The following is a 112,959-nucleotide window of genomic DNA, read 5'->3' on the forward strand; positions in this document are numbered from 1 at the left end:
AACGTTGCCCACCGCCTCAACTCCCGTCCACGCAAAACGCTCGGCTGGAAAACTCCAGCCGAGCGTTTACGTGATCTACTGACAGGCATCTGACCATCAGGTGTTGCGAGGACCCCTAGAATCCGCCGATCGGAGGGCGGGGCTTTTCGCGTGAGTACTAGTCGTTCTGGAAGTAGCTCAGCAGACGCAGGATCTCGACGTACAGCCAGACCAACGTGATGGTCAGACCGAGGGCGACGCCCCAGGCTGCCTTCTCGGGAGCCTGTGCGCGGATCAGCTGATCGGCCTGGTCGAAGTCCAGCAGGAAGCTGAACGCCGCAATGCCGATGCAGACGAGGCTGAAGATGATGGCGATGGGTCCGCCGTCACGCAGCCCGAATCCACCGTCCATGAAGAAGCTGGCGACGAGGTTGCCGAGCATGAGCACGACGACACCGATGAGGGCACCGACGATCATGCGAGTCAGACGCGGCGTGACGCGAATTGCGCCGGTCTTGTAGACGACCAGCATGCCGAAGAACACGCCGAACGTGCCGAGAATGGCCTGGCCGATGAGACCCGATCCACCGCTCATTCCGAAGATCTCTCCGGTGAACACGAGCGACAGAGCACCGAGGAAAACGCCTTCGGCTGCCGCGTAGGCCAAGACGATGAACTTGTTGTCCATCTTGCGCCCGAAAGTCGCGAACATGACGAGGCCGAAGCCGATCAGTCCACCAGCGATGAGCAACGCGGGTGCGGCCGAAGGGTTGGCGGATGCATACAGGTACGAGATGATCGCCGTGACGCTCAGCACACCGAGCGTGATGCCGGTCTTGGTGACGACGTCGTCGATCGTCATGGCCCGCTGAGCGGGCTGCGTGGTGTACGGGTCGGCCTGTGTTCCGGGATGCTGGCCGAACGTTGCGGCCTGCGAGGCTCCAGCCGTCGCAGATCCGAATGTGGCGTATCCGCCGCCCTGCTGCTTGGGCAGGTTGCGGAACACCGGGTTGCTGGAGGTGCGCACCGTGTCTCTTCCCTTCGTAAGTTCTGATCCCCACCGGGGATCTCCCCGTCGGTCATCAGTAGAACGTTCGACATCCGGACAAAAGTTCCCGTGACGAGAACCTCTACGTCGGACAAAACGGACTCTACCGGGTCGCCCCTCGACAGGCAGCCACGACCGCGTGTGTGACACCGAATCGAAACGGGCACTATGAGGAAATGGCAATCGAAGACGGACCCGACCAGACCTTGGACCAGAGCGAAAGCCTCGACTCCGACGAGGTGCGCAACGACGACGGCGACACCGTGGTCGATCCCCCGGACCACTGGAGCGAAGCCAACAGTTTCGGCACCACCGCCCGTGAAGCAGCCGAGGGCGAGAGCCTCGACCTCAAGCTCAGCGAAGAAGAACCCGACATCGCCGTCGAGGAGGATCTCGACCGCCCGATCACCGAGACCCCGGACGACGAACTGACCGAAGAACTGGTCGACCACGTCATCGAGGAGTCCGACGAGGATCCCGACATCGATTACGCGGAAGGCCAGCGTCAGGCCGAGATCGTCGAAGGGACTCTCGTCGAGGATCGTGGGCGCGACAGGGGCCAGATCGACGGCACCCCGGAAGACGGCGGCCCCGTCACCTGACGCTCTCGCATCTGGTCTTCACCGTCACTCGCTCGGGCGCACCGAGCGAGTGACGGTGAACTTGGTGTTGCGTCCCATCGGATCGGTGGGCCCGACGGCGTCGGCGAGAGCCCGACGATAGTTCAGGTGCGTGTTGAACACCGTCCACAGCTGTCCGCCCGGCCGCAGCACGCGTCCGGCGGCCTCGAACAACTTGCCTGCCCCGCCTGTGTGTACCGCAGCGCCCTCGTGGAACGGCGGGTTGCAGACGATCAGGTCGACCGACCGGGACTCGAACGTCGACATCGCGTCGTCGGCCACCACCGAGACCGTCGTCCCGTTCACCTCGGCGGTGGCAGCGGCCGACGCGATGGCTGCGGCCGATCGGTCCGTTGCGATCACCTCGAGACCGGGCCGGGTTCGAGCCAATTCGGTCGCGAGGATTCCACTGCCGCACCCCAGATCGACGGCGTTGGTTGCGCGAGGTGCCATCTTCGGCACGAACCCCAGTAGGAATCTCGTCCCGATATCGAGGCCCGCCCCGGCGAAGACCGCGCCGTGGGCCACGACCGTCAGGCCGAGGTCGTCGATTCGTTTGTCGACCGGATACGTCATCTCCGACGCCACTGCCCCGGTCGCGGTCAGTACCCGCGCCTTCTGCCGTCCCCGACCCGCCGTGACGGTCTCGAACGACCGCCCGAGGATGTCGTTCATCGCAGGCGTCATGTGTTTGTCTCGGCCGCCGGCCAGGACGACGACGTTCTGGAGCGCATGCGCCGCGATGTGCTCGGCGATCTCGGTGAGCTCGGCCAGACCTCGTGGCAACTGCATCAACACGGTGCCGACGCCGTCGAGCAGTCCCGCACCCAGCCCGTGGTGGGTGTACGTGCCGACCATCGACACACGCGCCGCGTTCAGCTCCAGAGCCCGTACGCCGGTAACAGCGTCCTGGTGCACTCGCACGTCGGTGAACCCCAGGGCCGCCGCACCCAGAGTCAGAGCGCCGTAGCGATCGCCGATCACAGCAATCGGTGCCGTGCGGTCGACCCCCAGTTCGGCGACGGTATCGAGCAGCAGACGATCTGCCGCGTCGACCGCATGCAGATTGGGTGCCTCGGCATCGGGCTCACGCCGCAGAGCTTCGAACAACGTTTCATCGGACACCCGGGCAGTATTCCACCGAACGCGACCGGCCGAGCGCGGTCGTTCCGCGCGGCAAGTGGCTATTGCGACCGATGAGGTGCATGCTCGGGGAATGGAACACAAAGACAAGAACGAGGCGCTCTTCAGCCACCCCGACGACGCATCGACCGATGCCTCGGCCGAAGCGACGAAGCCCGCCGTCTACACCGCCCTCTTCAGCGGTGCCAACGACTGACCCTCACGACAGGTATCGCAGGTACTCCAGCGCCTTGGTCGCGTGTACGTGACCGCGCTCGCTCTGCACCACCATCCGCACCGTACGGTGCCGATCGATCACGAACGTCGTCCGCTTCACGGACAACAACTGCCGTAGGTAACTGCGACGAGCCACGTTCGAGTGGCCGCGCTCGAAATCCCGAAGTCGACGCCTACGGGCGAACCACCCGCCGCGACGCACTCCGAACTGTTCTGCCACCGCACCGTCGGAATCCGAGAGCAGCGGGAAGTCGAACGACCGCTGCAGCGCGAAATGTTGGTTCTTGTCTCGGGTATCGGTGCTGATGCCCACTCGCTGGGCACCGAACCTGCCGAACTCGGCACCCAGATCCCGGAAATGGCACGCCTCGGCCGTGCAGATCGGACTGTTCGCGGCCGGATAGAAGAACAGCACCACCGGCCCCGACGCCGTCAGCTCGGTGAGAGCACGGCGTTCACCGGAATGATCGGGCAGCTCGAAATCCGGGGCGGTCTGTCCGATTCGCATGACGCAGAGGGTACCGCCCAGCTCGGAACGAGCCGGGCCGTGGCCGTCAACCGCGCGGTACCAGCCACTTTCGCAGTCGTGCGGTGACGAACGGCATCACCACGTACACCATCAGCGGAGTGCACATCATCACCACGACCGCAGTCCGCAGGGCCACGTTCAGGTGGGTGAGATGCGGGGTGATCACGAGGTTCACCAACAGGCTGACGGCATAGAACGCAACACCGATGGACACGGCCTGCTTCCACCGCGGCGGCGGACCGCCCACGACGCGCACGGCGTCGGTGAGGTTCGACTGTGGCTCGAACCATCCCTCCACGCCGGAAAGGCGATGTGTCACAACGTCGTCGGCTATCGGTCGACCACGGCCGAGCCAATCGCGCCTGGCCTCCGAACGCAACCACGCCTCGAGATGGTCGTGCGTCTCGAATCGATACACCACGTGATAGTCACTGGATTCGGCCGAACTGCGCAGCCAACCTCCGCCGAGAAAGCCCGGGAAGGTTCGCACCAGGTCGATGCCCCGGTCGGTCCATTCGACGAAGTCCGCCTCGTGTCCCTCGCGAACGCGTCGTGCAACCGAGGTCGTGACGTGCTCGAGCGTGTCGGTCATGGCCATGGGGTCCCCTCCTGCGCTGGTTCGTCGTCGATGCGTTCTACACAGACTGTGTCGAAATGGACCGAGTATCAAATCAGGAACCAGATTGCAGACCGATGGCATACTGGAGCTCGCTGTGTGACTATTCGTCCACGAGCTTCCATCGCGATCGGTCTGGAGTGGACGTATGGCACCGAGCGAGACCGAGTACGAACTCGACGACGTCGATCGACGAATCGTCACCGAACTGAGCCGAGACGGCCGCATGTCCATGAGGGCCCTCGCCGAGGCCACCCATATTTCCCGCGCACATGCCTACGTCCGCGTCGACCGCCTCGTCGACGAAGGTGTGATCGAGGGTTTCACCGCCCGTATCGCGTACGAGAAAGCCGGGTTCGGCGCATCCGCGTATGTCGCACTGTCGATTCGGCAGGATTCCTGGCGCGCTGTCGCCGACGACCTCAGCACGTTCCCCTTCGTCGAACACGTCAGCTTGATGGGCGGTGATTTCGACGCCTTGGTCCTCGTGCGCGCTCCGGACAACTCGGCATTGCGACACCTGGTACTCGACAAGTTGCAGGGGCTGGACGGGATACTCTCGACGCGGACGTGGCTGATCTTCGACGAAGCAGTCGGCCCCGGAGCGCAGTGGTTCACGCCGAAGCCGAACAGGAGACATCCATGAGCGCCACCGAACAGCCCGCCCTCTCGGACGTCGTTGTCATCGGCGGCGGCATCGGCGGTGTCTCACTCGCATACGAACTCGCCGGCGACCGCCGTGTCACTCTGCTCGAGCGTGAGTCCACGTTGGCGTTCCACACCACCGGTCGATCCGCGGCTCTGTTTCTGGAGACATACGGCAACAGCACGATTCGCGCCTTGACGACCGCCAGCCGAGACTTTCTGGTGAACCCACCCGACTGCTTCCGGTCGGATTTGCTCACTCCGCGTCCACTGTTGCAATTCGCGGCCACGGGACGCGGCGATGCGCTCGAAGCGATGTACAGCGACGTCAGTCGCCTCACTCCCGACGCGCAGCTGGTCTCCCCCACCGACGCCTGCACATTCTTCCCACCGCTACGGCCCGAGCTGATCGATTGCGCTCTGTACGAACCGCATTCGATGGAGGTCGACGTCCATGCTCTGCATCAGGGCTTCGTCGGAGGGCTGCGACAGCGGGGCGGTCGGATTCACACCAAAGCCTCGGTGACCGAACTCGAGCGCGTCAACGGTCTGTGGCACGTGCGCACCTCTGACGGGACGACTCATCGGGCTCCACTGGTCGTGAACGCGGCAGGGGCCTGGTCGGATGTGGTCGGCGCGATGGCGGGGGCCCGCCACATCGGCTTGGTTCCCAAGCGCAGGTCGGTCTTCATGGTTTCCGCACCCGACGATCTGGACACAAAGGATCTGGCGACACTGAGCGACATCGACGAGAAGTTCTACATCAAACCCGAAGGCGCACAACTGTTGTGTTCGCCGGCCGACGAGACGGCGGTCGAACCGAGCGATGCCCGTCCGGACGAGCTGGAGATCGCGCGGGCGTTCGACGACATCGCCGAGGTGACCACCCTGACCGCGCGACACGTTCGTTCGTCCTGGGCCGGACTGCGCAGCTTCGTTCCCGATCGCACCCCGGTGGTCGGGTTCGACCCCGAGCTCGAGGGCTTCTTCTGGTGCGCCGGGCAGGGCGGCTACGGAATCCAGACGTGCGCGGCGCTGGCCCGGGTGGGCGCGGCTGTCGTTCGCGGAGAACCGGTTCCGGCAGATGTGGCCGAGCGCGGCCTTCTCGAAGCGGATCTGTCGCCCCGCCGCCTCGGCTAGAGGCGCTGCGCGCCACGTGCGCGGAAACTCGACCTGGGCTACGAAGTTCCACTCACGACGTGAGACCTCAGCCGGCGACGACGCGTCGCAGATCGCGCACTGTCGTCCGATAGATGTCCAGCAGGTCGGCATCCTGCCCGCCGTCGATCCGTACCGCCCAGTCGTCGAAGGCGATGCGCAGGGCCATACCGGCACCTTCGACCAACAGTCGTGCATACGAACGTGATTCGTGGTCGCCGAGGCGCTCGGTCACCGCATCGGTGACGCGGCACAGTGTCATCGCGTCGGCCGCGAAGGCTGCGGCCCGCAGATGCGCGTCGATACCGATCAGTCGCCGAGTGCGTAGGAGTCGGTCGCGCTCCTCCTCGGGCGCTGTCGACAGTCGCTCGACGGACTGCTCGTACAACGCTTCGATTCCAGGCAGCGTGATGTGCTCGGGCGCGGTAGCGGCGAGCCACTGGTCGAAGTCGACCTCGAAATCAGGGTCGATGCCGAGAACGGACTCCTCCTTCGAGGCGAAGCTGCGAAAGAACGTACTGGGCGACACCCCCGCTCGGCGCGCGATCTCGTCCACCGTGGTCGCGGCGCAGCCCTGCTTCTCGAACAGCTCGAGTGCGGCGCGAGTGATCTCGAGCCGAGTGTCTCGGCGACGTCGCTCTCGCAGGTCCGGCACTCGTTCGCTCATCCTCGTCCATCCGTCGACTGCGGTCGTCATTCGCTGTCAACTTACCAGCAATCGTCAAGTTGACAGTCACTGTCATAATGATTGAAGCTATCTACATACGATTGCACGCTTCGATCCCATACGCGAAAGTTTGTCGACACATGAGTTCACCCGAGACCGACCGCACCCCCGACGAGCAACTCGCGCCGGGCAGCAAGCTATTGATCGGCATATTGGTCATCGCGGCCTTCGTCATGATCCTCAACGAGACGATCATGAGCGTGGCGCTCCCGACGCTGATGGTCGACCTCGAGATCACGGCAACGACGGCCCAGTGGCTCACCACCGGATTTCTACTGACCATGGCGGTGGTCATTCCCGTCACCGGCTACCTGTTCCAACGCTTCACGCTGCGTCAGGTGTTCGTGACAGCGATGACCCTGTTCACCGTCGGCACCCTGCTCGCGGCCTCGGCACCCGGTTTCGAGCTGCTTCTGCTCGGCCGCATCACGCAGGCCAGCGGGACGGCGATCATGCTGCCGCTGCTCATGACCACAGTGCTCACCGTCGTCCCGGCCCACAAGCGCGGCGCGATGATGGGTGTGATCTCCATCGTCATCGCCGTCGCACCGGCTGTCGGCCCCACCATCTCCGGAGTCATTCTCGACTCGCTGAATTGGCGTTGGATGTTCTGGCTGGTGCTTCCCATCGCGCTCGTCGCGTTCGGCATCGGAACCACACTGGTGAAGAACGTGACCGAGACGGGACGGCCCTCGTTCGATCCCACGTCGGTCGTGTTGTCCGCCTTGGCGTTCGGCGGCATCGTCTACGGCCTGAGCAGCCTCGGTCATTCTGCCGAGGAGTCCGTCGTACCGGTCTGGTTGCCGTTGGTGGTGGGAGTGATCGCACTCGTCGTCTTCGTGCTGCGGCAGATCGCCCGCCAGGAACGCGGCGGCGCGCTGCTGGACATGCGCCCGTTCCGCACCCCCACCTTCAGCATCGGACTCGGCATGATCGCGATCTCGATGATGGCCCTGTTCGGTGCCCTGATCCTCCTGCCGATGTATCTGCAGAACGTGCGCGGACTCGACACCCTCGCAACCGGCCTGATGCTCCTGCCCGGCGGATTGCTGATGGGTCTGCTCGCCCCCTTCGTCGGCCGCATCTTCGACAGAATCGGGCCGCGCCCGCTGGTCATTCCCGGAGCCATGGTGGTGAGCGCCGCGTTGTGGTCGATGACGGTGCTGGACGCACAGTCGGCACTACCGCTGGTCGTCGGTATCCACATGCTGCTCTCGGCGGGGCTCGCGCTCATCATGACTCCGCTGATGACCTCCTCGCTCGGATCCCTTCCCACCCGCCTGTACTCCCACGGCAGCGCAATCTTCAACACCGTGCAGCAACTGGCCGGAGCCGCAGGAACCGCGTTGTTCGTCACCGTCATGTCGAACACCGCAGCGGCCCGAATCTCCGACGGGGCAACGCAGGTGGGTGGTTCCGAGGCAGGCATCCACACCGCATTCCTGTGCGGTGGGGCGGTGTCACTGGTCGCGGTGGCTGCGTCGTTCTTCATCCGAGCACAGGCAAGCAGTGATCGAGACGAGGCCGTGTCGGCGCAGCCGGTGCACTGAACCCCGGCGGCATTCACACCGCGCCGCCGCGGTCAGCCGAGCGCGATCAGATCGATCGGGTGAGTCAGCAGACGACCGACGAGGGCGAGGAATTCCGACCCTTGTTGGCCGTCGACCAGTCGATGATCGAACGAGAGCGACAGTGTCGTCACCGACCGTAAAGCGATCTCGCCGTTGTGTTCCCACGGCGTGCGACGGATGGACCCGAAGCACAGGATGGCCGCCTCGCCGGGGTTGAGGATCGGCGTGCCTGCGTCGACTCCGAACACCCCCACGTTGGTGATGGTGATGGTGCCGTCGGCCAGATCGGCCGGACTGCTCTTGCCCTCCTTCGCGATACGCGTCAGGTCGGCCAGGGCACGCGCGATGTCCACCAGAGAGAGCTCGTGTGCGTTCTTGATGTTGGGCACCATCAATCCGCGGGGTGTCGCCGCCGCGATGCCGAGGTTGACGTAGTACTTGGTCACGATTTCCTGCGCAGCCTCGTCCCAGCTCGAGTTCAGCGACGGATTCGATTTCAGGGCAACGAGAACGGCTTTGGACACCAGAGCCAACGGCGTCAGACGCACGTCCCGGAAATGTGTGGAGGACCGCAGCGACTCGAGGAGTTCGAGCGTCTCGGTCACGTCGACGGTCACGAATTCGGTGACGTGAGGTGCAGTGAATGCACTTCGCACCATGGCCTCGGCGGTGTGCTTGCGTACACCCTTGATCGGAGTGCGCTCCTCCCGACCGGTCCGCCCGGATACCGACTGCTGCGCCTCGGTCTCGAGCTGCACGTCGGTGTCACTCTGCACATCGGTGTCAATCTGCCCAGCCGACCCGCCCTGCAGGTACGACTCCACGTCCTGACGGGTGACGTCGCCGTGGCGTCCACTCGCGGGCAGCTCGTTCAGATCGACGCCGATGTCCTTGGCCATCTTTCGTACCGGTGGGGCCGCAAGCGGCTTTCCGTTCCGATCGTTCGGCGCGGACGCCGCGGGTGAGTCGACGCGGCCACCGCGTCGGCTCGACCCTTCCTTCGCGACGCCGTAACCCACGAGGACCGGGACGCGCTCGTCCTCGTCCTCCCCGGACGACGTGGTCTGAACCGGGGAAACGGACTGCTCTGGATCGGAAACAACCGGTTCGTCGTCACCGCCGACTCTGATGTCGATGATCGGCACTCCGACCTCTACCGTGTCGCCCTCGGAAACATGTAGGGCAGCAACAACACCGGCGAACGGAGAAGGCAATTCCACGGCAGCCTTGGCCGTCTCGACCTCGGCGATGTTCTGGTTGAGTTCGATGGTGTCACCGACCGCGACGAGCCAGGTCAACAGGTCGGCCTCGGTGAGGCCCTCCCCCAGGTCGGGCAGCGGAAAACTCTTGATGGTGGACATCGTCGAATCCTGTTCGGTCGGTATCGGCAGAGAATGTGATCGGGGCGAAACGGCAGCCGAGGGGCAACGGCAGCTCAGTGGGAACGGCAGCGGTCCACTGCGTCGAGGATCCGGTCGACGTCGGGAAGATAGAACTTCTCGAGCTTCGACGCCGGGTACGGCGTTCCGAATCCGCCAACCCGCGGCACCGGCGCTTCGAGGTTGTAGAAGCACCGCTCGGAGATGCGAGCGGCTATCTCCGAGCCGAGGCCCATGAAGACCGGTGCCTCGTGTGTGACGACGAGCCGCCCGGTCTTGCGCACCGACGCTTCGACGGTCTCGAAGTCGATCGGCGACAGCGACCGCAGATCGATGACCTCGATCGAGATACCCTCGTGTGCAGCAACTTCGGCTGCCTTACGGGCAGTGGACACCAACGGTCCGTAGGCCACCAGTGTGATGTCGGTGCCCTCGGTGACCACCCGCGCCCGATGCAGCGGGAAGGCGGTGTCGAGATCGTCGACACCGAGGTCGATCGGACTCTTCTCCCAGTATCGACGTTTGGGTTCGAAGAACAGCACGGGATCGTCGCTGGCAATGGCCTGCTGGATCATCGAGTAGCCGTCGGCGGCGTTGCTGCAGGTCACCACGCGCAGTCCGGCGGTCTGGGCGAAGTAGCCCTCCGGCGATTCCGAATGATGTTCCACTGCACCGATTCCGCCGCCGTAGGGCACCCGGATGGTCATCGGGATCTTGACATTTCCGCTCGTGCGATAGTGCAGCTTGGCCACCTGCGACACGATCTGATCGAACGCCGGGTAGATGAAGCCGTCGAACTGGATCTCGCACACGGGACGGAATCCGCGCATCGCCAGGCCCACAGCGGTACCGATGATGCCCGATTCGGCCAGCGGCATGTCCAGTACTCGGCCGGGCCCGAAGTCCTTCTGCAGGCCGTCGGTGATGCGGAAGACGCCACCGAGCTTGCCGATGTCCTCGCCCATCAGCAACACCTTGGGGTCGTTTTCCATAGCGCGACGCAGGCCGGCATTGATGGCTTTGCCGAGCGGCAGGCTGGTGGGCCGTTCCAGGGTGGTCATGACGTGACTCCTTCGAATCCAGCTTGGTAGGAGGCGAATTGGGCCCGCTCGTCGTCGAGCAGAGAGTGTGGGTCTGCGTAGACGTTGTCGAACACCGTCATCGCCGCGGGTTCGACGGTCTCGAGGCATCCACGTCGCAGATCGGCGGCGACGTCGTCCGCCGTCCGCTGGACCGATGCCACGAACTCGTCGTCGAACACGCCGATTCGTCTGAGCAGCTTCTCGATTCGGTCGATCGGATCCTTGGCACGCCACTCGTCGTCCATGGCCCCGGATCGATACCTCGTCGGGTCGTCGGACGTGGTGTGCGGCCCCATGCGGTAGGTGACGGCTTCGATGAGCGTCGGGCCGCTGCCCTCACGGGCGCGGGCCAGCGCTGCTCTGGTCACGGCCAGCACCGCGAGGACGTCGTTTCCGTCGACCCGTACCGATGGGATGCCGAATCCCTCACCGCGTGCCGCGATCGTGGACTTGGTCTGCACGGTGACCGGTTCGGAGATCGCCCACTGGTTGTTCTGGCAGAAGAACACCACCGGTGCATGGAAACTGGCCGCGAACCCGAGAGCCTCCGAGATATCGCCCTGGCTGGTCGCTCCGTCTCCGAAGTAGGTGATGGCCGCACCGTCGGCACCCTCGAGCTGCATGCCGATCGCGTATCCGGTCGCGTGCAGACCCTGCGAACCGACGATGATCGCCGGCGTCGTCATTCGATATTCGTACGGGTCCCATCCCGACAGGGTCGATCCCCGCCAGAAACGGAGCATCCGAGTGGGATCGACTCCGCGGCAGTAAGCCACCCCGTGCTCGCGGTAGCTTGCGAACACGAAGTCCTCGGAGTCGAGTGCGCGGGCCGAGCCGACCTGCGCCGCTTCCTGTCCGAGCAACGGAGCCCACAGCCCCAACTCGCCTTGCCGCTGCAGCGCGGTGGCCTCGGCGTCGATGCGTCGGACGACCACGAGATCGCGATAGATCTCCTTCATGGCAGCCGTGTCGATGTCCGCGACCAGAGGTGAATACGTCTCGTTGCGGACCACCGTTCCGGATTCCTTGATCAGCTGTATCAGCGAGGTGGTGTTCATGTCCGTGGCACTCTCCGTCGTGATGTGATGTCCTTCACAAGGACACCACCGACACCCAGCGTGCACAAGTGATGACTTCAGAATTACGCAGTGTGCACAATATCGGGTAACGACCGAGCTACAGGAAGTGCGCAATGACCGATCTCGACAAGACCGACGCCCGACTCCTCCTCGCCCTCTGCGCCAAGCCTCGAGCCACCGGCGTCGAACTCGCCACCACGTTGGGCCTGTCCCGCAACACCGTCCAGGCACGCCTCGGGCGGTGGGACGACAAGGGGTCTCTCACCCCCATCGATCACCGTATTCCGCCGAAGTCGCTGGGACGTCCGTTGCAGGCCTTCGTGACCGCTCAGGTCAATCAGCACACGTTGGCAGCGGTCACCGAACACCTCCGCACGATCCCCGAAGTACTCGAGGTGTTCGGTCTGTCCGGCGCCGCGGACATGCACATCCGCATTGCGGCGGTCGACGCCGACGACCTGTACCGCATAGCAGGCCTGATCCTCGACATTCCTGGCGTCGAGCGGACCAACATGTCGATTGCCATGTCCGAGCTGATTCAGTACCGAACCAAGCCGTTGCTCGAACAGCTCGCCGACGACGGCCGCCGCTGAGCACCCCGACCATCCCCGTCGGGCCGATACCGACCGCATCACGCAATCTGCACGGTCCGAGCGATGCCGGTTGACCGGTCTGCGTCGTGCACGACACCCTGTGACGGACAAGACATCCGGGTAGCCGCTGCATCTGCTCCCATCCTCTGACCGAAAGAGACCGACTGTGTCCGTCGTTGCCGACCACTCTGCCGTCACACCCACTCGACATCGCTCTTCTGTTGCCCAGACCGCGAATTCGGCTTCGGCACCGGCCGCACCCGGTGTCTTCGACCGGCCCGACATGCCAGCCGACTCCGCGCACGAGCGCGTGGTGTTCTGCCACGATCGAGACACCGGTCTGCGCGCGATCGTCGCGATTCACTCGACCGTGCTGGGACCGGCACTCGGCGGAACTCGCTTCTACCCCTACGCAAGCGAGCAGGACGCCGTGACCGACGTATTGAGACTCTCCCGCGGGATGACCTACAAGGCGGCTGTCGCAGGGGTCGATCTGGGCGGCGGGAAGGCAGTCATCATCGGCGACCCGACCGTCATCAAGACCCCGACATTGCTCGAGGCCTACGGCCGGTTCGTCGAATCGCTCGGCGGCACGTACGTCACGGCAGGCGACGTCGGCACCAACAGCGACGACCTCGATATCGTCGCCGAAGAAACGGCCTACGTCGTCGGTAAGAACACCACCGCGGGCGGCACCGGCGACAGCGGTCCACAGACGGCCCTGGGGGTCTATCTCTCCCTGCTGGCAGCAGCCGAATCGACCTGGGGCTCCGACGATCTGACCGGCAGACGAGTAGGTGTCGAAGGCGCAGGCAAGGTGGGCTACAACCTGGTGGCACTCCTGCGCGGAGCGGGTGCCGACGTGCTCGTGAGCGACTCCTACGAACCCGCCCTCGAACGGATCGCCCAGGACTTCCCCGGCGTCACGATCGGAACCGACATCATCGGAGCCGACATCGATGTGTACGCCCCGTGCGCCATGGGAGCAACGCTCGACGCGTCCTCGGTGGACCGGCTGTCGGCGTCCATCGTGTGCGGTGCCGCGAACAATCAACTGCTCACGCCCGACGTCGAATCGCTGCTGGCCGCCCGGGGCATCGTCTGGGTACCGGACTACGTGGCCAACGCCGGCGGCTTGATTCAGGTGGAAGGTGAACTACGCGGACGAAATTCGGCCGAGGTGATGGCAACGATCGGACAGATCCGTACTACCGTCGCCGGCATATTCGCCATGGCACGCAGCGAAGGGATCCTGCTCGGAGCAGCCGCGGACCGACTGGCCGAGAAGCGAATTGCGGCCGCCCGAGGTTAGGGACCGCACGCTCGGTGCGCTCCACCCGGCAGCGCATGTACCGCGCTGGCCTCAGGAGTGGAGCGCACCGCTGCGATCTACTGCACCGCTGCGATCTACTGCGGCGCCCGTCTACTGCAGCGCAATGTACTTGGTCTCGAGGTATTCCTCGATCCCTTCCGAGCCGCCCTCTCGTCCGAAGCCCGACTCCTTCACACCGCCGAAGGGGGCCGCGGCGTCGGAGATGGCACCCCGGTTGACCCCCACCATGCCGGTGTCGAGAGCAGCCGAGACCCGCAGAGCCCGATCGAGGCTCTCGGTGTAGAAATAGGCCACCAATCCGTATCGGGTGTCGTTGGCCGCGGCGACGGCCTCGTCCTCGGTCTCGAATCCGACGATGGCGGCAACCGGCCCGAAGATCTCGTCGCGCAACAGGTTTGCGTCGGCCGGGATGCGGTCGAGCACAGTGGGTGTGAAGAAGAACCCGGGACCGTCGGGTGCCGATCCGCCGGTGCGGATGCGGGCGCCCTTGGCAACGGCATCGTCGACGAGTGCCGACACCGTCCGTCGCTGCTTGTCGTTGATGAGTGGTCCGATGTCGGTGCCGTCGCGATCACCGGGGCCGACCGTCAGCGCCGCGATTCTCGCGGTCAGCTTCTCGGTGAACTCCTCGCGAACGGACTCGGCCACGTACAGACGGTTTGCTGCAGTGCATGCCTCGCCGCCGTTACGCATCTTGGCGAGCATCGCCCCGTCGACCGCGGCATCGATGTTCGAGTCCTCGAACACGATGAACGGCGCATTGCCGCCGAGCTCCATCGATGTCCGGAGCAGTCGGTCGGCTGCATTGCGCACCAACAGCTTTCCCACTCCGGTCGATCCGGTGAACGTGACCTTCCTCAGTCTGGGGTCGTCCATCAACGGCCCGGTGACCGATGCAGCATCCGAGGCCGGGAGCACCGACAACACACCGCTGGGCAATCCGGCGTCAGCGAACACCTGGCCGAGCAGGAGCATCGTCAGTGGGGTGTCCTCGGCCGGCTTGACGATGACGGTGCAACCCGCAGCGAGCGCGGGACCGATCTTGCGAGTTCCCATGGCCAGCGGGAAGTTCCACGGAGTGATCGCCAGCACCGGGCCGACCGGCATCTTGGTGACCAGAATTCGGCCGATACCGGCGGGCGCAGGGGTGTACCGGCCGCCGATCCGGACCGCTTCCTCGCTGAACCAGCGCAGGAATTCACCGCCGTAGTTCACTTCACCGCGACTCTCCGCCAACGTCTTTCCCATTTCCAGGGTCATCAGCAGAGCGAAATCTGCTGCACGTTCCTGCAGCAGATCGAAGGCGCGCCGCAGAATCTCGGCTCGCTCCCGTGCAGGCGTCGCCGCCCACTCCGGTTGCGCCGCGGCAGCGAGATCGAGGGCCGCGATGCCGTCGGCCGCGCCCGCGTCGGCGACGGTGGTCAGCTCCTCACCGGTGGCGGGATTCAGGACGGCGAATCGCGCGCCGGACTGCGCGGGGGTCTGCTTTCCACCGAGCCACAGGTCGGTGGGCAACGAGGACAACAACTGCTCGACGGCCATGTCAGAGTCCCTTCGAAGCGTCGCGCAGTGCGTTCTCGAGGACCGTGAGTGCGTCGTCGAGCAACTCGTCGGAGATCACCAACGGCGGAAGCAGGCGGATGACGTTGCCGTAGGTTCCGCACGTCAACACGATCACGCCTGCCGCGAGTGCCGCAGCGGCAACGGCTTTGGTGGCCTCGGGGTTCGGCTCACGTCCACCCGGTACGACGAGCTCGACGGCGAGCATGGCCCCACGGCCTCGAACCTCACCCATGATCCCCACCTCCGGCATCAACGCCGTGAGCCGATCGACGACGATGCGTTCGATGTCGCGAGCGCGGGCGTTGAGGTCGAGGGTCTCCATCTGTTCGATCGATGCCAGCGCAGCGGCGCATGCGACGGGATTGCCTCCGTAGGTGCCGCCGAGCCCACCGGGATGCACGGCGTCGATCAGATCGGCCCGGCCCGTCACCGCGGCCAGTGGCATACCGCCCGCGATGCCCTTGGCCATGGTGATCAGGTCCGGCACGATCCCCTCGTGCTCGCTGGCGAACCAGGCACCGGTGCGGGTGAATCCGGACTGCACCTCGTCGGCGATGAACACGACATCGTGCTTGCGCGCCCACTCGGTCAGCGCAGGCAGGAAGCCGTCCGCCGGCACGACGAAGCCGCCCTCACCCTGGATCGGCTCGATCAGGATGGCCGCGAGATTGTCTGCGCCGACCTGCTTTTCGATCATGGAGATCGCACGGGCGGCGGCCTGTGCACCGGTGACGGCCGATCCGTCGGCACCGAGTCCTTCACGGAACGGGTACGACATCGGAACTCGATAGACCTCGGGAGCGAACGGCCCGAATCCACTCTTGTACGGCATCGACTTCGAGGTCAGAGCCATCGTCAGGTTCGTGCGGCCGTGATACGCGTGGTCGAACACGACCACGGCCGAGCGGCCGGTGGCGTGCCGGGCGATCTTGACTGCGTTCTCGACGGCCTCGGCACCACTGTTGAACAGGACGGTGCGCTTGTCGTGATCTCCCGGCGTGAGTTCGGCCAACTTCTCGGCGACCGCGATGTATCCCTCGTAGGGCGCGACCATGAAGCAGGTGTGCGTGAAGTGAGCGACCTGATCCTGCACGGCGGCAACGACAGCCGGATTCGACGCACCCACGGTCGTCACGGCGATACCGGCACCGAGGTCGATCAACGAATTGCCGTCGACGTCGACCACGACGCCGCCGTCCGCGTCGGCCACGTACACCGGCAGCGTCGATGCAACGCCTGCACCGACGACGGCCTTGCGGCGCTCGGCCAGCGCCGACGATTTCGGGCCGGGGAACGCGGTGACGATCCTGCGCTCCTGCGGAAGTCGGTATTCGATCGAAGCCATGGTCGCACCTTTCGGGTTGGTCTCTGTGCAGCAAGTATGCGACCGCGAGGGTCGACCGGAGACTGCCGATACGTACATTCAGGTACAGAAGCGCACGCCATTTCGTCAGGCACGATTACAGTGCGACAGGTGAGTGTGCAGATTTCCTGGTTGTTGAGACAACGCGACCTCCGGCTGAGTCATCGCGGCGGGCCCGAACGCAGCGGTGCCGCCATCACCTTCGCGCAGGCGACCGAGCTCACCGATCCGAGTCCGTGGTTGTCCGGCGGCGAGCTGATCCTCACGACAGGTCTCGGCTTCGACTTCGGCGGCCCCGCACTCGCGCAGTACGTCCGCACCCTCCGAACGGCAGGGGTTGCCTGCCTCGGATTCGGAACCGGTCTCTCGCACAGCGTGATTCCACGAGAACTTCTCGACGCGGCAGACGAGGTCGGGCTACCCGTCGTCGAGGTTCCCTACGACACTCCTTTCGCCGCGGTCATTCGGGCGGTCACCACACGCATCGCCGAGCAGGAGTACGAGGAAGTCCTGCGGGCGGCGTCGGTACAGAGTCGCATCACCCGCGCCGCACTGCACGGCGGTGTCGACGCGATCGTGCGCGAATTGGCGGTCGCCACGTCCACCTCCGTCGCGCTCATCGGACATCGCACCGAGTCGTTCCATCCGGTCGACGCGGCGGATCTGATCGCGCAGGCCCGCGAGATCGCCGACAGTATCCGTCCGTCGTCGTCACCCGCGACGGTGTCGGTGAGCGAGCCGGGCCGCACCGTGAGCCTGCACTCGGTACCGATCACCGCCAGTGCGCCGAGCTTTCTCGCGATTCGCACGAAGGGGCCCGTGACGGGAGTCGAGCAGATATTGCTCGGGCATGCGGTGTCGCTGATAACCCTCGAACTGGAAAAGCCTGCGCGGCTGCGCGCGGAGCAGACGGCCCTCAACTCGCGTGCGCTCGGACTTCTCCTCGACGGGTATCTCCTGTCCCCCGGTGACACGCAGGTACCGAGCTATCTCGCCGATGCGGCCGACGACGACTCACGCATCACCGTGGTGGTTCTCCGCGGCGCGACGGGGCGGACGGGTTCCATCGCCGATGCCGTCGATGCTCAGTTCCGCGCCCATGCACGGCCGACGTTCGTCAGGTCCACCGACGACGGTGCCGAGATGCTGCTACCCGGAGACGACGCGAATTTCGTTGCGCAGCTGATGAATTCGCTTCCCCGTTCGGTGTGTGCGGGGGTCGGCACCGACATGCACATCACCGAGGCCCCCACCGCGCTCAGACAAGCGCGGCTCGCGTGCGCGGCGGCCGGTCCCGGTGATCGGGTCGTCCACTTCACCGGGTCGATGCTGCTGGCGTCGGAACCGGTTCGGGAGTCGTTGCGTGCCATGGCTGCCGTCACCATCGCCGTACTGGCCGAGTACGACCGCACTCACACCGCGGATCTGGTGGGTTCGCTTCGGGCGTTCCTGGAGGCCAACGGGCACTGGGAAACCGCCGCTGCCCACCTGTCGGTGCATCGTCACACCTTGCGTAACCGCATCACACGATGCGAGGAATTGCTGGGGGTGGATCTCACGTCGGCGCGGGTGCGAGCGGAATTGTTGCTCTCCCTACTCGCGGCATGAGAGCGCCCCTCTGTGTCAGGATTTCGCGATGACCACCCCTCGTCCTGAACCCCAGATCTCCGTCGCCACCGCGAAGTCGGTTCGGCTCGGAGTGCTGCTGGCGGCAGTCGGCGGATTTCTGGATGCGTACACCTACGTCACTCGCGGCGGTGTGTTCGCCGGTGCCCAGACCGGCAACGTGGTGCTGCTCGGCGTGGACGTGGCGGGCGGGCGTTGGGTGGAGGCGCTGGTGTTCCTGCCGCCGTTGACGGCGTTCGTTCTGGGTGTCATGACGGCCGAGTTCATCGCGTTGCCTGCGATCGAGAGGATCGTGCGCAGGCCGGTGCGGGCCGTGCTCTGCTACGAGATCCTGGTTCTGGTGATCGTCGGGTTTCTGCCGGCAACGGTTCCCGATGCGGTGGTGTCGGTCGTCCTCGCGCATGTCGCGGGCGTGCAGGTGACGACCTTTCGGGTGTTGGTGGATTCGCCGTTCAACACGACGATGACGACCGGCAACCTCCGCACCATGGCCATGGCGGCGTTTCATCGTGTGGTCGAGCACGATCGGGAGGCGGGGATCAGGGCTCGGCGGTTCGGCACGGTCATCGCCGGATTTCTCGGTGGCGCTGTACTCGGCGCGGTGTCGGTGGAGCTGTTCGCTCTGCGCGCGATCTGGGTGGTGGCCGTCATGCTGATCGTTGCGCTGGCACTGTTCGTGTTCGACGAGCGCCCACCTCGATCGGCTGCAGCGAAGCGTTAGTCGCCCAGTCGAAGCGGCGCGATGGTGTCGAAGACGTCCCCCGGGCCCGGGTTGTCCGGTGCCGAGATGCCACCCAGGTGATGTACGACGCCCCATACCGCGTTCAGTGCTGTGTGAATCGCGCCCTCCGCCCAACCGGCGGTCCACGAGATGTCGTCGCCGGCAAGGAAGATGCCGCGGTGTCGGGGTTCGAGTTCGTCCTGCACGAAGTGGGTGAACAGTCTTTCCTGATAGCGGTAGTGCCCCGGCAGGTTGGCCTTGAACGCACCCATGAAGTCGCGCTCGGTCTCCCAGGACAGCGTCACCGGAGTCGAGATGATGTGGCTGCGGAAGTCGACGCCCGGGTAGATCTCCTCGAGCGATCGCAACATGATGTTCATGCGTTCGGTGGGATCGAGAGCCAGCAGTTTGAGCGAGTCGTCGGACCAGGTGTAGGACAGGCAGATCAGCCCCGGCTTTCCTTCGCCCTGATCGAGAAGGTATGTGCCGCGGCTCATCCGGTCGGTCAGCGTCATGCTGACCAAATCACGCCCGGTCACCGGGTCCTTGTCTTTCCAGAACGGCCGATCGACGAGTGCGAACACCTTCGTCGACCCCATGTAGTGGGTACGTTCGATGGCGGTCCAGTGGTCGATCGGGAACAGATCGTCGTCGCACCTGATATTGCTGAGCAACATCCAACTCTGCGCGGTCACGACCGCGGCCGCGTACGTCCGAATGTTTCCTCGGTCGTCGTGGATCGTCGTGCCGCCCCCGGTGCGCCTGATCTCGGTGACGCGAGGCATCGTCGTGCCGCCGTTCACCGAGGACACCGACGTACCCGCCGGCCAGTACGCCAGGTCCGCGGGTGTGTCGGTCCACAACCGCATCGGCAACTGCTGTGACCCGCCGACTATGCCGCGGTGGTGATCGTCGGCTGCGGTGATGACGACACGAAGGATCTCGAGAATGGAGTTGGGATAGTCGGTGTCCCAACCTCCTGTTCCGAAACCTACCTGGCCGAACAACTCTCGCATGCGAAACGACGAGAAATGCTCGGACGCAGCGAGGAATCCGTAGAAGGTCTGATCGTCGAATTTGACGATCAGTTCGTTCCAGATGCGCTTGATCTCGGCCGCGTCCCGCCGGCGGATGGCGCGCTGCAACGGAATCAGTTCGGCGTGCTCCTCGAGCGTTCTGTTCCATGCCTCGGCGACCTCGGCGAAGATCGGCGGGAGATCCTCGAGCTTGCGGGCGTAGTGGCTGGTGCCCTTGAGATCGATCACCGTACTGGGGGTCGCCTCGGCCAACGGGTTCGGAAACGGAGTCGTCTCGAGCCCGACGGAGTCGAGGTAGTGGAACAACGCGGTCGAGGACGGCGGAAACCGCATCGCGCCCATCTCGGCCACCACACCCGGATGCCCCTCGAACGGCACCGATCGCATGCGGCCGCCGATTCGATCCGATTCGTAGACAACCGGTTCCAGGCCGAGCCGAAGCAACTCGCGGGCCACGACCATTCCTGCGAGTCCGCCGCCGACCACCGCGACTCGGGTACCGAGTGCGGCGTCGGGAACGCTACCCAGGCCGGCCGGGTGGGCGAGGTAATCGTCGTAAGCGAACGGAAAGTCCGGCCCGAACATGGTGAGCGGTTGTTCGTCCTCGAACTCGATCGCGCTGTCCGGGGTGACGGGTGTGGTCATCTGTCGTTCTCCTGCTCGGCTCGTACCGGGCCTGCGGTCCCTGCGGGACGAGGTGCCGTCCGATACAGATCCGGACGTCGGTCGGAAAGGTGGGTGTTGATCGCTCGGGACCTGTCGAGGTCGGCGGGGTCCAAGTGCACCGTCAACAGTTGCTCGTGCACACCGGCTCTGGCGATGTCGGTGCCATCGGGAGCAACGGCGCACGTCAGGCCGCAATAGGTCAGAGTCGACTCGGTGCCGCACCGGTTGACGTAGGTGACGAACACCTGACTCTCGTAGGCCCGCGTGGGAACCACGTGGGTTGCGATGATCTCGAACGGCGACATCAGACCGGTAGGGACGATCAACCATTGCGTACCCGCGTCGGCGTGCGCGCGGACGGTCTCCGGAAATTCGACGTCGTAACAGGTGAGCAGACCGCAGCGCAGATCTCCTAAGTCGAACTGCACCAACAACTCCTGGCCTGGGGTGAAGTGCGCACGATCGAGCTCACCGAACAGGTGCGTCTTGCGGTACCGCGCCAGTGAAGTACCGGTCGCGTCGACGACCTGAACGGCGTTGTACACCGACTCGCCGCTGCGTTCGGGATATCCGTACACGATCGCGACGCCGTGAGCACGGGCCATCTGTGCGACCCTCCCGAAGATCGGCCCGTCGAACGGTTCGGCACGGTCGACGACGAGTTCACCGATGTCGTAACCGCTGACCGACATCTCCGGAGTGACCAGGATCGATGCACCGGCCGCCGCAGCTGCCGCAGCCGCAGCATCGAGTGCCGTCAGGTTGGCCTCGACATCGCCGGAGTCCTCCGGCCCCTGATAGAGCGAGATAGTGTTCGTCACCGATGCAACCCCGGCTTTCCGATCGGCAATTCTTCGGGCAGTGCCGGTGCCAGTACCCACAACACTCGCGCCCCACCGCTGCTGTCGCTGCGGAAACTGTGCCGACGGCGCGGCGAGAACGTGAAGGCGTCCCCCGCCCCGAGAGAGATGCCGTCCCCGCCGAAGTCCGCGCCGGGATCGGCTTCGAAGATCACCCGTAGCTCGCCGTCGATCACGTACACGAAGCTCACGTCGAGCGGCAGCGTGTACGCCTCGGACCCACTTCCGCCGCCGTGTTCGATATGCCCCAACAACACCTGCACGCGACGCTCCCCTACCGGCGTCAGCAGATACTCGGTCATCTGTTCTCCACCGAACATGATGCGCGGCAACGACTGTGCGCGTACCACTTCGCCGACGGGTGCGTCGTCGAACAGCGAGCCGACCGGTACGTCGAGCGCGGCGCAGACTCTAACCAGGGATGCGACCGATGCGTTCACCTGATCGCGCTCGAGCTTGGACAGATACCCCTTGGTGACCCCGCAGGTGTAGGCGAGCGCGTCGAGCGTGAGCCGCTTCTTCAGGCGCGCCTCCTTCAGGCGCGCACCGATCCGTGGCGCATCGACGTCGACCTGCGCGGCTGAAGACACCCTTTTCGCCTTTCAGGAAACTTGTGTTGACAAGACCGAGCATCAGAGTAACGCTTGCCGAGCGACATGGTCGACCTTTCGACGGCCGGGCGCTCGACTGCGGAGGGACATCTCGATGAATGCGAACAACCCGGAACACACCCCGGTCGGCCCGCTCGACGCCACCAAGGTCCCCCGTTACGCCGAACCGACGACATTCGCGCGACTCCCCCGGCTCGACGAGGTGTCGCGGGCAGACGTGACGATTCTCGGCGTGCCGTTCGATTCGGGGGTGAGCTACCGGCCGGGTGCGCGCTTCGGACCCGGCCACATTCGTGCGGCGTCGAAACTGTTGCGGCCGTACAACCCTGCCCTGCAGGTCTCGCCGTTCGCACGCCAACAGGTAGCCGACTTCGGCGACATCGGGGTCAATCCGTTCGACATCACCGAAGCGCTGCAGACCGTGCACGATGCCGTGACGGACCTACGTGCCGACGGCTCTTCGGTGCTGACTCTCGGCGGCGACCACACCATCGCGCTCCCGATCCTGCGTTCGCTCGCGCGTGATCACGGGCCGATTGCGGTGTTGCACTTCGACGCCCACCTCGATACCTGGGATACGTATTTCGGTGCGCCGTACACACACGGGACGCCGTTCCGACGAGCCAGCGAGGAAGGGCTCATCGACCTCGAACGCTCCCAGCACATCGGTATCCGCGGCCCTCTCTACAGTGAGCAGGACCTCGAGGACGACCGGGTGCTCGGCTTCCAGGTGATTCGTTCCGACGACTACGAGGTCGACGGCGTGGCCAGCATCGTCGAGCGGATGCGTCGTCGCCTCGACGGTGGCCCGGTCTACGTCTCGGTCGACATCGACGTTCTCGATCCCGCGCACGCTCCGGGCACCGGCACACCCGAGGCCGGCGGGATGACCTCGCGCGAGTTGCTCAACACGCTGCGCGGTCTCGTCGGGCTCAACGTGGTCGGTGCCGACATCGTGGAAGTCGCGCCCGCCTACGACCACGCCGAGATCACCGGCATCGCAGCGGCGCACGTGGCCTACGAACTGTTGTCCGTACTGGCAATGAACCGCTAGCGATTCTCACCGCCGTGGCAACACCAGGATCGGCACCGGCGAGTGGCGGATGATCTTCGTTGCCCGTGAACCGAGGAACACCCGAGCGATCGGACCCAACGGCCCGGACGATCCGATGGTCAGCACTTCGCCGTCCTGCCAGTGCAGTTCGTCGAGTGCTTCTCGCCAACTGCCCGCGGTGGCCAACTCGGTGTCGACGCGGTCGGCCGGTAACCCCACCGCGACGGCGTCGTCCACCGCAGCGGTCAGCGCCTCGCTCAGTCCTCGGGCGAGCTCCGCTGCTACGTCGTCCTCGGCTCGCAGCCCGATCTCGGGCGGATACATCGTTGCCCCGCGAACGACGAACGAGGCCAAGCGAAGTGGCACACCGGTGTCGCGGGCCAACTCCGCTGTGGGCCCGACGACGCGGGTGGCCTCGCTGTCGCCCGAGAACGCGCAGGTGATCCGCGTCAGGACGGCCCGATCTCGAATGCGGTAGCCGCGCGGGGCCAACGCGACGGTGACCGGCGAGGAATGGAGCAACTTGTCCGCGGTGGAACCGACGACGACGTGCCCGAGAGCACCGTCCCCCGAGGAACCCAGAACCAGGATCGACGCCCCGGTGGTCTCCGCGGCCTCGGTCAATGCGGTGGATACCGAGCGGTGCGACATCCGGTGGAACGACGCGGCGACATCGGGTGCGCGTTCCTCGAGGTAGTGGCGGGCCTTCGCCTCCGACTCGGTGGCCGTCGACGCGGCCCAGTCGGCGAACTCGGCGTCGACCCGGGCCATCGACGGCGTCGACCACGGCTTGGGAACCACGGTTGCCACGTCGATGTTCGTGGTCAGGGATCGGGCCAGTTGCGCACCGAGATCGAGGGCACCGACACTTCCCTTGCCGGGCGCGAAGGCGATCAGCACGCTCATTCCGCGTCCTTTCCGACCGATCGAAGCGCCGAATGATGCCGACCCCACAGGAAGTAGAACGCGAGAACCACGGCGAGCCAGAGCCCGAACCAGAACCACGTGGTCCAGCGCAAGCCGGACAGGATGTAGATGCACGCGGCGATGGACAGGATCGGTGTCACCGGGTAGCCCGGTACCTTGAACGGACGCTCGAGGTCGGGCATCGTCCGGCGCAGGACGATCACGCCGATGGCCACGACGATGAACGCGACGAGCGTTCCGATCGACACCAGATCGGCCAACTTGTCCAGCGGAACGAACGCGGCGAGTACAGAGATGATGACCGCGACGACGATGGTGTTGTTGACGGGGGTGTGAGTCCGGGGACTGACCTTCGCGAACGCCTTGGGCAGCATCCCGTCTCGGCCCATGGCGAACAGAATGCGCGTCTGCCCGTACATCGTCACCAGAGTCACCGAGAAGATCGAGATCACCGCGCCCGCCGCCAGAATCGTGGCCGGCCATGCCCGTCCGGTCACATTTCGGAGAATCTCGGCCAACCCGGCTTCTTCCTGCCCGGCGAATGCTGTCCACGGCTGAGTTCCCAACGCCGCGACCGCAACAACGAGGTAGAAGACGATCACCACGACGAGTGCGGCAATGATGGCTCGCGGCATGGTTTTCTGTGGATTCTTCACCTCGTCCCCGGCTGTCGAGACGGCGTCGAGACCGATGAACGAGAAGAAAATGGTGCCGGCCGCCGCGGTGACACCTGCCGCTCCGAGCGGCATGAAGTCCGAGAAGTTGCCGGAATCGAAGGCGGTGAATCCGACGACGGCGAACAGCGCGAGCACGCCCAGCTTGATGACGACCATGACTGCGTTCACCGCTGCGGACTCGCTCGCACCGCGAATGAGCAACACGGCGCACAGAACGATCAGCACGACGGCGGGCAGATTCAGGATTCCCGGATCGGCGTCACCCGGTGCCGCGGACAACGCGTGCGGGATGGTGAAGCCGAAGAGATTGCCGAGAAGTTCGTTGAGGTATCCGCTCCAGCCGACCGCCACCGCGGCACTCGACACCCCGTACTCCAGCAGCAGGCAGGCCGCAACACCCATCGCGACCACCTCCCCCATCGTCACGTATGCGTAGGAGTACGTCGATCCCGACACCGGCACCGCCGAGGCCATTTCGGCGTAACAGATAGCGGCGAGCCCGGCGGCAATTCCTGCGGCCAGGAACGACAAGACCACGGCTGGACCGGCTTCGGGAACAGCGAGCGAGAGCACGAAGAAGATGCCGGTACCGATGGTCGCTCCCACTCCGAACATCGTCAGTTGGAACGTCCCGATGGTGCGTTCCAGACCACCGGGCTGCTGGTCCGGTTCTGCGATCGGTTTCTTGCGGAACAACTGCGAGCGCAGACCCGATGCGGGTCCGTTCGACGATGTCATGGTCGAGACTCCCAACGTGAAGACGAACGGTGCGGACCGAACCGTGCCGCGGGCGGTACAGCAGCCGACGCGAGGCGATTTCGGTGATTCTGCTCCCCGAGCCACCCGGTCGCACACCGAACACGCCGCGCGGTCCACGAGCTCGTCGTCGAGCCGGTGTCGGTGTGAGCGCCGCCTACCATTGACCTCGACTCGGATGGGAGACCCTCGAACACATGGCCACACAGCCGGACGCGACACCGCTCGACGCGGTGGCCGCGCAAGCGGCCTCGGACGCAGGCGGCCTGGACGTCGCGTTCCTGGGGAACTTTCTCGACGTCGTGACCGATGCGGTGGACGCAGGTGTTCCGCTCACCCGCAAGCAACTTCGGGAGTGCCGCGTACACGGCGACGAAGCAGCCCGAGCGGGTGTGGCTCTGCGCGCGTTGCTCGACCTCTACCTGTCGGCGGCGTGGCGATTGTGGCGCGAGTTGCCCGCCGTGCAGGCCGCCGCAGCAGACCCGGCCGGGGTCGTCACCGCGGGCGAGGTCATGCTTCGAGCCGTCGACGACGCCGCGGCCGAACTCGCCGAAGGCTTTCAGCTCGCCCGGCGGACCCTGGTTCGCGTGGAGGTATTGGCACGCCGCGAGTTCGTGGACGATCTGCTCTCCGGAACGGCCGATGTCGCCGGTGTCCTGGGACGTGCGCAGACGTTCGGGCTGGATCTGTCGAGTCCGCACGCAGTCGCCGTGGTCACGTCCACGACTCCGTTCACCGACGCGACGTCGGCCATCGGGCTGGTCGAACGCAGCGTGCAGGGCAGCAAAGGGGACGCCGATCTCCTCGTCGCCACCAAGCAGGGTCGGCTGATCGTGGTGTTTCCGGCACCCGATCGCGAGGCCGTCGATCACGTACTCACCCACACGGGACGAGTCCTCGGCGGATCGGCATCCGGCCCGAGCGATACCGTCGACCTGCGCCGTCGCGGCGAATACGGACGGATACAGCTCGGGGTCGGTCGCCCACGCAGCGGCGCAGTCGGCGTGGCCGCGTCGTACCGAGACGCCCTGGACGCGCTCGACCTCGCGTCGTCGCTGGGGCTCGACACACCCGTCGTCGACGCCCGTGATCTGCTCGTCTATCGCGTTCTGATCAGTGATCGCGCCGCGATCGCCGATCTGGTCGAGACGTTGCTGACCCCGTTGACGAGCGCTCGGGGCGGAGCAGGCCCACTGCTGGAAACATTGCAGGTGTACTTCGAGACCGGCGCGAACTCGGCGTCCACCGCACGCCGGATGCATCTGTCAGTGCGCGCGGTCACGTACAGATTGTCGCGAATAAGAGATTTGACCGGGCAAGATGTGGGCAATCCCGTCGAGGCATTTGCGCTGCACACGGCAGTACTCGGCGCGATGTTGCTCGACTGGCCGCGATCCGGCCTGCACTCCTGAATCGCACCTGAGGCCGAGATTGCCGGATGTCGGCAAGAAAGTCTGCTGAAACATGTCCGCAAAACAACCCTGCCTGCAGTAAAGCAAACAGTCAGACTGGAGTAGTTGCGGTCGAACCGCCCCACATACCGATCGAACGAGAACGTAAGGAGCAGGACAGATGTCGTCGTTGACACAAAAGTTGACCGCGTTCGCTCGCAGCCCTCAGGGCAAACAGATGATCGACCGAGCGCGCCGATATGCAACCAAGCCAGAGAATCAGGCGAAGTTGAAGCAATTGGGCACGAAGTTCACCGGTAAGGGTGGACGTTCATGAACGTCGTCCCATGGTGGGCGTGGGCCGCATTCGGTGCCGTCGTCCTGATCCTGCTGGCCATCGACCTGCTGGCGCACCGCGGCGCGCACATCATCGGCTTCAAGGAGGCCGCGTGGTGGAGCGCACTGTGGGTAGGCGTCGCCATCATCTTCGGCATCGTGGTGTTCTTCACGCTGGGAACAACGGCCGGAGTCGAGTACACGACGGCATGGTTGCTGGAGAAGAGTCTGTCGGTCGACAACCTCTTCGTCTTCGCGCTGATCTTCGGCTACTTCAAGGTCCCCCGTGAGTACCAGCACCGCGTGTTGTTCTTCGGTGTCATCGGCGCCCTGGTCTTCCGTGCCATCTTCCTGGCCGCCGGTGTGGCCATCGTCAGCAAGTTCGCCGCGGTTCTGTTCGTCTTCGCCGCCATCCTGCTCTACAGCGCGTACAAGCTGATGAAGGACGAGGACGACTCGTACGACCCCGGCACCTCCATTGCAGTGCGCTTGCTCAAGAAGATCGTCCCCGTTCAGGACGAGTACTCCGGTACCAAGTTCTTCGTCAAGGAAGCAGGCAAGCGGGTGGCCACGCCACTGCTCGCCGTCGTGGTGGCGATCGAGGCCGCCGACCTGGTCTTCGCGGTCGACAGTGTTCCTGCCGTTCTGGCAGTGACCGACGACCCGTTCATCGTGTATTCCTCGAACGCGTTCGCGATCCTCGGCCTGCGTGCCCTGTACTTCCTGCTCGCAGGGTTGCTCGAGAAGTTCCACTACCTGTCCAAGGGACTGGCGATCATCCTCGCCTTCATCGGCGTCAAGCTGATCCTGCAGGCCGGGCACAAGGTGATCAGCACGTCGATCCCCGAGATCCCGTCCTTCGTCAGCCTGGTGGTCATCGTCGTGGTCCTGGCAGGCTCAATCATCCTGAGCCTGAAGAATCCCCCGGAGGAAGACAGCGCCGACGCGGTCGACAGGGCCGCAGCCGACAGTCCGATCGTCGATCCGACGGACGGAACCTCCACCGCCGGCACCTCGTCGACGGGTACGTCGGGTACCGATTCGCCTCGACTCGACAAATAGTTCCGCACGACACATGCCCCGCCGGAATCGATCCGGCGGGGCATGTTTGTACTTCGCCGTGATGGGGCAAACCGTCGTCATGGCTGACAAGAACTCGTACACCGTTCCCGGACTCTCGTCGGACGTGGGCGCGCGCGTCGCAGCGATCCTGCAGGATCGCCTGAACGCCTACAACGACCTCCATCTCACGCTCAAGCACATTCACTGGAATGTGGTCGGACCGAACTTCATCTCTGTCCACGAAATGCTCGATCCTCAGGTCGAGGCCGTGCGCGGCTTCGCCGACGAGGTCGCCGAGCGCATCGCGACCCTCGGCTCCTCTGCGAAGGGAACGCCGGGCACCATCGTCAAGGAACGTTCCTGGGACGATTACTCGATCGGCCGGGCGACGGCGATCGAGCACCTCGGCGCTCTCGATCTGGTGTACACCGGGGTCATCGAGACCACCCGTAAGAACATCGAAGAGGTCGGCGAGATCGATCCGATCACCGAGGACATGCTCATCGGCCAGAGCGCCCAGCTCGAACTGTTCCACTGGTTCGTCCGCGCGCACCTGGAGAACTCCGGTGGTCAGCTCTCCACCGCAAGCGCGACCAGCGAAGTCGACGCTGCGAAGCAAGCCGGCTGACAAACATTTCTCCCCGAAGCACCGGTCTCGCCGATCACGGCGAGGCCGGTGCTTTTCGTTGTGACAGAGCCAGATCACTCCGTCGGACGCGCCTCGTGGCCGCTGCGACCGTGCGTTCGTCGCTGTTCTTTCATCTCGGCCTCGAAGACGTGCCGACGTCCGTCGAGCAGCTCGTTCCGGACCGCCCGCTCGTGATCACGAAGTACCGTCCAATACCCGTCGTCGAACTCCTCGACGAGCTGGAACGTCCACCGCCCCTGAGCGATGTTGCGGCCGATCATGTCGGTCTCGAGTCGCTGTGCCAACGCGTCGTGCCCGGCGTCCGACAACGCGTCGGAGGCCTCCCCGAGCAGCAGATCCGCGTGTCCCATCAGCTGATGGAACGAGTACAGGTGGCCGCGAGCGCGCTCGACGTATTCGAGTGCCTCGGACAGTTTGCCCGTGGCTGCCACGGTATCGTCGTCCACTCCGTCGGGGCGGCGGTGCTCCGGTGCCGGCGTCTCATGCGAATGTGGGTCGTTCGTCTGTGCAGTCATGAACGGCACGTACCCGCATCCCGTGCCGGCAACACGGCCGGCAGTCCGATGATTACCGACCGCGATCTCGGGTATAGCTCCCATGCACGAGCAGCACAATCGATCTCGAGGAGTTCACATGGCTGATTTCATCGACAAGGCAAAGCACAAGGCAGAAGAGCTCGTGGGCGAAGCCAAGGAAAAGATCGGCCACAAGACCGACAACGACGACCTTGCTGCCGAAGGCGCAAAGGACCAGGCGTCGGGCAAGACCAAGCAGGTCGGCGACGACGTCTCGGACGCAGCCGGCAACATCAAGGACAAGTTCACGAACTGATCCATCGATGCAGCAGAACCCCGCACCCAGCCTTCACGGCTCGGGTGCGGGGTTCTTCTCTGTCACAGGCCTCCTGTCGGATTCGGCAGCGGCAACGGCCGCCCGAACATCCATCCCTGCCCCAAGCTGGCACCGAGCGCTTTCGCACGTCGCAGATGCCGACGCGTCTCGATGCCTTCCGCCAGCACGATCGCGTTGCTCGACCGAACGTAGGCGCGAATCTGTCGCATTGCCGGTCGGGATCGCAGCGGAGCTCGCACGATCGACGCGTCGAGCTTGACGATGTCCGGTGCCACCAGCGCCAGTAGATGCAGGGTTGCCGGTGTCGCTCCGACGTCGTCCATGGCCACCCCCATCCCGCGTGCGCGCGCGCCGCGGACGAGGACCATCAGCAACGGAACGTTCCGATCCAGATCACGCTCGGTGATCTCGAGGACCACGTCGAGATCGTCGCCGATGGCGTCGAGGTGCATGTCGACGTCCTGCTCGTCACGGAAGCAACCCGGTTCGATGTTGAGGAAGAACCGCACCCTGCGGGAGTAGGCACGTTCCCTCGCCGCGCGCAGAGCTGCCGCGCGGCAGGCCACATCCACTCGGCCGACGAGTCCCCGTTCACGGGCCAGAGCAAAGACGTCCTCGGGGAGTGCGCTGCTCGGCGACGGCCACCGAGCGAGAGCCTCGTAGCCGACGACATGTCCGGTCGACAGTTCGACGACCGGCTGAAACAGCGCCGCCACCGAATCCACCGACTCGAGCGCCGCGGACGCTGCCAGCACCGCGCCGTCCGAGACGGTCACAGTGATCGCTCGTCCACCGGGGTTCGGCGTGCCTCGAGGCGATCGGCGATCAGTGCTGCGTGCAGTCGCCGCAACCCCGACGGTTTCATCGGATCGAGACCGGTGAGTTGATCCACCCGCTTGAGGCGGTAGTCGACGGTGTTGGGATGCACCGTCAGCCACGTGGCTGTCTTCTTCCTGTTGGAATCGGAGTCCACGAAGGCTTGCAGCGTCGGAAGAAGGTCGACCGAGTCACGGAGCGGATCGATCAAGGTCACGAGGTGCTTTCGGCCGAGTCCGGGCCTGCTCACCTGGTACTCGAACACCAGATCCGAGATGCGGTACGTGCCCGGCGTGTAGTGCAGCCTGCGGACCAGACTCAGGAGCTCGTACAGGTGCGGCGCCGTCACCGAGATGTCGTCGATCGCTGCCGACCCGGTCGTCGCCGTCACTGCGATCTGGCCGGCGTCGGCAAGCCGCTCGACCAGTTCGTCGACGTCGGCACCCGGAACGTCGGGCAGCAGTACCGTTCCACCCGTCGCACTGATGGATGCAATGGGGGCGATGTCTCCGTTGTGCGCTGCCAGGGCCGCGTGAATTCTCCGCAGCTTCCGTGCGGCCATCATCGCCGCATCGCCGCGCCTACCCCCTTCGTCGGCATGCGCCGGAAAGTGCAGGGCCACGACGTGATACTCCTCGGCGAGCAGCGCACCCATCCGATCGGCGATTCTGCGGGCAGTGCCGTCGCCGGTCAGCAGAGCGTCGAGCAGTTCGACGTCGTGCCGTGGACCGTTCTGCGCCAACGTGCGGAACTCGGTGAGATAAGCGTCGGACACCGCCTCGGTGACCACGTTCAGAAGCTCCATGATCAGGATCGTCCGGTCATCGCCCGCCGCGCCTGCCTCCCGGTTCACCGCCGACTCGGCGGCCCGTAAACCCAGCGCACAGCCTTCGTTGATCGCGTGCTGTATACGGCCGAGCGGCACTCCGTCGCGGGCCCACCGCGTTGCGGCGTCCCGGAAGGTGTCCATTGCCCCCGCGATCGGTAGTCGACCGGAGTCGAGGACCCCTGCAGCCAGTTCGCTGCAGGTGGTCGCCATGTCGTCGAGCTCGCCCCGTGCACAGTCGCGCGGCGGCGGTACGTCCTCCGGATCGACGAAATACCGGTTCAGCATTCGCGCGGCAGTCTCCCGGGGCGTCCGCAAGCGGTCGGATGCACGTCGACCACCTGCGTACTCCTCCTGCGCCGTGTCCACACTGTCTGTTGCAGTCACCGAACCCCACCCCTCGTACTCGAAACCCGCGTCAGGTCATGTCCTTCAGGCGGCCGATGTCTGCCCACAACGCCCCTGCCTCGGTATCGAACCGTCCTTCCCCGGCCGAACCGTCGGCCGGGGTGAAGACACTCGAACCATAGTGCACAAATAAAACCTGGGGATTGTTTTGGACCGTGAACCCGGCAACAAATCCGCATTAGCGTCCGGTTCGTCGTCATTTGTGACGCCCCATCACGAATGAACGGTCACGTGCGGGCGGTTTCCAAACGTGATGCGGCGCACGTTCCGGGCCGAAATCCGGGCCTACAGTTCCGACTTGTCCACTTGACCCTCGTCGAAAGTCAGGCTCCATGACCACTTCTCGGTCCACCTTCCGTGCAACGAGGAAGGCCACCACAGTCCGCGCTGCGATGATTGCTGCAATGGCATGCTCCGTTGCCCTCGGTTCCGGTTTCGCAGCACAGGCTCAGCCGGCACCCGTCCCGGTACCGGCACCGCCCGCAACCGTGCAGGGCAACACCGTTGTTCCGCCGGGGCCGACCGGCGCATACCCGAAGGCCTCGGATCAGGGCATCACGGCACCGAGCATCGATTCGGCTGCCCCCGCCACCGCGACGTACGACCCACGGACCGAGACCACCGGATACGGGCCCGATCAGAAGAACTTCCTGGCCGGATTCCTCTACAGCATCGTCAACCCCAACGTCGCACCCCAAGGTGCCAACGATTGGAACTGCAAGCCCACCGCCGCGCACCCCCGCCCGGTCGTCCTCCTGCACGGCACCTGGGAGAACGCGTACAACAACTTCGCGCGCATGTCGCCTGCCCTGAAGAAGGAGGGCTACTGCATCTTCGCGCTCAACTACGGAGACGGGGACTCCAGTGTCGTCGGCAATCTTCCGTCGCTTCGCGGTACCGCATCGGTCGCGTCCAACGCGAAGGAGATCGCCACCTACGTCGACGCTGTGCGGACGGCCACGGGCTCTGCGCAGGTCGACATCGTCGGCCACTCCCAGGGTGGGCTCGTCACCCGTCAGTACCTCCGTTTCGAGGGCGGTGCCAATCCGACCGACCCGACCAAGAACAAAGTGAACACGGTCGTCAGCGTCGCCGGATCGAATCACGGCACCACCCTCGTCGGCATCGGAACTCTGGGGCGCACCATCAACAACCTGGGACTCAACGTCCTGGGAGTCGTCGGTGCCATCGCCGGGCCGGCAGCTTCGGACCAGGTGATCGACTCGCCACTCGTCAAGGGACTGGCCGTCGGCGGTGACACCGACCCCGGCATCAGGTACACCGTGATCGGCACCAAGTACGACGAGGTCGTCACCCCGTACAAGACGACGTTCCTCACCGCAGGCCCCGGTGCCACCGTCAACAATGTCACCCTGCAGGACGGCTGCGGCATCGACCTGTCGGACCACCTGTCAATCTCCGTCTCACCGCGCGCGATCGGCATCGTCAAGAACGCACTGGATCCGAAGGGCTTCCCCGCGAAGTCGATCCCGTGTGCCTACAACTCGCCCATCACGGGCCAGTAGGACACCGGTACCTCTGTTCCACCAGGGCGATCGGCCGATCGGGCCGATCGCCCTCGGCGGAAGTCCGGGTCAGTTCTGTGCTGGGGTCCACCCCAGCGCCGGGCCGAGCTTCTGCGCCGTGTCGGTCAGGATCTGCACGTAGTCCTCGTGGTCGAAGCTGAACGGCAGCGCGAACGCCACCTCGTCGACCTCGCGAAAAGATCGATTGGCGTACAACTGCTCCGCGATCTCGTCCGAGGTACCCACGAGGTCCGGTGCGAACATCATCCGAGCCCGCCCCTGCGGTGCTCCGGTCCGTGCAGTACGCGCGTGAACGTAGTCCTCGTACTTGCGCTTCTGCGCGGCGGAAGCACTGTCGGTGGGGATGACCACCAGCCCCTGGGAGACCCGCGCGTCGGCCCCGGCCGGGTGAGCCTCGCGGAACCGCGCGATGTGCGCGCGCTGGATCGCATCGAAATCCGTCGAGTCCTCGGCGCGCACCACACTGCTCACCAGAAGATTCATCGCGTTCTCCCCTGCCCACTGGGCAGAACGGAGACTGGCCCCGCCGTACCACATTCGGTCCCGTAGACCACGCGAATACGGTTGTACTCGTTCGGAATACGCTTCGATTCCCTCGGTCCCCGACCACGTGGACGCAGGTTCACCGGCTACGAACCGAAGCAGCCGCGAGACTCGGTCGTAGCCGAAGTCCTCGTCCTCGGCGGCGTCGGGATACAACGAGTGTGCGACGCGATCGAAGTGCATCGGTTGTCCCACACTGATTCCCGCGTTGACGCGCCCACCGGACAGCACATCCACCGTGGCCAGGTCCTCGGCGAGACGCAACGGGTTCTCCCAACCCAACGGCGTCACCGCAGTGCCGAGCATGATGCGGTCGGTACGTTGCGACGCGGCGGCCATGACCGCGATGGGAGACGAGATACCGAACTGCAGGTGACGATGACGAAGCCACGCACTGTCGAATCCCAGCCGCTCCCCGAGTTCGATGATGCGCAGCGTCGATTCGTGGCCGGCCTCGGGTGCGTTCTCGTCGAAGAGCCCGATGGTCAGAAATCCGAGCGAACGCAGGGGCCTGGATGGTTCGGGCACGTCTGGACCTCGTTTCGTGAAAGTCCGGCCAGCCTAATTCACACCGTCGTCGGTGTCGTGAACAGCGGCGGTGAGACGGCGAATCTCGGTGCCGCCGTACTCGAGCAATCCGAGCGACGCGAACGCTTCGAGCCATCCGACCATCGGCCACCGGCCCCACCGGCGGAAGAAGATCCGAGCGTTGACGACGATGTCGTCGAGATGTTCCACCGGAGGATCGGACACGGGATGGAACTGGTGGTACGCGTGAGCGCCGCCCACCCACCGCAACCCGATGCCCGACGCGCGGGCCGTGGCCGCGAAATCCGTGTCCTCGCCCCCGTACCCGGTGTAGTCCTCGCAGAAGCCGCCGATCTCGCTCCAGGTGTCGGCGTGCACGGCGAAGGACAACGACCAGAACAGGTCGAAATCGTGTCCGGGTTCCACTGCGCCCGCGGGCGGATTCGGTCGCGCCGCATGCGGTGCGGTGAGCGCGATCAGTGCGTCACCTTCGATCCCGATGCTGTCGGGTTTGAGGTAGGTCACCGGCCCGCACAACAGAGTTCGCCGGCTGTCGGGGCGCAGTGCGGCGCGGCGATACCTGTCGAGCATCTCCGGGGCGGGTATGCAATCCACGTCGAGGAACACCACCAGCTCGGCACCCCGATCGAGGGCAGCGGCTGCCCCGAGGTTACGCGCTCGCGCCACCGGCAGCGGTGTCTGTGCCTCCATGTCGAGAACCGTTGCCGCAGAGCCGGATCGGGCGACCACGTCCGCAATGTCGTCATCGCCCATGGCGACCACGATGTGCTCGTCGGGCCGGTCGGTGGACTCGGCCAACCCGCGAATCTGCGCGGCGAGGTGATCGTGACGGCCCGAGACCACGGTCACGACAACCACTTTCATCGTCGAGCCGTCCCGGACGCAGCCTGCTCGATCGCGCGAGCCGCCCGATCGGGTGCGCCGTCGGTACCGAGCAGCGACCATGTCCGTCCGCCGATGCCCAGGGCGCAGTCGGCAGCGCGTCGCCACCGATCGACCGAGGGCCACTCGTCGAGCACCGCGGCGATGGATCCGGCCGCCAGTGCGTGCGCGGTGGCAGCCTGCTCGTCGAACGGCCGGGCTTGCGGAACCACGATGGCCGGTGTGCCCGACGCGGCGACGTCGGCCACGGCGTTCTGCCCGGCGTTGGTCACCACGAGGGCCGCTGAGCACAGCACCGGCCACACGTCGTCCACCCAGTCGCCGCCCGCCACTCCGAGTGTGCGGAAGTCGAACCGGTCGTCCGCGGCGGACCACGAGTCCACCAGTTCACGGGTCAACGAGGTGCCACCCGCCGCGCCCAGTACGACAACCGGGCCTTCGGTGGCCGCAGTGTTCGAGCCCTCCGTTCGGGCTCGTCCGGCGAACCGGCTGATCGAGCCCGAGTACGTCGTCTTTGCGGCGTACGGATGCAACCATGCCGGGTCGTACACACTGCGTGACCACGGTGCGAGAATGTGCGTCGCCGCGCGGTAGGCCATCGCGTGGACGGGATCGGCCCGGTGTCCCGGAATCGCCATGACGATCACCCGGACACCCATCAGCCGCAGAAAAATCGCCACTTCCACGGACACATCGACGACCACTGCCCGCGGTCGCTCACGCGCAACCCAGTCGGCAATGATCGCCATCCGTGCGGTCAGTCCGTCGACGTCGTGGGGTGCCCAGTGCACCACTCCCCCCGCCGAGATGTCGTCGGCGGCTGCCTCGCCCACGGTGTCGTTCACATCCAGCGGGAGTGCGATCCATTCCGCTGCAGCATGTTCCGGAGGCCTCGCCCGCGAGGACAGCACCGTGATCGGCTCACCCAGGCGGCGCGCAATCGCGTCGGACCGAGTGACGTGGCCTACCCCGTGGTGGTGTGCGTAGTAGCCGATCATGCAATCGCGAGACCGTGGGCGGACTCCGGTGCCGATGCGGACTCGAGGGTCGATCGGTACAGCTCCTCGTACTCGTCGACCATCCGGTCCACCGAACACACCTGCTCGGCGCGCGCCCGCGCGTCGTGCCTGTTCAACGCTGCCGCGGCGGGAATGGCGGCGGCGAGCCCGGCCACGTCGTCGGCGGGTACCAACACTCCGGACGAGGCGTCGATGATCTCGGGTATCCCTCCGCGGGCGAATGCTGCCACCGGGGTACCGCAGGCCAGGGCTTCGGCGACCACCAGACCGTACGGCTCGGACCACACCGGCGACACCAGCGCGACCTCGGCACCGGCCACCAGCGCGGCGAGGGCCGGCTGATCGAGGTGCCCGACGTATCGGACTCGATCGTCGAGCAGGGGTTCGACGACACCGTGGAAGTATTCGAGGTTGCTGATGGGTCCGGCGATTCGTAGTGACCGGCCGGCGAGCTTCGCGGCGGCGATGGCCAGGTGCAATCCTTTCTCGGGAACCAACCGTCCGGACCACACCACGTAGTCGCCGCCCGCACCGAACGGCCAGTCCTGCAGCGAGATCCCGTTCCGGATGACGATCGTCCCGGACGCGACGTCGGCCCATTGTTCGGCTGCGAACGCACTGACAGCAGCAAAAGTGTTGGCACCGAACGGAGCCAGGGCAACAGCCGACTCCAGCCACGCGAACGGCGGCGTGTGCAGAGTGGTCACCATCGGCACCGGCAGTGTGGCGGACATCGCCAACGGCAGGTAGTGCAGGCTGTGGTTGTGCACGATGTCGAATGAGTTCGACAGCGCACCGGCCAGTTCCATCATCACGGCGAGGTATGCGTGGTGCTCGCGAACCGCAGTGGGGGTGACCGCGAGATCGGCGAGGGCAATCGGTGTCAGATCCAGCGTTCGGACCGGCAGCATCGTGGCATCCAGATCGACGCTCGATCCGTCTGCGGCGAACAGACTGACGTGGTGCCCACGCTCGGTCAGCGCCCGCACCAGATTGTAGACGTGTGCCTCCAGACCGCCCGCGAAAGGCTGCGCCACCGGAAAACTCGATGACGCCAGCACCGCGATGCGAAGTGGCTTCTCGTTCAACGCATCTCCTTTGTCACTGCTGCGTAGATCCCAGCGTGATTCGCTGCGATTCGTTGTCTCTGCTCGGCCCGGGTTGCGGCGTCGAGCGCTGTGGTCCGATCGGCGTGGGCCGCCTGCACGGCTGCCACCAACGTGTCGGGATCGAACGAGTCGGTGTTCATGACGAAACTGTGAATCGGCGCTTGGTCGGCATAGAAGCCGCAATCGGACGCGACGACGGCCGTTCCCAGATCTCGACATGCCTCGAGCCAACCCGAATGTGTTCCGAACCGATACGGCAGCACCGAGACGTCGATCGAGGACAGGTAGTCCCACAGTTCGTCGTCGTCGAATCGGGCGTGCACCCGCACATCGACGTCGGGGAAACTGTTGTAGTCCAGCAACTTCGCGCCGACGGTCGGGTCGTACCAGTGGCCGGCCGTGTCGAACACGTCCTCGTCGATGTCCAACCGCACCGTCGCAGCCGGTAGCAATCGAGCCGCCTCGACGACGGCGTCCATCACCGCAAGCGGGTCGATGTTCGCTCGCAGGTTCTTGGCGTGGACTCCGATGACGAACGAGTCCGAGACCGGGCGTGGGACGTTCATTCTCTCGAGGGGCACCACGTGCGGGTGCTCGATCACCGTCGCACGCACATTCCACCGATCGGCTATCCATGCGGCTGCTCCCTCGGTGAGGGTGATCACGGCATCGGCACCACGAATCAATACGTCCAGCTGCTCCAGATGACCGGTGTTGTCCGCGAAATGGGGATTGTGCGCGTCGTGCACCGTGAGCACCAAGGGCTTGCGGTGGGCCCGCAGATACTCGACCGTGCGGGTCAGTTCTTCCGGCGAGAAGGACTCGAAGCCGAAGTGCACGTGCAGAACGTCGAAGCTCGAATCGGGTTGCTCGGCCAACCACCCGGCGTCGAGGAGACGAGGCGGCCACCACTGGCCCGGCACATCGACGCGAACCGGCGTCGGATCGGGCAACAGCACCACCGAGTTACCGGAGCCGTCGGGCACCGGCTGCACGTGCTGTACGTACACGTGAGAGGAGGGTACGGACGCAATACGAATCATGAATTCCTTCGGGTACAGGTCAGACGAATCGTGCCTGTTCCCGACACGCGCATGGGGTCTGTACCCACTTCGTACCGAGTTCAATCGCGGTTGGCGTCGCAGGTTCGGCGGGGCTACGTTGACCAGAAGAATGGTCGAACACACGCACTCACACGACGTCGGGGCAGACATGGACGGGCGTACTCGCCACTACGGCGATTTCTACGGAATATCGGGGCTCGAGGCCGCGCCACGTACACCCGTCGACGATCGCCCCCTGTTGCTCGTCTGGGGTAACTGCCAGGCCGAGGCGATGCGCATTCTGCTGAGCTCGGATGCGGCGTTGCCGTTTCGGACGGTACGAATCCCGCCGGTACACGAACTCGAATCCGCCGATCTGCCGCACGTCGATCGATTGGTCCGGCAGACCTCGGTACTGCTGACTCAACCTGTGCGGGAGGGCTATCGGCATTTGCCGCTCGGGGTCCCCGATCTGACACGATCACTCCCGCCGCACGCCGTGGTACTTCGTTGGCCCGTGCTGAGATACGCTGCGCTGCATCCTTTTCAGATCATCGTTCGGCATCCGAGCGACCCAGCGGCCGTTCCGGATCTCGTTCCGTACCACGATCTGCGGACGATTGTGGCCTTCGAGCGTGGCGTGCGGTCCGGCGAGAACTGGGACCTCCCGGTATCCGACGCCGGCTTTCGTGATGCCGCGCAGGCGAGCCTGGAGGAACTACGACGACGCGAGAGCCGCGACACCGACATCGCTGCGTCCGACCTGTTCCAGAGTGCAAGAAGCCGTGCCACACATACGATCAACCACCCGACCAACGTGGTGTTGACTGCACTCGCGCAGCGGATCCTGGACCACCTCGACACCGCCTGCACTGTGGGTGATCCAGGGAGAGAACTGCTCGGCGGTGTGCGAGCGCCCGTCGAACGCCGGGTACTGGACGCCCTCGGCCTCCCCGGTGATCCTCGCCCAGACTGGACGGTCGACGGTTCCGACGTGTCCAACGATGTCGTGCACCGCGCTCACCTCGATTGGTATGCGGCACATCCCCAGTTCGTCGACGCCGCACTGGCCCGCCACTCCGAGCTCCTGCGAATCCTGCAGACGACGCCGTGATCGCACCCGTGCATCATCTCGTGGTCGGCCCACCGGACCACGGAGTCGTCCGGTGCGCCCGCGACATGGCTGCCGCCACAGCGAGTCCCGTGGTGACCGCTCCCGACCGACTACCGCGCGACACTCCCGTCCACATTCACTTCACCGACCGGCTGTTCGGACGTACCGCGCACGAGGCAGCCGATGCCATTGTCGCACTGGCACAGCAGCATCGAGCCCGCATCACCGTTACGCTGCACGACGTACCCCAGATCTCGGACGGCTCCGCGTTTGCGGCACGCACCGACTGCTACCGCCGAGTGATCGACTGCGCTGCAACGGTCGTGGTGTCGAGTGTGCACGAGCGACTGCTTGTCGAGGACATACTCGACAGCCGACCCGACATCCGGGTCATTCCCCTACCGATAGACCGCCCGGCACTACGATCCGACGACGTCGTCCCCCGGCGAGTCGTCGGGATTCTCGGGTTCGTCTATCCGGGGAAGGGACACAGCGAAGTACTCGGTGCCATGTCTGCACTGGACACCGACGTCGGGTTCGAGATCGTCGGGGCCGCGTCGGCCGGACACGAGGACGTGCTCGACGAACTACGCGCCACTGCCCGGCATCTGGGCAGGCCGTTTTCGACGACCGGCTTCGTGCCCGACGCCGAACTGGGCGGCCGGTTGCGGTCCATTGCTGTCCCGGTCGCTTTCCACCGGCATGTATCGGCATCCGGTTCGATCAACACCTGGATCGCGGCGGGCCGTCGCCCTCTGGTCCCTCGTGGTCGATACGTCGACGAGATGGCCGTCAATTCGCCCGATGCGCTGTGGATTCACGAGGACACAGTGGAGGGCCTGGCCGAGGCCATGGCAGAAGCGTTACGCCGACCCGAGAAGACATGGCAGGCCACCGACTCGGCACCGTATCCATCGCCGGCGCAGGCGGCCGACCTGTACAGCTCCCTGTTCCGAGAAAGCATGGCTCTACCGTCCATCGCGCTGCCCGATGGCCGCTCGGTGGTTCCGCACAATCGGTGGGATCTGGCACCGACCGCATCCGACACGCCCCGAGTGTCGGTCGTGATTCCCTACTTCCGGCAGCAGCACCAGCTCGACCTGGTTCTGACAGCGTTGACCGCGCAGACCTGGCCCGCGTCCCGCATCCAGGTGATCGTCGCCGACGACGGATCTCCCGAGGAACCGAACGTGGAGGAATTCGGCTCGGCTCTCGACATCACCGTCGTGCGCCAACCGGATCTCGGATTCCGGGCCGCCGCCGCACGCAATCTCGGTGCGTCCGCAGCGCGCGGAGACATCCTCTGCTTCCTCGACGCCGACACCGTGCCCGAACCCGATTACATCGAGGAATCGGTACGCCTGATCGTGGCCCTTCCCGATGCGGTGACGGTGGGTAGGCGTCGACATGCCGATCTCGGCGGGTGGTCGCCCGCGGACGTCGGTACCTGGTTCGACGGCCGATCTGCGGGCCCGACGGAATTCACCGAGCCTCCATGGCTTCGTGACGGTTACGCCGGCTCGCGAGACCTTCTGGACGCGGACCGTCGTTCGTACCGATACGTCATCAGTGCCGTGATGTCCTGCAGCCGAACGTTGTTCGAGGAACTCGGCGGGTTCGACCCGACGTTCGTCGGGTACGGCGGAGAAGACTGGGAATTCGCGCATCGGGCCTACGCCGCAGGTGCCGTCCTGGCCCATCGGCCGCGAGCAGTCGCCTGGCACGACGGGCCCGACTGGGCCGAACGCACGGGCGGAGACCGAGAGCGGAAGAACGCCGAAGCGCTGATGCTGGCCTCCCGCATCACCGACCCTGCGGCGCGTACCCAGGGTCTGACCTACGCGCTGCCGGAGATCGTCGCGGTTGTCGATACCACCGGGCACAGCGCTGCGTCCCTCCTCGAGACCGTCGGCTCGGTCCTGAGGCATCCTGATTGTCGAGTGTGGATTCACGGACCCGATGCCGGAGAATTACAGCGGCAGTGGGGCGACGCCGACTGCCGCATCCAGGTGGGGCTCCCGGGAGACACCGCACGTTCTCACGCGGTGCTCGAGGTGCGCGGCCTCGTCCTGTTCGGTGCCGGCGCACTACGTCGTCTCGTGGAGACAGGAGCGGATCGTCTGACGGTCGACGTGGGCAACTCGGGCACGGTCGAACTGCGCACGTCTCGGTCGAGCTGTCGCGCTCGACGGTGGTCGTCGACGATGGGAACGGCTTCCGAGGACCTCGCGGAGGCCCTGTTCGGGCACATGCATCGGACAGGCGCGGAGTTCGGGCTCTTCGCGGGCGAGGTTCAACCGAAACTTGCGTGGTGAATGTGGGGTGGTTCCGGTGTCGACTCGACCGAATCGGGTACGGCCAGTGGGAGAATGTAAATCGGCGGCAGACGAAAGCAACGGCGAGATCGGGCGAATGATGAACAGAACGCTGTATTCGATGATGTGGATGATGGCGATTATCTTTTTGGTCGCTTTGCTGTGGGGCACAGTCGGTTACGTGTACGCAGACACCCATCCTCTGCAGCGAGCGGCATTCGTCGGAGGCGGAGTGTTGATCGCGGGATGGCTGATTCTGTTCGCGGCCGTCGGGATCAAAATATCGCGGCTCAAAGCCCGCAGGAGACAGAGCAACTCCGACGAGCAGTAACTGTCGGAGCCGCTCGGGTGTGGGTTTCGTATAGGCGGGTATACACCGACGAATATTTCGTAGAGTCGGTCTTTCGATTTGCCGAGCAAGGATCGTCGATGGTCAACCAGCGCAGCACACCGAGCCGGCGCACTTCGTCCGAACTTCCGGCGACCCGCCAGGAATATCTGTCGACATGGTCGGGTCTGCACAGCAACATCGATCCATCGTCGTCGGTGCTCGTGTCGACGTGGCTTCGTCTGGTGTACTTCCTGAGCGCCCCGCTCGTGCGCGCATCCGTCTCTGCCCACGTCGTCACCGTCGCCGCGGTGGTTGCGGCTGCAGGCTCGGTGGCGTTGTCCCGGCCGGGCACCTCGCTGCCCCTCCTGGCTGCGGTGCTCATCGTGTTCTCCGGGCTGCTCGACGGTATCGACGGCGGCGTGGCCATGATCGGCCGTTCCCAATCGCAGTGGGGCTATCTGCTGGACACGGTGTCGGATCGGTGCAGCGATCTGCTGTTCCTGGCGGGCAGCCTCGCGCTGGGTGCTCCGATGCCCATCGTGGTTGCCGTCGGTGTGACGACATTGCTGCACGAGACGGCCCGCGCGCGTGCCGTCGGAGCCGGGATTTCCGACGTCGGCTTTCTGACAGTGTGGGAGCGGCCGTCTCGGGTCGTTGCCGCCGTCGTCACCGCGACCGTTGCGGGCGCGGGCCCCGGTAGCGCTCAGACGTCCGCGACGATCGGAATATCGGTGACGTGTGGTCTGGCTGTTCTCGGGTTCACCCAGCTGATGTTCGGGCTGTACCGACGGGCCGATCGAACTCGGCGGTGATCAGCCAGCCGGCGAGCGCCAGCACGTGAAAGACGAACATCCACAGCATGATTGCCACACCGCCGCCGATGTCGGTGAGACCGCCGAACGGTGCACCGAGGTCGACCGGAATGGCCAGGAACAAGATGAAGCCGTGCACGAACCCGGTGACGATCGACGACGTGACCAAGGAGCCGGCCACGAGTGCCCGCCACCCCACCGCCCGCGGCGCGATGACCCGGTAGGTCCAGGCAAGCGGAACGGCCAGGATCAGCCATAGGCAGTTGAACCCCAGAAATATTCGTAGAGCCAGCGCACCGGCACCCCCGCCGCCCGTGGTCGCCTGCAGGACGCGTGCGACGGTCAGCACCCCGAGGAGCAACACCGGGGCGGCAACGAAAAAGGGCACCATGGCAGCTCTGCCTCGCCACCCGGTGAACGTTTCACGGGTCGGGGCGAAGCGCACGATCGCCCTCCGCAGACCCTCTCCGTAGAACGTTGCGGGAAAGATCGAGATCACGACCCCCAGTGGTCCCAGGTGTATTCCGGCATCGGCCAGGCCGTCGAGCGCCGCGCGGGCACCCAACGCATCGGGCAGTAACGCAGACATGGCGTCGAATCCGCCCTGTACCCACTGCGCCGACACCAACAACACGGTCGCCCGGATCGTCAGAAGCAGCAGAGGGACGACGGCGATCACCGCGTAGAACGTCAGTCCGCCCGCGATCAGCGTGGTGTCCTCACGCGCGAAGCCGGCTTTGATCGCCTGCACTCCGCGAACCGCCCGAACGCGAACGGATGTCATCGCGCGCGTTCGGAGCAGGTCCGCCGATCGATCGAGCGGTTATTCAAGGGTGACGTCCACGGCGTCGATCACTTTGAGGAACGGGCAGATCGACGTGGCCTGCGCGAGTACGGCCTCCGGGTTGTCGGTGCCCGGTAGCGACACCGACAGTGCGAATTTCGCGTCGTAACCGGATGCGTCGGAATCGGTCAGCACGACGGTGCCCTTGACCGCGAGTTCGTCGACACTGCCGCCGACGGTCCCCAGTGCGATTCGCAGTGACTCCACCAAGCAACTCGACAGCGCTGCGGCCATCAACTGCTCGGGGTTGGTGGCCTCGCCCGGGCCACCGAGTTCGGCCGGTTCTCGCACACTCAACGACAGCACTCCGTCGTCGGAGGTCACGCCGGTCGCAGTTGCAGAGACGGTTGCTGTGTACAGCTCGGTAGTCATCGGTGTCGGATGTCCATTCCGCTGCCGATCGAAACCGTCGAATCCCGCCGACACGAGTAGCGGTTCGGACGTGTCGCTGTTCACACCTGCGGTACAGCCGTTTGGCAAAACTTACCGACGGGTAACACCCGAACAGGGCCGAGCATCACGCTGTGACCCACAGGCATCGGCCGGATCCATGTACCCACCCACCGAAAGGGGAGCACCATGAGCACATCGACTTTGATCGCTCAGTTGCGGATTGCACTGCAGCTGACACACACCGAAATTCAGGTTGCGGAAACCCGCGTCGTGCAGGCGCGCACCGAAGCGGTTCGTCGGGAACTGACGCAGAACGCCGCCAACGGACGTGACCGCGCCGCCGCTATCGAGGAAGCACTGCGCAACCTCGGTGGCCTGCCCGAGGTAGTGGCACCGTTCATCGGACGCACCTTCGCAGCGGTGAAGGCAGTCGCCGAGCAGGCGCAGCCGTTCGACGAGGCACTGCTAGGCGATCTCGCCCTCGAGCAGCAACTGTTGGGTCGAGCGAAGTACATCAAGGCTCTGGCAACAGCAGCCGAGGAACCGTCCGTCGTGGCACTGGCCGGCCGCTTGGCCACCGCGCACGCCGCGACGGTCGAATGGCTCGAGACCGTCCTCGCCGAAGACGCCCTGGGTGGACCCGCCGCACTGCGCCGGACGCCTTTCCAGGCAGCTGCCGGCACCGCAGTCAAGATCGTCAACGCACCGGCCAACTGGTCGGCTCGCGGTCTCGACCGTGCATTGGACGCCGCTCGCGCCACCCCGGACCGACTGAGCGCTCTGCTCGGCCGCGGTGCACACGCAGGCGACGTCGCCGTCAGAACGTTGACCGCCAGCCGCGATGCCGCACTCGAAGCCGCCGAAGATGTCACCCGTAGCGAGGGTGTCGATTCTGTCGCCGACGCCATTCACACCGCGCGGTCCGCCGGTGGAACTCTCGGTGCCGACGAACTTCCCGTAGCGGACTACGACGACCTCAACGTCTCGGACGCGGTGGCCGCCATCAAGGAACTGACCACACCCGCCGACGTACGCACTGTCGTGGCGTACGAAGAGGCACACAAGAACCGCCACGGAGTCGTGTCCGCAGGACAGACTCGCCTGGCAGCAATCGCCAAGGACGTCATCTCCGTCGACTGACGACGATCGATCGATCCTTCTGCGAATACCGATGCGGCCCGTGAAGTTCCGGGCCGCATCGCTGTATTCGAAAGGTTCAGGGCTTCAACAGAACCTTGATCGCACCGTCCTGCTTCTTCTGGAAGATGTCGTACGCATGCGGCGCTTCTTCGAGCGGAAGCTCGTGAGTAGCGAACGAATCGACGCCCAACGGATCGTCGTCGCCGAGAAGCGGCATGATGTCGTCGACCCATCGCTTGACGTTCGCCTGGCCCATCCGCAGCTGAATTTGTTTGTCGAACAAGGTCATCAACGGTAGCGGATCGGCCATACCTCCGTACACACCGATGATCGAGATGGTTCCGCCGCGTCGAACGATGTCGATTGCCGAGTACAGCGCACCCAGCCGGTCCACGCCGGCCTTCTGCATCATCGGCGCGGCCACGGCGTCGGGCAGCATTCCGACGATCTGCTGGGCCAGCTTGCCGACCGGTGAGCCGTGCGCCTCCATTCCGACGGCATCGATCACCGCGTCCGTTCCTCGGCCGTCGGTCATGTCTCGAATGACGTCGCCGACGCCCCCGCTGTGTTCGGCCAGATTCACCGTTTCGATTCCCCGTGCCGCAGCTCGCGCCAGGCGCTCGGGTACGAGGTCGACAGCAATGACCCGAGCACCCTTGTGCTGGGCGATGCGGGCGGCCATGTCTCCGATGGGACCGAGTCCGAGCACCGTCACCGACCCGCCTGCAGGTATCGACGCGTACTCCACCGACTGCCACGCGGTAGGCAATACGTCGGAGAGGTAGACGTATCGCGAATCGGGTCCGGCCTCGGAGACCTTGATGTGCGTGAACTGCGCCTGCGGAACACGGAGGTACTCCGCTTGCCCACCGGGCACTTGGCCGTACAGCTTGGAGAAGCCGAACAACGCGGCACCCATGCCCTGCTCACGAACCTGGGTGGTCTCGCACTGGGTGTACAGACTCGAATTGCACATGTAGCAATGTCCACACGAAATCTGGAACGGGATGACCACACGGTCTCCGACGGCGAGATCGCCTGTCTCCGAACCGACTTCCTCCACGATGCCCATGGGCTCGTGACCCAGAATATCGCCCTGGTCCATGAAGGCACCGAGCGTCTCGTACAGGTGTAGGTCCGATCCGCAGATATTGGTGGTCGTGATCTTCACAATTGCGTCCGTCGGCGCTTCGATGCGGGGATCGGGCACCGAATCGACGCTGACGTTCCTCTTGCCCTGCCATGTCACTGCGCGCATGGAGGCTCCTCTCTGTTACTCGACCCCGAAACTCGGAATCGCACGAAGCGGATTACCTGCTTCGTATGCGTGCAAACGCATCGGACCCACACGATTGACCGTGACCGGCAGCGGGTAGGCGTGAACAATGAGTGTTGTGACCCCTTCCATCGCCCCCACCCTCGTGTCGCCTCGGTTGCCGGTGCCGTGTGGTCCACTCTCGGACGCCGTGATCCGGTATCTCTCCACCGGCGGCGGTGCCGCACTGCCCAGCGCGTCGGATGCCGATCCGACGTCGCGTGACATGCAACTGGCGTTGCTCGTCAGCTACGAACTGCACTACCGCGGGTTCGAGGGCGTGGACGACGAACTGGAGTGGGATCCAGCACTGCTGCAGTTCAGAGCAGCACTCGAATCCGCGTTTCTGAACTACGTGCGCTCGAATGTCGAACCCGGCGACGACGTCGTCGCCGAAATGAAGCGACTGTCGGTCGAGGCGTCGTCCGGTACCGGCCCGTCGTGGTTCCTGCGGGACGAAGGATCGTGGGAGCAGATGCGCGAGTACTTCGTACATCGGTCCATCTACCACCTCAAGGAAGCGGATCCCCATGCGTGGGCGATCCCGAGGCTGGTCGGCCAGGTCAAGGCCTCGTATGTCGCCGTCGAATTCGACGAGTACGGCGGTGGCAGGGGTGAGCGTGTCCACCAGCATCTGTGGGCCGAATCCATGACGGCAGCAGACCTCGATGCGTCCTACCTCGGGTACGTGGACCGCGTCCCCGCCCAGACACTCGCGTGGGTCAACCTCATGTCGTTGTTCGGATTGCACCGCAGCCGGCGAGGTGCCACCGTGGGCCATTTCGCCGCCACGGAGATCACGTCCTCGCCGGGTTCACAGCGGTTCGTGCAGGGCCTTCGCAGGTTGTCTGCGCCGGCGGCATGCATCGCGTTCTACGCGGAGCACGTCGAGGCCGACGCCGTCCACGAGCAGGTCCTGCGCCACGACGTGGTGGAGAACCTGATCGGACAGGAACCACACATCGAAGCCGACATCGTATTCGGCATGCGCGCACTGGATTTCGTCGAGAACGAGCTCGCGGACCACGTGATGCAGCGGTGGTCCGCCGGTCAGTCGTCGCTGGACTGACTCGCTCGTCGCTTCGCGCGATGGCTCGTGTCGCACAGCGGGTACGTCTTGCTGCGCTTGCACGTGCACAGCGCGACGACGAAACGATCCGAGGTGACGACGGAGCCGTCGTCGAGTTCGATCTCGACCGGCCCGTCGATCAGCATCGGTCCGCCCCGGACCAGTCTCACCCGAGTGCGCGCAGGTGCAGCGTCACCACCCGTCGACTCATCGCTTGTCGCCACGCAACACCACCAATTCTTCCGTTCTGCGGCCTGATTCGAGCACGCCCTTGGCCTCGAGCCACTCGGCACGAGCCGTCATGACGGGCCCGAAGTCGATTGTGCGGCACGCCGCCTCCGATGCACCGAAACCGTGAGTATTCAGCATCTCCCGTGTTCGCTGCGGACCCGAGAATTCCGAGTGGACCACCAGCAGCACACCGCCGGGTGCCAGCAGTTCCGCGCCTCGCGTGCACAGAGGGTCGAGCACCACTCGCCCGTCCTCACCCGCATCCCAGGCGCGGTGCAAACCCATGCCGGTGGGCGCGGTCTCCGACGGAACGTACGGAGGGTTGCACAGCAGAATGTCGAACGGCTCCAGCTCGGTCGCCTCCGAGAACGACCCCAGCCGCACATCCACATCGACTCCGACCGACCGGGCATTGCGCTGCGCACAGGCAACCGCACGCGGAGAGATGTCGAAGGCCACCACCTCGCGGGCACCGAGCAGTGCTGCGGTGATGGCCACTGCGCCGCTACCGGTACACATGTCGAGTACACGGGCTCCGGGCACGAGCCCAGAATCTGCGGCGACGTCGCACAGCAGAAGTGAATCCTCCTGAGGCTCGTACACTCCGGGATCGGCGTGCACTCGTGCCAGCGAACGGACGGAATCGAATTCGGCTGTCGTCATGGACATTCCTCCCAGCGTGGATTGTCGGATTCGTATTCCCGCGTCCAAGCCCCGCAAACCGGTTGTTCGGAACAGGCTTACCGACACGCACTTCGGGGTAGTGCTAGGACGTGTGTGGTTGAGGAGCAGCCCGCAGTCTCGGCAGTCGACTGCCGCACTCCCCCTGCACGGGTTCAGGAGTTCGGCTCCAGAGGAGTTGTCCATGATCGTCGTTCCGTCCATTCGAACTCCGCTCGCCGGTGTGGTTCCATCGCTCTCCACCGCCGACGACCGTGCCTCGAGTACCCGTTCCTCGCTCCCGGAGGCCGAGATGACGGTGTCGGTCGACGAGAGCGCAGGCGCCGACATCGAGGTGCGCATTGCCGGCACCATCACCGACGTGGACGTTCCGGTGCTGGCAGAGACGTTGGGGGAAGCCGCCGAGCGCGGCCGGGCTCTGATTCTCGATCTGTCTCGCGTCACGTTCGTCGCGGCGGGGGTTCGCTCCGTGCTCGACGCCACCGCTATTCGCCAGGGTCGCTGGCAGCAGAAACTCTCCGTTGTGCTTCCCGACGGCGCAGACCCGAGCGGCGTCTCGGACCGCGTGTTCGTCTACCGCACGCTCGCCGAAGCCCGCACCGAAACCGATGCCCGCACCGACGTCACAGCGCAGGCGGCCGATTCACGGTGAGCCGCACCATGTACGACGTGCTGATCATCGGTGGAGGCAATGCCGGGATCAGCGCGGCCGCACGACTGCTGAAGAAGGGCGTGTCCGACGTCGCCGTGATCGAGCCCAAGCAGGTGCACACGTACAAGCCCCTGTTGTCGTACGTCGGTGCCGGTCAGGCACCGCTGACCGAGGCCGAACGGACCCAACGCTCGGTGACCCCCGAGGGCTGTGTGTGGCTCGAAGATTCGGTCGTGTCGGTGGATCCGACAGAACGCTCGGTTCGCTGCGCGTCGGGAATGGAGTACGGCTACCGCGATCTCGTACTGGGGCAAGGCCTGATCGCCGACGAAGCCGCTCTGCCGGGTGTGCATGCGGCGCTTCGTTTTCCCGATGTCGCCAGCAACTACCTCGACCGGGCCGAGCGCACATGGCGGCTGGTCCGTGACCTGCCTGCACACAGTCGCGCCGTGTTCACCGTGCCGCGTCCGCCCGTCGGGTGTACCGGGACCACTGTCAAGCCGCTGTTCCTCGCGGCCGCCCACTGGAAGCGCACAGGACGACTACCGACCGTCGACATCACGTTGGTCGTAGATCGTGAGAGTCTGCTCGGTGTCCCTGACCTGGACCCCCGGCTCGCCGGCCACCTCCGAGACCTGGGTGTGCGCGTCCTGATGGATACGGCGGTCACGGCGCTCGAGCCCGAGAGCAAGCGCATCACCGTCACCGATCACGCCGGGGTCGACGAGCGTATCGACTACGACATGCTGCACCTGGTCCCGCCGTATCGCGGACCATTGTGGGTACAGGAGTCCGGTCTGGCAGGAGAGCAGCAGCACGGTGTCGTCGACATCGACTCCCGCACGATGCGGCACCGACGCCACCCCGAGGTGTGGGCTGCAGGCGACGGTGCAGCGATCGACACCGACTCGTCGGGTGGCGCTCTACGCAAACAGATTTCGGTTCTCGTCGACAATCTCGTCGCATCCAGGAGCGGCGGAGCGATGTCGAGTTACGACGGGTACACCGTCGCACCCATCGCTGTCGAAGCACACACTCTGATCGCTGCCGAGTTCGACCGCACCGGTGCACTGGCGTCGTCGCTACCCTCGTTTCTCGATCCCCTGAAACCCAGACGGTCCGCGTGGGCGTTCGACCGATACGGCCTACCGCAGTCCTACTGGCACATGATTCTCGCCGGGAGACTGTGACACCGACCGTCTGGTTCGAGGTGTGTCAGCTGTCGCGGGAGGCGTTCATCAGCCCGTCGGGATCCTCGACGACGACGCGGTAGCCGTCGTCTTCCAGTCCGCTCACAGCCTCTCGAAGGAGGCGCTGTGCAGCGCCGTCGACGGCGCGCACTTCGGTGAAATCGACGACTATCTCCTCGCAGTCCGGGACGCCGGCCGCAAGACGGGCGACGACGGATTCCGCACCGGCGAACCTCAGCTCGCCCTGCAGTTCGACGGTCGTGACGCCGTCGGATTCGTTCAGCGTGCGAATGGCGGATTCGCCGCTGGGAGGGACGTGCATCATGTGCAGACCGAGGTCGCGTGACAACCTCTCGAACACCGCAACCCCGCGGACGCTGTTTCCGTGCTCGTTCAACCGGGGCGAGATCACGGCAACACCCACCTGACCGGGGAGCACGCCCATGATGGCTCCCGCGACTCCACTCTTGGCCGGAATGCCCACTGTCGCAATCCAACTGCCGCTGCCGTCGTACATCCCACAGGTTGCCATGACAGCGAGAACGTGACGGTTGACCGCGGGGTCGACGACCTGTCGGCCGGTGGCCGGATCGGTTCCGCCGTTCGCCATCACCGAGGCGATCACGGCCAGATCGTTGCACGTCACCGTCACCGCGCACTGGCGCGCATACCCGTCGACGACGACCGCGGGTTCCGCACCGAGGTGGCCGACCGACTTCAGCAGGTGCGCGATCGCGGTATTTCGATCGTCGGATTCCAGTTCGGCCTCGTACACCGATCGATCGATGTGGAGTTCACGGCCGGCCATGGCTCCGAGCAGCTCGATGAGCCGCCCCGCTCGTTCTTCGCCGTCACTTCCCGCGATCATCGAATGTACCGCCAGCGCACCGGCATTGATCAGAGAGTTGCGAGGTCGACCGGTCCGCGCCTCCAACGAGATCTCGTTGAACGAATCCCCCGACGGTTCGACGTCGACGGCCTCGAGCACCGCTGCGAGCCCGTTGTCCTCGATGGCCAGCGCATAGGCCACCGCTTTGGCGATCGACTGGATGGAGAATTCGGTGTCGGTATCGCCCGCCCCGTAGTGCGACCCACCGACGGTGGCGAGCGCAACCGCGAACGTGTCGGGATCGGCCGCCGCCAATTCCGGGTTGCCGCTCGACATTTCCCCATCGTCGAGGTGTCGGCACTCCGTCAGGACGGACTGAAGATACTCGGGCACCGGTGATCTCATCACCCCACGCTAACCGTCGGGTCTTGACACGCCGACCGTGGCACCGTTTACACTCCGGGTTCCTCAACCGTTGTGGAGCATCGCTCCGCACAGATCGGACGCGCCCGTGCGACTGCGACGCTTGACCCCCACCGATTCCGCCGACCGCCTTGCCGTCCACGTGCCCGACACGACCACGTGGATCGATCTCGAGGCTGCGGTCTCGACTCTGGGTGCCCCCGAGATCCTGCGCCCGCTCACCGGGTCCATGCTTCGGTTCCTCGATGCAGGTGAACCCGCACGTGAAGCCGCAACGACGGTGGCGCGGCGGGCGGCCGACGAGGGCGTCGCGACGATGGACCCGACCGGCACCGACCCTTCCGGTCGTTCCGGCGTCACTGCGCTGCTTCCTGGGTTGGGACGAGCACTGGGATCTGGCCGCGCACAACCTCGTTCGGCGAAATCTACCGCGTGCCGTCCCGTTCATCCGTGGATTCGAGATGCTGACGCGTCGAACTTTCCCGGCCTTGCGTCCCGGTCCGGGGTTCGACGACCATCCGATCTACTACACCGGTAACCACCTGACCGTCGTAGCCGACGGGGCCGATGTCGAGTGGCCGTCGTACAGCCGAGTTCTCGATTTCGAGCTCGAATTCGGTGCCGTCGTCACCCGACCGATCCGAGATGCGTCAGAGCGGGAGGCCGAGGCTTCGATAGGCGGTTACGTCGTCTTCGACGACATCAGCGCGCGGGACACACAGTGGGAGGAGCAGCGCCGGACGCCCTTCGGCCCGGTCGTCAAGACCAAGACGTTCGCCAGTTCGATGGGCGCAGACGTCGTCACCCCCGATGAGGTTGCGGCGCATGTAGATTCGCTGGCCGCGGCCGTCCGGGTCAACGGCGAGCTCTGGTCGACCACCAGCACTGCCGGGATGCGCTATTCCATGGGTGAATCTCTGGCGTTTGCGAGTCGCGGCGAGAGCATTTACCCCGGCGAGCTCCTGACGTCGGGCACCCTGCCTCGCGGTTGTGGGCTCGAACTCGACCGGTGGATCGCTCCGGGCGACCGAGTCGAACTCGATATCGAACGGATCGGCTCCGTCACCAACACCATCGGTGCTCGCTGAGTCCTATCGGATTCCGCGCTCGGTGTCCGACTTGTCGGTCGACGCGTCCTGGAACATCTCGAGGAACGACCCGAAACCGGATGCACTCTGACGTGTTTCGTCTCTGTTGTTGTCCGCAGAGCCTGCGGATACGTCCTGTTGTGTCATGCAACCAGCATGACAATCGGACATTGCGACAAATCCAGGCGCAAAGTCACGAATCGGCATCGAAAGATAACAGCCCGGTAACGACGAACTCGAAGCTGTGGATGGATCCAGCTCGTATTCCATCCACAACTTCGAGTTCGGGTGGCGCATCAGCGCCGGTGAGTACTAGGCGAGCTCGAAGCGATCGAGCATCATGACCTTGTCCCAGGCTGCGACGAAGTCCCGGACGAACTTCTCCTTGGCGTCATCGCAAGCGTAAACCTCTGCGAGAGCCCGCAATTCGGAGTTCGAGCCGAAGACCAGATCGTTACGTGTTCCGGTCCACTTCTTCTCGCCGGTAGCGGCGTCCTTGGCCTCGTAGATGCCGTCCTCCGCGGTGGGAACCCATTCGGTGCCCATGTCGAGGAGGTTGACGAAGAAGTCGTTGGTGAGCGTGCCGACCTTGTCGGTGAGGACGCCGTGCGTCGACCCCTTGTAGTTCGCGCCGAGTACACGCAGACCGCCGACCAGCACGGTCATTTCCGGTGCACTGAGCGAGAGCAAGTTGGCCCGATCGACCAGGTTGAACTCGGCGGGCAGCTTCTGGCCCTTGCCCAGGAAGTTGCGGAAGCCGTCCACCTTGGGCTCGAGATCGGAGAACGAGTCGACGTCCGTCTTCTCCTGCGTCGCATCCATGCGGCCCGGGGTGAACGGGACCGTGATGTCGACGCCTGCGTTCTTGGCGGCCTGCTCGACGGCTGCGACACCGCCGAGGACGACGAGGTCCGCGAACGACACCGTTCCGGAGAACGACTGCTGAATGCCTTCGAGAACGCGGATGACCTGTGCGATCTCGTCGGGCTCGTTGACCTCCCAGCCGGCCTGCGGCTGCAGGCGCAGACGGCCACCGTTGGCACCGCCGCGCTTGTCGCTGACGCGGAACGACGATGCCGCCGCCCACGCAGCCGAGATCAGCTGATCCTGGCTCAGTTCGGAACCGAGGATGGCCTGCTTGAGCTCGGCGATCTGGGCGTCACCGATCAGCTCGTGATCGACGGCCGGAATCGGGTCCTGCCAAAGCAGGGGCTCCGCCGGAACCTCGGGGCCGAGGTAACGCGAGACCGGTCCCATGTCGCGGTGGGTGAGCTTGAACCACGCCTTCTGGAACTCTTCTGCGAGCTCCTCGGGATGATCGAGCCAACGACGGGTGATCTGCTCGTAGATCGGATCGACGCGCATCGCGATGTCTGAGGTCAGCATCGACGGGTGGCGACGCTTGGACGGATCCGCCGGGTCGGGAACGAGATCCGCGCCTTCTCCGTTCTTCGGACGCCACTGGTGTGCGCCGCCCGGGCTCTTGTAGAGCTCCCACTCGAAGCCGTAGAGGGTCTCGAGGAACGAGTTGTCCCACTGGGTCGGCGTCGGGGTCCAGATGACCTCGAGTCCGCTGGTGATCGCGTCGGCGCCCGAGCCGGTGCCGAAGCTGTTCTTCCAGCCCAGGCCCATCTGCTCGATGGGCGCGCCCTCGGGCTCCGGTCCGATGTGGGCATCGGGGTCGGCTGCGCCGTGGGTCTTGCCGAAGGTGTGTCCACCGACCGCGAGTGCCGCAGTCTCGATGTCGTTCATGGCCATGCGGCCGAAGGTCTCGCGGATGTCCAGTGCGGACTGCACGGGATCCGGGTTACCGTTGGGGCCTTCGGGATTGACGTAGATCAAGCCCATCTGCACTGCGGCCAGCGGGTTCTCGAGGCTCGTGCGGTCACCGTGGTAGCGCTCGTCGCCCAACCAGGTCTGCTCGGGGCCCCAGTAGACGTCCTCGTCCGGCTCCCAGGCGTCGACGCGTCCGCCGGCGTAGCCGTAGGTCGGCAGGCCCATGGACTCGATGGCGACGTTGCCGGTGAGCACGATGAGGTCGGCCCAGGACAGTTTGCGGCCGTACTTCTGCTTGACCGGCCAGATGAGACGGCGGGCCTTGTCCAGGCTCGCGTTGTCGGGCCAGCTGTTGAGGGGAGCGAATCGCTGCATGCCGGCTCCGGCACCGCCGCGACCGTCCTGCTTGCGGTAGGTTCCGGCCGCGTGCCACGCCATGCGGATGAAGAACGGACCGTAGTGCCCGAAGTCCGCAGGCCACCACGGCTGCGAGTTCGTCATCACGGCTTCGATGTCACGCTTGACCTCGGCGAGATCGAGAGAATTGAACTCGGCGGCGTAGTCGTAATCCGCACCCATCGGATCGCCCACGGCCGGGTTCTTCTTGAGGATCTTGAGATTGAGCGCCTTGGGCCACCACTCGCGGTTGCCGCCGCCTTCGACAGGCGTGGGCATCGCGTCGTGCATGACCGGACACTTGCCACCGCTCTCCTGCGGCTGATCCTCGTTCATCTCTTTTTCGCGTGTTACGTGATCTTCAGACACGTGCTTCCTTCCAAGGTGTGACGATCGGGCTGTGATCGGTGGTCACGAACTCTGCTGTGTTCGAGACCGGGGAGGGAACTGAACGGGAACTGCCGGCTGCTCGCGAGCAGCCGAACACTGTGCGCAGAAGCCCCAGTAGATGACCTCTGCCTCGTCGATCGTGAAACCGACGGAGTCCGATGCGGTGAGACACGGCGTCTCGCCCACCGCGCAATCCACGTCTGCGATCACGCCGCAGTTGCGGCACACAGCGTGGTGATGGTTGTCCCCGACCCGAGATTCGTATCGTGCGGGAGATCCCGCGGGCTCGATGCGACGCACCAGGCGCGCAGCGGTCAGGGCATTGAGAACGTCGTACACCGTCTGGCGTGATACCTCGGGGAGCACCGATCGGACGAGTCCGAGAATCGTGTCGGTGTCCGCATGCGGATTGGTTTCGACGACCTCGAGCACGGTGACCCGCGGACGGGTCACGCGCAAATCGGCGGTGCGTAATTGCTCCGCATAGGGTGAGATCGGCATCACAGCGTCAGTATCCTCCGGTTTTCTGGACCAAGTCAAGTATGCAGTCGAATCCGCTGCTTGTCGACTGCAACTCGGTATCGACGGCAACCCGACACATGCCGTTCGTCCGGAGTTCGGCCGGCGGCTCAGGCCAGAGCCAGAAACAACTTTTCGAGCTCGGCCTCGGTCATCGGTTCCCTACCGTCAGCAGCATCCCCCGTCATGCACTCCCGTAGGCCGGTTGCCACGATCTTGAACCCGGCACGGTCGAGCGCCCGCGACACGGCAGCGAGCTGGGTGACGACGTCCTTGCAATCACGACCGTTCTCGATCATCCCGATGACACCCGCAAGTTGGCCGTGCGCACGCTTGAGCCGGTTGAGTACCAGTGCAATGCTGTCTTCGTCGCCGATCATGTCGATTCCTTCGATGGTGGTAGCAGTGAACCCCAGGGTACCCCCGGGGGCATCATTGCGGCGCGGTACCGGTACCGCCGAGGGCCGCGATTGCCGCCTGCAGTTTCGCCGTGGCCTCGGCGGCGACCGCACCCAACCGCGGCTCACCGGTGACCTCGACCATGATGGCCGGGTTCATGGCCTCGACGACGACGGACCGCGCCGCCGCCGGGTTCTCACGCACGACCACATTGCACGGCAACAGCAGACCGATCTGTTTCATCACCCCCACTGCGCGGTGAGCCAGTCCCGGGTTGCACGCGCCCAGGATCACGTAGCGCTCCATGTCCTCGTCGAGCTTGGCCTTCAACGTGGCCTGCATGTCGATTTCGGTGAGAACTCCGAATCCCTGCTCCGACAACGCCTTTCTCGTGCTCTCGATCGCGTCGGCGAAATCGGTGTCGGTCAGTGTGGTGGACAGTGCGATGTTCATGATGTCTCCTCGAAAATTGTTGTGTCAGTGTGAGCTGTTGTGTCAGTGAGAAAAACGGATGGAGGGCAGGACAGCACGTAACCATGCCGGCGACCACCACGCGCCGTGTCCGGTCAGCCGTAGCAGGACCGGAAGCAGGACGAGTCGAACCAGGAACGCGTCGAGCAGTACCGCAACACCCAGGATGATGCCCATCTCTTTCGGGGGCAACGGATCCGACAGTGCGAATGTGAAGAACACTGCCACCATCACCGCTGCTGCGGCAAAGATGACTCGTCCCGAGTGGGCCAACCCGTCCACCTGGGCAACCTTGGAATCACCGGAGCGCTCGTAATGCTCCTTGGCGGTAGCCAGGAGGAACACCGTGTAGTCCATGGCGATGGCGAAGATCATCGCGAAGAAGAACACCGGACCCCAACCGTCGAGAAATCCCTGCGGCGTGAAGCCCAGCAACGAGAATCCGTGTCCGTCCTGGAAGATCAGCTTGGCGACGCCGAACGCCGCCGCGGTGGACAGCAGGCTCACCGCGGTACCGAGCAACGCGATGAGCGGAGCCTGAAGCGCCACCAGCAGCAGCACGAATCCGAGAACCAGGATGATCCCGACGACTATCGGCAGGTAGTCGTTCAAAGCCTGCTGCAGGTCCAGGTTCTCTGCCGGTGCTCCGCCGACGAGTGCCGAATCGGGCAATGTCGATCGCAGCTCGGCGAGAATGGAGCCCATCGCTTCGTCGGACGGATCCACCGACGGAATTGCCTGCAGCAGTGCATATCCCGAATCGTCAGCCGCACTCTGCGGCGGCGTCACCATCGAGATCCCGTCGACCCGCGCAGCGACGGTTGCGGTCTCGGCAGCATCCACTTCGGGAACCACGATCTGCAGCGAACCCGGTGCGCCCGGTCCGAACCGGTCCTGAACGAGCTCGTAACCCTGCCGCACGGGGGCATCCTCGGGCACCACTGCTATCGACGGCATTGCCACCTTCAGCCCGAGCACCGGCAGGGCGAGCGCAATCAGAATCCCCACCGACACGACCGCGAACGGCCACGGGTGCTTGTGCAGCAACTCCCCCCATGCCGCGAACCTTGGGGATCGATGCACTTGACGCTTGGCGTACGGCAACGAAGCGGCGTTGACCTTGGGTCCGAGCGCACCCAATGCCGCAGGCAGCAGAGTCATCGTTGCCAGCAACACGAAGGCGACAGCCAACATGATCCCGACGGCCATCGTGCGCACCGCCGGCGCGGGGACCAGCAGCACTGCGGACAGACTCACCAGCACCGTCAGCCCGGACAACACGACGGCCTTACCTGCGGTGTCCATGGTGGCGGCGACGGCAGCCCGAGGGTCGGTGTTCCGCAGCGCGTCGCGGAATCGAGCGACGATGAACAGGGCGTAGTCGATTCCCAGCGCGAGGGCGAACATCATTGCAAAGTTCATGGCCCACACCGAGATCGGCGTGACACCGTTGAGCAGAACCAGACCACCAGCGGAGGCAACGAGCCCCGCGACGGTGAGCAGCAGCGGCAAACCGGCCGCGACGAGGGAACCGAAGGCAAGCACCATGATCGCCAAGGTGACCGGCCACGAGAACAGTTCGGCTTGGATCATGGCGTCGTGGTTCGCCTTGTTGAAGTCCGACCACAGGGCCGACGAACCGGTGGGATACACCTCGATTCCGTCGGTCGAGAGCGCAGTCAACCGCTCCTTCACATCGTCGACGGCCTTCACCATCTCGTCGGTCGTGCCGTTCGCCCCGGCGATGACGATGCCGGTGCGGCCGTCCGGGCTGATCGTCATATTCGGTTGCGGCGCAACGACGTCTCCGAATCGGGAGTCACCGGAGAACACCTCGGTCACGTCGTCGATCACTGCCCGAACAGCGGGGTCCGTGATGGATGCTGCGTCGGAGTGAACGACCACCTGCACCGCTGCGGACGAATTGCCACCGAAATGCTGCTGGGCCAGTTCTCGAACCTGTACGGATTCGGATCCGTTCGCCTGCCACCCGGCTCCCGCCAGATCGGTGAAGACCGAGGGCGCGAACGAACCGAGGCCGATCAGCGCGATGAGCCATACGCCGAACACCCAACGACGGTGGGTCACCATCGACGCACCCGCACGGCCGAGTAGTCCTGGCCCTCTCGCGGTCAGGTCGTCAGGTGGGCGAAGAATTTCGGCATCGCGCAGCGACATGGTTCTCCTATACGGGTGGGGGTATCGGTCGAGGCGGATGAAACCCCGAGCGATCGAACGTGCTCACCATTGCACATACCCAAGGGGGTATGCAAGTACCCCTGGGGGTATCACCCCAGGGGTACTTGCATCACCGTCGGCGGATCACAACCAGGACGTGTCGGTCAGCCCCGCCTGTTCCACTGCTTCTCGATGCCGCGCAGCACTTCGAGTGTTTGCTCGGAATCTGCATCGACCGCCATCCGCGACCGAGCCCGTTCGAGCGCACGTTCGGCACGTGTCACCGCGCGATACCCCGAGTCGGTGGCGTCGACCAAGTACTGCTGTCGATTTCGCGGATTGACACTGCGCACCAACAGGCCCGCGTCGACGAGACTGGCAGTTGTCGCAGTGATGCTGGTTCGGTGTCGCACCAATTCACGTGAGAGCGCGCTGTACGACAACGGCCCTCTCCGACAAATCAATTCGAGTACCTCGTACCGTGCCCAGCTCAGTCCCTGGGCATCGAGCGCCTCCGCCAACCGCACCCGGGCGGCCGAGGCCATCCGCAATACCGTGGACACGATCTCGAACTCGGTGGAATGCGCCGGAGAGGTGTCGCCGTCGAACGATTCAGCGAGGGCAGTCATCGAAAGGTACTCCCCTACTTGATTTCTGCGAGGACGGTGCCTTGGGTGATGGCGTCGCCTGCGGTGACGCTCAGGCCGGTGATGGTGCCTGCTTTGTGGGCGGTGACGGGGTTTTCCATTTTCATCGCTTCCAGGACAGCGACGAGGTCCCCGGCGGCGACTTCCTGGCCTTCGTCGACGGCGACTTTGACCACGGTGCCCTGCATGGGTGCGGTGACCGAGTCACCGGAGGCTGCGCCGGCTCCGGCACCGCCACGGGTGCGGGCCTTGGGCTTGCGCCGCACCGCACCGGCATTTCCGCCGCTGCCACCGCCGAGGGTGAGTTCGCCCGGCAGGGAGACCTCGACGCGTCGGCCCCCGACCTCGACGATGACGGACTGCCGCGGCAGGGCCTCGTCGTCGTCGATCGGTTGCCCGGCTGTGAACGGGGGAACCTGGTTGTCCCATTCGGTTTCGATCCACCGGGTGTGCACCGAGAAGGAGTCGCCGTCGCCGATGAACGCGGGATCGGAGACCACCGCAGCGTGGAACGGGATCACCGTCGCCAAGCCTTCGACGGTGAATTCGGCCAACGCCCGGCGGGAGCGGGCGAGGGCTTCCTCGCGGGTGGCTCCGGTGACGATGAGTTTGGCGAGCATCGAATCGAACTGGCCGCCGATCACCGAGCCGGATTCGACACCGGAATCGACGCGGACTCCCGGGCCGGAGGGGGCGGTGAAGGTGGTGACCGGTCCGGGGGCGGGCAGGAACCCGCGTCCGGCGTCTTCGCCGTTGATCCGGAACTCGAACGAATGCCCCCGCGGTTCGGGATCTTCGGTGATCGTCAGTTCTTCGCCGTTGGCGATGCGGAACTGCTGCAGCACCAGGTCGATGCCGGAGGTTTCCTCGGTGACGGGGTGCTCGACCTGCAGCCGGGTGTTCACTTCCAGGAAGCTGACGAGGCCGTCTTGGCCGACGAGGTATTCGACGGTCCCGGCGCCGTAGTAGCCGGCTTCGAGGCAGATGGCTTTGGCGCTGGAGTGGATTTCTTTGCGTTGGGCGTCGGTGAGGAACGGGGCGGGTGCTTCTTCGACGAGTTTCTGGAAGCGGCGTTGCAGGGAGCAGTCGCGGGTGCCGGCGACGATGACGTTGCCGTGTTGGTCGGCGATGACCTGGGCTTCGACGTGGCGTGGTTTGTCGAGGTAGCGTTCGACGAAGCATTCCCCGCGCCCGAATGCGGCGACGGCTTCGCGGGTGGCGGAGTCGAACAGTTCGGGGATTTCCTCGCGGGTGCGGGCGACTTTCATGCCGCGTCCGCCGCCACCGAAGGCGGCTTTGATGGCGATGGGGAGGCCGTGTTCGTCGACGAACGCCAAAATCTCGTCGGCATCTACGACCGGTTCGGAGGTGCCGGGGACCGAGGGGGCTTTGGCGCGGGCGGCGATGTGGCGGGCGGTGACCTTGTCGCCGAGATCGCGGATGGACTGCGGGGACGGTCCGATCCAGATCAGTCCTGCATCGATGACAGCTTGGGCGAAGTCGGCGTTCTCGGAGAGGAATCCGTAGCCGGGGTGGATGGCGTCGGCTCCGGATTTGGCGGCCGCGTCCAAGATTTTGTCGATGACCAGGTACGACTCCGCGGAGGTTTGTCCGCCGAGTGCGAATGCTTCGTCGGCCAGGCGGACGAACGGGGCGTCGGCGTCGGGTTCGGCGTACACAGCGACACTGGCCAGCCCGGCATCAGCGGCCGCCCGGATCACCCGAACCGCGATCTCACCACGATTGGCAACAAGAACCTTGGAAATCTTCTTATGGGAGGTAGAGGTGGTCATCTGTGCGAAGTCCTTCACTGGCCGAATCGGGCATTGACGAAAAGAGCTGGGGCACTGGCGAGTCCGTAACGATGCATATCTTCCGGTCGACCCCACAGATCTATCGGGGCCGGCACGTCCTCGGCCACCGACGACTGCGCGGCAGTCAGAACCGCAACGACAGCAGCGATCTCGGAGTCCGTCGGACTTCCGCGAAACGACCAACTGGCGGACGCGGCAGCATGATTCGCTTCGCCGCTCACTGCGTCAAGATTCGCTTCATCGCTCATAGTGGGATGTTTCCGTGTTTCTTCGGGGGCAGGGTCACTTGTTTGCGTTCGAGCAGCCGCAACGCGGTCACGATCTGCCCGCGGGTGTGACTGGGCGGGATGACCGCATCGAGATATCCACGTTCGGCAGCGACGTACGGGTTGACCAGCGTGTCCTCGTACTGCTGCTGCAACGTCAGCCGCAACGCATCGACGTCCTCACCGTTCTTCGCGGCCTCGAGCAACTGCTTGCGGTAGACGAACCCGACCGCACCCGAGGCCCCCATCACCGCGATCTGCGCCGTCGGCCACGCCAAATTGACGTCGGCACCCATGTGCTTGGAGCCCATCACGTCGTACGCCCCGCCATAGGCTTTACGGGTGATGACGGTGATCTTCCCGACCGTCGCCTCCCCGTAGGCATACAACAACTTCGCCCCACGCCGGATGATGCCGTTGTATTCCTGGCCCGTCCCGGGCAGGAACCCCGGCACATCGACCAACGTGATGATCGGAACGTTGAAACAATCACAGGTGCGGACGAACCGGGCTGCTTTCTCCGAGGCATCGATATCCAACGTGCCGGCGAACTGGGTGGGCTGATTGGCCACGATCCCCACCGACCGGCCGTCGATCCGCCCGAACCCGACGATGATGTTGCGGGCCCGACCCTCCTGGACTTCGAGGAATTCGTCGTCGTCGAGGATCCGGCGGATCACCTCGTGCATGTCGTACGGAGTGTTCGGCGAATCCGGAATCAGAGTGTCGAGTTCGAGGTCCTCCGCCGTCAACGAATCCTCGATCGCCCCGACGATCGGATCCGACGCCACCGTCCGCGGGGCATCGGCCCGATTGTTCGACGGCAAATACGACAGGAGGTCGCGGACGTAGTCGAGGGCGTCCTGCTCCCCGGACGCGACGTAGTGCGCGACACCGGACTTCTCCATGTGGGTGTGCGCGCCACCGAGCTCTTCCATCGTCACGTTCTCCCCGGTGACGGTCTTGATGACATCGGGGCCGGTGACGAACATCTGACTGGTGCCATCGACCATGACCACGAAATCGGTCAACGCTGGGGAGTAGACGTGCCCACCGGCGGCGGGGCCCATGATCACCGAGATCTGCGGGATCACCCCGGATGCGCGGACGTTGCGGTGGAAGATCTCCCCGTACAACCCGAGGGAGACCACCCCTTCCTGGATGCGGGCCCCGGCGCCTTCGTTGATGCCCACCAACGGCCGCCCGGTCTTGATCGCCAGGTCCATCACCTTGACGATCTTCTCGCCGTAGATCTCCCCCAAACTGCCGCCGAAGACGGTCGCGTCCTGGGAGAACACGCACACATCACGGCCATCGACCGTGCCGTAGCCGGTGACGACACCGTCACCGAAGGGGCGATTGTCCCCCAACCCGAAATTCTGTGATCGGTGCCGCGCCAACGCATCGAGTTCGACGAACGAGCCCTCGTCGAGCAGAGCGGTAATCCGCTCACGCGCGGTCAACTTGCCCTTCGCGTGGACCCGCTCCACCGCCGCCTCACCCGACGGCATCTCCGCAGCCCCCAGACGTTTACGAAGATCGGCCAATTTACCCGCAGTGGTATGGATATCGGGTTCGGTTGTCGTCATTCAGATGTCCCCTACGTGTGTGTGGAAAGCAAGGTGCGGATGGTCAGTTGGTCGCGAGTGATCGGGCGATGACGAGACGCTGAATCTGGTTGGTGCCCTCGAAGATCTGCGTGATCTTGGCGTCGCGCATGTAGCGCTCGACGCGGAAGTCTCTGGTGTAGCCGTACCCGCCGAACACCTGCACGGCGTCGGTCGTCACCTTCATGGCCGCATCGGTAGCGATCAGCTTGGCCACAGAAGCGTTGCGGGAGTAAGGAAGTCCGGCGTCCCGACGGCGAGCCGCGTCGAGATAGGTCGCGCGTGCGGAGTCGACTGCGGCGGCCATGTCCGCCAGCACGAACCCCAGACCCTGATGGTCGATGATCTTCTTGCCGAACGCAGTGCGTTCCTGCGCGTACTTCACGGCATCGTCGAGTGCAGCCTGGGCGATTCCGACTGCGACAGCGGCGATTCCGAGCCTTCCGGCGTCCAGCGCACTGAAGGCGATCTGCAGTCCTTGGCCTTCCGCTCCGATGCGCCATTCGGTGGGAACGTGCACGTTGTCGTAGTGCGCCGACGTGGTCGGGATCGCATGCAACCCCATCTTCTCCTCGGGCTTGCCGAAACTGAGGCCTTCGGTCCCGTCGGGAACTAGAAAACACGAGATCCCTTTGGAGCCTTCGCCGGTGCGGGCGAACAGGTTGTAGAAATCGGCAACACCGCCGTGGGTGATCCATGCTTTGGACCCGTTGACCGTGTACCCACCGTCGGCCGCGCTCGCCTTGCAACTCAGGGCCGCTGCGTCGGAACCGGCCTGCGCCTCGGACAGCGAATAGGCACCGATCTGCGACCCGCCGAGCATGTCGGGAAGCTTCTCGGCCTTCTGCTGATCGGTACCGAACGCCATCACGGGATAGCAGGCCAAACCGTGCACGCTCACCGCGACTGCAACGGCCGCCCATCGTGATGCCAATTCCTCGAGTACTTGGAGGTACACCTCGTACGGCTGACCTCCGCCGCCCCATTCCTCCGCGTACGGCAGGCTCAACAGTCCGGCTTCGCCGAGAGTGGCGAACACTCCCGTCGGATAGGTCTCGTTGCGCTCGTGTTCGTCGACGATCGGGTCGAGCACCTTGTCTGCCACATCGCGGGTCAGCGCGAGAAGGTCGCGCGCTTCGGCGGTGGGCAACAGACGAGCGACGGGCACTAGAACCTCCGGGATGTTCGGCATCAGTACTGAAGAATGATCCGCAGTACTGATGCACAGTACTGCACAAGGCGATGCAGTACCATCCTGGATGTGAACGCACCCGTGACCTCGCATGCCACGGCTCGCCGTTCGGAATTGTTCGACCAACTCGTCAGCCTGTTCCTGGCCGAGGGGTTCGCTCACCTGACGCTCGACACCATCGCGGCTCGCCTCCGCTGCTCCAAATCCACCTTGTACACGTTGGCGTCGAGCAAGGATCAGCTGGTGGGCGGCGCAACCGTGCACTACTTCAAGTCCATGACCACCCAGGTCGAGAATGCGGTCGCCGAGGTCGACGGAACCCGCAACCGCATCACCACGTATCTCACCGCAGTCGGTGCCGCTCTGGAATCTGCGTCCGAGCAATTCATGACCGATCTCGCGTCGCTCGAATCGGCCCGTTCGGTGTACGAACGCAACACCGCAATCGCGGCACGACGGGTCCAGGAGCTGATCAGCGAGGGTGTGGCCAGTGGCGAGGTACGCGACGTCCATGCGGCATTCGTCGGTGACGTCGCATCCTCGGTCATGGTGCGCATCCAGACGCGCGAGGTGTTCCGCCTGACCGGCCTGAGTGACGGCGACGCCTACCTCGAACTGGCGAAGTTGTTGACGGCGGGTATCGGGGCGTAGTGCCGGCACCGGGGAATGAATCGACCCGGCTGAGCGCTGAGTCGTACGAACATAGTTGATCCTTCAACGAAAGAGCGCACGATGAAGAAGATCGGATTTCTGTCCTTCGGACACTGGTCACCGTCCCCGCAGTCGCAGACCCGATCGGCATCGGATGTGCTGTTGCAGTCGATCGACCTCGCGGTCGCGGCCGAGGAACTCGGAGCCGATGGTGCGTACTACCGCGTCCATCACTTCGCCAACCAGCTCTCGTCACCGTTTCCGCTGCTCGCCGCCGTCGGAGCCAGGACGAGCACCATCGAAATCGGTACCGGCGTCATCGACATGCGGTACGAGAATCCCTTCTACATGGCCGAGGATTCCGGCTCTGCCGACCTCATCTCGGGCGGGCGGTTGCAACTCGGTGTGAGCCGGGGATCGCCCGAACAGGTCATCGAGGGGTACCGCCACTTCGGATACTCCCCCGCGGAGGGCTCCGACCACGCAGACATGGCTCGCGAGCACACCCGCATCTACCTCGATCTGCTGGAAGGCAAGAGCTTCGCTCAGCCGAACCCGCGGCCGATGTTCCCCAACCCGCCTGGCCTGCTGCGCCTCGAACCTCACGCACCGGGTCTGCGCCAACGCATCTGGTGGGGCGCAGGCACCCGCGAGACGGCCGAGTGGACGGCGCGCCAGGGCATGAATCTGATGAGCTCCACACTTCTCAGCGAAGACACCGGGGTGCCTTTCCATCAGTTGCAAGCCGAACAGATCGAACGCTTCCACAAGACGTGGAGCGACGCGGGCCACGACTTCGCTCCTCGAACATCCGTGAGCCGCAGCATCTTTCCGATCGTCAACGATCTCGACCGCGCCTACTTCGGCCGAGAGGGCAGCGGCGACGACCAAGTCGGCTACCTCGACGGCGGCAAGGCTCGTTTCGGCAAGACCTACGCGGGTGAGCCCGATCGGCTGATCGAAGAACTGGCAGCGGACGAGGCGATCGCCGCCGCGGATACTCTGCTGCTCACCGTCCCGAACCAGTTGGGTGTGGAGTACTGCGCACACGTTCTGGAGACGCTGCTGCGCGACGTGGCCCCCGCACTGGGGTGGCGTTGATCACTCGGTGACCAGGGGCGATTGGTTTCGGCGGATACGGGTACTGGCAGCAGGTTCACCCGCCCCCACCTGCCAGGAGTCCTCATGCTCAAACGCGACGTATCCGCGCGCCTCGATGTAGACATCACCGCCGCCACCACTCTCGAATTCCAGATCGCCATCGCACCGCACCCCGGTACGACGGTCACCGAATCGCTCTCCTTCGTTCTCGACGGTAATCCCGTCGAGGCGAAGGAGGTCAGCGGACCGCACGGCAACCGCATTCACGTCATGCCCGCCGACGTCGGCAACTTACAGGTCTCGTACGACGCCACCATCCTGGGCAACACCACCCCGGCCCCCGTCACCGACTACGACATGTCGCTCTACCTTCGGCCCAGCCGCTACGCCGAAGCAGACAAGTTCTACGGTTTCGCCGCAACAGAATTCGGCGACTACGCCGATTCCGAGGAACTGCTGGCCAAGATCTCCGCCTGGGTGGGCGCACGCCTGAATTACGTTCCAGGAAGCAGTGATCCGATCGACGGAGCCGTCGACACGCTGCTAGCAGGCCAGGGAGTGTGCCGCGACTACTCGCATCTGGTCGTCGCGATGCTCCGCGCTGTCAATGTTCCTGCCCGCCTCGTGGCCGTGTACGCGCCCGGATGCGATCCGATGGATTTCCATGCCGTCGCCGAGGCATTCGTCGGCGGCCAGTGGCGTGTCGTCGACGCCACGTGCCTGGCACCGCGGTCCACTCTGGTTCGCATTTCGGTAGGCCGCGATGCCGCCGATACCGCATTCCTGGACAACCACAAGGGTGCCATCACGCTGAACAGCTCCGTGGTCACAGCCGTGGTCGACGGCGAACTCCCGCACGACGACATCACCGAGCTGGTCTCCCTCACCTGACCGCCGCGGTCGCTCAAGTGATGCAGATCACTTTCCCGTGACGTTTGCTTTCGGCCTCGAAAACCGACTAAGTATCCGTTACCAACAATCACAGCCACCCGAAAGGTGCACACCATGAGCTTCATCGACAAGGCCAAGAACGCAGCAGAAGACGCCATCGGCAAGGCGAAGGAAGTTGTCGGCGACGCAACCGACAACAAGGACCTCGAAGCCGAGGGCAAGAAGGATCAGGGTTCGGCCGGCGTCAAGAAGGTCGGCGAGAACATCAAGGACACCTTCAAGTAACCAGCAGCCCCGCATCGAGTGCCGCCGGTCACCGCGATCGGCGGCACTCGGTTTCTGCTCACCTTCCACTTCACAGAACGGAACCCTCATGATTGCAACATCGGACACCACAACCACCAAGCGCCGCGGCGGATTCGCCTCGAAGTTGGCCCTCCTCGTCACGGTCGTGCTCGTTGCAGCACTGGTCATCTTCGTGCTGCAGAACACCGTTCACAGCACGATCAACTTCCTCGGCTGGAACTTCGATCTCGGGCAGGGCGTCGCAATGCTCGGTGCAGCCGTCGTCGGAGCGATCATCGCGCTGACGGCAACAGCAGCATTCAAGGTTCGACGGGCCGTCCGCTGACAACCTCCCCCACGACAGGACTTCCCGCATGATCCCGCTGCTGGCCCGCAAGTATCTCTACCGCTACCTTGTCGTCGCGATCGGCTTGCCCATTGCTGCCCGGCTCCTGGCATTTGCCGGCGTGAGCCTCGAAAAGCGAACGGGCAGAGCCAATGTCGTATCCAAGGCCCTGAAGTCCGCCGGCAGGTTCGCGCAGCGTCGAGCAGACAAATCCGCTCGGAAACGTACGTCCGCGGCGCAGTAGCGGTAGCGCGTTCAACTCCGCGCCACGTGGGCGGCGAGGACGTCACGCAACACCTCACGGTCGTCGAATCGCACGATGTGGTCGCCGTACACCTGTTCGGCATCGCAGCCCCGTCCAGCCACGACCACGGCATCCCCGGGCTGAGCAATGGCGACAGCGTGCTCCACGGCACGACGTCGGTCGGCTTCCACTACCACCACCGCTGAGCGTGCAGCCCGAGCGCCCTCTTCCACTGCGGCTCGGATGGTGCCCGGGTCCTCCGACAGCGGACTTTCATCGCTGACGATCACCACATCTGCCAACGTGGCTGCCGTTCGCCCGAGCGGGAAGCGCTTACCCGGGTCACGTTCGCCCGTCGCCCCGACGACGACGATCAGTCGACCCGAGACCACGCTGCGGACGAAAGGCAGCAGCGCCCGCTGACCTGCGGTGTTGTGCATGTAGTCCACGACGGCCAGGAAAGGCTGTCCGACGTCTACACGTTCGAGGCGGCCGGGAACGGCGTCGAGGCGTTCGAGTCCTGCCGCGACTGCTGCGATGTCGCGGCCGGCCGCCAACGCCATGGTCAGTGCGGCCAGAGCGTTCTCGGCCTGGTGCGGACCCAGCAGAGGTAGGCGGATTTCGACATCGCCCATCGGGGTTCGCGCTGTCAGGGACGTTCCGACGTCGGTGCACTCGATGTTCTCGCCGCGAACATCGGCATCGCGATCGGCCGTGGACCACGTCCAACAGGGAATATCGAGGCGTCCCGCCAGGATTTTGCCGTGCGGATCGCCGACGTTGACCACAGCGCGTGTCGATCGGTGCGCCGAGAACAGTTCGGCCTTCGCGGCGAAGTAACTGTCCATGTCTCCGTGGTAATCCAGATGATCCGGCGTGAGATTGAGGAACCCCATCACCGCGAAACGGAGGCCGTCGACGCGGTGCTCGGTGACGGCGTGAGAGGACACCTCGAGGGCAACCGCCGTAGCACCCTCGTCCCGGAAACGGCGCAGAGTCCGATGCACGGTGGCGGCCTCGGGTGTGGTTCTGGCCGATTCTTCCGCGCCGCGCGGGCCCGCCAAACCGATTCCGGTCATGGTCGCCACGGAGTCGCCCGCCGCAGCGAGCCCGGCTCCGAGCAGCAGGGTGGTGCTCGTCTTGCCGTTGGTCCCGGTGACCCCGTACAGATCCAGGTCTCGGTGCGCGAACCGATGAATTCGAGCGCACACCTCCCCGACCCGGCGGCGCGGGTTCGGCACGACGAGTGTCGGCAGAACCGTCGAGGCCCGGTCCGACAACGCCGCCACTGCCCCTCGGGCCTTGGCCTCGAGCTCGAAGTCGAGGCCGTGCGCTCGGCGGCCGGGCAACGCCACGTACAGGTCACCGGGACGAACCGTTCGCGAGTCGTCGCTTGCCCCGGTCACTCGCACGGAACGAATCGGCGGCGCAGCGCCGATCGAGAGTGCCAGCTCGTTCAGTTCCACGCCGACGCCGATCGACGACGTGCCACTCCTGCCGAGATCGGGCTCGATCAATGCCCCGCAGGGTCGGTGAGGCTCTTGCCTTCCTGTGCCTTGACCCGGCGACGCTCGAGCAACACCAGAACCGTGCCTGCGACGAGCAGAACGGGCGCGAGGACCGCGCCCGTCCACGCCCACCCCTCGAAACCGTAGCCGGCCGCAGTCAAGGTCAGTCCGAGGCTGACCAGCGCGAGACCGATACAGATGTAGCCGGGCCAGTTGCGCGCGTCGACGATCGCTTCCCCGGCGTGCCCGCGCATCGTGCGGTCGTCGTCGTTCGCTTCGGCACCGGAGCCGGCGGGGTCATGTTGGGCCATGGTGTCTCCTCGACTGCTGTTCGCTTCACCGGCGACGCATTCCGGGCCTGCAGGAACACGTCGATTACGTCAGTGTCCCCGCGGCGAACCCGTCCAAACATGAAGCCTCGCAGCACTCGAGGCAGACCCGTGATCGATATCCGGGCCGGCGGGCTCAGTTCTGCCAGGCGACGGCAGCGAACGGAGCGTGGCTCGACAACCGGCCGACGATGCCGGCATGCGCGAAGTCCTTTGCCGTGGCCACTGCGTCGAGCACGCCGGATCCCTTGGCCAGCTCGGCGGTGATGGCAGCTGCGAACACGCATCCAGCGCCGGACACCCTCTCGTCGCCGATCTTCGGGGCGCGCAGGACGGTGAGGTCCTGTCCGTCGAACACGACGTCGACGGCTTCGTCTCCGGGTAGGCCGGCACCACCCTTGACCACGACGTACTGGGGGCCGAGGTCGGCGATCCTCCTGGCTGCCTCACCGAGATCCTCGACGGTGTCGATGGAGTCCATTCCGGACAACGTCGTCGCCTCGAACAGGTTGGGTGTGATGACGGTGGCCAGCGGAAGAACGTCGCGACAGAGCGCATTGTCGGTGTCGAGAGCCGCACCGGGTTCCTGCCCCTTGCAGATCAGCACGGGATCGACCACGACATGACGCCACGGCTGCAGGCGCAGTGATTCCGCGACCGTGGCGACGGTGGCGGGGGTGCCCAGCATGCCGATCTTGACGACATCGAGATCGTGAGCGGCGGTGGCCACTTCGATTTGATCTGCGATCACCGAACTGTCGATCGGCACGAAGCGGTGGCCCCATTCGGCCTTCGGATCGAAGGACACGATGCACGTGATGGTGCCGACCCCGTAGACCCCCAACCGCTCGAACGTCTTGAGATCTGCTTGCAGACCGGCCCCGCCGGTGGCTTCCGAACCTGCGATCACGTAAGCGATTGTCGACATCGGCCCATTATGGCAACCGACGCCCCATACCGCGCCGGGTGGTCGAGAAGCCGCGTGCGCCGGGCCCGCTGCCGCGTTGTGCCCCGGCTCAGCGGCAGGTAGCGTCACCGATATCCGAGTCGAGTCCAGGCCGGTCCCCCACTGCGCAACCGCCGTACGTGTGCCCCGAGAACGGCGGCATACCAACGCTTTTCGTTCGGCGTAGCGGCGTACCGAGATGACGACGGAGGTCCGAGCGTGACGACGAAACGCGACACCACAGCTCGATGCGAGGACGTGTGGAACGTTCTTGCCGATGGCTGGTCCTACGCAATGTGGGTGGTCGGTGCATCCCGAATCAGAGCGGTCGACGCGGCGTGGCCTGCTCCTGGCAGTGTCATCCACCATTCGGTCGGGGCCTGGCCGCTCGTGCTCAGCGACGTCACGCGCTCGGTCGCCGTTCACGAGAACCGCGAATTACAGCTGGAAGCCAGGGCCATGCCGTTCGGACGCGCCTCCATCACCGTCCGGTTGCACCCGACAGCGACCGGCTGCACGATCGAAATGATCGAGCACGCGAGCACACCGCCGTTCGAGCTCGTGCCCAACCGGGTTCAACATGCGCTGTCTCACCCCCGAAATTCCGAGGCACTGAGGCGTCTCGCACTGTTGGCGGAACGCGCATCGAACCCGTAGAACCTGCCGCGTCCGGCGCGGCCGGCTCGCCGAAACGTCTGTGCTGCAACCGATCGAGAGAACACGGTTGAAGACCGAACACACCGGGCATGCGATTGCCATGACATCCCCGCTGCGTCGTTCGAATCGATCTGTCTCCAGCACCAGCTCCCGAAGCGGGAACCGGAACTGATGGCGTCCGACCACAGTCCGAGCGTCCACCCGGACGGCTCCGAGTCCGACGGGTCGTCGACGCCACTGCGCCGGGCGATCTCGGGCAAGTTGTTGTTCGTCTTCATTCTCGGTGATGTGCTGGGTGCCGGGATCTACGCTCTCGTCGGGGAAATCGCGGGTGAGGTCGGCGGAGCGATCTGGCTGCCGATGCTGCTCGCTCTCCTGATGGCGTTGCTCACTGCGGCGTCCTACGCCGAATTGGTGACCAAGTACCCCCGAGCGGGCGGGGCGGCGGTGTTCGCGCAGCGAGCTTTCGGGCGACCGATAGTGTCGTTCCTCGTCGGATTCTCGATGCTCGCGGCTGGCGTGACGAGCGCGGGAGGTCTGGCGCTGGCCTTCTCGGGCGACTATCTCGCAGTGTTTCTCGATGTGCCCGCCGTGCCTGCGGCGGTCGTCTTCCTACTTCTCGTCGGACTTCTCAATGCCCGCGGCATCACCGAATCTCTCCGGGCCAACCTCGGTATGACGGTGGTCGAGGTGTCCGGTCTCGTCGTGATCATCGCCCTGGCCGGGCTCGTTCTGAGCCGCGGCGACGGCGCACCGTCACGGGTGCTCGAATTCACCGACGACACCACGCCGACGCTGGCAGTGCTGGGGGCGGCTCTGCTCGCCTTCTACTCGTTCGTGGGGTTCGAGACTTCGGCCAACATCGCCGAGGAGGTCGAGGATGTGCGGCGGGTGTATCCCCGGGCTCTGCTCGGAGCCGTCACGACGGCCGGAGTGGTCTATGTGCTGGTCGGTCTGGCAGTCTCGACGGTCGTTCCGGCGGATACGCTGGCCCAGTCCACCGGTCCGCTGCTCGAGGTCGTCGACGCCGCCGACGCCGGAATCCCACCATGGGTCTTCAGTCTGGTCGCCCTCGTGGCCGTCGCCAACGGCGCCTTGCTGACGATGATCATGGCGTCGAGACTGACCTTCGGCATGGCCCGCGACGGATTGCTTCCGGTCGCCCTGGCCAAGGTGCTGCCCGGCCGCAAGACTCCGTGGGCGGCCATTGTCGCGACCACTGCGGTCGCAATGGTGTTGTGCACCACCGGCTCCGTGGCCGCACTCGCCGAAACGGTGGTGCTGCTTCTGTTGTTCGTCTTCATCAGTACCAACATTGCCGTGCTCGTGCTGCGTCGGGACCGATCCGACACCGACCACTTTCGAACGCCGACGGCGCTTCCCGTCCTGGCGTTGATCACGTGCGCCGTGCTGCTCACTCAGCAGTCCGCGGCCACGTGGCTCCGCGCCGGGCTGCTGCTCGCAGTCGGAATCGCGCTGTACTACGTCGGTAGGGTTGTGAGCAACAAGACCGCGACCGAACCCAGGAGCATCACCCGATGACCACCACAGAGGTCGACGCAGTCGTGATAGGCAGCGGTCACAACGGATTGGTCGCCGCCGCGGCGATGGCCGACGCGGGGTGGGACGTCGTGATTCTCGAGGCGGCAGAACTACCCGGCGGAGCCGTCCGCAGTGCCGAACTGGTTCCTGGATTCACCAGCGACCTGTTCAGCGCGTTCTATCCGCTGGCTGTGTCCTCGCCCGCCATGACAGCACTCGAGCTCGAGCGTCACGGACTGACGTGGTCTCACTCGCCGACGGTCTACGGCCACGCGCGATCCCCGGAGGACACCGACGCTCCGGTCGTCCATCACGACGTCGAGGCGACCGCTGCTCTGTTGCGTGAGCACGACGTACGCGACGGTGACACGTGGCTGCGCCTGTTCGAGCAGTGGGAACGTATTCGCACTCCCCTGCTCGGTTCGCTCTTCGGGCCGTTTCCACCGGTACTGCCGGCAGCACGATTGGCGCGCACTCTCGGCGTCTCCGAGACACTGCGCTTCGTCCGGTTCGCTGCGTTGCCTGCACGGGTGATGGCCCACGAGCTGTTCCACAGCGAGGCCGCGCGGTGCCTGCTCCTGGGCAATGCGATGCACGGCGACGTACCCACCGACGCGCCGGTGAGCGGAATGATGGGATATCTGCTGACGATGCTCGCGCAGGACGTCGGGTATCCGGCGCCCGTAGGTGGATCGTCGGCATTGACCGACGCGTTGATTCGCCGGGCCGAGGCCTCGGGTGCTGTGCTGACGTGCAGTCGACCCGTCGAGTCCATCGACGTGCGGGGCGGTCGTGCACGCGCCGTGCACACGACAGGTGGCGAGACGTTCCGCGCTCGTCGAGCGATCGTTGCCGACGTGTCGGCCCCCGCGCTGTACGGGTCGTTGCTGCCCTTCGATGCGGTCCCGCGTCGCGTGCACGACGACTTACGTACGTTCGAGTGGGACACCCCGGTGGTCAAGCTCAACTACGCTCTCGACCGTCGAATACCTTGGCGCTCGGCATCTTTGGCCGACGCAGGCACCGTCCACCTCGGTGCGGACGACAACGGCCTGGTCCATTGGGCGGCCGATCTCACGACCGGGGTTCTCCCGCAGAGCCCGTTCATGTTGTTCGGCCAGATGACCACAGCGGACCGGTCCAGATCGCCCGAGGGCACCGAAAGCGCTTGGGCCTACACACACCTGCCGCGCGGCGTCGTCGACGACTCGGCCGCCGAGACCGTCGCCGACCGCGTCGATCAGGTGTTGGAACAGCATGCCCCGGGATTCGCCGATTCGGTGGTGGGACGGGTGGTGCAGAGACCGAGTGATCTGCACGGCGCCGATGCCAACCTGCACGGCGGTGCGGTCAACGGCGGTACCGCACAACTGCAGCAGCAGTTGATCTTTCGTCCCACGCCAGGATTGGGGCGCGCGGAGACCCCGGTGGAAGGATTGTTCCTCGGGTCCGCGTCCGCCCACCCCGGGGGCGGAGTCCACGGTGCGGCCGGGGCCAACGCCGCTCGGGCCGCACTCGGCCAGCGCGGGGCGAGCGGATGGGCGCGAAAGAAAGTCACCAGTGCACTGATCGAATTCCTGACCCGATGACGGCGTTATCGAAACGAGATCTTTCGTTACCGACTCGAGATCGTCGACATCACCGTCCGACATCTCGCACTGGCATCGTTGACTACACAACAAACCGGCGAGCAGGCGGAGACACCAGCCGGCCGCGCACTTCTCCGGAAGAGGTCTCGACATGTCGATGAGCATTGCCACCATGGACAACGCCGTTCGCGACGACGAAGCCGAGTTCCGACTCGACACCATCGTCCGTTCCGACGGGAACAACATCCTGCGCGCCTTCGGTGAACTCGACATGTCGACCCGGGCCGAGTTCGTCCACGGCCTCGATCGCCTGGCCGCCGTTTCCTCCGTGGTCACGATCGACCTGTCCGAGGTGTCGTTCGTCTACTCGGGAGTCGCGAATGCCATCGTCGACGCGACCTACACCCACCCGGGCAAGATCGTCATCCACGCGCCGGCCCGTTCGGTGCGCATGGTCCTCGACGTACTGGGTGCAGGCGAGCTGTTCGTCGACGCGCCTGGATCGTGAATCGGACACGATGACAGGTAACCTCGGCCGTATGCCTGACGACCCGACCGGAGGACAGTTCGAGATCGTTTCGGATGTGCACGACGCGACAACCGTCATCACAGTCAGAGGCGAACTCGACCTGGATACCATCCCCCACTTGTCCGCCGCTGCGTTCCCTGCGGCCGACGCCGCGGAACGCGGACTGGTGGTCGACATGACCGATGTGAGCTTTCTGTCGTCGAGCGCCATCACCGTGTTGGTCCGAGTGTCCGACCGGCTGCCCGAATCGTCGCGAATGGCACTGGTCGCCGTCGACGGGGTGGTCGTTCGCCCGGTTCAGCTCAGCGGAATCGACCGGGTGATGGCCACCTTCACCACCGTTCCCGAGGCTGTGGCGCACGTGCAGTCGAGCGCGGTCGACAGTGAGGGTGGCCGATGACGTCCCACTCACAGCCCGCCAGTCGGTGGAGTCACACTGCGACCGCTGAGGCTGCTGCTGCCAGCGCCGCTCGGCGCCGACTCCAGGGTTGGGCGCTCGACCTGGGAGTGCATCGGACTCTCGTGGACGACATCGCTCTCGGGGCCTACGAAGCCCTGGCCAACGTCGTCGAACACGCCTACAGCTCCGCGCCCGAACCGGGGACGATGACGATCACCGCAGCGTACGAACGCGAGACGCTGACCGTCACCGTCTCGGACACCGGCACGTGGCGTCCGCCGGCACCGACGACCACACGAAGCCACGGGCTTCAGCTCGCCGAGGCAGTGTCCGACGACCTCACCGTCGACCACCGTCCGGGTCTGGGCACCGTGGTCACCGCAGTGTGGCGGAACCCAGTCACGGCCGAATCAACCGGCCGCCCCTCGTAATCTTGGTAGGAGAAGCCATGACCGCCTCGGCTGCCGAACTACTCGACTCCGCACCGTGCGGGGTTTTTTCGATCGACGTTGCGTCCGGCGACATCCTTTACGCCAACGCGGCGGCCGCTCGCATCACGGCACTGAGTCGGGACGATCTGGTCGGCACCGCAGTCACGGATCTTTTCAGCCCCGAGTTCGCACCGGTTTTGCGCGAACTGCTCGCGGCAGCCACGTCGTCCGACTCCGACTCGCCCATCGGAGTGACGGCGCAACTCACCGGCGCACCCGCATCGGGCTCACAGACGGCGGTGTCGATGCTCGCCAACAGTTTGCGAGCGGTGTCCGGTGCGACGACGGTGACCATGACGCTGCACAACGAGACCGAGCGCCGAGTCCGCGAGCAGCACCTGATGGATGCGCGGATATATGCCGAGGCAGCTCAGGACGACGCCGAAGCAGCTCTCGACCGATCTCAGGATGCATTGGGCGCGTCGGAGGAAGCCCGCAAGTTGGCGGAAGCAGAGAAGACTCAGGTACAGATTCTGGCGTCGACTCTGCAACGCACACTGTTGCCGCCGATCCTGTCCGCGCCGACGGGCATGCAGGTGGCGGCCCATTACCACCCCGCGTCCATCGACGAAGTAGGCGGCGACTTCTACGACGTGTTTCCCCTCGACAACGCGACGTGGGGTTTCTTCCTAGGCGACGTGAGCGGAAAAGGAGCGGGCGCGGCTGCCGTCACGTCCCTGACTCGATACACGCTGCGGGCCGCAGCGGTCTTCGATCGGGATCCGATCGCCGTACTCGAGAACCTCAACACGGTGCTCCACCACGAGTTTCACGGCGACGATCCGCGTTTCTGCACCGTGGTCTTCGGTACCGTCGCGCCGGGACCCGACGGTGCCGTGGTGCACCTCGCCAGCGGAGGCCACCCGCCGGCTCTTCGTATCGCGCACGACGGCGTCGTCGAATTCGTGGACACCACCGGGGGGCAGTTGGTCGGAGCCCTCACCGAACCGCACTTCGCCTCGGCGACGGTGACGATGCAGCCCGGTGACGTGTTGGCGTTCTACACCGACGGGCTGACCGAGGCGATCGTCGGCCCGGGCCGAACTCGTTTCGACGACGACGGCAGTCTGCACGCATTCGCCGCCGAACGAGGCCGGACCTCCGCGGCGAAGATCGTCGACGATCTGACCGAATTGTTGGCCTCGTTCGGTGACGGACTTCAGGACGACGTGGCGTTGCTCGCCTTCGAGGTTCCCCCGATCGATACCGATTCCGGCTCGGATCCGACCGGTTCGTAGTCCTTCGACTCCTCGATCGCCTCCAACGGCGGTACCTCCTCACCGTCGAGCACTCTGCGCATTCGGTCTTTGTCGAGTTGGCCCTCCCAGTTCGCCACGACGAATGTCGCGACGCAGTTGCCGAGAAGGTTCACCGATACTCGCATGGAGTCCATGATCCGGTCGGCACCGAGCAGCAACGCCACGGCCGCAACCGGGATGGACCCGTGCCCGATGGCCGCAACGGTCGCCGACAATGCGAGGAACGACGAACCCGGTACTCCGGCCATGCCTTTGGAGGTCAGCATCAGGATCAACACCGCAGCGATCTGCTCTCCGAGTGTCAGGTCGACGCCGAGAGCCTGCGCGAGAAAGAGAATGCAGATCGACAGATAGAGGGTTGCTCCGTCGAGGTTGAACGAATATCCCGTCGGAACCACCAGACCGGTGGTCGTGCGGGAGCACCCTGCCTCGGTCAGCTTGACCATGATGCGCGGCAGTACCACCTCCGTCGACGCCGTTCCGAGGGCGAGGAACAACTCGTCCTTGATGTACCGCAGGAACTTCCAGAGGTTGACTCCGGCGAAGTACCGCGCGACGGCCGCGAGAACGAGAATGAACAACACGGCAGCCAGATAGCAGCACGCGATCAGTTTCCCGTAGCTACCGAGCGACGAAATGCCGTACTGGCCGACGATGTATGCCATCGCCCCTAAGGCACCGATGGGTGCCAGGCGCATGATCCAACCGATGATGGTGAAGAAGATGTGGCTGATGTGATCGACGAGTTCGAGCACGATCGGCGGGCCCTTCTCACCGAACTTCGCCAAGGCCAAGCCGAACAGCACGGCGAAGAACAGCACCTGCAGTAGCGCGTTCTCCGCGAATGCCGACACCACAGAGGTCGGAATGATGTTCAGCAAGAAGTCCACGGTGTGCGGCAATTCGCCGCTGCCGGTCTTCTGGTCGACGGCCTCGGCACCGGTGGCCAAGGTCTGCGGGTCGATGGAGAACCCGGAGCCCGGCTTGACGATGTTGCCGACCACCAGGCCGAACACGAGCGCGAACGTCGTGATCAGCTCGAAGTAGACCAGGGCCTTGACGCCGATGCGGCCGACGGACTTGAGGTCGCCCACATGGGCGATGCCGATGACGACGGTGCAGAAGATGATCGGGGCGATCAGCATCTTGATGAGCTTGATGAAGCCGTCGGCCAGTGGTTTGAGGTCTGCACCCAGGCCCGGCCAGAGCCACCCGATCGCAATGCCTCCGACTATGCCGATCAGTAACTGCACGAAAAGCGATGCATACCAAGGCTTTCGGCGTACACCGGGTTCGGCTTCCCGGTCCGTTGCGGTCGGTCGTTCTGTCATGCGCTCACCGTTCGATCGAGTTTCCGTCGTGCTCGGCGACATCTCCGTCGCATCGCACCATGTTTCGGCGCGACCATCGTGCGCGAGAAATGTTTCGGCGATGTTGACGGTGATGGTCGATGGTGAAACCAGTCGACTCGATCGGCAGGTCGAGTTACACGTGCGCCCCGAGGCCGGGCTCGAATCGGATCGACGGACTGTTGTTCGGTCCATCGAGGGTCACATGGGCACGCACGCGGTACACCCGCGCGATCAACTCCTCGGTGAGTACGTCGGCGGGTGCGCCTGCTGCCACCACCCGGCCCTCGGACAACACCACGAGTTGCGTGCAGAACATCGCCGCCAGGTTCAGATCGTGCAGTGCGATGACGCTCGTGATGGGTAACCGTGCGACCAGCGCCAGCAATTCGAGCTGATGATGGATGTCGAGATGGTTGGTCGGTTCGTCGAGCAGCAGTTCCCGCGGCTCCTGAGCCAGGGCGCGCGCGATCTGCGCGCGCTGCCGTTCTCCGCCGGACAGCTGATGCCACAGACAATGAGCCTTTCCTGCCAGACCCGTATGCCGCAGTGCAGAATCCACGGCCGCCGCATCTGCAGCTGCGTCTCCGCCGAACGCTCCTCGATGGGGAATGCGGCCGAGCCGTACGACGTCGGCGACGGTGATGTCGAAGTCGGTGTCGGCGTGCTGACTCACCACGGCCACGATCTTCGCGACGTCCTTGCGACGCATCGCGGACAGCTCGGTTCCGTCGAGGGTCACCACACCCGACGTCGGCCTGACGGCACCGTTCATCAGATGCAGCAGCGAGGACTTGCCGGATCCGTTGGGCCCGAGCAGCCCGACGGTATCGCCCGGGCCGGGCTCGAGGGACACGCCGTCGACGACCAGCACACCGCCGCGACGCCACGTGACATCGGTTGCCGAGAGTGTCATGACGCCTTCTTCCGTCTGGACAGGATGGCGATGAATGCCGGGACGCCCACCAGTGCGGTGCCCACGCCGACCGGCAGCGGCGTCGGCGCGAACGCGACGCGTGACACCGCGTCCACCCAGACCATGAAGACCGCCCCGATCAATGCCGTGACCGGCACGAGCCGACCGTGCCTCGAGCCGACGAGGAACCGCGCTGCATGCGGTAACACGAGCCCGAGGAATCCGATCGCCCCTGCCACACTCACCAAGGTGGCCGTGATGAGGGCGGTCACGACCAGGAGTGCGATGCGAGCCTTGCGTACCGGGATGCCCAGTGAGGACGCCACCTCGTTGCCGAACGAGAACGCGTCGAGCACGAATGCGTAGTAGAAGCAGACGGCTGTCCCGACCGCGACGACTGCGGCGCACAGAATCACGTCGTCCCAGCGAACACCCTCGAGCGAGCCCAGCAGCCAGAACATGACGCCGCGGGTCTCGTCGGAATCGGCGAACGCGAAGATCACCAGGGACGTCAATGCCGAGAACAACTGGGTCGACGCCACTCCGGCCAGAATCACGCGGTCGTTGTTGCCGCCGGAGAGTTGAGCGAGAAGCAGCACCAGTCCGAATGCCACCAGTGCCCCGATGAACGCGCCACCGGACAGTCCGAGCGCGGCCCCACCGACTCCGAGGATCCCGACCAGCACCGCTCCCGTCGACGCGCCGGAACTGATGCCGAGCACGAACGGGTCGGCGAGCGGATTGCGGAGCAGCGACTGCATGATGACCCCGCAGATCCCGAGGCCGCTGCCGCACGCAGCTGCCACGAGGCTGCGCGGGAGCCGCTCTTCCCACACGATCGCGTTCTTGGACACCCGGACGGGGATGTCCGCCAGTCCCAGGTGGTTGAGCACGACGTCACGCACGTTGACCAGCGAGATCTGCGCCGGCCCGAGTGTCATCGCGATCGCCACGGAGACGACCAGAAGAAGAACCCCGCCGATCATGACGGCGGGCAGGCCGATCTGTCGTTTCGCCGAGACGCTCGGCTCGGCCGTGGTGGCGCTCAGGACCGAGGCCCGATCTGGTTCAGTCCTGCGGTCAGCTTCTCGACGGCGTCGACCAGCCGAATCGAGGGGTTCATCTCGGCGCCGTGCAGCGAGATGTACCGCTTGTTCTTCACCGCGTCCATCGTGCTGGTGACCGGGTCCGATTCGAGGAACGCAATCTTGTCCTCCAGCTTGTCCCCGGGGAACCGATTGCGGAGTAGGTCTCCGAGCACCAGCACGGACGGATCGCGGTCCACCACTGTTTCCCACCCGACCGCTTCCCAGTCGTCCTGCAGATCGGAGTAGACGTTGGTGGCACCGACCTGATCGGCGAGGAGGGCAGGCGCTCCGGAGCGGCCGGCGAAGTACGGGCTCTTGGTGTCTGCGAACCAGAACGCGATGCTCTCACCGGTCTTGTCGTTGCCCGATGTGGCCGCGTCCAGACGGCCTTGCAGTTCGCTGATCAAGCTCTCACCGCGTTCCTGGACGTCGAACACCTCGGCCGTTTCGCGAATGGTCTGATACAGCGCGTCCATGGTCAACGGGGTCGTCCGGGGATTGCCACCGTTGACGCTCAGGCCGTTGTCACAGTCGGTGGGTGCGAGATACGTCTCGATGTTCGATTCGGCGAAGCGGCTACGGTCTGCGACACCGCCCTGCTTGTAATGGCGGCCGAACGACGCGGTCACGAAATCCGGGTCGGTGTCGAGCACCACCTCGTAGGTCGGCGCGTTGTCTGCCAACCGCGGAACGGATGCGTTCGCCTCGGCGAGATTCTCGCGGATCGGATCCGTCCACGACGCTGTCCCGACCATGCGATCCTGCAGACCGAGCGACAGCAGGATCTCGGTGGAATCCTGATCGAGAGACACCACTCGCTGCGGCGGAGCGTCGACGGTCACCGACTGGCCACAGTTGTCGAGTACGAGCGGGTAGACGGTCTTGCCGTCGCCGCCCGTGGCCGCGGTCTGCGACACCTCCTCGGACTCACCACATGCGGTGATCAGACCTGCAGCAAGAACCAGCGACGAGAGGGCAGCGACGCGCCTCGTACTTTTTTTCACGGGGTGACCGAACTTTCTCGACGTACTGAGCGGGAGGACGAACAAGAGGAGAGGATACCCTGCCCTATCTTGCTCGACGACCGCCGCGCATTTCGGTCGCTCCCGTTCGGTGCCTCAGACCATGTCTGCCCAGGGGTCCGCACGCCGCCACAGCGTCGGCAACTGCAGGTCGACCCCATCTCTGCGTGCACAGGCGGTCAATACGTCGAGCGAGGTGCGCATGTCGTCGAAGGCGTAGGGCAGCGGCCGCAACGGCCTGTCGAGGGGCCGGAAGAAGTCGTCCCAATGCGTCAGCACGACGCGCCGAGCCCCCACCGACAACACCGTCTCCCGCCAATACTCGTCGATGTACTCGCGTGTTCGGCGCCCCAGCTGACCGATGGACAGGTACACCACCTCGGAGGAAAGGCCGTCGAGCATGCCCGCTCGGAACCCGGCGCTGCTGTGAACGAGAGCCCGCCTGCCGCTCGGACGGTGCTCGACTGCCATCGACCACGCCTCACCGCACCGGAACGCTCGCACCCGAGCAGGCTGCCGCAGTGGCCGGTCGATCGTCCCGTGAGCTCGGTCCGGATACGAGTGAACCGACTCGACGAACGTGACAGTGAAATGACCCAGTTCGACCGCGGAACCGTCGGCGACGACGGTGATGCGACCCTCGGGCATCTGCGCGCCCCGCCCGATCTGTGCAGTCGAGGAACCACCGACCAGGGCCGCGCCGGTGCGCAGCGCCACCGCTGCGGAGTCGAGGGCATGATCGAAATGAGAATGGGCGCACACCACCGCGTCGAGCGTCCCGATGCCGGCTCTACCCAACGCACTGTCTATTCTCGGGCCGTCCGAACGTAGAGGCAGCAGAAGGGTTTTCGGTAGGGACGGACGCGAGAAGAAGCCGTCGGTCAGGATCGCCGACTCGCCGTCGTCGAACAGCATCGTGCTCACCCCGAGAAACGAGACCGAGACCGGGGATCGGGGATTCGCGGATGCTGTGGTGGCGATCTCGGCCGCATCGGGCAGTGGGGGTCTACCGAGCGAACGCGGCGCTCTCACGCCTGCGCCGCCAGGGCTCGCCCTGCCTGTCGTCCGCCGAAGATGCATCCACCGAGGAAGGTTCCTTCCAAGGACCGGTAGCCGTGCACACCGCCGCCGCCGAATCCGGCGATCTCACCGGCAGCCCACAGCCCCTCGACGGCAGTGCCCATCGAGTCGAGAACGCGACCGTCGAGATCGGTCTGAATGCCGCCCAACGTCTTTCGGGTGATGATGTTCAACCGCACCGCGATGAGCGGACCCGACTTGGGATCGAGAATCTTGTGAAGTGCAGCGGTCCGCGCGATGCGTTCACCGCGCGAGCGCCGGGAATTGTGGATGGCCGAGATCTGCAGATCCTTGGTGAAAGGATTGTCCACCTCACGGTCTCGCGACTCGATCTGACGCCTGAGGTCGACACCGTCGATCAAGTCCTCGCCCGTGATTCGGTTCATGCCCCGGACCAATTCTTCGAGAGAATCGGCGACGACGAAGTCCTCGCCGTTCTTCTTGAATGCCTCCACCGGTTCGCTGGCACCGGGCAATACCCGCCCGAGAACGAGCTTGAGGTTCTTGCCGGTGATGTCCGGGTTCTGTTCCGACCCGGACAACGCGAATTCCTTCTCGATGATCTTCTGGGTCAGTACGAACCACGAGTACTCGAAACCGCTGTCCTGGATCGCTTTCAGCGTTCCCAGCGTATCGAATCCAGGGAAGTTCGGAACCGGAAACCGTTGCCCGCGGGCGTCGAACCACATCGACGACGGTCCCGGAATGATTCTGATGCCGTGGTTCTTCCAGATCGGGTTCCAGTTCTTGATGCCTTCGGTGTAGTGCCACATTCGGTCCTTGTTGACCAGACGGCCGCCGGCCTTCTCGGTGATGCCGAGCATTCGGCCGTCGACGTGTTCGGGCACTCCGGAGATCAACGACTTCGGCGGCGTCCCGAGCCGCGCCGGCCAATTCTCGCGCACCAGATCGTGATTGGCCCCGATTCCACCTGCCGTCACCAGCACGGCACCGGCGCGGAGCTCGAACTCACCCACTTCGACGCGGGTACTTCCTGCCCCTCGCTCCGCTGCACTGGCTTCGAGCATCGCACCGCGAACTCCGACCACCGCTCCCCCGTCGACGACGAATCCGTCGACCCGATGCCGAAAACCGAAGCGCACCAGTCCTTTGTCGGCAGCCTCACGTACGCGGCGCTCGAACGGCGCGACGACACCCGGCCCGGTGCCCCACGTCAGGTGGAATCGCGGAACCGAATTTCCGTGCCCCTCGGCCAGGTAACCGCCGCGCTCGGCCCATCCGACGATGGGGACCCATCTCATTCCCTGAGCGTGGAGCCACGACCGCTTCTCACCTGCCGCGAAATCGAGGTATGCCCTGGCCCACCGATGACCCCAGTAGTCTTCCCCTGCAGGGTCGTCGATGCCGCGATCGAACGTCGCTGTGCCGAGCCAGTCCTGCCACGCCAGCTCCGCAGAATCCTTGATGCCCATTCGACGCTGTTCGGGCGTGTCGACCATGAACAGTCCGCCGAGGGACCAGAAGGCCTGACCACCCAGGTTCTGCTCGGGTTCCTGGTCGAGGAGCAGCACGCGCTTTCCCGCGTCGGCCAGTTCGGCGGTTGCCACCAGTCCGGCCAAGCCGGCCCCCACCACGAGCACGTCTGCGTCCATTGCCCCACTCTTCTGCTCGACCCGGGTGTCTCCCTCGACTGTGCTGTCGTCGGCGTCGGAACTCAAGGAAATCGAGTCGAATGAGTATAGGATTTATCAGGTGCTGATAAAGAGTGCGAGGTAGATCGATGTACCCGGCGCGGGTCGCCGTGGTCGCGAAGATCGAATCGGATCTGGGCTCCGTCGTCGCATCCGCAGTACACGCGATTCGCGACGCGATCCCGGTCTACCGATCACTGCAGGGTGCACAATTGGCCGATGTCGAGGCCATCGCGTATTGGTCACTGAGGCGGTTGATGGCCCTGTGGGCGCACGGCGATCGGACGATCGACGACCGAGACCACAAGAGATTCCGAGCCATAGGTTCCGCACGCGCGGCAGACGGGCGGCCGCTGGCCGATGTGCTGCGCGCGTATCGAGTCGCGTCGAGCGTGTTCGTTCGACACGTGACAACGGAGTATCTGGAAGTACTCGACCCGCCGGACATCGCCGAACTCGGCCTCGGCGTGCTCGACGCGATCGACGCCATATCCGAGGAGATCATCGGTGCGTATGTCATTGCGCGCGAACAGCTCATGTCCAACCGTGCGCAGGCGCACGCCGCGTTGCTCGACGACTTGCTGGCTGCCAGACACAACTCACCAGGGACGGTGTCGGACCGTACTCGCGAACTAGACCTGAAGCTGCCCACGCACCCGAACCTGCTCGTGGTGCAGTCCACCGATCCGGGCCGGCCCATGTCCGACGACACCGTCGAGTCTCTGGTGCTTGCGATGGGCCTCGTCCCTCCGGACCGCACCACAACGGCGGATCAACGGACGCACTTGTGCACTCGGCGCGAACAACGCGCGATCGCGCTGCTGCCGCCGTCGATCCATCGCGCCGAGGTCGACCTCGCGTGTCGGGATCTGCGGCTGCGCGGATGCCTCGTGGAGAGATCGACCGTTACCGGTATCAGCAGTTCGTGGCGACTCGCCTCGGAAGCGCTCGAGACCGCACCGGATCACGCGTTCGACGGCCGGGCACTGCTCGATCAGGGCGACGGTCAGCTGTTGGCACTGCTGACAGCGCGCCCGACCGCCGACACGAGCGAGGTGGTGCGGAGCGTGCTCGGCCCGCTGACCGAGGCAGCGAACGCGCATATCCTGCAGGGTCTTTCGGCCTTCATCTCCACCGGCACAGCAACGGCTGCAGCTACCCGACTGCAGGTGCACCCGCAGACTTTGCGCTATCGACTGCGCCGGGCTCAGGAACTGACCGGCCGGGATCCGCGTTCGGCGTGGCATCGGTTGGCGCTGGACACCGCGATACAACTACGCCAACTCGGTTGACCCGGCTCGGCTGAATTCGGCGTCGTCGGTGGTCGTGCGCACACGCGCCATGACCGATTACTCGAGCCCAAGTCGTCGATCCCCGGATCACCGACAGGCGGGATCGAGTGATTCAGTTGATGTTCCACGACTCGACAGCATCGAGTCGCCGGCCGTCGGAGTCGTACGTGTAGAAGCCTTCACCCTTTTGCAGTATGTCGGCAAATTTGACCTGATCCTCGCCACCGTGTGCGCGCGCGATATGTGCTGCAACGTTGAAGCCGACAGTGTCGTAAATCTGGAACGGACCGGCGGGTGCCCCGGTGGCTATGCGCCACACGTTGTCGATGTCCGCCGGATTGGCAACCCCGCCGACGTAGAGGTTGGCTCCCGCTTGCAGCAGCGGGATCAGCAGACTGTTCAGCACGTATCCCGGAATTTCCTTTCGGACCGGAACGGGAACGAGACCGATCTCCGAAGCAAAGCTCAATACGACATCGAAGTAGACAGGATCTGTTGCAGCAGTTGCCATCACCTCACCGGTGTTGTATCGCCACACGAGATTGGCGAAATGCAATGCGAGAAACTTTTCCGGCCGCCCGGTGGCCTCGGCGAAACTGCTGGGCAGTAGCGATGACGAGTTGGTCACGAAGATAGTTTTCGGCGGGGCGGACGCGCCGATATCAGACCAGACCTTCTTCTTCAGGTCGAGATCCTCCGGAACTGCTTCGATCACCAGGTCGGCGTCCGAAACAGCCTCCGCGACGCTGGTGGTGGTCGTGATGGATTCGATGGCCTTGTCGAAGCGCGCCTCGTCGAAAGTCTTCAGGTCACGCTTGTAGTATCCGCGCATCCATTCCCAGCGGTCCGGCAGCTTGGCTAGAAGTTCGTCGGAAATGTCGTATCCCACAACGGTTTTTCCGTGGTAGGCAGCCTGCATCATGATCTGTGAACCGAGCACTCCGGTTCCGAATACGGTCACGTTCTCAACATCGGTCATGGACGACACACTTCCCTTGATGGAGTCATTGGTTTCGCGCTCTCCAAGTTCTACCGCTGAGCGCGGAGCGACCGCCTCGTGGGGTCCAACAGTGGATCGACTCGACCGACGACAACGCTTTACACTCCACAGGATCCACGGTTCACGCATACTCGAACGATGGCTGTCGATCCCCGTGGAAGAGACCTGAAGCGCTACCTCGAAGAAGACCCCGGTGGTCCGGTGGTGATGCTCAACCTGCTTCGTTTCGCCGAGGGCGGTCGCGACTCCTACGCAGAATATGCGAAAGCACTGGACGAGACTTTCCTCCCGCGCTACGGCGCGACGGTGCTGTACGCGGGCGACGGTTCGACCGCACTTGCCGCCGAGGACGGGCAGGCCTGGGATGCAGTCCTCATGGTCCAGTACCCGTCACGTAAGGCGTTCAGCGAGATGGTGGCCGATCCCGAATATCAGACGGTGACGGCGTTACGGACCGCCGCGCTGAAGGAGGCGGTTCTGCAGGCCACGATTCCGTGGTCGTGAATTCGACCTTCGGCTTCGCATCGTGTTCGCGCCGCGGGGCTTCACGGCGTTGCGAGCAACTTACTGCGGAACAGATCGAGTACCTGGTCCAGTGCCTGCCGCGTCGGCTGACCCGGCTCGTCGATGAGTCCTTCCGTCACGACGGAGTGCGGCGGTCCGAAGGCTTCCGGATTGAACGAGGAGTCGGGCAATTCCACGGAGACGAATGCGTCGCCGAGTTGTTCCCTCAGAAACTCGAACCGTGCAGGGGGACACATCGTGTCGCCCTGGAACCGCATACCGAGAACAGTGAGATCTCCCGCAGCACAACGGCTTTTCACCTTCGAAAGGTCGCCGGCACTGATGTCGATGGAACGACTGCGTGACTTCGATGCCGCGAACGGAAGTGACGGTTGCGACAGCACCGGTGCGATCAATCGATCGTCGGCGGCCATGGCCAGGGCGAACCCGCCCGTGAAGCACATTCCGATGGCACCGACGCCCGGTCCGCCGCACCGCTCGTGTTCCTCGGCCGCCAGAGCACGCAGCCACACCACGACTCGCGACGACTTGCCGGTGGCCAGGATGGTGAATTCTCGACTGATACACGCCGGCACGATGGCGCGAGAGATCGTTGCCACCGTCCCGAGCACGCCCAGGGGCGCGGTCGAAGGATCTTTACCGTCGACGCCGAACAGGTGCGGCACGATCGCGGTGCATCCGATCCCGGCGACGGTGCGCGCGAAATCCGCCACTCTCGGCGTGATGCCCGGCATTTCGGACATCACGATGACCGCCGGCCCGGTGCCGATTCGATAGACAGGCGCCGTGCGCCCGTCTGCGGTGAACTCGGTTCGCTCGAAGTCGGCAAGGGCGTCATCTGTCATCGAAGCGGTCCTCTTTCTCGATCGGCGACATCACTGCGAATACTCACGCAGCAACAGGTACAGCGGAAGCGCGAAGCAAATTCCCACCGAGCCGGTACCGACGGGAACCAGCCACCAATGTTTGACGCCGTGATCTTTCGCATCCCCTCTGGACCAGATCCCGAAAGCGATACTGGTGATACCGAGATCGGCGGTCAAGGCTCGCGTCGGCGTGGACGCCACCCATTCGGAGAAGAACTTCGCTGCGCTGCCCGCGCTCACCCCGTGCTCGCGAAAGTAGCCGACGACGTAGGCATTGGGGACGACGAAGCCGATGACGGTCAGCAGCAGCAGGAGGCGTCGACGAGTGGCGTCTGCGGTTCTCATGACCTCAACGTAGAGCACCGCGCAACACTACCGGCGTGTCGTTCGATTCGACCGAGTCGGCCGGTCCGAGTCAGACGTCCTCGAGCCGGATGCCTTTGGTCTCCTTCATGTAGAAGCAAGCGACTCCGGTCAGGGCAGCGAGGAACATGATGTACACGCCGAAGACCCAGCCCAGATCCAACCCGAGGAACAGCTGGTTGAGATACGGTGCCGTTCCACCGAACACCGCAACCGAGAACGAGTAGGCGAATCCGATTGCCTGCGTTCGGAGTCGGGTGGGAAAGCTCTCCGACAACGTCGACGACAGAATCGAGGCCGGGACGGCGATGACGAGCAGGGCCACCGTCGACGGCAGCAGCAATGACCACCACTGCGTGGAGATCAGCATCGTCAGCGGGATCTGCAGCACGAACATCAGCACTGCGAATGCCGCCAGCATCGGCCGCCGACCGATCGAATCCGAAAGGCGACCGAAGAACGGTAGCGACACCAGCGCTATCAACTGCGCGACGACGAGCATCCAGTAGGCGGTGTCCGGGTTCATCCCGCGCTGCGTGATGGCGAACGTCGAGACGTAGGAGGTCCAGGTGTAGTGCGCCGCCGTGATTCCCGACGTCATTCCGATCATCAACACGATCGCTTTGACGACGGTCTTACGCGCGATCGGTTCTTGTTCGACCTTGTTCTGCTCCGAGTCGAACACCTCGCTCTCGTCCATGTTCTTGCGCAGGTAGAGAGCGAACAGCGCGAGGAGCGCGCCGAGGAGGAAGGGGATGCGCCAACCCCATTGCCCGACAGCAGAGTCCGACAGGGTGGAGGTGATGACGCCACCCACGGTGTATGCCAGAGCCGATCCACCGAAGATGGCGACGAACGCGACGCTGCCCCACATGCCACGTCGGTTCGGTGGTGCGATCTCGCCGACGTAGGAGTACGCCGTTGCCGACTCGCCGCCGTGCGCGAAACCCTGCATGACGCGTGCGAGCAACAGCAGTACCGAGGCCCACGCCCCGATCGCACCGTAGGTGGGCATGATGCCGATCAGCAAGCTGCCGGTTGCCATCATCAGCATCGTGGTGACAAGAACGAACTTGCGGCCCTTCTTGTCCGCGATGCGTCCGAACACGATGCCGCCGAGAGGCCGCATCAGGAATCCGACGGCGAACACCGCAAGCGTGGACAGCAATGCCGAGACAGGATCGGCCTGGCTGAACATGGCCGCCGCGATGAACGGCGCGAACACTGCATAGGCACTCCACTCGTACCATTCGAGTACGTTGCCTATCGTGCTGGCGAACAACGATTTCTTCCGTGAGGAAATATCCGGTGTCGAGCGGGTGTCGTGCGATGATCCGACAGTCATGGAGTGCCACTTTCGATCGAATTTTTTTTCACAGGAACAGGTTTGAGTGCTGCACGTCGAATCTTCCCGGTTTGGGTTTTGGGAAGTTCGTCGATGATGTGGATGGATTTCGGACGCTTGTACGCGGCCAGTCGTTCACGCGCGAAGGCCATCAGTTCATCCGGCGTCGTGGTAGCGTCGCGCCGGAGTGACACGTACGCAACCACCGATTCCCCTTGATAGTCATCCGGCCTGCCCACCACAGCGGCCTCGAACACCGCTGAATGTTCGTAGAGTGCATCTTCGACCTCTCGGGGCCACACTTTGTATCCCGACACGTTGATCTGGTCCTTGAGCCGGTCGACGAGATACACCCAGCCGTGTTCGTCGATGATCGCCACGTCGCCTGTGCGCAGACGTCCCTCTGGCATCGTCGACTCGGACGCGTCCGGATTGCGCCAGTAGCCCGACACCACCTGCGGACCCGAGATCTCCAGTTCCCCTGCAAGTCCTGGGGGTGTCGGCCGGCCCGAAGGGTCGAGCGTTCGTAACGTCACGCGCGGAAGAGGCAACCCGACGGACAGTGAACCGCTGGCCGCGTCCACCGGCGCGCGCACGCCAGGTGGCACGGCAATGACTCCCGCCGTGGTTTCGGTCATCCCGTATGCGTTGTGGATGTAGCAACCGAATTGGGACTCGAACGCGGCGACGGTGGCGGGCGGAATAGGTGCGCCTCCGGAATACAACGCCTTCACCGACTCGAAGTGGGCCCTCGTCGCACCCTCGGTTGCGGAGATCGCGTTGAACACCGTGATCGAACCGATGGTGTAGGTGACGCGATGCTCGACGACAGCGTCGAGAGTGACTGCCGCGTCGAAACGATGCGCGAACACGAGCATGCAGTCGCGGATCAGGGCCACCGCCGCGTCGAGCATCGCGCCGGTGATGTGAAACAGCGGTGCGACGGCAAACACGACGTCGCCGTCGTCGAGACCGGCCCGTTCCCCGAAATCGAGGGCAGTCGCGAAGGCGTTCGCGTGCGAGATCTGCGCGCCTTTCGGCGGACCCGTGGTTCCTGACGTATAGGCCAGTAGCGCCAGATCGTCCGGCTCGGGATCGATTTCGGGGAAAGATCGACCACGGTAGCGGTCGATCAGACCCATCAGATCGTCGTCGGGCCGGGGTGTCACGCGTGACGTCGACGCAAAGACTCGTGGGTCGTCGCGTGTCTGCAGGTCCAGTCCGCTGGTGCTCACGAGCAGTCGAATCGAACTGCCGCGCAACGTCGCCCCCACAGAATCGAGATCGTGTTCGTCGCAGACGAGCGCGACAGGTTCTGCATCGTCGATCAAGGTGCGAAGTTCACGGTTGCGGTACATCGGGTTGAGGATCAACGCGACCGCCCCGATCTTCCACAACGCGAGGAACGTCAAGGCGTACTGCGGAATGTTCTGCAGATAGATGCCGACGCGATCGCCCTGTGACACTCCTCGATCGAACAGTGCGGCGGCAAGTGCATCGGACGCCTCGTCCACCTCGCGCACCGTGAGCACGGCGTCGAAGTACGCCAGCGCCGGCCGGTCCGGGGTGTCGGCGACTCGGCTACGCCAGGCGTCGAGAACAGTCGCAGGCCCGGTCGCGCTGTCGAGGGTCATGAACGGCCCTTCCGCTCGAGCAGACTTTCGGCCCACGTGGACCGACCGAACACTCGTTCGGTCTGCTGTCTCGCTAGTGTTGCGGATCACAACTTTGGTGTCAACCCGGTGCGAACGCCCGGCCCAGTTCGCTCTGCCCTCTACGGTGATCGCATGACCTCGATCGGCGACTGGCGAACATACGAGGGCGCGGCACTGTCCCCAGCGCTGGCGTCGGCCTTGCGCATCTTCGTCGAGCAGGGCTACCACGGCACGTCGGTGCGGCAGATCGCCGCGGGTGCCGGCTTGTCGGTTCCCGGTCTGTATCACCACTTTCCGTCGAAGCAGGCCCTCCTGGTCGGCATCATGAATGCGTCGATGGACGAACTGTTGCACCGGACTCGATCGGCCATGGACGGGGCCGGTTCGTCGCCGAAGGACCGATTCGACGCGGTGGTGGAGTCCTTGCTGCTGTTCCATATCCATCGCCGCGATGCCGCGTTCGTGTGCTCCACCGAGATTCGCAGTCTCGAGCCGGCCAACCGCACCGCCTACATCGCCAAGCGCGACGAAGAGCAACGACTGCTCGACGCCATCGTCACCGACGGAGTCGAGTCCGGGGTCTTCGACACCCCGCACCCCGCGGATGCCAGCCGGGCCGTCACCACGATGTGCATCGGAGTGGCCACCTGGTACCGACCCGATGGCCCGCTGACGCCGGCCGAACTGGTCGAGGTGTACCTCGATATCGCACGCCGAACGGTCGGTGCTGCTACCGGCCGAGGCACTGTACAGAGGACGTGAGTTCCTTGACCGAAACCTGCGTGTATGCCAGTCTTCAAGAGACCGAGCGAGTGTTCGGTCGGTATCGACCAGGGAGTGCAGAATGGCCATCGACCTCACCTTCGACGCAGACGTCGAGAAGCTGATCGACCGAACGCGTACGTTCACTCGCGAATACGTGCTCCCGATCGAGGATCGATTTCTGGGCAATATCGCCGACGCAGGCGGCGACGGCCTCCGGGTCGAGATGCAGTCCGCAGCCAAGGAAGCGGGCGTGTTCGCACCGCACGCACCCGTCGAATACGGTGGGCACGGTCTGTCGATGAGCGACCGCGCACCGGTGTTCGAGGAAGCGGGCTACTCCCTGTTCGGCCCCATCGCACTCAATCTCGGCGCACCCGACGAGGGCAACGTCCACATGCTGGCGCACATCGCATCGCCGGCACAGAAGGATCAATTCCTCGCCCCTCTCGCCCGCGGCGATCAACGATCTGCATTCGCGATGACCGAGCCGGCACCGGGTGCCGGCTCCGATCCCTCTGCCCTCACCACTGCGGCCGAACGGACCGACGGTGGATGGAAGATCAACGGACACAAGTGGTTCATCACCGGAGCCGACGGCGCAGGGTTCTTCATCATCATGGCCCGTACATCCGGAAAGCCGGGTGACCGAGGCGGAGCCACGATGTTCCTGGCCCCGGCCGACACACCGGGCATCACGGTCGGCCGTCATATCGGCACCCTGGACAAAGCCATGATCGGCGGGCACTGCGAGGTGTTCTTCGAGAACGTCTTCGTGCCAGACGAGAACGTTCTCGGGGCCGTCGACGAGGGCTTCGCCTACGCCCAGGTGCGATTGGGACCCGCCCGCATGACCCACGTGATGCGGTGGCTCGGAGCCTCGAGACGGGCGCACGACATCGCCGTCGCCCAGGTGGCCCAGCGCGAAGGGTTCGGCGACAAGCTCGGCGATCTCGGCATGATCCAGAAGATGGTCGCCGACAACGAGATCGACATCGCCGCATCCCGTGCCCTCTTGATCAAGGCCTGCTTCGAGCTGGATCGCGGCGGCCACGCGAGCAACGAAACCTCCATCGCCAAGACGTTCGCAGCCGAGGCCATCTTTCGCATCGTGGACCGCAGCATCCAGATGTGCGGCGGGCTCGGGGTATCGGACGACCTGCCACTGGCACGGCTTTCGCGCGAAGTACGTCCGTTCCGGGTCTACGACGGCCCGTCGGAAGTGCATCGCTGGGCCATCGCAAAACGAGCGGTCGGGGCAGCGAAGCGCGCCGCACAGGAGCAGTCATGAGCGACCTACCGGGCATGAACCGCGTTGCTCTGGAACGATTCCTGCGTGCCGAGGGCATCGATGTCGACGGTGAGCTGACGGTCGAGATGATCAGCGGCGGTCGCTCCAACCTGACGTACAAGGTGTACGACGACACCTCGACGTGGGTGGTTCGTCGGCCCCCGACCAGTGGCCTGACCCCGTCGGCGCACGACATGGCCAGGGAGTGGGCAGTGACCGACGCGCTCGCGTCCACCGCGGTGCCGGTGGCCGAGACCGTGGCCTTCGACCGAGAAGGTGACGTACTCGGTGCTCCGATGACGGTGGTCCGTTTCGTTCCCGGGCACGTCGTGCGCACACGCGAGGATCTGCGCGATCTGACCGACGAGCAGGTCACAGACAACGCCGCCGAATTGGTGCGAGTGCTCGCCGAGCTGCATGCCGTCGATCCTGCGGCCGTGGGTCTCGAAAAGTTCGGTCGCCCCGACGGTTTCGTTGCTCGACAGGTAGCCACGTGGGCGCGTCAGTGGCAGACGGTGAAGACACGGGAACTACCCGACGTCGACCGACTTCACCGCGCCCTCGAAGCCGCGGTGCCCACCCGATCGGCGGCGTCCATCGTGCACGGCGATTTCCGAGTCGACAACACTATTCTCGATGCCGAGGACGTGAGTTCTGTTGCAGCCGTGGTGGACTGGGAGATGTCCACACTCGGCGATCCGTTGACCGATGTGGCGCTGATGTGCGTGTACCGGCAACCCGTGTTCGATGCCGTTCTCGGTGCCGACGCAGCCTGGACGAGCGACCGCTACCCCTCGGCGGCGGATCTGGTGCAGCAGTACGCTGTTCGATCGGGCCGCGAGGTGGACAACTGGGGCTTCTATGTGGCGTTGGCCAACTTCAAGCTCGGTGTGATCGGTGAGGGCATCACCCACCGCGCACTGTCGGGCTCCGATACCGGTGCCGGAGCACGCAACGCCGCCGAAGCAACTGGAGAATTCATCGCGGCCGGCCTCCGAGCACTGTCGGAGGCCTGACCGCAATACTGTTGCTACGCAGCTTCTCTCATGATGCCGATGTGGCGAACGATTCCGGACAGCGCCGGAAGCTCCTGAGGTGCGGACCAGCCGCTCAGGTCGGCGCTGTCGGAGTAGAAGTACTTCTGGTTCGTGTAGTCGTCGTAGTACAACCGCCAGGTGCCGTCGGGCAACTCGACGACGGCGGGCCCTTCCTTGAAGGGACCGAAATCGCGGAAGGTGAGGTCCCGAACGTAGGGACCGCCCAGAGCGGGCGCGATCCAGTGTTCGATGACCTTGTTGCTCTCACCTTTGGTGAATGCGTGGTAGATCGACCCGTCCTTCACCACCGTGGTGTCGATGTGGTCGTTGACGATTCCCACCAACGGAACCGGCGAACTCCACGTCGTCAGGCCGGGATCGGTCGCCGTCATGAGATACGGCACGAACCCTCCGCCGGCAGACAACGACACGATGATGCTGACGCGGTCGCCCTCGACGAACCACTCCGGTGCCCACGCCTTGGTGGTGAACGGGGACAGAGACGGGAGTTCCGAGGACCCGGCCGAGCCGGTACCCGCCCCGGTCCCGGGCAGAAGCAGACAGCAGAACGGGATCGGAAGGTTCTGCAAGAATTCCCAATCCACCCGATTTGCGCTGCGCGCAAAGCCGATTTCCGCGCCGCCGCCCGTCGTATATGTCACGTAGTACATACCGTCGGCGGCTCGAAAGATGCTGGAGTCACGAACCACACCGGAGGGCGGCGTGTACGCGGCAGTCTCGACCGTGGTGAAGTCCGTTCCGTTGCTGGACTGGTACACGTCCATGTTGCGATCACTGTCGTTGCTGAAGGCCACCATGGTGTACGTGACCGCAGGCGCAGCGCTACCCGTACCTGCTGCGCCGAACAGCAGTCCGACGGCGGCGACGAGCGTCATGGGAATGGCGAGGGCGTGCTTGCGCAGGGTCCTGATCACCGCTGAAGTATGTACGACGCACGAGCCCCACGAGTAACAACAGTGCACAGTCGTGCCTGTTCGTTACCGAACGCTACGACTGCGCCGAGTATTGCGACACCGGCTTGGCCTGATACATCTCGTGGTCGGCATCGTCGAGAATGTCCAAGGCAGTGCGAGGATCACCACTGCCGACGGTCACGCAACCGATACTGGCGGTCACCGTCAGTTCTCGGTCTGCCGTCGTGATCGGGGTTGCGAGTTCCGCCCGGACGTCGTCCGCCTCCGACCCCACACTGCACGGCACCACAGCCACGAATTCGTCACCGCCGATGCGTCCGACGAATGCGTCGTCCGGCAGAGCCCGCGTCAAGCGCGCGGCCACGATACCGAGTACGGCATCACCGACCGTATGTCCGTGCAGGTCGTTGATGGTCTTGAAGTTGTCGAGGTCGATGAACAACACCGCCATGGCATCCTCCCGACTCGACCGGGACAGCTCCTGGTCGAGCCGCGCCAGAATCAGCGGGCGATTGGGAAGCCCGGTGAGGTCGTCGTGTGTTGCAGCGTGTTCGAGCTTCATGCTCGTCCGATAGGCATCGGTGACGTCGACGAACGTTGCCACGATCGAGGGTGACGGGCCGCCGAAGTTGAGCATGGTCGCAGTCAGAGACAGCCAGAAATGTCGTCCGTCCCGACGACGTTCGACTCCGATCACCGACTGGCTCGGCTTCCCGGTTCTGCCGGTGACGGCCACGGGGTGCTCGAGTCGCCGAATGGGTTGCTGATCGGTGCCGTACACCCGGAACGGCAGCACAGCGGACTGTCCCGTCGTCGCCGATCCCACCTTGATGTCGAGGATCGTCTTCGCCGCGAGGTTCGCCGACGTGATGCGACCGGCGTGGTCGAGTACGACGACACCTGCCTCCAGCGATTCCACCACGGCGGTGTAATGCTCCTCGGCCCGGCGGACGGCACTCTGGTCGGCGCAGACCAACACGTACCCGTCGGGCATCTGGGCCGCGGCGACCACCATCGCCAACGCCGTCCCGTCCGCGCGCAGATGCGAGTCCCACAGCCGACCGCCGGCCGCGAGAATGGCCACCGGGTCGCAGGGCACCCCCACCGCATTCGATACGGAGAGGCCGAGCACATCTGCTGCGCGCCGTCCGTAGACCGACTCCGCGGCAGGATTCCAACTGGACACGACCCCGTCGGAGGACACCCCCACGATGGCGTCGCTGACGTGCTCGACCAACGCGGCTTGATAGTGCAGCGCCTTCTGTGCGGCCTTGTGTTCGGTGAGGTCGCGAAGGATGACCTGAAATGCAGGTTCTCCGTTCCACACCGTGCGGACCGAGACCGCCTCCATGGTCAGAGTCGATCCATCGAGGGCGAGTACCTCCGCCTCGGAGGCCGAACTGGCGGTTCCGTGCACGTCCAGGGCGGCGATGCGCTCGAGCATCGGCCCGATCGACGCGGCCGCGATGAAGTCGGTGATCGGACGGCCCACCACCGCACCGAGACTGTCGGCGCGCAGATACCGGAGCCCCGCAGGGTTGACGTAGACAAGGTTGCCTCGCCTGTGGACGACGATCGCGTCGGGCGAGTGTTCGATCAGAACCCGATAACGATCTGCGAGACCGGGCGACCCGGGATCGGCTTCGGGGTCGCCGACGACGTCGCGCTCCCCTGGGGCCATCTGCGGTCCTCGCGTTCGTAGGCGGTCTGTCGACACTCGATTCAACCACTTTTGTGGGCCGAGCCGGAATCTTCTGCACGGTTCGATGCTTATGTCCGTTTTCCGACTGGACCCAGTGCTTGTTTGCGGGGCTAAATCGAGGAACCAGCCGAAAACGGCTCGTACAACTCGAGAAGGAACGGGAATCGATCATGACATCTCACGGCATCGACATCAGTGGGATCGGCGCAGTGTCCGGCTACGGCTGGGGTACGGCCGCATTGTGGACCGGTCTGGCCAGCGGTAAGGCTGCCGCCACCTTGCACCACAACCGGTCACACCCGGGCCGCAACCCGGTGTGGCTTGCCAAAGTGCCCGACGGCGGGCAGACCGACGACGGCACCAGCCGCTTCGGCCGCGCACTGCGCGGCGCCGCACGCGAGGCCATCGACGACGCACTCGCTCGTGGCTGGCGTCCCGGTCGGCGGGTCGGTCTGGTCCATGCGGTCGTCCTGGGTGAAGTGGACGAGTGGCGCAACTTCTATCTGGAGGACGGCGGTGTGCGGCGGGTGCGCGACTACCTGACGCTGATGCCGTCGACCCCGGTATCACTGCTGATGCAGGAGCACGGCTTTCACGGCCCGGCGATGAACGTCTCGGCCATGTGCGCGTCGGGCAACGCCGGCCTTCTCACCGCCAAGATGTGGCTCGATACCGGCTTCGTCGACGACGTCGTCTTCGTCGCCACCGACCTGTCTCTGACGCCGGAGAACATCGACCATTTCGTCGCGCTCGGCGTCGGGGTGGTCGACGTGGAACCTCAGGAGGGCTGCCGACCGTTCCAGGAAGGTAGTCGTGGGTTCGGAATGGGCGAAGCAGCAACAGCTTTCGTACTCACCAACCGTAGCGATGCTGCGTACGCGCGGGTACTGGGCGGTTCGATGACTCACGACGCGTTCCACGCGACGTCCATCGACCCGGCCCTGACGCAGGTACGAGACTGCTTCGAAGCCGCCTTGACGGACGCCGGTGCCACGGCGCGCCAGGTGCGCTACCTCAATGCGCACGGGCCAGGCACCGCTCAGTGCGATGCCGCAGAAACGGAAATGCTGGAGACGGTGCTCGGCTCACACGCGCAGGTGTATTCGGTGAAGCCGCTCACCGGGCATTGCCAAGGCGCGGCGTCGGCCGTCGAAACCATCTCTGCCGTCATGGGATTCGATCGCGGACTGGTTCCTGCGGCCCCACAGGTCTCCGACGGACACCCGCAGTTGCTCGACGGATTCACCGCAGCCGAGCCAGGTCTGACGATGAAATCCTCACTGGGAATGGGAGGACACAATTCGGTGGTGGTGCTGGCTCCTGCGTGAGCGACGGTCTGCCGGATGGTTCGCGCGCCCGCACCGTCACGGGCGCGCGAGCCCGTTCAGATCGACACCCCAGCCCCGCAGATCCCGCATTCCTCGAACTCGACGCGTTTCCACCGCGCAACCGGGACGAAGAACAGCGTGAATTGCTGGTACTGCTTCATTCTCGCCCACTGGGTCGTGTTGTGGCACCGCGGGCAGTTTCGCGTTGCGCCAGGGCCGACGTGTTTGCGCTTGCTGCCGAAACCGAAGAGGAGGAACATCATCCCAGCATAGGTGGCTCGAACAGGTGCCGGACTCGGCGCAGCAGTCGTTCGAGCCACCCTCGCGTTTCGAGACGTCGGTGGCTCGAACGAGTGCTGGGCCGAACGCCGTCAGCTCGAGATCATGCCGTGCGGGTCGATGACGAATTTCTGAGCGACTCCGCTGTCGAATTCCCGGTAGCCGCGTGGTGCGTCGTCGAGAGTGATGACCGTTGCGTTCACGGCTTTCGCAATCGAGACTCGTTCTTTGAGAATGGCATTCATCAGTTCTCGGTGATAGCTCATCACCGGGCACTGCCCGGTGGCGAACGAGAGCGACTTCGCCCAACCGGTGCCGAGGCTGAGCGAGAGAGCGCCACGTTGTGCGGCCTCGTCCACGCCGCCCGGATCACCGGTGACGTAGAGCCCGGGAATTCCGATGCCACCGCCCGCGGTGGTGATGTCCATCAGCGAATTGAGCACCGTGGCCGGTGCTTCGTGGGACGAGTCTCCGCCGTGGCCGCGAGCCTCGAATCCCACCGCGTCCACCGCAGCGTCGACCTCCGGGACACCGAGGATCTGTTCGATCTGATCTTGCGGCGCGCCCTTGCCCACGTCGACGGTCTCGCAGCCGAACGTTCGTGCCTGCGCCAGCCTGTCGGCGTTCATGTCGCCGACGATCACCACCGACGCGCCCAGCAATTGTGCGCCGACCGCGGCCGCCAGACCGACCGGGCCCGCACCCGCGATGTACACCGTCGCACCGGGTTTCACTCCCGCGGTGACCGCGCCGTGATATCCGGTCGGGAAGATGTCGGAGAGCATGGTCAAGTCCAGGATCTTCTCCATCGCCTGATCCCGGTCGGGGAACTTCAGCAGATTGAAGTCCGCGTACGGTGCCATGACGTATTCGGCCTGGCCGCCCACCCATCCGCCCATGTCCACGTAACCGAACGCAGAACCGGGTCGATCCGGGTTGACGTTGAGGCAGATACCGGTCTTGCGCTCCTTGCAGTTTCGGCACCGTCCGCAGGCGATGTTGAACGGAACGGAGCAGATGTCGCCGACCTTCAAGAATTCGACGTCTCGTCCGACCTCGACGATCTCGCCGGTGATCTCGTGGCCCAACACCAGACCCTCGGGTGCCGTCGTGCGTCCACGGACCATGTGCTGGTCGCTGCCGCAGATGTTGGTCGAGACGACCTTCAGGATCACGCCGTGTTCGCATTTGCGGCCGACATTGGCCGGATTCACGCCGGGGCCATCGGTCAATTCCAGGCCCGGAAAAGCGATGTCCTGAACCTCTACACTGCCTGGTCCGGCGTACGTCACTGCTCTGTTGTCTGCCACGATTTCTCCTGTTCGACGGTGTCCGGCTGCGTTCGACAGACCGAGATCGACTGCGCGATAGCTATTTTCATCTCATCGAGACGATCAATGCGCAGTGACGTGGCCTGCATCACACCATAGTATGCGCACCTACGAATACACGGTGCGTCGCCCGCCGCACGAAGCAATCCGGGGACCGATCTCACTCCCCGGAGCTATCGTCGACCGGTGCCCACCGACGACGATCACAACGAGACCATCACCATCGGACGTTCGCCCGGGGTGGAGGTGGAGGTACTCCCCTACGGCGCGACCCTGCAACGAATGTCGGTGACCGGAGGAGACGGCGAGCGCCGCGACGTTCTCGTCGGCGTGGCGGGCGAGCGTGAGCTTCGTTCGTCCACCGCCTATTTCGGCTCCACCGTCGGCCGGTACGCGAACCGGATCGAGGACGGCCGGTTCGAGATCGACGGGCAAGCGGTGCAACTGACGATCAACGACGGCACCAACCATCTGCACGGCGGAACCGACGGCTTCGACTCACGACACTGGACAGTGGTCGGCCGATCGACGGATTCGGTCGAATTCGAGTTGATCAGCCCCGACGGCGATCAGGGCTACCCGGGCGAAGTCCGTGCGCGGGCCCAGTTCTCCGTCACGCCCGATCGCGTGCGGTTGGAGTCGACGGCAACGACCACCGCGCCGACGGTGGTGAACCTGACGTCGCACGCATATTTCGACCTCGACGGCCATGGCATCGACAATCACACCCTGCAGGTGTTCGCCTCGACGTACACCCCGGTCGACACCGAGGGAATCCCGACCGGTGCCATCGAATCCGTCGACGGCACCGCGCTGGATCTGCGCAGGCCCGGACGAGTCGGAGACCTGGCCCGAGCCACTCATCCGCAGTTGCTGACCGCCCGGGGTGTCGACCACAACTTGGTCGTCGACGGTACGGGGCTTCGGCGTGCGGCGATCCTGAGCTCCGAACGCAGTCGAACGACACTGGAATTGTGGACCGATCAGCCCGGAGTGCAGGTCTACACAGGCAACTTCCTGGACGGCAGCGATGTGTCTCGACGCGGCTCGATGCTGCGCCAAGGCGACGGCATCGCACTCGAACCCCAGCTGTTCCCCGATTCACCGAATCACCCGAACTTTCCCTCTGCGGTGCTGCGACCGGGCCAGACGTACCGGTCCGTGATCGAGTGGAGATTTTCTGCACTTCACGCTTGAGTGAGCGCTCACAAAATTTTGGAATTCAAACGTGTCAAGTCTTGACGCGGCCCGATGTTAACGCTCACACTGTGTTGCACACGTCACAGTGGAGTGGCGACATTGAGGAGATCACCATGGCGTCGAAGACAATTTTTGCGGCGAGCGCGCTCATTTTGAGTGGTGCGATCGTCCTGAGTGCGTGTAGTAGCGGAGGCGGCGGCGACGCGTCCGGCGGCGGTGACGGCGCAACGGTGCTGGGCTTTTCCCAGGTCGGTGCCGAGAGCGGATGGCGCACGGCCAACACCATCTCCATCCAGGACGCGGCCAGCGCTGCCGGCATGGAGTTGAAGTTCTCCGACGCTCAGCAGAAGCAGGAAAACCAGATCAAGGCGATTCGCACCTACATCCAGCAGAAGGTCGACGTCATCGCTTTCAGCCCCGTCGTCGAGACGGGATGGGAGCCGGTCCTCCAGGAAGCCAAGCGCGCGAACATCCCGGTGATCCTCACCGACCGCTCCGTCGACACCACCGACGATTCGCTGTATGCCACGTTCCTCGGCTCCGATTTCGTGGAAGAGGGCAAGAAGGCAGGCGATTGGCTGGTGCAGAACAGCGCCACTGCGGACACCACCGGCGACGGAAAGATCAACGTGGTCGAACTGCAGGGAACCACCGGAGCCGCTCCCGCCATCGACCGGGCCGAGGGATTCCGCGACGCCATCGGGGGCCAGTCGAACATCGCGATCACCGCTTCACAGACCGGCGATTTCACTCGTGACGGCGGCAAGCAGGTGATGGAGTCGTTCCTCAACTCCAACCGAGGCCAGATCGACGTCGTCTTCGCCCAGAACGACGACATGGGCCTGGGCGCAATCCAAGCCATCGAAGCAGCCGGGCTGGTACCCGGAAAAGACATCAAGATCATCACCGTCGACGCCGTCAAGGACGGAATGCAAGCACTGGCGGACAAGAAGATCGACTTCATCGTCGAGTGCAACCCACTTCTCGGACCGCAGCTGATGGAGCTCACGGACAAGGTCGTCAAGGGCGAGGACGTTCCCAAGAGGGTCGTCACCGAGGAGACCACCTTCACGCCCGACCAGGCGGCAGCAGTACTCGCCGACCGCCAGTACTGAGAGTCGACGCATGCGTACCGACACCGTTCTCACCGCGGAGCCGATCCCCAGCACAGAGCCGACTCCGCTCGTGGAGATGAAAGTAATCTCGATCACCTTCGGTGCCGTCCGAGCCCTCGACGGGGTGTCGTTGCGGCTCTTCCCCGGCGAGGTGCATTCGCTGATGGGTGAGAACGGTGCCGGTAAATCGACGTTGATCAAGGCACTGACCGGGGTCTACTCGATCGACAGCGGAACGGTCACGATCGACGGAACCGAACACGAGTTCGCGACGCCGAGCGCGGCCCAGGCTGCAGGTATCAGCACCGTCTACCAGGAAGTGAACCTACTTCCGAATCTGACTGTCGCAGAGAACATGCTCCTGGGCCGCGAGCCCCGACGCCTACCCGGAAAACTGTTGGGGGCCATCGGCGGTATCGACACGCGAGCGATGAACCGCCGTGCCAGAACGACTCTCGACCGGCTGGGGCTCGACATCGAGCCGTCGTCGGTCCTCGGGGACCATCCGATCGCCGTGCAACAGCTCGTCGCCATCGCCCGTGCAGTCGATGTCGACGCCCGCGTACTCATCCTGGACGAGCCGACCTCGAGTCTGGACAAGGACGAGGTCGAAACCCTGTACTCCGTCATCGAACGGCTGAGGGAAGACGGAACCTCGATCGTCTTCGTGTCGCACTTCCTCGACCAGATCTACCGGATCTCCGACCGAATGACGATCCTGCGCAACGGAAAGCTCGTCTCCGAGCGCCTGGTCGCCGACACTCCGCAGTTCGAGCTGGTCGAGTTGATGATCGGTCGGGAACTGGACACCTTGCGCGAACTCGACAGCCGCGAGCCGGTCATGGTTTCCGACGAACAGACGCCCGTCGTGGAAGTATTGGGCATCGGACGCAAGGGCGCACTGGAAGCAACCGATCTGCGTCTTCATGCGGGACAGGTCGTCGGCATCGCCGGTCTGCTCGGGTCCGGCCGTACCGAGCTTGCTCGCCTGCTCGGTGGAGCCGATAGATCGGACTCGGGATCGATCGAAGTGCATGCGACCAAGCACCGCATTCGCAGTCCACGCCAGGCCGCCGATCGGCGCATCGCCCTCACCAGCGAGGATCGCAAGGCCGACGGTGTGGTGGCCGATCTGACGGTGGCCGACAACATGCTGCTCGCTCTGCAGGCCAAGCGTGGATGGCTTCGTCCCATCCCCCGTGCCACCCGCACCAAGCTCGTCAAGCAGTACATCTCTGCACTCGACATCAGGCCCGCCGATCCGAACGCGTTGATGCGCAACCTGTCCGGCGGCAACCAACAGAAGGTGCTCCTCGCCCGCTGGCTCATCACCGAACCCGAACTTCTGATTCTGGACGAACCGACACGCGGAATCGACATCGGTGCCAAAGCGCAGATCCAAACCCTGGTGGCCGATCTGGCCGCGCGCGGAATGTCGGTGGTGTTCATCTCCGCCGAGCTCGAAGAGATCCTGCGCCTCAGTGACCGCATCGTGGTCATGCGAGATCACCGCAAGATCGACGAACGTATCAACGACGGTGTGTCGGTCGGCGACGTGCTCGCCACCATCGCAGCCGGGGTGCGCACCGACGAACCCGTCGCGGCCGCCACTTCGACCACCGACAGGAATGTCGCATCATGACCGAAACCCTCGAACCACCGGCCGGCGCGCCCGCTCGCGCACGTGCCGCCCTCGCCCAGCCGGTCGTCTGGCCGCTGCTGGCTCTGATAGCTCTGATCGTCGTCAATGTCGTTGTGACACCGGACTTCCTCGACATTCGAATCGAGAACGGTGGCCTGTTCGGAAACATCGTCGATATCGCACGCAACTCCGCGCCGCTCATTCTGGTGGCCGTCGGCATGACGCTGGTGGTGGCAACCCGCGGCATCGACCTCTCCGTGGGCGCAGTGGCAGTCATCGCTGCCGCCGTTGCGTGTACTCGCATCGTCGCGGCACCGGACGAGGGTGCCACCACGACGATGATCATGGCTGTCGTCTGGGCACTGGGAGTATGTCTGCTGCTGGGTCTGTGGAACGGCCTTCTGGTGTCGGTCTTCGGGATTCAACCCATCATCGCGACGCTCATTCTGATGGTCGCCGGACGTGGCCTGGCCATGTTGATCACCGACGGAAACATCACGACAGTCAACAACCCGGCCTTCAGCACGCTCGCGTCGGGCACGCTTCTCGGACTTCCACTGGCACTGATCATCGCCCTCGTGGTCGTGGCAGCAACCGCACTGTTGACCCGGCGGACCGCACTGGGGATGCTCGTCGAAGCCGTCGGAATCAACCCGGAGGCAAGCAGATTGGCAGGCGTCCAGTCGCGGACGATCGTCTGGACGGTCTATGTGTTCGCCGCGGTGTGCTCGGGAATGGCTGGTCTGATCATCGCTGCGAACACCAACTCGGTGAACGCGAACAGTCTGGGCCAGTGGATCGAGCTCGACGCCATCCTCGCTGTCGTCATCGGCGGCACTGCTCTGACCGGTGGTCGATTCTCCATCGCCGGCACCGTCGTCGGTGCCCTGCTCATCGGCACACTCACGCGCACCATCACCAATGTCGGTATCCCCTCCGAGGCCAACTACCTGTTCAAAGCGGTCGTCATCATCGTGGTCTGCCTGTTGCAATCACCACGAGCCCGCGCATCACTGCGGACGTGGTTCCGCACCGACTCCACCAAGGCGGTACGACCGTGAGCGACCTCATGACTGCTCCCCCCACGACTACCGCGGCAGCACCGGGCCCCGCGCCCTCGACCTGGGACCGCGTGAAGCGGTACTCCCCACCGTCTCGGTTTCTGCCGGTCATCGCCACGTTCGCGCTGTTCGTCGGTCTGTTCGGACTCGGCGAATTCCGCTACAGCGGCTTCGCCGATCCACAGGTGTTCCTGTCACTGCTGATCGACAACTCGTTCCTCATCGTCCTCGCGGTAGGGATGACCTTCGTCATCCTCACCGGCGGAATCGATCTCTCCGTCGGGTCCGTCGTCGCACTCTCGACGATGATCGCCGCGCGCACACTGCAATTGGGCTGGCCACCGCTGCTGGTCATGGCCGTGGTGTTGCTGTGCGGTGCCGTGCTCGGCACCGTCATGGGTGCCCTCATCCACTATCTGCAGATTCAGCCGTTCGTCGCCACACTCGCGGGGATGTTCCTCGCCCGGGGCCTGTGCTACATGATCGGTGTCGAGTCGATCCCGATCACCGACGACACGTTCTCCTCGATCGCATTCGCCGTCATCGAACTTCCCGGCGGCTACACCATCACCTGGAGCGTGGTGATCGCGCTGGCCACGGTGGCGATTGCTGCATACGTGTTGGCCTGCACTCGTTTCGGACGTTCGGTCTACGGCATCGGTGGCAACGAGGCGTCCGCGCTGCTGATGGGGCTCAAGGTGGCGGCCGTGAAAGTCGGCGTCTACACGATCAGCGGATTCTGCGCGGCGCTCGCCGGCCTACTGTTCTCCTTCTACGCACTGTCGGGCTACAGCCTCAACGCCGTCGGCATGGAGCTCGACGCCATCGCCGCGGTGGTGATCGGCGGAACGCTGCTCACCGGCGGGCGCGGGTACGTCCTCGGCTCGCTGGTGGGAGTCCTGATCCTCGGTGCCATACAGACTTTCATCGCCTTCGACGGAACCCTGAGCTCGTGGTGGACGCGAATCACGATCGGAGTGCTGCTCCTGGTGTTCGTTCTCGCCCAACGTCTGCTGACGGCGAGAAAGAGGTGACCAACACAGGGATCGACGGTAAGGCACCGGTCATGACCGACGTCGCCCGATTGGCCGGGGTATCCGATCAGACGGTCTCGCGGGTCATCAACGGTCAGAACAACTTACGCCCCGAAACCCGCGACCGGGTACAGAATGCCATCGACCAACTGGGCTATCGTCCCAATCGTGCCGCCAGGGCACTGGTCACCAAACGGTCCGCCTCGATCGGAATCATCGGCTCCAAAGGCGGGTTCTGGGGGCCGAGCACCACGCATCGCACCGTGCAGAGCGCGGCACGTGATGCCGGATTCTCCGTCAGCGCAGTCAGTCTCGCAACGCTGACACACGACGAACTCGTCGGCGCACTGCATCACCTGCACGACCAGGGCGTCGAGGGCATCGTGTTGATCGCCGCCACCGACGACGCTGTGGCAGCGGCTCGATCCGAGGAGTCCGTCGTTCCCGTCGTGGTCGTCGAAGGTGACCCCACCACCTCGACCTGGACCGTGGGCATCGATCAGGTCGGCGGCGCTCGATTGGCCACCCGACACCTGATCGAGGCAGGTCACGAACGCATCGTGCATCTGTCCGGACCGCAGGGATGGACCGAATCCCGCGGCCGTGAACAAGGGTGGCAGGATGCGCTCGACGAGGCCGGGCTGGCGTGGACACCGGTCCTGCGCGGCGACTGGTCCGCACGCAGCGGCTACGAGAACGGGCTCCGCCTCGCCGAGGACCACACCGTCACGGCCGCGTTCTGCGCCAACGACCAGATGGCCCTCGGCTTGCTGCGCGCCTTCCACGAGAGCGGCCGCCGTGTGCCCGAGGAGTTCGCCGTCGTCGGATTCGACGACATCCCCGAGGCTGCTTTCCTGATCCCACCACTGACGACGGTCCGCCAGGACTTCACCGAAGTCGGCAGACGCGCGATCGACGTCCTGCGCGCGGCACTGGACAACACTGCCGCACCCGAGGCGCTCATCGATCCTGAACTCGTCGTTCGATCGTCCAGCACCACTGCACCCAAACCGACCACAACCGTTGCACCGCAACAAGGAGAATCGCATGTCCAATGACCGCTACACGGTAGGAGTGGACTACGGCACTCTCTCCGGCCGTGCCGTAGTCGTCCGTGTGTCCGATGGTGCCGAAATTGCATCTGCCGTACACGAATACCGCCACGCCGTACTCGAGGAGACTCTGCCCGGCAGTACCGTACGACTACCCGACGCGTGGGCTCTGCAGGTGCCGGACGACTATCGCGACGTCCTACGCCGCGCCGTCCCCGCTGCGATGGCCGCCGCGGGCATCGCGCCGGAGCAGGTGGTGGGTATCGGGACCGACTTCACCGCATGCACCATGGTGCCGACCTACGCGGACGGCACGCCGCTCAGCGAAGACCCGCGGTTCGTCGATCGCCCACACGCCTACGTCAAACTGTGGAAACACCATGCGGCGCAGGGACAGGCCGACCGCATCAACGAATTGGCCGCCCGACGCGGCGAGAGCTGGCTCCCCCGCTACGGCGGCTTGATCTCCTCGGAATGGGAATTCGCCAAGGCGCTGCAGATTCACGAGGAGGACGCCGAGATCTACGAGGCCATGGACCGGTGGGTCGAGGCGGCCGACTGGATCGTCTGGCAACTGTGCGGAAACTACGTGCGTAATGCCTGCACCGCGGGATACAAGGGCATCTATCAAGACGGCAAGTACCCTTCCGTCGATTTCCTCACCGAGCTCGCGCCCGGGTTCGGTGGGTTCGTAGCCGAGAAGCTCGACCAACCGCTGGGCGAATTGGGCTCGCGTGCAGGCACGTTGACCGCCGAGGCCGCGGCATGGACGGGATTGCCCGAGGGCATAGCCGTCGCGGTCGGAAACGTGGATGCCCACGTCACGGCCCCGGCTGCGGGTGCCGTCGAATCGGGCCGCATGGTCGCCATCATGGGAACATCCACCTGCCACGTCATGAGTTCGACCGTGTTGAACGACGTTCCGGGTATGTGCGGCGTCGTCGACGGCGGCATCGTCGCGGGGTCGTACGGGTACGAGGCCGGCCAGAGCGGGGTCGGCGACATCTTCGGGTGGTTCACCCGCACCGGAGTTCCCGCGTCCTACAGCGAAGCGGCAACTGCCGCAGGCGAGTCCGTGCACGAATACCTGACGCGGCTCGCGTCGGCCCAAGAGGTGGGCGAGCACGGTCTGGTCGCGCTCGACTGGCACAGCGGCAATCGGTCGATCCTGGTCGATCACGAACTGTCCGGCCTGGTCATCGGATCGACGCTCGCGACGCGGCCCGAGGACACCTACCGCGCACTGCTCGAGGCAACGGCGTTCGGTACCCGCGTCATCGTCGAGACGTTCCGCGGCAGCGGCGTTCCCGTCGAAGAATTCGTCGTGGCGGGAGGGCTGGCCCGCAACCCACTGCTGATGCAGATCTACGCCGACGTGCTACGAATGCCGCTGTCCGTCATCGCGTCCGCGCAGGGCCCCGCCTTGGGCTCCGCCATCCACGCGGCAGTGGCCGCAGGCTGTTACCCGGACGTGCCGGTGGCGTCGAAATCGATGGGCAAGGTTCGCCGCGGTGCATTCGTTCCGGACGAGTCCCGGTCGAAGGCATACGACTGGCTGTACGAGATCTACCTGGAACTGCACGATCGCTTCGGTCGGGACGTACCGACCATGCGCCGGCTGCGATCACTGCGTCGCGCAGCCCTGACGAGGAAGCTGGAAGCGAAATGACAGTTGTCGACGATGTTCGCGAGGTCGTCGAGGAGATTCGCAAGGACGTGTGCGCACTGCATGCGGAACTGGTGCGCTACGGACTGGTCGTGTGGACGGCGGGCAACGTGTCCGCGCGCGTTCCCGGTCGAGACCTCATGGTCATCAAGCCGAGCGGCGTCTCCTACGACGACCTGACACCGGGCAACATGGTGGTGTGCGATCTGCACGGTCGAGTGGTCGAAGGAGACCACGCGCCGTCCTCGGACACCGAGGCGCAGGCATACGTCTATCGGCACCTCGACCACATCAACGGTGTGGTGCACACTCATTCGCCCTACGCGGTGGCGTGGGCCGCGCGAGGAGAACCCATTCCGGTCGTGACCACGATGTGCGCCGACGAATTCGGCGGCGACATTCCGGTGGGTCCGTTCGCCGTGATCGGCGACGACTCGATCGGGCGCGGCATCGTCGACACCCTCGCAGACAGCCGCTCTCCGGCAGTACTCATGCAGAACCACGGCGTCTTCGCGGTTGGCCCGTCGGCCCGATCTGCGGTGAAAGCGGCGGTCATGTGCGAGGACGTGGCCCGATCGGTGCACCTGTCATATCAACTGGGACAACCACTTCCCATCCCCCGCGCGTCGGTCGACGCACTCTACGACCGCTACCAGAACGTCTACGGCCAGCGCTGATCAGCGCCACATTTTTCCACGGAAGGTACATTCTCCATGTCCGAAGTATGGTTTCTCACCGGCAGTCAAGGCCTCTACGGTCCCGAGACGCTCGAGCAGGTGGCAGTCCAATCACGGGAGATCGCAGACAAACTCGACGGCGCACTACCGGTATCCGTCGTCTGGAAGCCGGTGCTGCTCGACGCGTCCGCGATCCTGCGGTGCATGCGCGAGGCCAACGCCGCCGAGGACTGCATCGGCGTCGTCACCTGGATGCACACTTTCTCGCCGGCCAAGATGTGGATCGCAGGCCTGGACGCGCTCGATGTTCCACTGCTGCACCTGCACACGCAGGCCGGAATGTCGTTGCCCTGGTCCACGATCGACATGGAGTTCATGAATCTGAACCAGGCTGCGCACGGTGATCGCGAGTTCGGGCACATCGAGTCCAGGGTCGGCGTACTGCGCACCACCATCGCGGGCCACGTCGACAATCCGTCGGTACGGACGCGGGCGGAGCAGTGGGCGCGCGCGGCACTCGGCCGGGCCGAATTGCGTTCGCTGAAACTGGCCCGCTTCGGCGACAACATGCGCGACGTCGCGGTCACCGAGGGCGACAAGGTGGAGGCGCAGCTGCGGTTCGGCGTCTCCGTGAACACCTACGGCGTCAACGATCTCGTGGACGTTGTCGACAGCGTCAGCGAGTCGGCCGTCTCGGAACTCGTCGACGAGTATCGGTCGCTCTACGACACCGCACCGAGCCTCGACAAGGACGGGGCTCGTCACGACTCCCTCCGCTACGGCGCACGCGTCGAAGCGGGAATGCGGCAGTTCCTCACCGACGGCGGGTTCAAGGCGTTCACCACCAATTTCGAGGACCTCGGCGGCCTGCGTCAGTTGCCGGGATTGGCGGTGCAGCGACTGATGGCCGACGGTTACGGCTTCGGCGGCGAGGGCGACTGGAAGACGTCGATGTTGTTGCGCGGTATGAAGGTCATGGCCGAGGGACTGGAGGGCGGTACGTCCTTCATGGAGGACTACACCTACCACCTCGTCCCCGGTGAGGAGAAGATCCTCGGTGCACACATGCTGGAGGTGTGCCCGTCCATCACGACGTCCCGCCCGACACTGGAAATTCATCCACTCTCGATCGGCGGCCGCGAGGATCCGGTGCGGCTGCGATTCACCGCCGATCCGGGGCATGGCGTCGTCGTCGGACTGTCCGACGTCGGTGAGCGATTCCGATTGACGGCCAACGTGATCGACGTGGTCGAGCCCGACGAGGCGCTGCCGAAACTACCCGTGGCATGCGCAGTGTGGGAACCGCAGCCCTCGCTGTCGGTGTCGGCCGAATCGTGGTTGACTGCAGGCGCACCCCACCACACGGTGTTGAGCACCGCCATCGGTCTGCCTGTGCTGGAGGCATTCTCGGACATGATCGGTGTCGAGCTGCTCGCCATCGATTCCGGCACCACGACGCGTGGGTTCCAGCAGACTCTCCGATGGAACGCGGCGTACCACCGACTCGCAGCGAGGTTGTGAGCTGGTAGTGCCCGCCGTCTAACCGTGTCGAGCGCGGTATTCCTCTTCGGCCCCGGGGTGCAGAGGAATACCGCCCGTCATGACCAGTGAGCGTGCGTCGAGAAATTGGCTGCCGATCGCTTGCCCGGGAACCAGGGCCGACGATCGGTCGAGCAGAACGCTCACCAGTGCGGCGACAACTCGGTTCGGCACATCGGGGTGGGCCAACAGCAGATTCGGAATTCCGACGGTCGTCACCTCCGGGTGCGAGCCGTACACGTTCGCCGGAACCGGGACCGCCTCGTACGCGGTACCGAACGCCCGACGCAGGTTCGGAACGAGACTGCCCAGTTCGAGCAACCGGATCTCGCTGCGCGGCTCGGCGAAAGCCGGGGTCGGCAATCCACCCGCCCACATCACCGCGTCGATCTCGTTGTCGGACAACGCGGTCGCAGCCGCCTTCATCGACAATTGAACTTCACGAACTGCATCCGGTCCCGAGACGCCGGCCGCGTCGAGGATCCGATGCGAGAGAACCGTCGCCCCCGATCCGGGCGCGCCGGTACTCACTCGTCGTCCCCGTAGATCACTCGCTGCGAGGATGGTCGAGTCCGCCCGCACAGCGACCTGAAAGTAGTTCTCGTAGACACATCCGACCGCGGCCAGGTCGGTACTCGGGTGGCTGTATGCGGCGTCGATCAGCGTCATCGCCAGTTCGGCACGACCGGAGATCAACGCGTAGAGGTTGTCGAGAGAACCGGATGTCGTGAGCGGCACTACCTCGACCTCCGACATTCCGGCAGCCGCGTCGGACAGCAGGCCGGAGAACTCCCAGAAGAAGCCGCCCACCTCGCCCGCCGCCAGGCGCAGTTGCATCGGCGGGTCCGTGGCGCAGGCTCCCATGGCCACTGCGGTCAGCGACACGACACCGGCCCGCAGAGCTGTTCTTCGAGAGAACAACGCAGCGGGCCGGAGCATGTCACTCACTGTAAGTCGTCACAGGTCACGCGAAGGCCTTGCCCTGCTCCCTGTCGAGGACGGTCTCGGTCTTGTTCCGCAGCACGAAGATGTACACCAGGAGCGAGATGCCGATGACGACGGTCACGTACAGGATGAACCACCCGACGTGCCCACCGTTCTTCGCGGCCTGGTAGATCAACGGAGCGGTACCACCGAACGCGGAGTTCGCCAGCGCGTAACCGAGGCCGACTCCCAAGGCGCGGATGTGTGAGGGGAACAATTCGGCTTTGACGATCGCGTTGATCGAGGTGTAGCCGGTGAGGATGACGTAGCCGACGCAGACCAGCGCCAGTGACTGCACCACCGACGTCGCCGACGGCAGATACGTGATGAGCACGTAGGTGTAGAGCACGCCACCGACGCCGAAGAAGACGAGCAGAGGCTTGCGTCCCACCTTGTCGCTGATCAAGCCGCCGATGGGCTGCAGCAACATCAGGAAGATCAGCCCGAACAGGTTGATCCAGGTCCCGGTCATTCCGCGGTCCTCGTACGCTGCCTTGATCATCGAGGGTGCATTGACGCTGTAGGTGTAGAACGCGATGGTGCCACCGGCGGTCACCATGAAACAGATCAGCAGAGCGCGCCAATGCTTTCCGACCAATTCCTTGAGAGATCCGGACGCCTGATCGGCACCGCTACGAACTGCCTCGAGCTGATCCTTCGTCAGGGACTCGTCCATGCTGCGGCGCAGCCAGAAGACAACCACTGCGGCG

General features: G+C 64.7%; 112 protein-coding genes (1 of these 112 only partly in view). 52 read left to right on the plus strand and 60 right to left on the minus strand.

Annotated features, from left to right (window positions below):
• Window positions 1–157: 157 nt before the first annotated feature.
• Window positions 158–1,006, minus strand: coding sequence for a Bax inhibitor-1/YccA family protein (locus J1M81_RS14735; RefSeq protein WP_032375637.1), 849 nt, complete (start codon window positions 1,004–1,006; stop codon window positions 158–160).
• A 197-nt stretch (window positions 1,007–1,203) separates the two neighbouring features.
• Here J1M81_RS14735 and J1M81_RS14740 point away from each other — a divergent pair, with 197 nt between their 5' ends.
• On the plus strand, window positions 1,204–1,629 hold the full coding sequence (locus J1M81_RS14740; RefSeq protein WP_027496244.1) for a hypothetical protein: 426 nt from the start codon (window positions 1,204–1,206) through the stop codon (window positions 1,627–1,629).
• Window positions 1,630–1,653: 24 nt separating this feature from the next.
• Here the strand turns inward: J1M81_RS14740 and J1M81_RS14745 are convergent, their stop codons facing one another.
• A complete protein-coding gene (locus J1M81_RS14745; protein WP_094622006.1) occupies window positions 1,654–2,772 on the minus strand; it encodes a class I SAM-dependent methyltransferase in 1,119 nt (372 codons plus the stop codon).
• A 91-nt stretch (window positions 2,773–2,863) separates the two neighbouring features.
• On the opposite strand from J1M81_RS14745, the gene J1M81_RS26660 reads away from it, so the two are divergent.
• Window positions 2,864–2,986 carry a hypothetical protein gene (locus J1M81_RS26660; RefSeq protein ID WP_255032376.1) on the plus strand — a complete coding sequence of 41 codons (123 nt, stop codon included), beginning with the start codon at window positions 2,864–2,866 and terminating at the stop codon, window positions 2,984–2,986.
• A 3-nt stretch (window positions 2,987–2,989) separates the two neighbouring features.
• Here J1M81_RS26660 and J1M81_RS14750 read toward each other — a convergent pair whose 3' ends face one another.
• Both J1M81_RS14750 and J1M81_RS14755 read right to left on the minus strand, forming a co-directional pair.
• A complete protein-coding gene (locus J1M81_RS14750; RefSeq protein WP_027496242.1) occupies window positions 2,990–3,514 on the minus strand; it encodes a peroxiredoxin in 525 nt (174 codons plus the stop codon).
• 46 nt (window positions 3,515–3,560) lie between these two features.
• On the minus strand, window positions 3,561–4,127 hold the full coding sequence (locus J1M81_RS14755; RefSeq protein WP_032366526.1) for an antibiotic biosynthesis monooxygenase: 567 nt from the start codon (window positions 4,125–4,127) through the stop codon (window positions 3,561–3,563).
• Window positions 4,128–4,299: 172 nt separating this feature from the next.
• Between J1M81_RS14755 and J1M81_RS14760 the strand changes: the two genes are divergently transcribed.
• Window positions 4,300–4,797 carry an Lrp/AsnC family transcriptional regulator gene (locus J1M81_RS14760; RefSeq protein ID WP_027496240.1) on the plus strand — a complete coding sequence of 166 codons (498 nt, stop codon included), beginning with the start codon at window positions 4,300–4,302 and terminating at the stop codon, window positions 4,795–4,797.
• Complete coding sequence (locus tag J1M81_RS14765) at window positions 4,794–5,936, plus strand: FAD-binding oxidoreductase (protein ID WP_032375654.1); 1,143 nt, start codon at window positions 4,794–4,796, stop codon at window positions 5,934–5,936. Before J1M81_RS14760 ends, J1M81_RS14765 begins: the two co-directional genes overlap by 4 nt.
• A 67-nt stretch (window positions 5,937–6,003) precedes the next feature.
• On the opposite strand, the gene J1M81_RS14770 is transcribed toward J1M81_RS14765, so the two are convergent.
• Window positions 6,004–6,621: a TetR/AcrR family transcriptional regulator gene (locus J1M81_RS14770; RefSeq protein WP_027496238.1), complete on the minus strand. Its 618-nt coding sequence runs from the start codon at window positions 6,619–6,621 to the stop codon at window positions 6,004–6,006.
• 140 nt (window positions 6,622–6,761) lie between these two features.
• Between J1M81_RS14770 and J1M81_RS14775 the strand changes: the two genes are divergently transcribed.
• On the plus strand, window positions 6,762–8,231 hold the full coding sequence (locus J1M81_RS14775) for an MDR family MFS transporter (RefSeq protein ID WP_032371088.1): 1,470 nt from the start codon (window positions 6,762–6,764) through the stop codon (window positions 8,229–8,231).
• 32 nt (window positions 8,232–8,263) lie between these two features.
• On the opposite strand, the gene J1M81_RS14780 is transcribed toward J1M81_RS14775, so the two are convergent.
• The 3 genes from J1M81_RS14780 to pdhA form a co-directional block, all read right to left on the minus strand.
• Complete coding sequence (locus J1M81_RS14780; protein WP_206498267.1) at window positions 8,264–9,613, minus strand: dihydrolipoamide acetyltransferase family protein; 1,350 nt, start codon at window positions 9,611–9,613, stop codon at window positions 8,264–8,266.
• A gap of 74 nt (window positions 9,614–9,687) precedes the next feature.
• On the minus strand, window positions 9,688–10,692 hold the full coding sequence (locus tag J1M81_RS14785; RefSeq protein ID WP_206498268.1) for an alpha-ketoacid dehydrogenase subunit beta: 1,005 nt from the start codon (window positions 10,690–10,692) through the stop codon (window positions 9,688–9,690).
• Window positions 10,689–11,771: a pyruvate dehydrogenase (acetyl-transferring) E1 component subunit alpha gene (pdhA, locus tag J1M81_RS14790; protein ID WP_027496235.1), complete on the minus strand. Its 1,083-nt coding sequence runs from the start codon at window positions 11,769–11,771 to the stop codon at window positions 10,689–10,691. The genes J1M81_RS14785 and pdhA overlap by 4 nt, the downstream gene beginning before the upstream one ends.
• Before the next feature lie 134 nt (window positions 11,772–11,905).
• Here pdhA and J1M81_RS14795 point away from each other — a divergent pair, with 134 nt between their 5' ends.
• Together J1M81_RS14795 and J1M81_RS14800 are read left to right on the plus strand one after the other, a co-directional pair.
• Entirely contained in the window at window positions 11,906–12,385 is a 480-nt protein-coding gene (locus J1M81_RS14795) for an Lrp/AsnC family transcriptional regulator (RefSeq protein ID WP_027496234.1), read from the plus strand.
• 283 nt (window positions 12,386–12,668) lie between these two features.
• A complete protein-coding gene (locus tag J1M81_RS14800; RefSeq protein ID WP_206498269.1) occupies window positions 12,669–13,697 on the plus strand; it encodes a Glu/Leu/Phe/Val dehydrogenase in 1,029 nt (342 codons plus the stop codon).
• Window positions 13,698–13,808: 111 nt separating this feature from the next.
• On the opposite strand, the gene J1M81_RS14805 is transcribed toward J1M81_RS14800, so the two are convergent.
• Both J1M81_RS14805 and gabT read right to left on the minus strand, forming a co-directional pair.
• Window positions 13,809–15,260 (minus strand): NAD-dependent succinate-semialdehyde dehydrogenase, encoded by a 1,452-nt coding sequence (locus J1M81_RS14805; protein WP_206498270.1) that lies wholly within the window; start codon window positions 15,258–15,260, stop codon window positions 13,809–13,811.
• A gap of 1 nt (window position 15,261) precedes the next feature.
• Complete coding sequence (gene gabT, locus J1M81_RS14810) at window positions 15,262–16,626, minus strand: 4-aminobutyrate--2-oxoglutarate transaminase (RefSeq protein ID WP_032375630.1); 1,365 nt, start codon at window positions 16,624–16,626, stop codon at window positions 15,262–15,264.
• 129 nt (window positions 16,627–16,755) lie between these two features.
• On the opposite strand from gabT, the gene J1M81_RS14815 reads away from it, so the two are divergent.
• Together J1M81_RS14815 and J1M81_RS14820 are read left to right on the plus strand one after the other, a co-directional pair.
• The gene (locus tag J1M81_RS14815; RefSeq protein WP_032375652.1) at window positions 16,756–18,252 is read left to right on the plus strand and encodes a PucR family transcriptional regulator; all 1,497 of its coding nucleotides are present in this window, start codon (window positions 16,756–16,758) and stop codon (window positions 18,250–18,252) included.
• 28 nt (window positions 18,253–18,280) lie between these two features.
• A complete protein-coding gene (locus tag J1M81_RS14820) occupies window positions 18,281–18,991 on the plus strand; it encodes a YoaK family protein (RefSeq protein WP_032375629.1) in 711 nt (236 codons plus the stop codon).
• Here the strand turns inward: J1M81_RS14820 and J1M81_RS14825 are convergent.
• Genes J1M81_RS14825 through J1M81_RS14835 form a run of 3 tightly spaced genes read right to left on the minus strand, consistent with a single transcriptional unit; the run spans window position 18,988 to window position 22,144 of the window.
• Window positions 18,988–20,673 carry an NAD(P)/FAD-dependent oxidoreductase gene (locus J1M81_RS14825; RefSeq protein WP_032375628.1) on the minus strand — a complete coding sequence of 562 codons (1,686 nt, stop codon included), beginning with the start codon at window positions 20,671–20,673 and terminating at the stop codon, window positions 18,988–18,990. The genes J1M81_RS14820 and J1M81_RS14825 overlap by 4 nt on opposite strands.
• Window positions 20,670–21,515 (minus strand): carbon-nitrogen hydrolase family protein, encoded by an 846-nt coding sequence (locus J1M81_RS14830; protein ID WP_206498271.1) that lies wholly within the window; start codon window positions 21,513–21,515, stop codon window positions 20,670–20,672. Before J1M81_RS14830 ends, J1M81_RS14825 begins: the two co-directional genes overlap by 4 nt.
• Window positions 21,512–22,144 carry a helix-turn-helix domain-containing protein gene (locus tag J1M81_RS14835; protein WP_032399677.1) on the minus strand — a complete coding sequence of 211 codons (633 nt, stop codon included), beginning with the start codon at window positions 22,142–22,144 and terminating at the stop codon, window positions 21,512–21,514. Before J1M81_RS14835 ends, J1M81_RS14830 begins: the two co-directional genes overlap by 4 nt.
• Window positions 22,145–22,259: 115 nt before the next feature.
• On the opposite strand from J1M81_RS14835, the gene speB reads away from it, so the two are divergent.
• Window positions 22,260–23,219, plus strand: coding sequence for an agmatinase (speB, locus tag J1M81_RS14840; protein WP_032399678.1), 960 nt, complete (start codon window positions 22,260–22,262; stop codon window positions 23,217–23,219).
• 6 nt (window positions 23,220–23,225) lie between these two features.
• On the opposite strand, the gene J1M81_RS14845 is transcribed toward speB, so the two are convergent.
• Complete coding sequence (locus J1M81_RS14845; RefSeq protein WP_032399679.1) at window positions 23,226–24,125, minus strand: universal stress protein; 900 nt, start codon at window positions 24,123–24,125, stop codon at window positions 23,226–23,228.
• Complete coding sequence (locus J1M81_RS14850) at window positions 24,122–25,561, minus strand: amino acid permease (RefSeq protein WP_032375651.1); 1,440 nt, start codon at window positions 25,559–25,561, stop codon at window positions 24,122–24,124. Before J1M81_RS14850 ends, J1M81_RS14845 begins: the two co-directional genes overlap by 4 nt.
• A 215-nt stretch (window positions 25,562–25,776) precedes the next feature.
• Between J1M81_RS14850 and J1M81_RS14855 the strand changes: the two genes are divergently transcribed.
• The 3 genes from J1M81_RS14855 to J1M81_RS14865 all read left to right on the plus strand — a co-directional run bounded on the left by J1M81_RS14855 (window position 25,777) and on the right by J1M81_RS14865 (window position 28,996).
• Window positions 25,777–26,991 carry a CdaR family transcriptional regulator gene (locus tag J1M81_RS14855; protein ID WP_032375624.1) on the plus strand — a complete coding sequence of 405 codons (1,215 nt, stop codon included), beginning with the start codon at window positions 25,777–25,779 and terminating at the stop codon, window positions 26,989–26,991.
• A 312-nt stretch (window positions 26,992–27,303) separates the two neighbouring features.
• Window positions 27,304–28,368, plus strand: coding sequence for a TerC family protein (locus J1M81_RS14860; RefSeq protein ID WP_032371100.1), 1,065 nt, complete (start codon window positions 27,304–27,306; stop codon window positions 28,366–28,368).
• Window positions 28,369–28,447: 79 nt separating this feature from the next.
• Window positions 28,448–28,996: a Dps family protein gene (locus J1M81_RS14865; RefSeq protein ID WP_027496222.1), complete on the plus strand. Its 549-nt coding sequence runs from the start codon at window positions 28,448–28,450 to the stop codon at window positions 28,994–28,996.
• 74 nt (window positions 28,997–29,070) lie between these two features.
• Here J1M81_RS14865 and J1M81_RS14870 read toward each other — a convergent pair whose 3' ends face one another.
• A complete protein-coding gene (locus J1M81_RS14870; protein ID WP_027496221.1) occupies window positions 29,071–29,532 on the minus strand; it encodes a hypothetical protein in 462 nt (153 codons plus the stop codon).
• Window positions 29,533–29,650: 118 nt separating this feature from the next.
• On the opposite strand from J1M81_RS14870, the gene J1M81_RS14875 reads away from it, so the two are divergent.
• Entirely contained in the window at window positions 29,651–29,848 is a 198-nt protein-coding gene (locus tag J1M81_RS14875) for a CsbD family protein (protein WP_027496220.1), read from the plus strand.
• Between the two features lie 62 nt (window positions 29,849–29,910).
• On the opposite strand, the gene J1M81_RS14880 is transcribed toward J1M81_RS14875, so the two are convergent.
• A complete protein-coding gene (locus tag J1M81_RS14880) occupies window positions 29,911–30,645 on the minus strand; it encodes an EAL domain-containing protein (RefSeq protein ID WP_308051277.1) in 735 nt (244 codons plus the stop codon).
• Window positions 30,642–31,898: a CdaR family transcriptional regulator gene (locus J1M81_RS26840; protein WP_032375623.1), complete on the minus strand. Its 1,257-nt coding sequence runs from the start codon at window positions 31,896–31,898 to the stop codon at window positions 30,642–30,644. The genes J1M81_RS14880 and J1M81_RS26840 overlap by 4 nt, the downstream gene beginning before the upstream one ends.
• Window positions 31,899–32,251: 353 nt before the next feature.
• Here J1M81_RS26840 and J1M81_RS14890 point away from each other — a divergent pair, with 353 nt between their 5' ends.
• On the plus strand, window positions 32,252–33,445 hold the full coding sequence (locus J1M81_RS14890; protein ID WP_032375622.1) for a triacylglycerol lipase: 1,194 nt from the start codon (window positions 32,252–32,254) through the stop codon (window positions 33,443–33,445).
• Window positions 33,446–33,514: 69 nt separating this feature from the next.
• Here J1M81_RS14890 and J1M81_RS14895 read toward each other — a convergent pair whose 3' ends face one another.
• Genes J1M81_RS14895 through J1M81_RS14915 form a run of 5 tightly spaced genes read right to left on the minus strand, consistent with a single transcriptional unit; the run spans window position 33,515 to window position 38,578 of the window.
• On the minus strand, window positions 33,515–34,537 hold the full coding sequence (locus tag J1M81_RS14895; protein WP_206498272.1) for an LLM class flavin-dependent oxidoreductase: 1,023 nt from the start codon (window positions 34,535–34,537) through the stop codon (window positions 33,515–33,517).
• A gap of 33 nt (window positions 34,538–34,570) precedes the next feature.
• Entirely contained in the window at window positions 34,571–35,422 is an 852-nt protein-coding gene (locus J1M81_RS14900) for a glycosyltransferase family 2 protein (protein ID WP_206498273.1), read from the minus strand.
• Window positions 35,419–36,438 (minus strand): glycosyltransferase, encoded by a 1,020-nt coding sequence (locus J1M81_RS14905; RefSeq protein ID WP_032375620.1) that lies wholly within the window; start codon window positions 36,436–36,438, stop codon window positions 35,419–35,421. Before J1M81_RS14905 ends, J1M81_RS14900 begins: the two co-directional genes overlap by 4 nt.
• Window positions 36,435–37,547, minus strand: a complete 1,113-nt coding sequence (locus J1M81_RS14910; protein WP_032371103.1) for a glycosyltransferase — start codon at window positions 37,545–37,547, stop codon at window positions 36,435–36,437. The genes J1M81_RS14905 and J1M81_RS14910 overlap by 4 nt, the downstream gene beginning before the upstream one ends.
• The gene (locus tag J1M81_RS14915) at window positions 37,544–38,578 is read right to left on the minus strand and encodes a glycosyltransferase (protein ID WP_230593396.1); all 1,035 of its coding nucleotides are present in this window, start codon (window positions 38,576–38,578) and stop codon (window positions 37,544–37,546) included. Before J1M81_RS14915 ends, J1M81_RS14910 begins: the two co-directional genes overlap by 4 nt.
• Window positions 38,579–38,741: 163 nt before the next feature.
• On the opposite strand from J1M81_RS14915, the gene J1M81_RS14920 reads away from it, so the two are divergent.
• The 4 genes from J1M81_RS14920 (at window position 38,742) to J1M81_RS14935 (ending at window position 43,183) form a co-directional block, all read left to right on the plus strand.
• On the plus strand, window positions 38,742–39,725 hold the full coding sequence (locus J1M81_RS14920; RefSeq protein ID WP_080733444.1) for a WcbI family polysaccharide biosynthesis putative acetyltransferase: 984 nt from the start codon (window positions 38,742–38,744) through the stop codon (window positions 39,723–39,725).
• A complete protein-coding gene (locus J1M81_RS26845) occupies window positions 39,722–42,040 on the plus strand; it encodes a glycosyltransferase (protein WP_230595433.1) in 2,319 nt (772 codons plus the stop codon). Before J1M81_RS14920 ends, J1M81_RS26845 begins: the two co-directional genes overlap by 4 nt.
• A gap of 97 nt (window positions 42,041–42,137) precedes the next feature.
• Window positions 42,138–42,371, plus strand: a complete 234-nt coding sequence (locus tag J1M81_RS14930; protein WP_155289657.1) for a hypothetical protein — start codon at window positions 42,138–42,140, stop codon at window positions 42,369–42,371.
• Between the two features lie 98 nt (window positions 42,372–42,469).
• Window positions 42,470–43,183 carry a CDP-alcohol phosphatidyltransferase family protein gene (locus tag J1M81_RS14935; RefSeq protein WP_051365079.1) on the plus strand — a complete coding sequence of 238 codons (714 nt, stop codon included), beginning with the start codon at window positions 42,470–42,472 and terminating at the stop codon, window positions 43,181–43,183.
• On the opposite strand, the gene J1M81_RS14940 is transcribed toward J1M81_RS14935, so the two are convergent.
• Both J1M81_RS14940 and J1M81_RS14945 read right to left on the minus strand, forming a co-directional pair.
• Window positions 43,131–43,967 carry a YihY/virulence factor BrkB family protein gene (locus J1M81_RS14940; RefSeq protein ID WP_052063189.1) on the minus strand — a complete coding sequence of 279 codons (837 nt, stop codon included), beginning with the start codon at window positions 43,965–43,967 and terminating at the stop codon, window positions 43,131–43,133. The genes J1M81_RS14935 and J1M81_RS14940 overlap by 53 nt on opposite strands.
• Window positions 43,968–44,006: 39 nt before the next feature.
• Entirely contained in the window at window positions 44,007–44,399 is a 393-nt protein-coding gene (locus tag J1M81_RS14945; protein WP_027496209.1) for an OsmC family protein, read from the minus strand.
• A gap of 207 nt (window positions 44,400–44,606) precedes the next feature.
• Between J1M81_RS14945 and J1M81_RS14950 the strand changes: the two genes are divergently transcribed.
• Complete coding sequence (locus J1M81_RS14950) at window positions 44,607–45,560, plus strand: hypothetical protein (RefSeq protein WP_032366265.1); 954 nt, start codon at window positions 44,607–44,609, stop codon at window positions 45,558–45,560.
• A gap of 76 nt (window positions 45,561–45,636) precedes the next feature.
• Here J1M81_RS14950 and J1M81_RS14955 read toward each other — a convergent pair whose 3' ends face one another.
• On the minus strand, window positions 45,637–46,818 hold the full coding sequence (locus J1M81_RS14955; protein WP_032375618.1) for a zinc-dependent alcohol dehydrogenase: 1,182 nt from the start codon (window positions 46,816–46,818) through the stop codon (window positions 45,637–45,639).
• A 127-nt stretch (window positions 46,819–46,945) separates the two neighbouring features.
• Between J1M81_RS14955 and J1M81_RS14960 the strand changes: the two genes are divergently transcribed.
• Window positions 46,946–47,944, plus strand: coding sequence for an iron-containing redox enzyme family protein (locus J1M81_RS14960; protein ID WP_048319872.1), 999 nt, complete (start codon window positions 46,946–46,948; stop codon window positions 47,942–47,944).
• On the opposite strand, the gene J1M81_RS14965 is transcribed toward J1M81_RS14960, so the two are convergent.
• Together J1M81_RS14965 and J1M81_RS14970 are read right to left on the minus strand one after the other, a co-directional pair.
• Entirely contained in the window at window positions 47,926–48,090 is a 165-nt protein-coding gene (locus tag J1M81_RS14965) for a CDGSH iron-sulfur domain-containing protein (RefSeq protein WP_063216898.1), read from the minus strand. The genes J1M81_RS14960 and J1M81_RS14965 overlap by 19 nt on opposite strands.
• 61 nt (window positions 48,091–48,151) lie before the next feature.
• A complete protein-coding gene (locus J1M81_RS14970; protein WP_094718662.1) occupies window positions 48,152–48,838 on the minus strand; it encodes a HemK2/MTQ2 family protein methyltransferase in 687 nt (228 codons plus the stop codon).
• 202 nt (window positions 48,839–49,040) lie between these two features.
• On the opposite strand from J1M81_RS14970, the gene J1M81_RS14975 reads away from it, so the two are divergent.
• On the plus strand, window positions 49,041–49,508 hold the full coding sequence (locus J1M81_RS14975) for a hypothetical protein (protein ID WP_032375617.1): 468 nt from the start codon (window positions 49,041–49,043) through the stop codon (window positions 49,506–49,508).
• A gap of 8 nt (window positions 49,509–49,516) precedes the next feature.
• Window positions 49,517–50,698, plus strand: a complete 1,182-nt coding sequence (locus J1M81_RS14980) for an NAD(P)/FAD-dependent oxidoreductase (protein WP_032375643.1) — start codon at window positions 49,517–49,519, stop codon at window positions 50,696–50,698.
• A gap of 25 nt (window positions 50,699–50,723) precedes the next feature.
• Here the strand turns inward: J1M81_RS14980 and glsA are convergent, their stop codons facing one another.
• Window positions 50,724–51,932: a glutaminase A gene (glsA, locus tag J1M81_RS14985; protein ID WP_032375616.1), complete on the minus strand. Its 1,209-nt coding sequence runs from the start codon at window positions 51,930–51,932 to the stop codon at window positions 50,724–50,726.
• Window positions 51,933–52,213: 281 nt separating this feature from the next.
• Between glsA and J1M81_RS14990 the strand changes: the two genes are divergently transcribed.
• Window positions 52,214–53,038 carry a fumarylacetoacetate hydrolase family protein gene (locus J1M81_RS14990; protein ID WP_206498274.1) on the plus strand — a complete coding sequence of 275 codons (825 nt, stop codon included), beginning with the start codon at window positions 52,214–52,216 and terminating at the stop codon, window positions 53,036–53,038.
• A gap of 3 nt (window positions 53,039–53,041) precedes the next feature.
• Here the strand turns inward: J1M81_RS14990 and J1M81_RS14995 are convergent, their stop codons facing one another.
• The 11 genes from J1M81_RS14995 to J1M81_RS15045 all read right to left on the minus strand — a co-directional run bounded on the left by J1M81_RS14995 (window position 53,042) and on the right by J1M81_RS15045 (window position 64,669).
• Entirely contained in the window at window positions 53,042–53,185 is a 144-nt protein-coding gene (locus J1M81_RS14995) for a hypothetical protein (RefSeq protein WP_155288482.1), read from the minus strand.
• A gap of 165 nt (window positions 53,186–53,350) precedes the next feature.
• Complete coding sequence (katG, locus tag J1M81_RS15000) at window positions 53,351–55,546, minus strand: catalase/peroxidase HPI (RefSeq protein ID WP_197077504.1); 2,196 nt, start codon at window positions 55,544–55,546, stop codon at window positions 53,351–53,353.
• Window positions 55,547–55,621: 75 nt separating this feature from the next.
• Window positions 55,622–56,101 (minus strand): Fur family transcriptional regulator, encoded by a 480-nt coding sequence (locus J1M81_RS15005; RefSeq protein WP_032366272.1) that lies wholly within the window; start codon window positions 56,099–56,101, stop codon window positions 55,622–55,624.
• 128 nt (window positions 56,102–56,229) lie between these two features.
• Entirely contained in the window at window positions 56,230–56,499 is a 270-nt protein-coding gene (locus J1M81_RS15010) for a metal-sensitive transcriptional regulator (protein WP_032366273.1), read from the minus strand.
• A gap of 52 nt (window positions 56,500–56,551) precedes the next feature.
• Window positions 56,552–56,971 (minus strand): DUF302 domain-containing protein, encoded by a 420-nt coding sequence (locus J1M81_RS15015; protein ID WP_032383505.1) that lies wholly within the window; start codon window positions 56,969–56,971, stop codon window positions 56,552–56,554.
• 42 nt (window positions 56,972–57,013) lie between these two features.
• Window positions 57,014–59,167: an MMPL family transporter gene (locus J1M81_RS15020; protein ID WP_045842008.1), complete on the minus strand. Its 2,154-nt coding sequence runs from the start codon at window positions 59,165–59,167 to the stop codon at window positions 57,014–57,016.
• Window positions 59,168–59,331: 164 nt separating this feature from the next.
• Entirely contained in the window at window positions 59,332–59,796 is a 465-nt protein-coding gene (locus tag J1M81_RS15025) for a MarR family transcriptional regulator (RefSeq protein ID WP_206498275.1), read from the minus strand.
• Window positions 59,797–59,810: 14 nt separating this feature from the next.
• A complete protein-coding gene (locus J1M81_RS15030; RefSeq protein WP_206498276.1) occupies window positions 59,811–61,607 on the minus strand; it encodes an acetyl/propionyl/methylcrotonyl-CoA carboxylase subunit alpha in 1,797 nt (598 codons plus the stop codon).
• 14 nt (window positions 61,608–61,621) lie between these two features.
• Window positions 61,622–61,876: an acyl-CoA carboxylase epsilon subunit gene (locus J1M81_RS15035; RefSeq protein WP_052061692.1), complete on the minus strand. Its 255-nt coding sequence runs from the start codon at window positions 61,874–61,876 to the stop codon at window positions 61,622–61,624.
• Window positions 61,873–63,483 carry an acyl-CoA carboxylase subunit beta gene (locus tag J1M81_RS15040; RefSeq protein ID WP_045842009.1) on the minus strand — a complete coding sequence of 537 codons (1,611 nt, stop codon included), beginning with the start codon at window positions 63,481–63,483 and terminating at the stop codon, window positions 61,873–61,875. The genes J1M81_RS15035 and J1M81_RS15040 overlap by 4 nt, the downstream gene beginning before the upstream one ends.
• 43 nt (window positions 63,484–63,526) lie before the next feature.
• Complete coding sequence (locus tag J1M81_RS15045; protein WP_027496195.1) at window positions 63,527–64,669, minus strand: acyl-CoA dehydrogenase family protein; 1,143 nt, start codon at window positions 64,667–64,669, stop codon at window positions 63,527–63,529.
• A gap of 93 nt (window positions 64,670–64,762) precedes the next feature.
• Between J1M81_RS15045 and J1M81_RS15050 the strand changes: the two genes are divergently transcribed.
• From J1M81_RS15050 to J1M81_RS15075, 6 genes are all read left to right on the plus strand, one after another.
• Complete coding sequence (locus J1M81_RS15050) at window positions 64,763–65,344, plus strand: TetR/AcrR family transcriptional regulator (protein WP_230074079.1); 582 nt, start codon at window positions 64,763–64,765, stop codon at window positions 65,342–65,344.
• An 81-nt stretch (window positions 65,345–65,425) separates the two neighbouring features.
• Window positions 65,426–66,445, plus strand: a complete 1,020-nt coding sequence (locus tag J1M81_RS15055; protein ID WP_032401221.1) for an LLM class flavin-dependent oxidoreductase — start codon at window positions 65,426–65,428, stop codon at window positions 66,443–66,445.
• A gap of 84 nt (window positions 66,446–66,529) precedes the next feature.
• Window positions 66,530–67,336, plus strand: a complete 807-nt coding sequence (locus J1M81_RS15060; RefSeq protein ID WP_027496193.1) for a transglutaminase family protein — start codon at window positions 66,530–66,532, stop codon at window positions 67,334–67,336.
• A 114-nt stretch (window positions 67,337–67,450) separates the two neighbouring features.
• A complete protein-coding gene (locus J1M81_RS15065; RefSeq protein ID WP_008718579.1) occupies window positions 67,451–67,621 on the plus strand; it encodes a CsbD family protein in 171 nt (56 codons plus the stop codon).
• 88 nt (window positions 67,622–67,709) lie between these two features.
• Entirely contained in the window at window positions 67,710–67,967 is a 258-nt protein-coding gene (locus tag J1M81_RS15070; RefSeq protein ID WP_176456997.1) for a lipopolysaccharide assembly protein LapA domain-containing protein, read from the plus strand.
• Between the two features lie 28 nt (window positions 67,968–67,995).
• On the plus strand, window positions 67,996–68,211 hold the full coding sequence (locus J1M81_RS15075) for a hypothetical protein (protein WP_027496191.1): 216 nt from the start codon (window positions 67,996–67,998) through the stop codon (window positions 68,209–68,211).
• An 11-nt stretch (window positions 68,212–68,222) separates the two neighbouring features.
• On the opposite strand, the gene J1M81_RS15080 is transcribed toward J1M81_RS15075, so the two are convergent.
• From J1M81_RS15080 to J1M81_RS15090, 3 genes are all read right to left on the minus strand, one after another.
• Window positions 68,223–69,728 carry a Mur ligase family protein gene (locus tag J1M81_RS15080; RefSeq protein WP_206498277.1) on the minus strand — a complete coding sequence of 502 codons (1,506 nt, stop codon included), beginning with the start codon at window positions 69,726–69,728 and terminating at the stop codon, window positions 68,223–68,225.
• Window positions 69,725–70,030 carry a membrane protein gene (locus J1M81_RS15085; protein ID WP_027496190.1) on the minus strand — a complete coding sequence of 102 codons (306 nt, stop codon included), beginning with the start codon at window positions 70,028–70,030 and terminating at the stop codon, window positions 69,725–69,727. The genes J1M81_RS15080 and J1M81_RS15085 overlap by 4 nt, the downstream gene beginning before the upstream one ends.
• Before the next feature lie 154 nt (window positions 70,031–70,184).
• Window positions 70,185–70,976, minus strand: a complete 792-nt coding sequence (locus J1M81_RS15090; RefSeq protein ID WP_032401220.1) for a hydroxymethylpyrimidine/phosphomethylpyrimidine kinase — start codon at window positions 70,974–70,976, stop codon at window positions 70,185–70,187.
• A gap of 237 nt (window positions 70,977–71,213) precedes the next feature.
• On the opposite strand from J1M81_RS15090, the gene J1M81_RS15095 reads away from it, so the two are divergent.
• The 7 genes from J1M81_RS15095 to J1M81_RS15125 all read left to right on the plus strand — a co-directional run bounded on the left by J1M81_RS15095 (window position 71,214) and on the right by J1M81_RS15125 (window position 77,440).
• On the plus strand, window positions 71,214–71,651 hold the full coding sequence (locus J1M81_RS15095) for an SRPBCC family protein (protein WP_027496188.1): 438 nt from the start codon (window positions 71,214–71,216) through the stop codon (window positions 71,649–71,651).
• Window positions 71,652–71,822: 171 nt separating this feature from the next.
• Entirely contained in the window at window positions 71,823–73,193 is a 1,371-nt protein-coding gene (locus tag J1M81_RS15100) for an APC family permease (RefSeq protein WP_052061696.1), read from the plus strand.
• Entirely contained in the window at window positions 73,190–74,782 is a 1,593-nt protein-coding gene (locus J1M81_RS15105) for an NAD(P)/FAD-dependent oxidoreductase (protein ID WP_032372977.1), read from the plus strand. Before J1M81_RS15100 ends, J1M81_RS15105 begins: the two co-directional genes overlap by 4 nt.
• A gap of 157 nt (window positions 74,783–74,939) precedes the next feature.
• The gene (locus J1M81_RS15110; protein WP_139278545.1) at window positions 74,940–75,290 is read left to right on the plus strand and encodes an STAS domain-containing protein; all 351 of its coding nucleotides are present in this window, start codon (window positions 74,940–74,942) and stop codon (window positions 75,288–75,290) included.
• 31 nt (window positions 75,291–75,321) lie between these two features.
• On the plus strand, window positions 75,322–75,711 hold the full coding sequence (locus J1M81_RS15115; protein ID WP_032373089.1) for an STAS domain-containing protein: 390 nt from the start codon (window positions 75,322–75,324) through the stop codon (window positions 75,709–75,711).
• Window positions 75,708–76,142 carry an ATP-binding protein gene (locus J1M81_RS15120; RefSeq protein WP_032368860.1) on the plus strand — a complete coding sequence of 145 codons (435 nt, stop codon included), beginning with the start codon at window positions 75,708–75,710 and terminating at the stop codon, window positions 76,140–76,142. The genes J1M81_RS15115 and J1M81_RS15120 overlap by 4 nt, the downstream gene beginning before the upstream one ends.
• Window positions 76,143–76,159: 17 nt before the next feature.
• A complete protein-coding gene (locus J1M81_RS15125) occupies window positions 76,160–77,440 on the plus strand; it encodes a PP2C family protein-serine/threonine phosphatase (protein ID WP_072692246.1) in 1,281 nt (426 codons plus the stop codon).
• Here the strand turns inward: J1M81_RS15125 and dctA are convergent.
• From dctA to J1M81_RS15155, 6 genes are all read right to left on the minus strand, one after another.
• Entirely contained in the window at window positions 77,362–78,792 is a 1,431-nt protein-coding gene (gene dctA, locus J1M81_RS15130) for a C4-dicarboxylate transporter DctA (protein ID WP_206498278.1), read from the minus strand. The two genes, J1M81_RS15125 and dctA, sit on opposite strands and share 79 nt — an antisense overlap.
• A gap of 154 nt (window positions 78,793–78,946) precedes the next feature.
• Complete coding sequence (locus J1M81_RS15135) at window positions 78,947–79,726, minus strand: ABC transporter ATP-binding protein (RefSeq protein ID WP_206498279.1); 780 nt, start codon at window positions 79,724–79,726, stop codon at window positions 78,947–78,949.
• A complete protein-coding gene (locus J1M81_RS15140; RefSeq protein WP_080729059.1) occupies window positions 79,723–80,712 on the minus strand; it encodes an iron ABC transporter permease in 990 nt (329 codons plus the stop codon). The genes J1M81_RS15135 and J1M81_RS15140 overlap by 4 nt, the downstream gene beginning before the upstream one ends.
• A gap of 59 nt (window positions 80,713–80,771) precedes the next feature.
• Window positions 80,772–81,818 (minus strand): ABC transporter substrate-binding protein, encoded by a 1,047-nt coding sequence (locus J1M81_RS15145; RefSeq protein ID WP_032388834.1) that lies wholly within the window; start codon window positions 81,816–81,818, stop codon window positions 80,772–80,774.
• A gap of 114 nt (window positions 81,819–81,932) precedes the next feature.
• The gene (locus tag J1M81_RS15150; RefSeq protein ID WP_283348323.1) at window positions 81,933–82,868 is read right to left on the minus strand and encodes an MBL fold metallo-hydrolase; all 936 of its coding nucleotides are present in this window, start codon (window positions 82,866–82,868) and stop codon (window positions 81,933–81,935) included.
• Window positions 82,865–84,529, minus strand: coding sequence for an FAD-binding dehydrogenase (locus J1M81_RS15155; RefSeq protein ID WP_206498281.1), 1,665 nt, complete (start codon window positions 84,527–84,529; stop codon window positions 82,865–82,867). The genes J1M81_RS15150 and J1M81_RS15155 overlap by 4 nt, the downstream gene beginning before the upstream one ends.
• Window positions 84,530–84,657: 128 nt before the next feature.
• Here J1M81_RS15155 and J1M81_RS15160 point away from each other — a divergent pair, with 128 nt between their 5' ends.
• Window positions 84,658–85,860 carry a helix-turn-helix domain-containing protein gene (locus tag J1M81_RS15160; RefSeq protein WP_206498282.1) on the plus strand — a complete coding sequence of 401 codons (1,203 nt, stop codon included), beginning with the start codon at window positions 84,658–84,660 and terminating at the stop codon, window positions 85,858–85,860.
• Between the two features lie 112 nt (window positions 85,861–85,972).
• Here J1M81_RS15160 and J1M81_RS15165 read toward each other — a convergent pair whose 3' ends face one another.
• The gene (locus J1M81_RS15165) at window positions 85,973–86,839 is read right to left on the minus strand and encodes a 3-hydroxyacyl-CoA dehydrogenase (RefSeq protein ID WP_206498283.1); all 867 of its coding nucleotides are present in this window, start codon (window positions 86,837–86,839) and stop codon (window positions 85,973–85,975) included.
• 159 nt (window positions 86,840–86,998) lie between these two features.
• On the opposite strand from J1M81_RS15165, the gene J1M81_RS15170 reads away from it, so the two are divergent.
• A complete protein-coding gene (locus tag J1M81_RS15170; protein WP_032372979.1) occupies window positions 86,999–87,364 on the plus strand; it encodes a DUF1330 domain-containing protein in 366 nt (121 codons plus the stop codon).
• A gap of 41 nt (window positions 87,365–87,405) precedes the next feature.
• Here the strand turns inward: J1M81_RS15170 and J1M81_RS15175 are convergent, their stop codons facing one another.
• The 4 genes from J1M81_RS15175 to J1M81_RS15190 all read right to left on the minus strand — a co-directional run bounded on the left by J1M81_RS15175 (window position 87,406) and on the right by J1M81_RS15190 (window position 91,593).
• A complete protein-coding gene (locus J1M81_RS15175) occupies window positions 87,406–88,230 on the minus strand; it encodes a dienelactone hydrolase family protein (protein ID WP_032364700.1) in 825 nt (274 codons plus the stop codon).
• Between the two features lie 30 nt (window positions 88,231–88,260).
• Entirely contained in the window at window positions 88,261–88,596 is a 336-nt protein-coding gene (locus tag J1M81_RS15180; protein ID WP_135046238.1) for a DUF2834 domain-containing protein, read from the minus strand.
• 70 nt (window positions 88,597–88,666) lie between these two features.
• Entirely contained in the window at window positions 88,667–89,959 is a 1,293-nt protein-coding gene (locus J1M81_RS15185) for an MFS transporter (protein ID WP_032372980.1), read from the minus strand.
• The gene (locus J1M81_RS15190; protein ID WP_045842015.1) at window positions 89,956–91,593 is read right to left on the minus strand and encodes a class I adenylate-forming enzyme family protein; all 1,638 of its coding nucleotides are present in this window, start codon (window positions 91,591–91,593) and stop codon (window positions 89,956–89,958) included. The genes J1M81_RS15185 and J1M81_RS15190 overlap by 4 nt, the downstream gene beginning before the upstream one ends.
• A gap of 153 nt (window positions 91,594–91,746) precedes the next feature.
• Between J1M81_RS15190 and J1M81_RS15195 the strand changes: the two genes are divergently transcribed.
• The 3 genes from J1M81_RS15195 to J1M81_RS15205 all read left to right on the plus strand — a co-directional run bounded on the left by J1M81_RS15195 (window position 91,747) and on the right by J1M81_RS15205 (window position 94,683).
• Window positions 91,747–92,376: a TetR/AcrR family transcriptional regulator gene (locus tag J1M81_RS15195; protein ID WP_032373097.1), complete on the plus strand. Its 630-nt coding sequence runs from the start codon at window positions 91,747–91,749 to the stop codon at window positions 92,374–92,376.
• Window positions 92,377–92,458: 82 nt separating this feature from the next.
• Window positions 92,459–93,667, plus strand: coding sequence for an acyl-CoA dehydrogenase family protein (locus tag J1M81_RS15200; protein ID WP_206498284.1), 1,209 nt, complete (start codon window positions 92,459–92,461; stop codon window positions 93,665–93,667).
• Window positions 93,664–94,683 (plus strand): phosphotransferase family protein, encoded by a 1,020-nt coding sequence (locus tag J1M81_RS15205; protein ID WP_206498285.1) that lies wholly within the window; start codon window positions 93,664–93,666, stop codon window positions 94,681–94,683. The genes J1M81_RS15200 and J1M81_RS15205 overlap by 4 nt, the downstream gene beginning before the upstream one ends.
• 14 nt (window positions 94,684–94,697) lie before the next feature.
• Here J1M81_RS15205 and J1M81_RS15210 read toward each other — a convergent pair whose 3' ends face one another.
• Window positions 94,698–95,600, minus strand: a complete 903-nt coding sequence (locus tag J1M81_RS15210) for an arabinofuranosidase (RefSeq protein WP_206498327.1) — start codon at window positions 95,598–95,600, stop codon at window positions 94,698–94,700.
• A gap of 112 nt (window positions 95,601–95,712) precedes the next feature.
• Window positions 95,713–97,320: a diguanylate cyclase domain-containing protein gene (locus tag J1M81_RS15215; RefSeq protein ID WP_206498286.1), complete on the minus strand. Its 1,608-nt coding sequence runs from the start codon at window positions 97,318–97,320 to the stop codon at window positions 95,713–95,715.
• Window positions 97,321–97,511: 191 nt separating this feature from the next.
• Between J1M81_RS15215 and J1M81_RS15220 the strand changes: the two genes are divergently transcribed.
• A complete protein-coding gene (locus J1M81_RS15220; RefSeq protein ID WP_032368854.1) occupies window positions 97,512–98,669 on the plus strand; it encodes a beta-ketoacyl synthase N-terminal-like domain-containing protein in 1,158 nt (385 codons plus the stop codon).
• 56 nt (window positions 98,670–98,725) lie between these two features.
• On the opposite strand, the gene J1M81_RS15225 is transcribed toward J1M81_RS15220, so the two are convergent.
• Both J1M81_RS15225 and fdhA read right to left on the minus strand, forming a co-directional pair.
• Window positions 98,726–98,932 carry a zinc-ribbon domain-containing protein gene (locus tag J1M81_RS15225; RefSeq protein WP_032368853.1) on the minus strand — a complete coding sequence of 69 codons (207 nt, stop codon included), beginning with the start codon at window positions 98,930–98,932 and terminating at the stop codon, window positions 98,726–98,728.
• 108 nt (window positions 98,933–99,040) lie between these two features.
• Window positions 99,041–100,258: a formaldehyde dehydrogenase, glutathione-independent gene (gene fdhA, locus J1M81_RS15230; RefSeq protein ID WP_206498287.1), complete on the minus strand. Its 1,218-nt coding sequence runs from the start codon at window positions 100,256–100,258 to the stop codon at window positions 99,041–99,043.
• Window positions 100,259–100,465: 207 nt separating this feature from the next.
• On the opposite strand from fdhA, the gene J1M81_RS15235 reads away from it, so the two are divergent.
• The 9 genes from J1M81_RS15235 to araA all read left to right on the plus strand — a co-directional run bounded on the left by J1M81_RS15235 (window position 100,466) and on the right by araA (window position 111,247).
• Complete coding sequence (locus tag J1M81_RS15235; protein ID WP_206498288.1) at window positions 100,466–101,476, plus strand: aldose epimerase family protein; 1,011 nt, start codon at window positions 100,466–100,468, stop codon at window positions 101,474–101,476.
• A gap of 116 nt (window positions 101,477–101,592) precedes the next feature.
• Entirely contained in the window at window positions 101,593–102,594 is a 1,002-nt protein-coding gene (locus J1M81_RS15240) for an ABC transporter substrate-binding protein (RefSeq protein ID WP_027496166.1), read from the plus strand.
• A 10-nt stretch (window positions 102,595–102,604) separates the two neighbouring features.
• Window positions 102,605–104,236 (plus strand): sugar ABC transporter ATP-binding protein, encoded by a 1,632-nt coding sequence (locus tag J1M81_RS15245; protein WP_241258135.1) that lies wholly within the window; start codon window positions 102,605–102,607, stop codon window positions 104,234–104,236.
• A complete protein-coding gene (locus J1M81_RS15250; protein WP_206498289.1) occupies window positions 104,233–105,297 on the plus strand; it encodes an ABC transporter permease in 1,065 nt (354 codons plus the stop codon). The genes J1M81_RS15245 and J1M81_RS15250 overlap by 4 nt, the downstream gene beginning before the upstream one ends.
• Before the next feature lie 8 nt (window positions 105,298–105,305).
• Window positions 105,306–106,331, plus strand: a complete 1,026-nt coding sequence (yjfF, locus tag J1M81_RS15255; RefSeq protein ID WP_080731055.1) for a galactofuranose ABC transporter, permease protein YjfF — start codon at window positions 105,306–105,308, stop codon at window positions 106,329–106,331.
• Complete coding sequence (locus J1M81_RS15260; RefSeq protein ID WP_283348322.1) at window positions 106,328–107,389, plus strand: LacI family DNA-binding transcriptional regulator; 1,062 nt, start codon at window positions 106,328–106,330, stop codon at window positions 107,387–107,389. Before yjfF ends, J1M81_RS15260 begins: the two co-directional genes overlap by 4 nt.
• Entirely contained in the window at window positions 107,379–109,052 is a 1,674-nt protein-coding gene (gene araB, locus J1M81_RS15265; protein ID WP_206498290.1) for a ribulokinase, read from the plus strand. Before J1M81_RS15260 ends, araB begins: the two co-directional genes overlap by 11 nt.
• Complete coding sequence (locus J1M81_RS15270) at window positions 109,049–109,726, plus strand: L-ribulose-5-phosphate 4-epimerase (RefSeq protein ID WP_032368851.1); 678 nt, start codon at window positions 109,049–109,051, stop codon at window positions 109,724–109,726. The genes araB and J1M81_RS15270 overlap by 4 nt, the downstream gene beginning before the upstream one ends.
• A gap of 36 nt (window positions 109,727–109,762) precedes the next feature.
• Window positions 109,763–111,247: an L-arabinose isomerase gene (gene araA, locus J1M81_RS15275; protein ID WP_206498291.1), complete on the plus strand. Its 1,485-nt coding sequence runs from the start codon at window positions 109,763–109,765 to the stop codon at window positions 111,245–111,247.
• 18 nt (window positions 111,248–111,265) lie between these two features.
• On the opposite strand, the gene J1M81_RS15280 is transcribed toward araA, so the two are convergent.
• Together J1M81_RS15280 and J1M81_RS15285 are read right to left on the minus strand one after the other, a co-directional pair.
• The gene (locus tag J1M81_RS15280) at window positions 111,266–112,204 is read right to left on the minus strand and encodes a TAXI family TRAP transporter solute-binding subunit (RefSeq protein WP_206498292.1); all 939 of its coding nucleotides are present in this window, start codon (window positions 112,202–112,204) and stop codon (window positions 111,266–111,268) included.
• A gap of 25 nt (window positions 112,205–112,229) precedes the next feature.
• Window positions 112,230–112,959 carry the 3' portion of an MFS transporter gene (locus tag J1M81_RS15285; RefSeq protein WP_032372988.1) on the minus strand. 635 nt of this gene lie beyond the right edge of the window, so the window shows 730 of its 1,365 coding nt (coding positions 636–1,365); its start codon lies off the right edge, out of view; the stop codon is at window positions 112,230–112,232.

This window comes from Rhodococcus sp. KRD175 (assembly GCF_017168275.1).
Classification (GTDB): Bacteria; Actinomycetota; Actinomycetes; order Mycobacteriales; family Mycobacteriaceae; genus Rhodococcoides; species Rhodococcoides fascians.

What these genes read in the sequence shown, in the direction of transcription:
- J1M81_RS14740 (WP_027496244.1), top strand. Translation starts at nt 1,204, where the DNA reads ATGGCAATCGAAGACGGACCCGACCAGACCTTGGACCAGAGCGAAAGC.
- J1M81_RS26660 (WP_255032376.1), top strand. Translation starts at nt 2,864, where the DNA reads ATGGAACACAAAGACAAGAACGAGGCGCTCTTCAGCCACCCCGACGAC.
- J1M81_RS14750 (WP_027496242.1), bottom strand. Translation starts at nt 3,514, where the DNA reads ATGCGAATCGGACAGACCGCCCCGGATTTCGAGCTGCCCGATCATTCC.
- J1M81_RS14755 (WP_032366526.1), bottom strand. Translation starts at nt 4,127, where the DNA reads ATGACCGACACGCTCGAGCACGTCACGACCTCGGTTGCACGACGCGTT.
- J1M81_RS14760 (WP_027496240.1), top strand. Translation starts at nt 4,300, where the DNA reads ATGGCACCGAGCGAGACCGAGTACGAACTCGACGACGTCGATCGACGA.
- J1M81_RS14765 (WP_032375654.1), top strand. Translation starts at nt 4,794, where the DNA reads ATGAGCGCCACCGAACAGCCCGCCCTCTCGGACGTCGTTGTCATCGGC.
- J1M81_RS14770 (WP_027496238.1), bottom strand. Translation starts at nt 6,621, where the DNA reads ATGAGCGAACGAGTGCCGGACCTGCGAGAGCGACGTCGCCGAGACACT.
- J1M81_RS14775 (WP_032371088.1), top strand. Translation starts at nt 6,762, where the DNA reads ATGAGTTCACCCGAGACCGACCGCACCCCCGACGAGCAACTCGCGCCG.
- J1M81_RS14780 (WP_206498267.1), bottom strand. Translation starts at nt 9,613, where the DNA reads ATGTCCACCATCAAGAGTTTTCCGCTGCCCGACCTGGGGGAGGGCCTC.
- J1M81_RS14785 (WP_206498268.1), bottom strand. Translation starts at nt 10,692, where the DNA reads ATGACCACCCTGGAACGGCCCACCAGCCTGCCGCTCGGCAAAGCCATC.
- pdhA (WP_027496235.1), bottom strand. Translation starts at nt 11,771, where the DNA reads ATGAACACCACCTCGCTGATACAGCTGATCAAGGAATCCGGAACGGTG.
- J1M81_RS14795 (WP_027496234.1), top strand. Translation starts at nt 11,906, where the DNA reads ATGACCGATCTCGACAAGACCGACGCCCGACTCCTCCTCGCCCTCTGC.
- J1M81_RS14800 (WP_206498269.1), top strand. Translation starts at nt 12,669, where the DNA reads ATGCCAGCCGACTCCGCGCACGAGCGCGTGGTGTTCTGCCACGATCGA.
- J1M81_RS14805 (WP_206498270.1), bottom strand. Translation starts at nt 15,260, where the DNA reads ATGGCCGTCGAGCAGTTGTTGTCCTCGTTGCCCACCGACCTGTGGCTC.
- gabT (WP_032375630.1), bottom strand. Translation starts at nt 16,626, where the DNA reads ATGGCTTCGATCGAATACCGACTTCCGCAGGAGCGCAGGATCGTCACC.
- J1M81_RS14820 (WP_032375629.1), top strand. Translation starts at nt 18,281, where the DNA reads ATGACCACCCCTCGTCCTGAACCCCAGATCTCCGTCGCCACCGCGAAG.
- J1M81_RS14825 (WP_032375628.1), bottom strand. Translation starts at nt 20,673, where the DNA reads ATGACCACACCCGTCACCCCGGACAGCGCGATCGAGTTCGAGGACGAA.
- speB (WP_032399678.1), top strand. Translation starts at nt 22,260, where the DNA reads ATGAATGCGAACAACCCGGAACACACCCCGGTCGGCCCGCTCGACGCC.
- J1M81_RS14845 (WP_032399679.1), bottom strand. Translation starts at nt 24,125, where the DNA reads ATGAGCGTGCTGATCGCCTTCGCGCCCGGCAAGGGAAGTGTCGGTGCC.
- J1M81_RS14850 (WP_032375651.1), bottom strand. Translation starts at nt 25,561, where the DNA reads ATGACATCGTCGAACGGACCCGCATCGGGTCTGCGCTCGCAGTTGTTC.
- J1M81_RS14855 (WP_032375624.1), top strand. Translation starts at nt 25,777, where the DNA reads ATGGCCACACAGCCGGACGCGACACCGCTCGACGCGGTGGCCGCGCAA.
- J1M81_RS14860 (WP_032371100.1), top strand. Translation starts at nt 27,304, where the DNA reads ATGAACGTCGTCCCATGGTGGGCGTGGGCCGCATTCGGTGCCGTCGTC.
- J1M81_RS14865 (WP_027496222.1), top strand. Translation starts at nt 28,448, where the DNA reads ATGGCTGACAAGAACTCGTACACCGTTCCCGGACTCTCGTCGGACGTG.
- J1M81_RS14870 (WP_027496221.1), bottom strand. Translation starts at nt 29,532, where the DNA reads ATGACTGCACAGACGAACGACCCACATTCGCATGAGACGCCGGCACCG.
- J1M81_RS14875 (WP_027496220.1), top strand. Translation starts at nt 29,651, where the DNA reads ATGGCTGATTTCATCGACAAGGCAAAGCACAAGGCAGAAGAGCTCGTG.
- J1M81_RS14890 (WP_032375622.1), top strand. Translation starts at nt 32,252, where the DNA reads ATGACCACTTCTCGGTCCACCTTCCGTGCAACGAGGAAGGCCACCACA.
- J1M81_RS14900 (WP_206498273.1), bottom strand. Translation starts at nt 35,422, where the DNA reads ATGAAAGTGGTTGTCGTGACCGTGGTCTCGGGCCGTCACGATCACCTC.
- J1M81_RS14905 (WP_032375620.1), bottom strand. Translation starts at nt 36,438, where the DNA reads ATGATCGGCTACTACGCACACCACCACGGGGTAGGCCACGTCACTCGG.
- J1M81_RS14920 (WP_080733444.1), top strand. Translation starts at nt 38,742, where the DNA reads ATGGTCGAACACACGCACTCACACGACGTCGGGGCAGACATGGACGGG.
- J1M81_RS14930 (WP_155289657.1), top strand. Translation starts at nt 42,138, where the DNA reads ATGATGAACAGAACGCTGTATTCGATGATGTGGATGATGGCGATTATC.
- J1M81_RS14935 (WP_051365079.1), top strand. Translation starts at nt 42,470, where the DNA reads ATGGTCAACCAGCGCAGCACACCGAGCCGGCGCACTTCGTCCGAACTT.
- J1M81_RS14940 (WP_052063189.1), bottom strand. Translation starts at nt 43,967, where the DNA reads ATGACATCCGTTCGCGTTCGGGCGGTTCGCGGAGTGCAGGCGATCAAA.
- J1M81_RS14945 (WP_027496209.1), bottom strand. Translation starts at nt 44,399, where the DNA reads ATGACTACCGAGCTGTACACAGCAACCGTCTCTGCAACTGCGACCGGC.
- J1M81_RS14950 (WP_032366265.1), top strand. Translation starts at nt 44,607, where the DNA reads ATGAGCACATCGACTTTGATCGCTCAGTTGCGGATTGCACTGCAGCTG.
- J1M81_RS14955 (WP_032375618.1), bottom strand. Translation starts at nt 46,818, where the DNA reads ATGCGCGCAGTGACATGGCAGGGCAAGAGGAACGTCAGCGTCGATTCG.
- J1M81_RS14960 (WP_048319872.1), top strand. Translation starts at nt 46,946, where the DNA reads ATGAGTGTTGTGACCCCTTCCATCGCCCCCACCCTCGTGTCGCCTCGG.
- J1M81_RS14965 (WP_063216898.1), bottom strand. Translation starts at nt 48,090, where the DNA reads ATGCTGATCGACGGGCCGGTCGAGATCGAACTCGACGACGGCTCCGTC.
- J1M81_RS14970 (WP_094718662.1), bottom strand. Translation starts at nt 48,838, where the DNA reads ATGACGACAGCCGAATTCGATTCCGTCCGTTCGCTGGCACGAGTGCAC.
- J1M81_RS14975 (WP_032375617.1), top strand. Translation starts at nt 49,041, where the DNA reads ATGATCGTCGTTCCGTCCATTCGAACTCCGCTCGCCGGTGTGGTTCCA.
- J1M81_RS14980 (WP_032375643.1), top strand. Translation starts at nt 49,517, where the DNA reads ATGTACGACGTGCTGATCATCGGTGGAGGCAATGCCGGGATCAGCGCG.
- glsA (WP_032375616.1), bottom strand. Translation starts at nt 51,932, where the DNA reads ATGAGATCACCGGTGCCCGAGTATCTTCAGTCCGTCCTGACGGAGTGC.
- J1M81_RS14995 (WP_155288482.1), bottom strand. Translation starts at nt 53,185, where the DNA reads ATGACACAACAGGACGTATCCGCAGGCTCTGCGGACAACAACAGAGAC.
- katG (WP_197077504.1), bottom strand. Translation starts at nt 55,546, where the DNA reads ATGAACGAGGATCAGCCGCAGGAGAGCGGTGGCAAGTGTCCGGTCATG.
- J1M81_RS15005 (WP_032366272.1), bottom strand. Translation starts at nt 56,101, where the DNA reads ATGCCGATCTCACCCTATGCGGAGCAATTACGCACCGCCGATTTGCGC.
- J1M81_RS15010 (WP_032366273.1), bottom strand. Translation starts at nt 56,499, where the DNA reads ATGATCGGCGACGAAGACAGCATTGCACTGGTACTCAACCGGCTCAAG.
- J1M81_RS15015 (WP_032383505.1), bottom strand. Translation starts at nt 56,971, where the DNA reads ATGAACATCGCACTGTCCACCACACTGACCGACACCGATTTCGCCGAC.
- J1M81_RS15020 (WP_045842008.1), bottom strand. Translation starts at nt 59,167, where the DNA reads ATGTCGCTGCGCGATGCCGAAATTCTTCGCCCACCTGACGACCTGACC.
- J1M81_RS15025 (WP_206498275.1), bottom strand. Translation starts at nt 59,796, where the DNA reads ATGACTGCCCTCGCTGAATCGTTCGACGGCGACACCTCTCCGGCGCAT.
- J1M81_RS15030 (WP_206498276.1), bottom strand. Translation starts at nt 61,607, where the DNA reads ATGACCACCTCTACCTCCCATAAGAAGATTTCCAAGGTTCTTGTTGCC.
- J1M81_RS15035 (WP_052061692.1), bottom strand. Translation starts at nt 61,876, where the DNA reads ATGAGCGATGAAGCGAATCTTGACGCAGTGAGCGGCGAAGCGAATCAT.
- J1M81_RS15040 (WP_045842009.1), bottom strand. Translation starts at nt 63,483, where the DNA reads ATGACGACAACCGAACCCGATATCCATACCACTGCGGGTAAATTGGCC.
- J1M81_RS15055 (WP_032401221.1), top strand. Translation starts at nt 65,426, where the DNA reads ATGAAGAAGATCGGATTTCTGTCCTTCGGACACTGGTCACCGTCCCCG.
- J1M81_RS15060 (WP_027496193.1), top strand. Translation starts at nt 66,530, where the DNA reads ATGCTCAAACGCGACGTATCCGCGCGCCTCGATGTAGACATCACCGCC.
- J1M81_RS15065 (WP_008718579.1), top strand. Translation starts at nt 67,451, where the DNA reads ATGAGCTTCATCGACAAGGCCAAGAACGCAGCAGAAGACGCCATCGGC.
- J1M81_RS15070 (WP_176456997.1), top strand. Translation starts at nt 67,710, where the DNA reads ATGATTGCAACATCGGACACCACAACCACCAAGCGCCGCGGCGGATTC.
- J1M81_RS15075 (WP_027496191.1), top strand. Translation starts at nt 67,996, where the DNA reads ATGATCCCGCTGCTGGCCCGCAAGTATCTCTACCGCTACCTTGTCGTC.
- J1M81_RS15085 (WP_027496190.1), bottom strand. Translation starts at nt 70,030, where the DNA reads ATGGCCCAACATGACCCCGCCGGCTCCGGTGCCGAAGCGAACGACGAC.
- J1M81_RS15090 (WP_032401220.1), bottom strand. Translation starts at nt 70,976, where the DNA reads ATGTCGACAATCGCTTACGTGATCGCAGGTTCGGAAGCCACCGGCGGG.
- J1M81_RS15100 (WP_052061696.1), top strand. Translation starts at nt 71,823, where the DNA reads ATGGCGTCCGACCACAGTCCGAGCGTCCACCCGGACGGCTCCGAGTCC.
- J1M81_RS15105 (WP_032372977.1), top strand. Translation starts at nt 73,190, where the DNA reads ATGACCACCACAGAGGTCGACGCAGTCGTGATAGGCAGCGGTCACAAC.
- J1M81_RS15110 (WP_139278545.1), top strand. Translation starts at nt 74,940, where the DNA reads ATGAGCATTGCCACCATGGACAACGCCGTTCGCGACGACGAAGCCGAG.
- J1M81_RS15115 (WP_032373089.1), top strand. Translation starts at nt 75,322, where the DNA reads ATGCCTGACGACCCGACCGGAGGACAGTTCGAGATCGTTTCGGATGTG.
- J1M81_RS15120 (WP_032368860.1), top strand. Translation starts at nt 75,708, where the DNA reads ATGACGTCCCACTCACAGCCCGCCAGTCGGTGGAGTCACACTGCGACC.
- J1M81_RS15125 (WP_072692246.1), top strand. Translation starts at nt 76,160, where the DNA reads ATGACCGCCTCGGCTGCCGAACTACTCGACTCCGCACCGTGCGGGGTT.
- dctA (WP_206498278.1), bottom strand. Translation starts at nt 78,792, where the DNA reads ATGACAGAACGACCGACCGCAACGGACCGGGAAGCCGAACCCGGTGTA.
- J1M81_RS15135 (WP_206498279.1), bottom strand. Translation starts at nt 79,726, where the DNA reads ATGACACTCTCGGCAACCGATGTCACGTGGCGTCGCGGCGGTGTGCTG.
- J1M81_RS15140 (WP_080729059.1), bottom strand. Translation starts at nt 80,712, where the DNA reads ATGATCGGCGGGGTTCTTCTTCTGGTCGTCTCCGTGGCGATCGCGATG.
- J1M81_RS15155 (WP_206498281.1), bottom strand. Translation starts at nt 84,529, where the DNA reads ATGGACGCAGACGTGCTCGTGGTGGGGGCCGGCTTGGCCGGACTGGTG.
- J1M81_RS15160 (WP_206498282.1), top strand. Translation starts at nt 84,658, where the DNA reads ATGTACCCGGCGCGGGTCGCCGTGGTCGCGAAGATCGAATCGGATCTG.
- J1M81_RS15165 (WP_206498283.1), bottom strand. Translation starts at nt 86,839, where the DNA reads ATGACCGATGTTGAGAACGTGACCGTATTCGGAACCGGAGTGCTCGGT.
- J1M81_RS15170 (WP_032372979.1), top strand. Translation starts at nt 86,999, where the DNA reads ATGGCTGTCGATCCCCGTGGAAGAGACCTGAAGCGCTACCTCGAAGAA.
- J1M81_RS15175 (WP_032364700.1), bottom strand. Translation starts at nt 88,230, where the DNA reads ATGACAGATGACGCCCTTGCCGACTTCGAGCGAACCGAGTTCACCGCA.
- J1M81_RS15180 (WP_135046238.1), bottom strand. Translation starts at nt 88,596, where the DNA reads ATGAGAACCGCAGACGCCACTCGTCGACGCCTCCTGCTGCTGCTGACC.
- J1M81_RS15185 (WP_032372980.1), bottom strand. Translation starts at nt 89,959, where the DNA reads ATGACTGTCGGATCATCGCACGACACCCGCTCGACACCGGATATTTCC.
- J1M81_RS15190 (WP_045842015.1), bottom strand. Translation starts at nt 91,593, where the DNA reads ATGACCCTCGACAGCGCGACCGGGCCTGCGACTGTTCTCGACGCCTGG.
- J1M81_RS15195 (WP_032373097.1), top strand. Translation starts at nt 91,747, where the DNA reads ATGACCTCGATCGGCGACTGGCGAACATACGAGGGCGCGGCACTGTCC.
- J1M81_RS15200 (WP_206498284.1), top strand. Translation starts at nt 92,459, where the DNA reads ATGGCCATCGACCTCACCTTCGACGCAGACGTCGAGAAGCTGATCGAC.
- J1M81_RS15205 (WP_206498285.1), top strand. Translation starts at nt 93,664, where the DNA reads ATGAGCGACCTACCGGGCATGAACCGCGTTGCTCTGGAACGATTCCTG.
- J1M81_RS15210 (WP_206498327.1), bottom strand. Translation starts at nt 95,600, where the DNA reads ATGACGCTCGTCGCCGCCGTCGGACTGCTGTTCGGCGCAGCAGGTACG.
- J1M81_RS15215 (WP_206498286.1), bottom strand. Translation starts at nt 97,320, where the DNA reads ATGGCCCCAGGGGAGCGCGACGTCGTCGGCGACCCCGAAGCCGATCCC.
- J1M81_RS15220 (WP_032368854.1), top strand. Translation starts at nt 97,512, where the DNA reads ATGACATCTCACGGCATCGACATCAGTGGGATCGGCGCAGTGTCCGGC.
- J1M81_RS15225 (WP_032368853.1), bottom strand. Translation starts at nt 98,932, where the DNA reads ATGATGTTCCTCCTCTTCGGTTTCGGCAGCAAGCGCAAACACGTCGGC.
- J1M81_RS15240 (WP_027496166.1), top strand. Translation starts at nt 101,593, where the DNA reads ATGGCGTCGAAGACAATTTTTGCGGCGAGCGCGCTCATTTTGAGTGGT.
- J1M81_RS15245 (WP_241258135.1), top strand. Translation starts at nt 102,605, where the DNA reads ATGCGTACCGACACCGTTCTCACCGCGGAGCCGATCCCCAGCACAGAG.
- J1M81_RS15250 (WP_206498289.1), top strand. Translation starts at nt 104,233, where the DNA reads ATGACCGAAACCCTCGAACCACCGGCCGGCGCGCCCGCTCGCGCACGT.
- yjfF (WP_080731055.1), top strand. Translation starts at nt 105,306, where the DNA reads ATGACTGCTCCCCCCACGACTACCGCGGCAGCACCGGGCCCCGCGCCC.
- araB (WP_206498290.1), top strand. Translation starts at nt 107,379, where the DNA reads ATGTCCAATGACCGCTACACGGTAGGAGTGGACTACGGCACTCTCTCC.
- J1M81_RS15270 (WP_032368851.1), top strand. Translation starts at nt 109,049, where the DNA reads ATGACAGTTGTCGACGATGTTCGCGAGGTCGTCGAGGAGATTCGCAAG.
- araA (WP_206498291.1), top strand. Translation starts at nt 109,763, where the DNA reads ATGTCCGAAGTATGGTTTCTCACCGGCAGTCAAGGCCTCTACGGTCCC.
- J1M81_RS15280 (WP_206498292.1), bottom strand. Translation starts at nt 112,204, where the DNA reads ATGCTCCGGCCCGCTGCGTTGTTCTCTCGAAGAACAGCTCTGCGGGCC.